This is a genomic window from Kushneria sp. Sum13 (assembly GCF_052692355.1).
This window is the reverse complement of the sequence record NZ_CP199847.1, coordinates 1-113,701: the sequence shown is the minus strand read 5'-3', so window position 1 is coordinate 113,701 and position 113,701 is coordinate 1. Positions and strand designations below refer to the sequence as shown.

Here is a 113,701-nt window from a genome sequence, read left to right as displayed (position 1 = left end):
CGTGACCGCCAGCGCCGGCGGCGAGACCTACAAGACGCACCTGGACATCGACCCGGTCGTCATCATGAGCGGCATCAGCTACCGCTTCTGATCCAGAAAACCCTACCCTTTTTGCACCGCTCTCTCGACCGGTGCTGACCCGACGGTTTCGGCCTGCCGTCGGGTTTTTTTATGTTTATTGTCCGGTCATGGTCGTGTTTTATTACCCTGACAGGGTCTAAAACGGAAGCGCACTTCAACACCTTCCCATCTCTACGCAAGCCAGGACTCGAAAAGACGGGACACTCGCGGTTAATATCGAAACATTTGCTGCCCATCGGAATCTGCTCATGTCACTGTCCGCTGCCTTTTGCCTTCTCCGGCGCCCGATACGACGCCTGCGCGAGGTGTCCCTGCTGATCACTCTTCTCTGGCTGGCCGGCTGTGCCGGCAACCCCGAGATGCAGACCAGTGACATGATGGGCCCGATTTCCGAGCAGCAGGATCTCTCGATCGAGCGGGTGCTGGTCATGAATTACGCCCGCGACGCGCTGGGCACCCCCTATCGCTATGGCGGCACGACCCCCGCCGGCGTGGACTGCAGCGGCCTGACCCAGGCAAGCCTTCAGGCCGCCGGTATCGAAATCCCCCGTACCTCGCAGCAGCAGTTTGATGGCCTTGAGCACATCGAGCGCGCCCGCCCGGGGGATCTGATGTTTTTTGGCTCAAAAGGCAGCGTCAGCCACGTGGGGATCTACATGGGCAACAACCAGATGATCCACGCCCCCGGCAGCGGGCGTCAGGTCACCATCGCAGGCCTCGACAAGCGTTACTGGCGCAGCCACTACCGCGGTGCCGCGGCCCCGGCACCCTGACCCCCTTGACGACCATCGTCTCCCAGAACCATCGCCCCTTAAGAAAGGAAGCCCCATGACTCTTTCAACACGCTATCGGTGGCTGGCCGTGCCGGCCCTGTTATTGACGCTGACCGCCTGTGATCAAAACGGTGATGACCAGAGCGTCGATCAGCCCGACGCTGCGCAGCCGTCCAGCGAGACCGCCGACACGCAAAAGCCGCAGGAAGGCCTGTCACCGACCTTCGTCAATCGCACGATCAAGGCGCCGGACTGCGAAGGCGATGACTGCGCCAGCGTGGAAATTCACATGATCAGGTTCGACAACGACCCGGCCCTGTCCAGTGAACTGGAACGTCGCCTGGTGCGGATGGGCAACCCGATCAGCGAGTCAGGGGTGGACAAGGACGCCCTGCCCGCCACTTTGGACGCCTACGCCGAAGATTTTTTCGATCAAAGTGCCCAGGCCAACGCCGACAGCGACCATCCGCGCCCTTATTACACGACCCTGGAAGCCAAAGAGATCGGCCATCACGACGACCTGCTGGTTCTCGAGCTTCAAAGCTATGTCATGACCGGCGGTGCTCACGGCATGCCGGGCACCGACTACATGGTCATCGATGAAAAGACCCGCCAGGTCGTGACGCTGGACGACATGCTGCAGGACGGGCAAAAGCCGGCCTTCGAGGCGGCATTGAAAAACGCCTGGCAGCGCTGGATGAAAGACAGTGAGGCGGGCAAAACGCTCGACCCCATCAACTGGCCGTTCTCGCCCAGCGATAACGCTGCTCCGCTTGAGGACAACATGGCGGTCACCTATGGTCCCTATGCGCTCGGGCCCTACGCCATCGGCATGCCCACGCTGACCATTCCCTATAGCGACCTTGAAAACGTGCTCAAGCCGAGATTTTTACCCAATGCCACCGCCGATACCGCGGAGTCGAAATGAACGTTTTAATCCTCAACGGCCCCAATCTGAACCTTCTGGGCAAGCGCGAGCCGGAGATCTATGGCCATGAGACGCTTGCCGACATCGAAAATGCCATTCGCCACCGCGCCTTTGACCAGGGCGTGGCCACTGATTTTCTGCAGACCAATCACGAAGGCGTGATGCTCGATCGCATCCATGACGCGCGGGGGCAGTTCGATGCCATCATCATCAATCCAGCCGCCTGGTCGCATACCTCCGTGGCGCTGCTGGACGCGCTCAAGGCCTTTGAAGGGCGCGTAATCGAGGTGCATCTGTCCAACATCCACACCCGCGAGTCGTTTCGCCACCACTCGTATATTTCCGCACGGGCCGAAGCGGTCATTGCGGGCATGGGCAGCTTCGGCTATCTGGCAGCGATCGATTTTCTGTCGCGCTAAAGACCCTTTTAGGGGCTGAATCCTTAAAAAATCGGGCCCGTCAGAAAGCCGTGACCAGGACCTGATCCCGCCTTGAGACAAGGAAGATCCCCATGAGCAGCATCGTCGGTGCGCTGGCCCCGCTGTTTGCCCTGATCGCGCTGGGGGCGGCACTTGGCTGGGCCCGCTTTCCCGGCGGGGATTTCTGGCCGCGGCTTGAGCGCGTTATCTACTACCTGCTGTTCCCGGCGATGCTGGTGGCAACGCTTGCCTCGGCCGATGTCAGCCAGGTATCGGTGCTGCCGCTGGCCGCGACCCTGCTCGGTACCATGATCGCGCTGGGCGCTGCGCTATGGCTGACGCGCAAGCGTCTGGCGCTGTCGCCGCCGGTGTTTACCTCGGCCTTTCAGGGGGTGGTGCGCTTTAACACCTATGTCGGCGTGGCCGGCGCCGGGGCGCTGTACGGCGAACCCGGGCTGACCGTGGCAGCGGTCGCCATCGCGCTGATGGTCCCCACCGCCAATATCCTGTGCGTGCTGGCCTTTATCGTCTCCGGCACTACCTCTGACCACCAGGGGCCGGCCAGCATGAGCAAAAGCGCGCTGGCGCTGGCGCGCAATCCCTTGATTCTTGCCTGTCTGGTGGGCGTGGCGCTGAACTGGAGTGGTATCGGCCTGCCAGACCCCGGGGCATCAGCCATTGCTCTGCTGGGACAGGCGGCCCTGCCGCTGGGGCTGGTGGCCGTGGGGGTGGCCCTGCGTCCAAAGGCGCTATGGCGAAGCGGTCGAGCGTTCTGGCTCTCCAGCGCTCTGAAGCTGGTGATCACCCCGATACTGGTGCTGGCCCTGGCCTGGCTGGCCGGCCTGCATGGGGTGGATCGACAGGTTGCCCTGCTCTTTGCCGCACTGCCCACGGCAACCTCGGCCTATATTCTGGCCCGCCAGCTCGGCGGCGACGCCGAATTGATGGCGGCGATCATTACCGGCCAGACCCTGCTGGCGATGCTGACCATGCCCGTCATGCTTCAGCTGGCCGGCGCGCCCTGACTGGCACTGATCCTGACCGCCAGGCGCGCTGATCCGCTATGCTGATGGGAACCCCATCTTCTCAAAGAGGCTATACATGGCCGACCTGACGCTTTTCTATGACGGCACCTGCCCGCTGTGCGTCAATGAGATCAATCATCTAAAGCGACTCGATCAAAAGCAGCGCATTGCGTTTGAAGATATTCATGCTGAGAACTTCACAATCCGCTATCCCGATATTGACCGGGATGACGCCAGCGCCATTTTGATGGGTGACGTTCATGGTCAACGGATTCGCGGGCTGGATGTGACCCATCGCGCCTGGTCGCTGGTCGGCCGCGGCTGGATCACCGCGCCCCTGCGCTGGCCACTGATTCGCCCGGTCGCCGATCGGGTCTATCTCTGGTTTGCCCCCAGGCGCTATCGCATTTCAGGCTGGCTGACCGGGCGACAGCGCTGTGAGCGCTGCGAAACGGGTCAGTGCGATATTGCCGATAAAAAGCCCTGAGGCTGCACGCCCCATTTCTGTTATATCAGCGCCCCGCGACAGATGCCGCAGGGCGCTGATGATTTTATAACGTTCTGTATGACCATCCTTCGAGATTTTGCAGGAGCCGGCACGGGGGTCGAACCCGCGCGCCCGAGCACGACAGACCACTTTTTACCGAATGTGTGGTGGCAAAAGCGCGATCAATCGGAATACCGGCTCATGGCCATTCATGCCCGCGGGCGACTGACAGGCTGCCTGATCACGAAAGCCACTGCAGCCACTGCCGCTGTCATGATCAGGCCAGCCAGCACGGCTACTCCAGTCTGAATACCGATCAGGTCGATAAGATAGCCAGTCATCACGGGCAATAGTCCGGCTGGAAGATACCCCCCCATATTGAAGAGGCTATTGGCTTGCGCTCTATGGCTGGTGGGCACTTCCATTCCTATCAGGGTCAGCCCTCCAAGCTGTCCTGTGCCCTGTCCGGCACCGGCCAGCAATGCCGATGCCATCAGCCACAGCGCTGAAGTCTCATGTACTGAAATCCATAAGGTGATCATCGAAAAAAGTGTCAAGGAGCCGCTCAGAATAAACACCGTGCGTGTCGAGTACTTCTGAGCTGCAAACTGTATCCCTACCGCTACCATGAACATGGTGAAGGCAGTACTGCCGGCTACCAGCGGGCTATCCACATGGAGAAAGGATGAAAAAAGACTGGGCCCAAGAGATAACACAAACGAAGTGGCGGTAATACCGGGGCCGAAAAAGAGAATACCAAACCCTACGCTGGAAAGATTATTTCGGGGCACTGACGGCAGGCTGAAGTGAAATGTCATTTCACCTGGCCGCTGCGAAGGCTGGCACAACACCATCAGCAACGCGATGAACAACAGACCAAGCTCAACGCCAAACACGTTTCTTACAGGGTAAGCCGTATATTTGCTCAGCAAACCAGCGATAAAGGGGCCTGCACCAGCCCCCAGCACCATGGCAACCGATGCCATCAGGGAAGCCAGTCTTTTATGGGCCTCCCCTGCACGATCGACCACATTGGCCATGCCGGCAGAAACAATAATGCCTACAGAGATGCCAGCAAGAACTCTTGCCAGTACAAGTACGATAACCGTATCCGCTATTTCAAACAGCATGGCAGCCATCATGGCCAGCATCACTCCAGGCACAAGGATTACCTTGCGTCCGAAATGATCAGATAACTGACCTGCAACAAGCAGGGTACAGATCAGGCCTGCAATATAAGCAGCAAAGATGGTAGCCAGCGTCCCTGACCCAAAGCCCATCAAGTGCTGCCAGTGGCTATAAAGGGGTGTTGTGGCGTTGGAGAGGATAAAGACTGCCATGACCACCCAGGCAGCCCGGAAGATCGGCGCTCTGGAGCTCTGGCTGGTCTGAGAAGGGACTGTATCGGCATTCGAAAGGGCTTGTGACATGACAGAACCATGGGGATATATGGATTTGCTGCCCATGGTAGGGTCAGGCTGCAAACGTCTGTATTCCCCAGGAACACACCTGAATTATGCAGGAATTCACAAGCGCTTCAGTCTGCTGTCGCGATTTCGGCAGTGCAGTGCACAATAAAGTCCATAACGGCTCTGATACGTGCCGTTTCTCTCACATCTTCATGGGCTGTAAGCCAGAGATCCATCATTAGAAAGGGCCCTTGCGGATCAAGGGGCACCAGATCATGTTCTGCAGCCAGAAACTCTGGCAGCAGCACAACCCCTGCACCACCAGCTGCTGCAATGGCTTGGATACGCAGGTCGTTGCTGCACATGACGATGGGGCGACCATCTGCCTGATCATGAAGCCATCGCTGCTGCATGGAATCCGCCATGCTCTCATCGTATCCGATAAAAACATGCTGATTGCCACGTCTGGAGTACCGTGAGGCGGTATAAAGCGTGAAGTGCAGTTTTCCCAGTCTTCTGGCAATTAGTGTGGGGGCTGTGGGACGTTCAAAACCAATGGCGATATCCGCTTCTCGACGAGCCAATGAAGCTCTGGCCTTTGTCCCCACAAGACGCAACTGCAGGTCAGGATACTGGTTATAGAGTCCGCCAACATGGGGCGCGAGGAGAATACTGGTCAATGCTGGAGGAGCCGAAACGATGACCTCACCCTGCACCTGACCCTGACCTGCATCGGCAAAACGCTCCAGTGCAAAGGACGACTGGCTCATCTGCTCGGCAAATCCGGCAACCTTCACACCATCCTCGGTCAGCAGATAGGCACGTGGACGCCGGTCCACGAGCTTGAGATTCAGCGCTTCTTCCAGCGAAGCGATTCTGCGGGCTACGGTGGCGTGCTCCACCCTTAATGCCTTCGCGGCTGCCGAGAGTGAGCCGGCTCTGGCAAAGGCAGAAAAATAACGAAGGTCTTCCCAGTCAAACATGCATCATTGCCTGATATTCATCTGAAATAGCAGCTGGCGCCAGCCTTCTTTTACACTATCACTCTTCAGGTCCTGAGTGCGGCCGTACATTACGCTCATCAAAAATCATCGAAGCTCAACGTCTCATCCTTGATACATCAACGCCCTGCGGCAGCAACCGCAGGGCGTTCGTTAATAAGCACACGGCCAGGTGTAAAAGACACTAGTCCTCGGTCGAGAAACGATAGACCGTGTGGCTTTCCAGCGTCTCGCCGGGCTGGAGAATGGTGGAAGGGAAGCCGGACTGGTTGGGGGAATCCGGGAAGTGCTGGGTTTCCAGCGCCAGCCCGGAGCGATGGCCGTAGGCCTGCCCGCCCTTGCCGGTCACGCTGCCATCCAGGAAATTGCCCGAGTAGAACTGAAGTCCCGGCTCGGTGGTCAAGACGTCCAGCACCCGGCCACTTTCCGGTGAACTCACGCGTGCGGCATGCTCAAGCGTGGGCCGAGGCTCGCGTGCGAGCACGAAATTGTGGTCATAGCCCTTGCCTCGCATGAGCTGCTCGTTGTCGGCCTCGATGCGCGCACCGATCGGTGTAGGCTGGGTGAAGTCAAACGGCGTACCGGCCACCGTTTCGATTTCACCGGTCGGGATCAGCGTCTTGTTGACCGGCGTGTAGCTGGCGGCATCAATGGTCATGACGTGATCAAGAATGCTGCCACTACCCTCCCCGTTCAGGTTGAAATAGCTGTGCTGGGTCAGATTGACCGGCGTGGCCTTCGTGGTGCGCGCACTGTAATCAATGGCCAGGGTGTCGTCGTGGGTCAGGGTGTATTTGACCTCGACAGCCAGCTCACCCGGATAGCCCTCTTCACCATCGGCACTGGTGTAGCGCATCACCACACCGCTGCCCTCGCTTGAGGAAAACGGCGTGGCCTGCCAGAGCTTCTGGTTGAAGCCTTCATCGCCACCGTGCAGATGGTTGGGCCCGTCATTGGTGGCCAGCTGATACGTCTTTCCATCCAGCGTAAAGCGACCATCCGCGATGCGGTTGCCATAACGCCCGATCAGCGCGCCAAAGTAGGGGTTGAGCTTTTTATAGGCCGGCGACAGATAGTCCTGCAGCGAATTGAAGCCGAGCACGATATCGGCCTTCTCTCCGTGGCGATCCGGCGTCTTGAGCGAGGTGATAATGCCGCCGTAGTCGATGACTTCCATATCGACATCCCCACCGCTATTGATGCGATAGCCGTGTACGGTGCGCCCATCTGGCAGGGTGCCAAAAACAAACTGCTTAACGCCGGGCGTCATGGCCGTCGAGGGCGAGGCGGATGTCGAGGCCGCCATGGCCTGAGCAGCCCCAAGGGACAGGAGACCGGCGCTCAGAAAAACCAGAGACCGCAGGGAAGGTTGTTTCATGACATGCTCCAGACGCGTTGAAGAAGAGACTCGCTACCGATCGTGATCAGGCCCGCTGACGCTTTTGCTGCTTCCAGCGGTCAAACAGCACGGCCAGCAGCAATATGGCGCCGCGCACCAGGTACTGATAAAAGGTCGGCACGTTCAAAAGCCCCATGGCGTTTTGCACACAGCCCATGATCAGTACGCCGACCAGCACGCCGGTGATCGAGGCCACCCCACCGGAAAGCGCGACGCCGCCGAGAACACAGGCCGAGATGACCGCAAGCTCCAGCCCCATGGACGTATTCGGGTCACCCAGCCCCATGCGTGAGGTCAGAAGCACCCCGGCGATCCCGGCCACCAGTCCCTGCAGGCCAAACACGATGATCTTGAGCCGACGCACGTTGACGCCGGCCAGTGCCGCCGCTTCCGGATTGCCGCCGGTGGCCAGCACGTTGCGGCCAAAAGCGGTCAGGTTGAGCACGAAGCCGAAGATCACAAAGCAGATGATCATGGTCCAGACCGGCAGGGTCAGGCCCAGAAACGAGGCGCTGCCCAGCTCGAAAAAGCCCGGCACCGTGATCATGACCGCATCACCGCCGGAAGTGATGTAGGCCAGCCCCCGCACGAATTCCATGGCGGCAAGCGTGGCGATCAGCGAATTGATGCCAAAGCGGGCCACCACGAACCCGTTGAACACGCCCACCAGCGCACCGGCAGCAATACCGCCCAGCGCACCAATCAATACGCTGCCCGAGGCGCTGGTAATGACCGCCGCGCTGACGCCGGCAAACGCCACGATCGAGGCGACCGACAGATCCACTTCACCGAGGGCCAGCACCATCATCATGGTGGTGGCGATGGTGCCGATAATGGTCACTGACAGCAGCAGACCGACCATATTGCGGCTGGTCAAGAAATCCGGAATCGCCACCGCCAGTGCAATAAAGAGCACGATGAAAATGGCAATCAGCCCGGAGGTATCCAGCAGGGTGCGCAGCGGCTTGATCAGCCCCTGACGCCCGGAGGGACGCGCCGTCTCCGTCTGGCCGCGCTCGGCGGCATGAACGCTTTTGTTGCTACTCATGATTCGGTGTCTCCAGACATCATGTTGTTATTGGCGCCGGTGGTGGTCGGGACAATGGTGGCCAAAACAGCCGTACTCAGGCCGGCAGCGCCAGCCCCAACAGCCGCTCGGGCGTGGCGGCGTCGCGATCGACGATGTCGACCAGCGCGCCGTTTCGCATCACCGCGATGCGATCACAGATCGCGCTGACCTCGGTCAGATCGCTTGAAATGACCACCACGGCCTTGCCCTGGTCGGCCAGGTCATACAGCAGGTTGTAGATGTCGCGCCGCGCCCCGACATCGATGCCGCGGGTCGGCTCATCCATCACAAACAGCTCGATCTGCTCGGACAGCCAGCGCGCCAGGATGACCTTTTGCTGATTGCCACCGGACAGCGTGCTAATGCGGGTACGCGGCCCCGGCGTTCGAATGCGCAGCTTTTCGATGTAGTCGCGGGTGTTTTCAAGCTCGCGTTTGGGGTGGCGCCAAAGCCCCATGCGCTTGAAAAAGCGCCGGCAGCTGATATTGAGGTTGTCGGTGACACTGGCCACCGGAAAGATGCCCTGCGACTTGCGATCCTCCGGACACATGGCAATACCGGCCCGAATCGCATCGCCCGGCGAATTGAAGCGCCCGGTACGACCATTGAAGTGGATTTCACCGCCCCTGGGCCGCTCGACGCCGCAGATCAGCCGCATCAGCTCACTGCGCCCGGCACCGACCAGACCGAAGAATCCGAAGACCTCGCCGCGACGAACCTCAAAGCTCACCGGCGCCTTCAGCCCGTGCCCTTCCAGGGCATCCACCTTCAGGATGACCTCGCCGGTGTCGCGTGCGCGATAGCCGTAGACGTCCTCGATATCGCGCCCGACCATCTCGCTGACCAGCTGGTCCTGGGTGAGGCCTTCCATGGTGTCGTGGGTACAGATATGACGCCCGTCACGAAAGACCGTCACGGCGTCGCACATCTCAAAGACTTCTTCCATGCGGTGGGTCACGTAAAGCACCACCCGGCCCTCATCGCGCAGACGCTTGACGATACGCTTGAGCTGGCGCGTCTCCTGTACCGACAGCGAACTGGTCGGTTCGTCAAAGGCAATGATGCGGGCATCGCGCAGCAGCGCCCGACCGATCTCGATCATTTGCTGCTGGCCGATCGAGAGATCGCGCACCTTCGTGGCCGGGTGGACGCTGCCCTCGCCCAGCTCCTCGAGAATGCCGAGCGCCCGCTCACGAAGGCGCTTGCGATCGACGATGCCGTAGTGCTGGGGCAATTGCCCCAGCAGCAGGTTTTCCGCTACGGACAGGTTGGGGGAGAGCGTCAGCTCCTGATAGATGATCGCAATGCCCAGGCGCAGTGCCTCGCGGGCATTGGAAAACACATGGCGCTCACCGCCGACCATCAGCGCGCCATCGGTGACGCGATTCACACCGCTCAACACCTTGAGCAGGGTCGACTTGCCGGCGCCGTTTTCACCCATCAGGGCATGTACTTCGCCGGCGCGCGCACTGAAGTTCACCCCGTCGAGCGCCCGAACGCCCGGAAACTCGACGGTGACGTTTTCCACACGCAGCCAGGGATCAACCTGGCTTGTGCCGGGTATTGCCGTGGCGGTGGCCGAACTCACAGCTGCAGTTCCTTGCGGACTTCCTTCCAGTTGTCGCGCGTCATCAGGGTGCCGGTGGTTTCGGTATTGGCCGGCGGCTGCTTGTCTTCAGCAATCCACTGATAAAGGTTCTCGGCGCTCTGGCGACCGTGCATGGTCGAGCTGACCGCGACGGTGCCGTAGAAGCCGGTAGGTTTTTCACGCGAGAACTCGGCAAAGGCCGCACCCGAACCATTGATACCCACACCGATGACATCGTCCGGCGACAGGCCATACTGCTCGCTGGCCCGTACGCCGCCCAGCACGCTTTCCTCGTTGAGGGCGTAGATCACCCAGTGGTCAAACTTGCCGTACTTGGAAAACATCGGAGAAGCCGCCGAGAAGGCGCTGGTGGTATCGGTGTTCTGCTGCGGTGCATCGATCACGTTGGCCTTGTCAAAACCGGCATCGAGCAGCGCCTGGGTGGCACCATCGGTGCGTTCACGAGCGGTGGGCAGCTCGTTGTTGGAGATGCGCAGCGCGCCGGTGTCGGCCATGTCCCAGCCGCGACGCTTCATCTCTTCGGCAATGGCGTTACCGACCTGCTCCCCGATCTTGTAACCCGACATGCCCAAGTGGGGCACATCCGCCATGGGTTTGCCGTCACCGCCCACAAACTGATCGTCCACGGTCACGACCTTCATGTCGTACTGCTTTGCCCGGTTGGCGATCGCCATGCCAAGACGCACATCCGGTGGACAGATCACAAAGCCCTGCGCACCCTGGGCGTGAAGGTTATCGATGGCGCTGAGCACCTGCTGACCGTCTTCACCGGCCAGACGTACCACGCTGAAGCCCTGCTCCTGTCCCAGCTCGCTGGCCGCGCGCTGTTCATTGATAAACCAGGCCTGCTCGGGCTTTTTGACGATAAAGCCGATCTTGACGTTGTCATCGCTGGCATGCGCCATGCCCAGTGGCACCAGGGCAATGAGCGTGGTGGCAAGGACACGGGTAAAGGCAGGTAGCAGGGACATCACAGACTCCGGGCCCTTCAGGGGGCAGTTTGTTATTCATGGGTGATCAAGGCCGACAGGTCGTGCCATTGACACACTAAAGCCAACATACGGCGCGACTTAAGCGACGACTAATGCGTCAAGTAACCTGAAGTGATATCCAAAAGGCTATCGGTATCAGGTCGATCCAGCAAACATGGCCTCTGTCGTCATGGCGCCTGATGAAGGCGCTGAGACTAAAGTTACGCCCTGTTGCCAAACCATCCTCAAGACGGCACACCACGGCACGGCCGGCCACGTGACAGCGGCGTCAGGACTGACAAAATCGCCCGGCACAATCGTGCCGGGCGACAGGGGTATGCAGCACTCAAGGCCGGCTGATGGCATTACTCATAGGCCATGTCTTCGAGCTCGCGGCCACGGGTCTCCTTGACCATTTTGAAGACGAAAAACACCGAAATCAGGGCAAAGAAGGCATAGATGCCGTAGGCCCCGCCCAGGCCGATACCGGCCAGCATGATCGGGAAGGTCATGGTGATACCGAAATTGGCCAGCCACTGGAACAGTCCCGACACGGCAAGCCCCGAGCCGCGCATCTGGTTGGGGAACATCTCCCCGAGCATGACCCACATGACCGGGCCCCAGGAGGCGTTGAAGAACATGACGTAAATGTTGGCCGCCAGCAGCGCCACGATGCCCATGCTGTCGGAGAGACGTAGAGCACCATCGACGATGGCAGCGGTGGAGAAGGCATACGCGAGAATACCGAGCGTGATCGTCATGCCGACCGAGCCGATCCACAGGATCGGCTTGCGCCCCACCTTGTCGACCACGGCAATGGTGACCAGACAGGCCGCAATACTGACTGCCCCGCTGATAATGTTGATCAACAGCGCATCGCTTTCGGTAAAGCCAACCGACTGCCAAAGTACCGCACCGTAATAGAACACCACGTTGATACCGACCAGCTGCTGAAATACGGCCAGACCGATACCGACCCAGACAATGCGATGAACACGCCCGGTCGTTGCGTTGAGCAGATCAGACAGGCCGGGAGTGCGCTCGCGATGCAGCGAAGTGCGAATGTCGCCCGCCTTCTGCTCTGCCTCGCGGCTGCCCATCAGGGTCTTGAGCACCTTGAGGGCCTTTTTGCTTTCGCCCTTGCTGATCAGAAAGCGCGGGCTTTCCGGAATGCCCAGAAGCGCCAGAAAGAAAATGACTGCCGGGACCAGCTCCATCCAGAACATCCAGCGCCAGGCTTCAAAGCCGCCCCAGAATTCGGCGGTCGAGGCGCCAGCCACTCGCGCCAGCAGGTAGTTGCTGACAAAGGCCATGAAAAGCCCCGTGATGATGGCGATCTGCTGGATGGTCGCCAGTCGTCCACGAATGGCGGCCGGTGCCACCTCACTGATGTAGGCCGGCGTCATGACGCTGGCCGCCCCGACCGCGATACCGCCCAGGATGCGGTAGATGACAAACTCGAAGGACCCATCGGCCACGCCGGAGCCCCAGGCACTGACAATGAAAAAAAGCGCCGCGACGATCAACAGCATCCGGCGCCCGAAGCGGTCCGCCAGCCGCCCGGCAAAAAAGGCGCCGGCGGCACAGCCCAGCAGCATCGAGGCCACATTAAAGCCGGTGCCGGCGGCCTCGGAATTGAAGGCCGTCTGCAGACCATCAACGGTGCCGTTGATGACCCCGCTGTCAAAACCGAACAGAAAGCCGCCCAGTGCGGCGACACAGCAGATCACGAACACATAAAACTGTTGCTTGCGGCCGTCCTCGGCCTGAACCGACGTGTCTGATGGCATGGCGGTATCTCCTTGAATGTTGTTGTCTCGAACCGATTGTTATTAAACGTTTGTGTTATGGCAGGTCCGTCGTCATGACGCCGTGTCTGCAACAGCGCATTCATGGCACACGAGTGCCGCGGCCTTACAGCCAGCCGGCATCGACCCAGTAGTTGTGTGCCGTACAGCCCCCTGCCGCATCGGAGGCAAGAAAGAGCACCATGGCTGCGACGTGATGCGGGTGAAGACGCACCTTGAGCTTCTGTTCGCTCACGATCCGGGCCTCATCCTCGGGGGAGTGCCAGCGCGACTGGCGCGGGGTTTTGATGTTGCCGGGGATGACGCAGTTGACCCGAATGCCGTCAGCGCCCAGCTCGCTGGCCAGCGCCCGGGTCAGACCCTCGATGGCGGCCTTGGCGGTTTCGTAGAGCACCATGCCGGGCTCGCCCAGATGCCAGCTGATCGAGCCCATGTTGATGATCGAACCATGGCCCTGCGCGCGCATGCCGACGGCAACGTCGCGGGCGGCCAGCGCCTGATGGCGTACATTGATCGCCATGCGATCGTCCCAGTACTCGGGCGTCACCTCTTCAAGCGTATGGCGATCGTCGTTGGCGGCGTTATTGACCAGCACATCCACCGTGCCGATATCAGCAAGCACCTGTTCAAGCGCACGCGGGTCGGTCAGGTCGCAGTGATGAAAGTGCACGTGCTCGCCCAGGGATTCGGCAAGCGGTGCGGCCTCATCGATGATGTCGAGAAAATGTACTTCGGCGCCCTGTTCGGCGAAGGCGCGCACAATGCCCTCCCCAATGCCGGAACCGCCACCGGTCACGACCACGCGACGGCCTTTCAGATCGGGATACATCGGGTGTGTCATGACATCGCTTCCATAAGGACTTATTTAATTAAGACTTCTTACCAGGCAGTGTCCTCCTGCGCACAGGGCACAGCCATTGGACATAGGTCGACGCGCGACCTTGGTCCAGGAGTGCCTTGTCAGGGGCCGGGGCGCAGCCAATGATAGGAGATGACGACAGGCGGTCGATGCTTCCTGCCGGTTGATGGCCCTTGATGCTTTATTCCCTTTCGCTACCGGTGCCCGTTGCCATGACCCGCTTGCCAGACTCACGCCCTGCCGGCGATCTTAACTCCCTGAAGCAGCGCAATCGGCTGGCCATTCTTGATGCCCTCAGGCGCAGCCCAAACATGACGCGCACCGAACTGGCACGCCTGACAGGCCTGACCAAGGTCACCGTGGGCAGCGCCGTGATGCCCCTGCTGGAGAGTGGCTGGCTCGAGGAAGGATCGCTTCAGCGCCGACGGGGCGGCCGACCGGGACGTGAACTGTTTCTCGGTGAACACCGCCATCTGCTGCTCGGGGCCGAGGTCGGCGTCCACGAACTCCGGGTGCTGGCCTGTACGCTGTCCGGAGCAACGCTGGCGCAGCGCTGCATACCGCTGTCAAAAACCACGCCGGAAGAGGCCGCCCGCCAGCTGGCCCAGGAAATCACGACCCTGCTTGAAAGCGAAGCGCTCGGTGAGCGTCGGCTGCTGGGTGTGGGCGTGGCCCTGCCAGGCCCGGTCATGCCGAATGAACCGCTGCTCGGGCTTGCGCCCAATCTGGGCTGGCATCAGGTCAGATTTCTCGATCTATTGACGCGCTATCTGCCAGCGCTGCCGGGCCTCAAGCTGATGGACAACGAGTCCTCGCTGGCCGCCTTCGGCGAGCTTTACTTCGCCACCCACGACGCGCCGGAATCGCTGCTGTTTGTCAGCGCCGATACCGGTATTGGCAGTGGTCTGGTAGAAAATGGTGCCCCGCCCCGCATTATCCGCGGGATTCATGGTCTGGCCGGTGAAATCGGTCATACCCTGCTCGACCCGGAGGGCACGCTGTGCCACTGCGGCAACCATGGCTGCGCCGAGACGCTGGTCAGCGGCTGGCGCCTGCGCCAGCAGCTCGGCATCAACGATGACGATGATCTGATCACGGCCGTGGCGGCCCTGCCCGAGGCCCAGACTGCTCCGGTGCTTGAGCGCGCCGGTCGCGCGCTGGGCATGTTGCTGCACAACCTGCACCACACGCTCAACCCCGCCGAGATCGCGATCGGCGGCACGCTCACCGCCCTTGGCCCGGCGTTCATGGGCCCGGCGCTCGACTGCTTTGCCAGCACCCAGCGTCGACTGCTACCGGAGGCCACCCTGATCACCCCCCGCGTGCTGACGCAGGGTCATCTGATGCCGGCCCGTGGCGCGGCAGCACTGATCATGGCCAGTGCTCTGGCCGTCCTTGAGGAACCGCTTTAACCCGGTCCTGTGCCCTGCACTTCAGACATTAAAAAAACCGCCCGACCCTTGCGGGCCGAACGGTCGATGGCATGACGAAGGGCTTACCGGTTGATCAGTGACGCCGGCTTGCCGCTGCCGTCCTGAGGCGCGCTGCTGTCACCCTGCTCACCCAGCGCAATCCAGGTATTGATCACGGTATCCGGGTTGAGCGACAGACTGTCGATGCCTTCACTCATCAGCCAGGCGGCGAAGTCCGGGTGGTCCGACGGGCCCTGCCCGCAGATGCCCACATACTTGTTCTGACGCTTGGCGGCGCGAATGGCCATCGACAGCAATGCCAAAACTGCCTCGTTGCGCTCATCAAACTGCTCCGAGACCGTACCGGAGTCGCGGTCCAGCCCCAGCGTGAGCTGGGTCATGTCGTTGGAACCGATCGAGAAGCCATCGAAGTACTCGAGGAACTGATCGGCCAGCAGCGCATTGGAGGGCAGCTCGCACATCATGATGACCTTGAGGCCGTTTTCACCGCGCTTGAGCCCGTGGGTTTCCAGCGTCTCGATCACGGCGCTGGCGTCCTTGAGCGTGCGCACGAACGGAATCATGATCTCGACGTTTTCAAGACCCATGACATCGCGCACCCGCTTGACGGCCTGGCACTCGAGCGCAAAGCAGTCGCGGAAGTCCGGCGACACGTAGCGACCAGCGCCGCGGAAGCCCAGCATCGGGTTTTCCTCATGCGGCTCGTACTGCTCACCGCCCACCAGGTTGGCGTATTCGTTGGTCTTGAAGTCCGACAGGCGCACAATCACCCGCTTGGGCCAGAATGCGGCGGCCAGCGTGGCCATCCCTTCGGTCAGACGGGCCACGTAGAACTCGACCGGGTCAGAGTAGCCGGCGATGCGGCTTTTGATCTCGGCCTGCAGCGCCGGGGTCTGGCGATCAAATTCCAGCAGGGCGCGCGGGTGAATCCCGATCATGCGGTTGATGATGAACTCGAGACGCGCCAGACCCACGCCCTCGTTGGGCAGCGTGGCAAAGTCAAAGGCACGGTCGGGGTTACCGACGTTCATCATCAGCTTGAGCGGCAGTTCCGGCAGGTCATCAATGGCGGCGCTCTTGATTTCAAATTCCAGCTCCCCGTCATAGATGTAGCCGGTATCGCCCTCGGCGCAGGAGACGGTGACATGCGAGGTCGAAATCAGACGCTCGGTGGCATCGCCACAGCCGACCACGGCCGGAATACCCAGCTCGCGAGCGATGATCGCTGCGTGGCAGGTCCGTCCGCCGCGATTGGTCACGATCGCCGCGGCACGCTTCATGATCGGTTCCCAGTCCGGGTCGGTCATGTCGGTGACCAGCACATCGCCGGGCGAGACTTCATGCATCTGGCTGATGTCGGAGATGATCTTGACGGGGCCGGCACCGATACGCTGACCGATGGCACGGCCTTCGGCAATCACCGGGCCGCGCGACTTGAGGTGGTAGCGCTCCATGACCTGCTTGCGCGAACGCACGGTTTCCGGACGCGCCTGCACGATCAAAAGCTCGCCGGTATGACCGTCCTTGGCCCACTCGATGTCCATCGGGCGGCCGTAGTGTTCCTCGATCAGCATGGCCTGACGGGCCAGTGCCTCGATCTCGTCATCGCTCAGACAGAAACGATCCTGGTCTGCGGCGTCGACCGGCTCGATGCGCACCTGCTTGCCATGGGCGCGATCGTCGGCATACACCATGCGCTCGGCCTTGGTCCCCATGCTGCGGCGCACGACCGAAGGACGGTTGGCGGCAAGGCCGGGCTTGTGAACGTAGTATTCATCCGGGTTGACGGCGCCCTGCACCACCATCTCGCCCAGTCCCCAGGCCGCGGTGATGAACACGACCTGATCAAAGCCGGATTCGGTGTCGATGGTGAACATGACGCCCGAGGTGGCCAGATCCGAGCGCACCATGCGCTGCACGCCGGCAGACAGGGCCACGCCCTTGTGGTCGTAGCCCTGGTGAACGCGGTAGGAGATCGCACGGTCGTTGAACAGCGACGCAAACACGTGGTGGATCGCTTCGCGTACGGCGTCCAGCCCCTGCACATTGAGGAACGTTTCCTGCTGACCGGCAAAGGAGGCGTCCGGCATGTCCTCGGCAGTGGCCGATGAGCGGACCGCAAAGGAGGCGTTCGGGTTGTCGCCGGCCAGCTGCTGGTAGGCGCTGGCGATGGCGTCATCGAGCTCGGCGGTAAAGGGGGTGTCGATCACCCACTGACGAATGCGCGTACCGGCAGCGGACAGCGCTTGGGTATCGTCGATGTCGGTCTCATCGAGCAGGGCATGAATGCGGGCATCCAGACCGCTCTGTTCCAGAAAGCGTCGCCATGCATCGGCGGTGGTCGCAAAGCCATTGGGGACCTGAACGCCCAGACTGCTCAGATGACTGATCATCTCGCCCAGTGAGGCATTCTTGCCACCGACACGATCCACATCGTTCATGCCCACCTGGTCGTACCAGAGCACATCCAGCTCGGCGCTGTTGGGGCGATTGTCGTCTGTCACCTTGCGATCACTCATTTTCGTCTCTCCCGGCAATCCTTTAGCCGCCAATGCTCGAAGCTATCGGCGGTGCCCTACCCAAAAGTCAACAACGTAAAAAAACGCCGCTCAGGGCGTGTCAGACCATCGCACGACCGAATAAAAACGACGTTTTTCAGATTCTTCTGTCACATGACAGCCGAGCAGAGCGTAATCATTTTTTTCGGCCTGCCATAGCCTTTATGACATGTTTTAAGACCAGGGGCATTTTGAAAGACTACTACACGTCGTTAGCTTAAAGTCTTAACATCGGCATTAAAAGCGCTGAAAATAAAGGAAAAATAAGAAAAAATAGCGACACAAAAAACCACTACACGCTTTGTAGTGCGTGCGCAAATTTGACAAATAAGGTCGCAATGGCATTGCACCATTTTGACCGTTGCCGTGGTTTAATGTTTGATAAATCGCGTTTTTTTATGTCGGGAAGAGAGGCTCTTATGCCAAAAACAGTGTTTTATATTTCCGATGGCACCGCCATTACCATGGAGGTGCTGGGCCACGCCGTTCTCTCCCAGTTTGATACGGAATTTACCCAGCGTACCTGGCCCTTTGTCGACACCCGGGAACGCGCCAACGAGATCCGTGAGCGCATCGACCGAATCTTTGCCGATACCGGCGAGCGACCCATCGTCTTTTACTCGATTGTCAGCGATGAAATCCGCCAGATCATTCTGTCGAGCCACGGCTTTTGTCACGACGTGATTGAATCGGTAATCGCCCCGCTCAGCGAAGAGCTCAACATGGCGCCGCATCCGACGCTGCACCGCACCCACGGGCTCAACCAGCGCAACGTGGCACGCTATGACGAGCGCATTGCAGCGATTGATTACGCCCTGGCCCATGATGATGGCCTGTCACTGCGCCATCTCGAGCAGGCACAGGTCATCCTGATCGGCGTGTCGCGCTGCGGCAAAACGCCCACGAGCCTTTATCTGGCCATGCAGTTTGGTCTGCGAGTCGCCAACTATCCCTTCATTGCCGATGACATGGATCGTCTGGCGCTGCCGCCGGCGCTGCGCGAGCAGCGCGGCAAGCTGTTCGGATTGACCATCAACGCCGACCGGCTTGCCGCCATTCGCAACGAGCGGCGCACCGCCAGCACCTATGCCTCTCTCAGGCAGTGTCGGCTGGAGCTTTCCGAGGTCGAGGCGCTCTATCGTCGCCTGCGCATTCCCTACCTGGACACCACCAACTACTCGGTCGAAGAGATCGCCACTCGGCTGATGGACACCCTCGGCATCGACCGGCGCATTTTCTAAAGGCGCCACTCATGAGAAGCCGGCCAGTGCCGGCCCATGACCCAAAAGTGCTACAAAGCCCGGTTCAGAGCAGCGCGACCGCCTCGACCTCAACTGCGAAACCAAAGTGCAGCTGGGCCACGCCGGCGACCGCGCGCGCCGGGCGATGCGCTCCGAGCCACTCGGCATAAAGCTCGTTGAACGCCGGCCAGTGGTTGATATCGGTGACGTAAATGCGCACCTGCATCAGGTTTTTTCTATCCACACCTGCACAGGCCAGGCAGGCATCGACATTGGCCAGCACCTGGCGGGCCTGATCCTCGAAGGAGGCGTCATTGAGCTGCGACCCATCCGGGCGGATCGGGAGCTGACCGGAGATGAAGACCTGGCCGGCGCCCATGCAGACATGGGAGTAATGTCCGCCGGGACGGGAAATTTCCAAGCTGTTCTCACAGCAAAGTTCGGGAGGGTGAACGGCTTGATTCATGATGAGCGGTCCTTTCCTTTATCGATAAACATGTCCTTAGGGGTCCTTTCTCAAGGGACAAGAGCGCTCCTGACCGTCGATCAGGAAGGATCGAAGCCCTGCGGGTCGGGAGGGAAATGAGCGGCCCGGAGGCGGGCCGCTCACGGCATTAAGAGGTCAAAAGACTGGCAAATCTCGCCATGTCGACGTTGCCACCGCTGACGATGACGCCGACACGCTTGCCCTTGAGCTCGTCTTTCATCTGCCGCGCGGCGGCAAGGCCAAGGCAGCCGGTCGGTTCGACCACCAGCTTCATGCGCTCGGCCATAAACGACATGCACTCGACAAGCTCGGCGTCCGTGGCGGTGAGGATGTCATCGACATCGCGCTGGATGATCGGAAAGGTGATCTGGCCCAGATGCTGGGTCTGTGCGCCATCGGCAATGGTCCTGGGTGTCTCGATATGAACGATCTGACCACTGCGAAACGATTGCTGCCCATCGTTGCCCGCCTCGGGCTCGACACCATAGATTCTGCAGTCCGGTGACAGCGCCCTGGTGGCCAGCGCAGAGCCTGCCAGCAGGCCACCGCCGCCCAGACAAACAAACAGCGCATCCAGCTCGCCAACTTCCTCAAACAGCTCTTTGGCGGCCGTGCCCTGCCCCGCCAGAACATCGGGGTGATCATAGGGCGGGATCAGCGTCAGGCCCTGCTGCTCGGCCAGGTCGCGACCAATCTGCTCCCGGTCTTCGGTATAGCGGTCATACATCACCACGTGCCCGCCGTAGCCTTTGGTGGCGTCGACCTTGGCCTTCGGGGCATCCTGGGGCATGACGATGGTGGCCGGGATTCCCAGAATCCTGGCGGAAAGGGCAATGGCCTGGGCGTGATTGCCGGAAGAGAACGCCACCACGCCGGCACGCTTTTGCTCGGGACTGAATTTTGAGAGCGCATTGAAGGCGCCCCGGAACTTGAAGGCGCCCATGCGCTGAAAGTTTTCGCATTTGAAAAACACCTGCGCGCCCATGACGTCATCCAGGGTACGCGACGTCATCACCGGGGTTCTGCGTGCGTGGCCCTCGAGTCGCCTTGATGCAGCGAGAACATCGTCAAAGGTGGGAAGATGGTTCATGAGACTCCTCTCTCGGCCTGTCAGCCGTTCCACACGGGTTGATATCCGCGCCGGGCGCGGCTTTTGTTTGCAAAAGCGCCATTGTTTGCAACAGCACAGTGTCTCTACCGCATCTGAATCCGGATACCGCCGCTATTTCGCATAGCCGTAGACCGAGGCCCGGGAAACGCCCAGGTGAGCGGCGACAATTTCCATCGCCCGACGCAACTCCAGCAGTCCCGCGGCCTTGAGCTCCTTGACCAGCGTACGGCGATCTTCTGCCTTGAGCGCGCGGGGCGTGGTGGCCAGGCGCGCTGCAAACTGATTGATCCGGTCGCGGATGGCATCTGCCCCCATGGGATCAAACGTCTCTTTCGCGGGCGCCGTCATCTGAATATCCACGAACTGGTTCAGCATGCCCTGAAAGCCCTGGAACACGCTGAGATCGATGTTCATGCACAGCGCGGCGATGTATTGCCCGTCGGCATCCTTGATGCCGATCGAGGTGCTCTTGACCTGACGACCATCCGAGAAGCTGTTGGGATAGTTGGCAATGACCTGCTCGACACTGGCGTCCTGAATACGGGCCAGGCCCAGCTCGGTGGCCGGATGACCGGCCTCCCGACCGGACAGATTGTTATGGATCGCAAGCACCGCATGAGAGGGATTGAGCAGGTCATGCACTACCACCTCACAAAACGGCGCGAAGGTCTGGGCGATGCCGTCCGCGACCTGCTGAAGCTGTTCAAGCAGCAACTGCTGCTCCGGAGTGCGTTGTATCATGTTGAGCGCTCGCTGCCTTGGATTTTTTGACATTTTGTTCATTGTTTTACAAAGTGTCAATATACGGTCTTCTACGTCTTTAGATCGAGAGCCCCATGACCACGATCCAGAACCTTGAAACCCCTGCTGCGCTGATCGATGTCGAACGCATGCAGGGGCGAATGGACGCGCTTGGGGTGCGCTTTCGCCCTCACGTCAAGACCACCAAGTGTCCCGCCGTGGCCCAGGCGCAAATGGCGGCCGGAGCGCAGGGCATCACCGTCTCGACGCTCAAGGAGGCCGAGCAGTTTTTCGAGGCCGGCATGACCGACATCCTGTATGCCGTGGGCATGGTGCCGAGCAAGCTTTCTCAGGCGCTGGCACTGCGTCAGCAGGGCTGCGACCTGAAGCTCATCGTGGACAGTGCCGAGGCGGCCCACGCCATCGGTGACTTCGGCAAGGCGCATGACGCCGCCCTTGAGGTCTGGATCGAGATCGATTCGGATGGCCATCGCTCGGGCGTCAAACCCGAGGACGCTGCCCTGCTGGAGATTGCGCGAGCCCTGCAGGAGAGCGGCATGCGTTTCGGTGGCGTCATGACCCATGCAGGCTCCAGCTACGATTACAGTACCCCTGAAGACCTGCTGAGCATCGCCGAACAGGAGCGTGCCGGGGCCGTGCGAGCAGCAGACAGACTTCGGGACGCCGGTTTTGCATGCCCCGTGGTCAGCGTGGGCTCGACGCCTACCGCCCTGAGCGCCGGGCACCTCGAGGGGGTGACGGAAGTCCGCGCCGGCGTTTACGTGCTGTTCGATCTGGTCATGCACAATGTGGGCGTCTGTACGCTTGATGACATCGCACTGAGCGTGCTCACCACCGTCATCGGCCATCAGGAAGAAAAGGGGTGGGCCATTGTTGATGCCGGCTGGATGGCCATGAGCCGCGACCGCGGCACGCAGAAGCAGTCACACGACTTTGGTTTCGGCCAGGCCTGCACTGAAGACGGCACCGTACTGTCAGGCTATATCCTCAGCGGTGCCAATCAGGAGCACGGCATCCTGTCGTATACCCGCGACGTCGATCACGACATCAAACAACGTTTCCCCATCGGCACGCGCCTGCGTATTCTGCCCAACCACGCCTGTGCCACCGGTGCCCAGCATCCGCAATACGGCGCCCTGCGCCCTGACGGTGGCATCGAGCTCTGGCCCCGCTTTTACGGCTGGTAATCTTTTATGGCTAGCAATCAGGGAGCAGCCCTCATGACACACCCTTCATCGACAGGATCACGCCGCCTCGTGGTGCTTGGCACCGGCGGCACCATTGCCGGCTCTTCCCCACAGGCCGGTGCCAACCTTGGCTACACCGCAGGCACGGTGTCCGTGGAGGCTCTGCTGGGGGGCTTTACCGCGCCGGAAGGCTTTGCCCTGCACGCCGAGCAGATCGCTCAGCTCGACAGCAAGGACATGGACACCGCGACCTGGCAGGCGCTGCATGAGCGCTGCGAGCACTGGCTGGCCCACGATGACGTCGCAGGCGTGGTCATCACGCACGGCACCGACACCATTGAGGAGACGGCGTTTTTTCTGCACTCGGTGCTCTCTTCTCCCAAACCCGTCGTGCTGGCCTGCGCCATGCGCCCGTCGACCGCGCTGATGCCGGATGGCCCACAGAATCTGCGCGACGCGCTGGCCGTGGCGGCAACGGTTGATGCGGCAGGGGTAACGGTGGTTTGTGCCGGTGACATTCACGACGCGGTAGCGGTGCGAAAGACACACCCCTATCGCCTTAACGCGTTTGGCTCCGGTGATACCGGCCCGGTGGGCTACATGGAAGAAGGACAGCCACGGCTGCTGCGTCCCTGGCCGCGCCGGCCCTCGAGCGAGCCGGTGACGGTGCCGGGTGCCGGGCACTGGCCTCGTGTGGAAATCGTGCTCAGTCATGCCGGTGCCAGCGGCACGCTGATCGATACCCTCGTGCGTGAGCGACAGAACGGTGTCTGTGGGGCAGTGGCCGGTATCGTGCTGGGCGCCACGGGCAATGCCAGCCTTCATCGTGACCTTGAGCAGGCGGCACTTCGGGCACAGGCTGTCGGGATCGAGGTGAGGGTGGCCGCGCGCTGTAACGAGGGGCGGCTGCTGCCCACCCCTGATGCCAGCTTCCCGATCATGGCGGATCTCTCGCCGGTGAAGGCCAGAATCGCGCTGATGCTGGCGCTGTATCGCGGCTGATACCAAGAGGCGCCGTTGACTGCAACGGCGCTTTTTGAGCGTTAACCGGGCATTGACCCTTGATCAGCCGCTGACAGCATTGAAGGCAAAATCGACCGGCACCGGCGAGTTGACCGTGTGGATCGGGCCTTCCAGCGTTCCGTTTTGCGGGTGAATGTTGAACACCTTGATGGTGTCGCTGTTCTGGTTGCCGACATAGAGAAAACGCCCCGATGGGTCCAGATTCATGCCACGCGGGATCTCGCCGCCGCTGGACACCCAGCCGGTATTGATCAGCCGGCCACTGTCCTCGTCCACCCGAAACATGGCAATGCTGTTCATGCCGCGATTGGTGGCGTAGAGGAAACCGCCCTGCGGATGGATTCGAAGCTCGGCGGTGGTATTGCTGCCCGTGGGCACCTCACCCGGGTTATCGGGGTTGAACACCGGCCGGCCGAATTCGCTGTCCGCCGGCAGGGTCGACAGCGACTGGGTCTGGATGAAACTGCCGCGCTCAGGGTAGAAATCAAAAACATCCACCGTGGAAGACAGCTCGTTGAGCACGTAGGCATAGGGTTTTTGCGGATGAAAGACCATATGCCGACAGCCGCTGCCCGAGGCCACGTTGGCATAGGGCACCGGCCCCGGCGAGAGCCTGCCGCTGTCCATGTCGAGCTCGAACGCCAGCAGCCGATCCGCCCCCAGATCGATGCCAAAGACGTGATGGCCACCCGGTCCCGTGATCATCATGTGGGCATGCGCCCCTTCCTGACGCACACCATCCGGGCCCAGCCCATTGGGCGGTGACTCGACCAGATCGCTCATCTCCCTGATCTCGCCGTTATCCCCCAGCGGGAAGACCGAAAAACTGCCGGTGCCGTAGTTGGCGGCAAACAGATAGCGGCCGGAGGGATGTACCGAGCAGTAGCAGGTCCAGCTGCCCTGCGTGGGTCGGGTATTGATAAAGGCAAGCTCTCCACTGGCAGGATCAATGCGATAGGCACTGACCCGCCCCTGCGGTTTACCGGCGGCATCCGGCCCGAGCTCGTTGACGCTGTAGAGATAGCGACGATCCGGCGAGACGGCCAGAAAGGAAGGATTTTCGGCGTCCATGACCTGCACCTGAGTGAGTAAACCCTGCGCCGGGTCCATGCGAAACACATAAATCCCCCGGGCCTGGCTGGGCGCCACACCGCCCGGCGCCGTATTGGGACCGGTATAGGTGCCGACATAGACGTATTGCGCGCCACTGACGCCACCGCCATTGGAAGCGGCCATCGCACTACCGGCCGAAAACAGCGGGTAAAACGCCACGGCACCAGCGGCTGCTCCCATGCCCTTGAGAAGCCGGCGACGCATCTCGTCGGTCAATACGCTGTCTACACCCTCTGATTGCCCATTCATGTCGCGCCCTCTGCAGAAGAAAGAAGGCCTCAAGCATTGGCGTTCCCGCTTGAACCGACAATCCAGACCTTGGTGGCGCCTCAAACATTGGCAGGGGCCTCGATATTCTGGGCAGGCAATATTGTTCAATACCCGATCGCGCGTTGATGCCATCTTCATGCATCAACGACCCGGGAGTGTCTGTCTTGTCTTCTACCCTGTTGCTCTCCATGGCCGCCTTTGCGCTGGCCGCCTCGCTGACGCCGGGGCCTGTCAATATCATGGCGCTGAGCGCTGGACTCAATCACGGTTTCAGACAAAGCCTGCGCCATGTCACGGGAGCGAGCATCGGCTTTACCCTGCTGCTGGTGCTGGTCGGGCTGGGGCTGCAGTCGCTGTTTCAACAGGTACCGCTGACCGGGGTAATACTGCGCTGGGTGGGCGTGGCCTTCCTGCTCTACATGGCCACGATGTTGATCATGTCGACCGGCCGGGAAGTGGCCACCGTGCCCACGACAGCCCCTTCATTCTGGCACGGCGCGCTGATGCAGTGGCTCAATCCCAAGGCGTGGGTGGCGTCTGCCGCGGCCGTCAGTGCCTATACCCGGGATGGCTTTGGCATCGCGGTGCTGGCCATCCTCTTTTTTATCCTGTGCTATGTCAGCATCACGACCTGGGCGGCCATGGGAAGCTGGCTGGGGACACGGCTGACCCGGCCGCACCACCTGAGAAGGCTCAATCGGATAATGGCAGCGCTGCTGATGGCCAGCGCACTGGCCATGGGGCTGATGTCGTCTGGCGGTACTGCTGTGGGGTTGCCGCCGTCAGCCGCTTGAAGGTGCGCTGGAAGTGCGCCTGGTCGGCAAAGCGACAGCTCAGCGCGGTCTCGGCGATATCTGCACCGCGCTTGAGCGCATGCTGGCCACAGCGGATGCGGCAATCGATCAAAAAGGCATGGGGCGTGATGCCGTAGTCACGGCGAAAGCCTCGAATCAGGGTAAATCGCGAACATCCGACGGCGCAGGCCACCTGCTCAAGACTCAGCGGCGACAGACAGTGCTGGCGAATAAACGCTGCTGCACGAGCAGCGACTTCGCCTTCACCCGTTCTGCTTTGAGGTGACGTTCCCAGCACCTTGAGCGCCTGATCGATCACGCCCTCAATCTCTTTGGCATGTGGCAGATGGCCTGACTCGAACAGACTTGCAGCCAGTGCGGAAAGCGCCTGATAGAGCCCCGGGTTGCGACTGACGCGCCGAGCCAGCGGACAAAAGCGCCCTTGAGCATCCGACTGACGCTGTGCCATCCACTGTGGGTCGATGTAGAGCATGAGGTAGGACCAGGGCGTGTCATCGCCCGGATTACAGGCATGAACCTCGCCCGGATTCATGGCCACCACGCTTCCGCGCGAGACCGGCACGACATGCTCACGCCCCTCATGGCAGTACTCGTAGTGACTCTCCCCACCCAGCACGGCCCCCAGTGACAGAGTGTCATGACTGTGGCGCGCATAGTGCACCGCCCGTGCATCACGGGTCAGACGCGCCTCCAGCCAGGGCAGGTTCGGATGGCGCCAGAACTGCATGTCATGCGATGCGCGTGCCATTGCCCTCTCACACTCGTGGCGCAAACACTCGTTATACCCGAATATCTTCCGGCCCACGTATCTCGGCCTCGATGCGCACGCCGATGTCACGCGCTTTATCAGAGAAGTCGTCGGGGCCAGTCAGGTCACCAGTATCCAGCCGGGGCGCTTCATGAGAACCGGACATGAGGTGCTCACGCAGTGCCTGCGCCGGCATCGGTCGACCGAAGAGATAACCCTGCCCGAAGTGACAGCCCTGCTGCGCCAGATGTTCGGCCAGACGCTCATCCTCGATGCCCTCGGCCACAACCCCCATGCCCAGTGACCGACCCATGGCAATGATCATGCGTACCAGACTGTCCTGGCGGATTTCTTCGGCATTGAAAAAGGAGCGATCAATCTTGATCTTGTCGACGTCCAGCCGGGCCAGATGATAAAGCCCCGAATAGCCGGTGCCAAAATCATCCAGCGACACGCGCACGCCCATATCGTGCAGCCGGGTCAGATTCTCCTGAACAATGTCCAGCCGCTCGATCAGCACGTTTTCGGTAATTTCGACCTCAAGACGATCAGCCGGAAACGCGTGCGCTTTCAGCAGTGTCGCCATCTGCATGACAAACGCCTCGTCTTCAAGATATGAGGCGGTGATGTTGACGGCCAGAAAGCATTCGCCGGGCCACTGCCGGGCATCATGCATTGCCCGGGCCAGCAGGTGTCGGGTCATTTCCGGCATCAGCCCCAGGGTTTCGATCAGCGGAATGAACTCATCAGGCGGCACCAGCCCGCGCTCGGGATGCTGCCAGCGCGCCAGCATCTCGACCCCTGCCGTCTTGCGGTTGGAAAGGGCAACCACCGGCTGATAAAAGGGCACGATCTCGCCGGCATCGAGCGCCTGGCGCAGGCGCTGGGCACGATGGGCATCTGCCTGCTGCGCGTCGGGCAGGCAGTTTTCCTGCACCCGGATGTTCTCGCCGCAACGTTTGGCCTGATGCATGGCGTCATAGGCCGCGGCAAGCAGTTGATCGGCCGAGGTGGCATGGAGCGGCGCGATGGCAATGCCGATGGTGGCCTCCAGCGACACGCGCCGGCTGCCGCAGACCAGCGGCTGGCGTATCTGGCGCCGTAGCGCCTGGGCCTGGTCGAAAAGATCATGCCGGCTCAGCGCGCCGGTCAGGGCCACCACGAACTCGTCACCTCCCAACCGCCCCAGCAGCGGGTCGCCGACGGTCTGGACCTGGTTCAGCCGGCCGGCAATGCGGCGCAGGGCGTAGTCTCCGGCCGTACTGCCATGGGCATCATTGACTTTCTGAAAGGCGTCTAGATCGATCACCAGCAGCGCGGTCTGCTCCAGCAGCGGGCTGAGCCGGGCATGCAGGCGGGTCATGAAGTGGGGTCGATTCATGAGATCGGTCAGGGCGTCGTGTCGGGCCAGATGGTGGCTGCGCGCCCGGGCCGCCAGCAGCTGTCGATAGCGGTGACGCAGCCGCCAGATCAACCGCAGGGACAACATCCACGGCACGACCATGGCAATGGCGGCAAACCCGGTGCAGGTCAGGATAAAGCGCCAGCGCGAGACATTATCGAGATCCGGCGGTTCACCCCAGCCCAGCAGCCGAAAGGCCGATGCCTCCAGCCAGAATTCCCAAGCCACGGCGATCAAAAGGAGGATCACAAGCGTGGCGGCAAAGAGCACAAGCCCCTGGCGCAGGAGATAACCCTTGGTTCGCATGAGAAGAAGTACCAGAGCGGCGGCCGCTGACTGACAGCGACTATTTAAGGAATATCTAATTCCGGAACAGGCATATCGGCCGCCACTCTAATCCTCTGAACTCCGCGTTCATACCTTCCAATCACAGGGCGTGCAAAAGAGGCTGTCGTCACCGCCAGCTGACCAGAGCCAGACAAACCTTCGGCAGCGCCCGACCTGCCGTAACATTCAGGCGCTCGAGCGCCGGTTGATCTGACCGCGCATGCGCTCGCGCAGGGAAGGTGCCGCCAGTCGATGAAGGTCATGAGGTGTGCAGCGCAGCACGCGGCCGTGCATTCTGACCAAGCAGTCATTGCCCTCGATGCAGACCGGATGAATATCGCGCTGTACCAGCCGTTCCATTTCCCGTGATGTCAGACCCAGCATGAGCGTTACTCCGTGACCGTGGATGGCCTTCGTCAGACGCAGCATGGCGAGCACGGATGTCATCCCGATGACAAGGAGATAACAGTGTCATGACTCTGGTCACTATCTCATGTCTTTTATCGCCGTCTCATGACTTCGAGCGTCGACAGCGTTCGGAGCAGTAGATCACGCTGTCCCAGTTGCGCGCCCACTTCTTGCGCCAGGTAAACGGGCGGCCACACACCGGGCAGGTTTTGGTGGGTAAATCAGACTTCTTTTGCATCAGTTGACCGGTGTCGTTACTGCGTTTGACGCGGGCGTACCGATCCAGCTCGACAATCCAAGCGTTTGAGGGATTTCCTCACGGAGCAGGTGCGTCAGCGACAGCGCGCTGGCCGAGCGGCAGCCGCCGTCGTGCAAAAGCGTCGCCTGGCGCCCGTCACGCCCGGTCCAGGTCAAGGTGTAATGCGACATGTCCGTGATCCGTGGGCCGCAGTCAGGCGTGTCACGCTGCTGTGCCATCACCGGCTGCCAAGGGGCCAGCGTGCGTTGAAGACGGGTGAACGCCTGCTCCCCGTTTTGCCGCGCCTGCTTGCCGTAGACCTGCGTATGCTGCTGGCCAATAAACGTGGTGGTGCCATCGGCGCGAACGTCGACGGAATAGACCGGGCAGAAGCCGTGGCAGGGGCCGACCTCGTAGTGAATGCTGGCCAGATCACCGGCGACCGGCGCCGCACGGTCATCCCGCCCCGAGGCTGACGTCTGATCACCGCTCCCCGCGCAGCCCGCCAGCAGTACAGTGCCCGCCAACACACCGGATACAAGAAACGCTTTCATGGAGGACTCCCTGAAGGTGATGTCATGGCAGCACGGATCACACGAGGCGGCCTGCTTCAAGCGTAGACCGTGGCGCCCGGGCAGAGTCTGGCGTGTGATGTTCAGCCCTTGCCTGGCGGATGGAGGTTTTCCCCCCAGCGCGGCATGCCGTCGATATCAATATCAAACAGATCGAGGGCGCGCGCCACACTGTGATCGACCATCTCCTCAAGCGTGGCCGGCCGGGCGTAGAAGGCCGGCACCGGCGGGAACATGATGGCGCCCATCTCGGTCAGGGCGGTCATGGTGCGCAGATGGCCCAGGTGCAGCGGCGTTTCCCGCAGCATCAGCACCAGCCGGCGACGCTCCTTGAGCACCACATCGGCGGCACGTGAAATCAGGTTGGTGGTGGTGCCGGTGGCGATCTCCGACATGGTCTTGATCGAGCAGGGGGCGACCAGCATGCCCAGCGTGCGAAAGGAGCCCGAGGCCAGTGAGGCACCAATATCGCCCACCGGATGGACCTCATCGGCCAGCGCAAAAAGGTCTTCGCGACTGATGCCGGTTTCGTAGCGTCGGGTCAGTTCGGCGGACTTGGACACCACCAGGTGAGTCTCGATCTCCAGCGGCCTGAGCAGTTCCAGGGCGCGGGCGCCGTAGACAAAGCCGGTGGCACCGGTAATGGCAATGATCAGACGGCGGGGGGTCATCAGGGCTCCCTGGGTTGATGAAAGAGCGTCGTGAAAGAACACGTCAGCGCCCATTGTAGCCGGGCATGGCCTCATTCACATCGATATAGCCGGTGGTCGCGCGACAGCTCAAACACCGCCAGGTCCTCGGCCAGCATCAGGGTGCCGCCAAAATGCGCGCGCGCCTCGGCGTCGATGTCACTGATGGAAGGCGTAGCCCCCGGGTGACTCACGTAGCGCGGGCTGAAATGCGTGAGCACCAGCGCGGCAAGGCCGGCCTGCTCGGCAAACCTCGCAATGCGGGCGGCGCTGCTGTGGCCGTTGTCAGTGCCCCGCTGCTCGATCACCGTCTCGGTATAGGTCGCTTCATGCACCAGCACGTCCGCGCCCTGACAGAGGCCGGCAAGAAGCGATGGAGTATCGTTGTCGCCGGCCACCACCAGCCGCCGTGGGGTACGCGCGGGCAAGCGGTAGTCGGCGCCGCTCAGCTGCCGGCCCTGTTTATCAATGACCGTCTCGCCACGCTGAAGCTGCCCCCACAGTGGCCCGGGCGCCACACCGTCTGCCCTGAGCCGATCAACGTCCAGCGAGGCCTCGACATGGCGCTCTTCAAGGGCGTAGGCATAGCACTCGACGCCGTGAGAAAGCCGCGCCGTCCGCACGGTGATGTCGGAAAGCGTGAGAGGGTTGTCTACAAGCGTTGCCGCATCGACATGGATCAGGTCGAATCCGAGGTGCAGGCCGGTAGTCGCCGTCACCGCCTCGAGATAGTCCCGCACGGCCTGCGGCCCCACAATGATCAGTGCCGTTTGACGTCCGGCCATCGAGGCACTGGCCAAAAGCCCCGGCAGACCGTAGCAGTGATCGCCGTGGATATGGGTGATGAAGACGGCCTCAAGGCGCGCCACGCTCAGGGGCGTGCGCATCAGCTGGTGCTGGGTCCCTTCCCCGCAGTCGATGAGTGTCCAGCGCCGCTGACCCTCAGCCGTGAGCGCCAGCGCGCTGACGTTGCGGGTTCTGGTGGGGACACCGGCCGAGGTGCCCAGAAAGCGCAGCTGCATAATGAGGCCTTATGATATTGAATGAGACAGGGTGATGATCATCACGGCGAACGCTATGCTGGACAACATCCATGCCAACGCCTGACCAGGGAGAATCTCATGAAACAGTGGATCATGCCGGCCCTGCTGGCCGCCGTCCTGACCGGGGCCGGAGCCACGGCACAGGCCGGTGATATCAACCCGGCCGCCAACCCGCTGCTGGCCGACAAGTGGCAGTCACGCCCGCTGGTCGTGGTGACCCCGAGCGCCGACAATCCGGATTACGAACGCATGCGCGGCATTGTCGAGACGCAGCGAGACGCCTTTAATGATCGCGACATGGTGCTCTATACCGTAGAGGGCGGCAGTGGCATGAAGGCCGACCAGGCTCTGACCGAGGCCGAAACCGATGCCCTGCTCGCCTCGCTGGGGCTGAATGCCCAGGGGCCGCTGACCACAGTGCTCGTCGGCAAGGACGGCGGTAAAAAGGTCCAGCAGGAGGGTTTTGTCGACCCGCGCCAGCTGTTCGATACGATCGATAACATGCCCATGCGCCGCGCGCGGCAGTAAGCGGCCGTCAATCAGCAGTCACTACCGGAGGGTCACCTATGCGTTGCGCCATCATGGATGACTATCAGCATGCGGCGCTTTCCATGGCCGACTGGTCGCGCCTTGAAGGGCGCGTCGCGATTACCCCCTTTCATGACCACCTTGACGATGAGGACGCGCTGGTCGAGCGGCTGGCCGGGTTCGATGTCATCGTCATCATGCGCGAGCGCACGGCCTTTCCGGCCTCATTACTGTCGCGCCTGCCACGATTGCAACTGCTGATCACCTCGGGGATGCGCAACGCTGCCATCGATCTCGAGGCCGCGCACGCGCAGGGCATCACGGTATGCGGGACCGATAGCCATCCGGCGCCGCCGGCCGAGCTCGCCTGGGCGCTGATTCTGGGGCTGACGCGCCACGTCACCACCGAACATCACCACATGACCACCGGGGGGCCGTGGCAGAGCACGGTCGGCATGACGCTGGCCGGTCGCACGCTGGGCATCATTGGCCTTGGGAAGATCGGCACACGCATGGCGCGCGTTGCGAAAGCGTTTGATATGGAGGTGATGGCCTGGAGCGAACACCTGACCCCGGCACGCTGTGAGGAGGCCGGCGTCACGTTTGCCGAGTCGAAAAAGGCGCTGATGAATGCCAGCGATATCGTCTCGATCCACCTGGTGCTGAGTGCACGTACCCATCACCTGATCGACCGTCAGGCGTTTGAATGGATGCCGCCTTCATCGTTTCTGATCAACACATCGCGCGCCGGCATTGTGGATCAGACCGCGTTGATCGATGTTCTGAAGGAAGGTCGGATTGCCGGCGCAGGGCTGGATGTGTTCGAGCACGAGCCCCTGCCGCTTGATCACCCCCTGCGCCGACTGCGCGGCGTGCTGGCCACGCCACACCTGGGCTATGTCAGCGATACCAACTACCGCACCTGGTTTGGCCAGGCCATCGAAAACATCGAGGCCTGGCTTTCGGGCACACCGATCCGGCGACTGTAATCAGGCCGCGGTGCGGCTAGCCATGGCGTGGAACAGGGTCGCTGTCCACGTCCTGTGAATAGCGCCGCGTTTCATTGGCAAAGTCGTAAAAGCCGGGCTTGTCCTTGATGTAGATCTCATCGGTCATGACCATGGGGGACTGGTCATCAAAGGTGCCGGCCGTGAACGCGTAGGCATTGTCCGGCGTGTGGCGGAAGTAGAGCTGGCTGCCACAGCGCAGGCAAAAACCGCGCTCGCCCTGATCGGAGGAGTGATAGATGCCGACCGGCGAGGCATCGTCAAAGTCCGGGGCGCCTTCACAGATCACGGCCAGCATGGGCCCGCCCGTGGCCTTGCGACACAGGGAGCAGTGACAGACATGCACTTCACCACCGTGACGAACCGTAAAGCGCACCTGCCCACACAGACAACCACCCGCCCTTTCCGTAATCTCGGTCATGATTTTTCTCCTCCCTGTGAATGCGTTGCCCCGCGATGTTGCCGGACGTCAGCGTCTGCTGCCATGACGCTGGTGACAGGCCCGTCCAGCACCCTATCACGACGTGGACAGCTTTGGATCAGACATGATGAATAAGCGAGTTTTATACTCGTTTAAAACGATAAAAGCGTCATGCACTTTCTCATCCGTATGCCGGGGCCTGCTACGCTGGAAGGGACCTATCATCCAGATCGCTTCGGGAGTCGCGCATGACCATGGAACTCTACCTGCTGGGCTGGACACTGGCACTTGCCATTGTTCAGATCCTGCTGCCTGCGATGTATCGCAATCGCGAGACCGGCCTCGACTACAACGCAGGCCCGCGCGACAAGGAAGGCCCGCCGATGGGCGTGATCACCGGCCGACTGTTTCGGGCTCAGAAAAATCTGTTTGAAACCCTGCCGCTGTTTATCGGCGCCATCCTGATCGCGCATGTGGGTGGACAGGAAGGGGCGATGACGGCCTGGGGCGCCTGGCTCTATTTTCTGGCGCGTATTGTCTACGTGCCCCTCTATGCCATGGGGATTCCCTATGTTCGCTCGATGGTCTGGGGCATCAGCCTTCTGGGGCTCGTACTGGTGATCCTGCCGGTGATCTTCTAGAGCACGCCCTGTCGGATTCAATCAACAGTGCCCGGCGGTTTGCCGGGCGCTCTCATGCAGGAAGTCAGTACAGCAGGCATAAAAAATGCCGCCTCGAAGGGCGGCATTTTGCAAATTCTGTGGCGTTCGCCAGGGGTTCAGGCGGAGACGCGTTGTCCGATCTGCTGATCGTTGATGGGGCGGCTCTCGCGGGCCATCATGAGTGTCAGCGTTCTGGACTTGTTCAGCGTCTGCATGGCGAAAGAAGGAGAATGCAGATCGTTCCAGTGACCCACCGTATCCAGAAATTCGCCACACTCGGAGCAGGTAATCTCGTCCCACTCCTTGCAGGCATCCATCGGCGTATGTTGGTCGTGACCACAGCGCGTGCAGGAGATGTATTGTGTCATGGCTTGTGTCCTTCCCTGGTGATGTTACCGCCCGTCCTGGGCGATATGTCTGGCAATCCTTGCCTTTGGCCATCCTGGCCGGTTACTGCGGCAGTCCCTGCCGTGGCGTTCCTCGCCATTCGGGTCGACGTCCCTGTCGATCCCGGGTCAGCGTCCCTGCTGACCGTGTAGACACACTTTGTCATAGCGCCGGGCAATGTACAAGCCTTGTACATTATAATTTTTTGTAACTGTTAAACCCGGGCCAGGAAAGCATTTTTCCCGGCTTTTGTATGACATTTCGACGACAGCGGGCGGCAATTATCGTTCATGTTCATCCCAACTTGTACAACACTGTTTTCCAACCTCGCGCTTCAACGCTCGCGCCGCCTCAGGCACGCGTAAAGGGCAAGGGCCGGCGTCGAAAGGTATCGGGATAATCCAGCACAAGGCCCTGATCGTCGACGTCCAGCTGCGCCGTAAAACCGCTGTCGAGCCCCTCATAGCGAAAGCCATGTGGCGACAGGCACGTATAGCGTTGTCGGGCGACACTGAGGCCGAGCGCCGGCACGGACAGCAGGGCGACCGACAGACTGGCCGAGGCACCCGGGTTGAGGGCCAGTCGTCGAATGGGCAGCGTATTGGTGAAGGGCGTGGCCGCAATATCAATATCGAGACAGCCGGTCAAAGACGACAGATGCCCCCGCTGTGGACACCACCACTGGCCGTGCCCATCGGTTGACAGATGACATTCACGCCCACTGTCCAGCCGCGCTGACAGCCGGCGTATCCTCCAGCCCGGATCAAGGTGCAGCCGATAGGTCAGCTGAAAGGCAAGACCGTCATGAATCCCCTCCACACGACTGTCGGCTTCGATGCCGTCAGTACCGATCTGCAGGGTGAGGTGCTCGCTGCCCTGATGATCCCAGCCGGTCCACATCACCTCTCGCTGCATGTCTGCTCCCCTCTTTTGACTTGCCTTGCGCCATGACCGGATCCCCTTACGCCATCTTCGAGGGTTTACCGAGGTTTTCCGGCCCGAAGGAGTCCGGCAGCAGAGTGTTCATGTCATAGCGCTTGAGCGGCAGCCCCTCGGCGTTGACCACCACGATCTCGGTATCGGGGGCGGCGAACTCGCGAATGCGCTGACGACAGTCACCGCAAGGGGTGCAGAGTTCATCTCCCGGCCCGATGACATGAATGCTTTTTATCTCGCGCTCACCGTGGGCCACCATGGCCGCGATCGCGCCGGCTTCGGCACAAAGCCCCTTGTAGTTGGCACTTTCGACATTGCAGCCGGTGTAGACGGTGCCGCTGTCGCTGATCAGCAGCGCGCCAACCGGATGGTTCGAATAGGGCGCATAGGCGTTGTCGCGCACGGCAACAAGCTGTTGGCGAAGGCTTTCGGGAAGGGGCGCAAGCTCGGTCATGGGGGTCTCCTGATAATGATGATCACTTATTGTCGCAGCCTGCGCGCGCCGACAACAGTCAGGCAGTGTGATACAGGAATTTACATTAAATTCTGCTTCTTTAGCGCTGACCCCAGGTAAGATTTCTGTTTCGAGTATTCAAACGAGTTCTGCAACAGGCAATCACCCATGACCACCCCATCACCGCACTGGCAGATGGCCGTCGACCTTGAGCGCTGTATCGGCTGTCACGCCTGCTCGGTCGCCTGCAAGGTCGAAAACGATATCGAGCTGGGCGTATTTCGCACCCGGGTGCTCTATCACGATCACGGCGCCTTCCCCGAGACCCGGCGCAGCTTTTTACCTACTTTGTGCATGCAGTGTGCTGATGCCCCCTGCATGACGGCCTGCCCGTCAGGGGCGATCAGCCGCCAGGAGGATGGCATCGTACGCATCGACCCTGATACCTGCGACAAATGGGAATCCTGCATCAAGGCCTGTCCCTACGGCGCGCTGCATATCGACCCGGTGCAAAAAATTGCCGACAAGTGTGATTTCTGCAGCCATCGTCTTGAACAGTCGATGACCCCGGCCTGTGTGGAAGCCTGCCCGGCAGACGTGTTGATCTTTGGCGACATCAACGATGACCAGAGCCCGGTGTCGCGCTTTTACCAACGCCATGGCAGCGAACTCAAGGGCCTGCGGGTCGAGCGCGGCACCCGCCCGCAGGTGCGCTATCGCGGCGTGGGCACGGTGACCCCGCAGGCAGCCGTGGACAAGCTGCCCGACGGCCGGGCGCATGACCCGGTCGATTACGAAATCGATCAGTGGGCCAGCCGCTGATGCACGCCCCTTTCAGGCTGTCCCCCGGGGCAGATAACACGGCGCTTTCATGAAACGACGATCCTTTATCAAGGCCGGCATCGCCGCGCTGGCCGGTCTCAAAAAAGGCGAATACATCTATCTGGGCGTGGGCGGTGCCCTCGGCGCGGCGGCCGTCGGGGGCGCACTGATGACGCCGTCGCTGACCCGCAAGGTGAAAAACGATTACAGCCGGGCACGCAGCGTCAAAAGCGTGTGCCTCAACTGCTCGACCGTGTGCGGCATCGAGGGATTTGTCATCGATGACCGGGTGGTCAAGATTCGCGGCAATCCGAAAGATCCCAACATGGGCAGTTACATGACCTGCGCCAAGGGTCAGAGCGGTCCGACCATCAATGACTATCCCGAGCGGCTGGTCTATCCGCTCAAGCGGGCAGGCGCTCGGGGCGAAGGCCTGTGGCAGCGCATCAGCTGGGACGAGGCCTATGACGAGATCGCCGCGCGCATTCAAAAAAGCATCGATGCCGGCCATCCCGAGCGTGTGGTACTGCACGCCGGCCGTTCGCGCATCAATACCGAGATCAAGCGCTTTCTCGGCGCCATCGGCTCACCGGTGCAGCTCAACCACCGCTCGCTGTGCTCCTCGAGCAAGCGGGGCGCCAACTATGTGAGCCTTGGCGACACCGACTGGGAATCGATCGACGCCGAGCGCTGCCGCTACTTTCTCAATTTTGGCTCCAACTTTTATGAGGCCCATCAGGGCGGATTGCATCTGGTCAAGCGGGTGGTGAAGGCCCGCTTTGATCATGGCGCCACCCTGGTGACCTTCGATGTGCGCCTGTCCAATACGGCCGGACGCAGCGATGAGTGGTTCGCCCCCTTCCCCGGCACCGAAGGCGCCGTGGCGCTCGCCATGGCGCACGTCATCATGCGCGAGGGTGAATTTGATCGGGAGTTTGTCGAACACTTCGTCAATCTCTCGGCCACCGAGATCACCGACTTCCTGAAGGATTACACCCCCGAGTGGGCCGCGGCCGAGTCAGGTCTTGAAGCGTCGGATATCGAGCGGGTAGCGCTGGACTTTGCCCGCGCCCGGCCAACCGCCGTGGCTTTCACCAACCGCGGCACCGGCTCACACTACAACGGCATGAACGCCGAACGCGCCGTGGTCATGCTCAACGCGCTGGTCGGCTCCGTCGGCCGGCCCGGTGGCTACTGCTACGGGATGGAAGAAAAGCTGCGCGCCGAGCGCTATCCGCAGCCCGAGCCCATTCCGCCCAAACCTGCCGTCAGGACCGATCTGGAAGATCCACCGGAGTGGCCGCTGGCCAATCGCTGGCAGAAGATGAAAGTGGGTCAGATGGTGTATGAGTACATCCGTCAGGGACGTGCCACGGTGGATGTCTATCTCTCCTACACCATTAGCTCGCCCATGAACTGGCCGGAGGGGCGCACCACCACCGTCGGGGTGCTCAAGGATGAGTCCCTGATTCCCTTTCACGTCTGTTCGGATGTGGTCTATTCCGAAATGGCGCACTACGCCGACATGATCCTGCCGGATGCCACCTACCTGGAGCGCTGGGGGCTGGAAACCCGCAGCAGTCCCGAGCTTCGCCACTTCGTGACCCTGCGCCAGCCCATGGTGCCCCCGCCGGGCGAGGCCCGCAGCTACGCCGATGTGCTGTTTGATATCGGCCGGCGTCTGGGGCCGGAGCAGGCGCGCTATTTCGAATTCGGTGACCATGAAGCCTTTGTGCGCCACCAGTGTCGCCATATCCCCGCCGGAGAAGAGGCCGATGGATTCGAATGGATGAAACGCCACGGCGCCTTCGTCGATGACGTGCCCAAAAGCTACGAGGTGCACCGTCGTCCCCTGAGCGAACAGGAGCTTGCCGGCGCGCGCATCGATGAAGATACCGGAACAATCCATCAGCGTGACGCGCAGGGGAAGGAACAGGCCATCGGACTGATGATCAATGAGGGCGACACACGGCGCGCCGTACGCGGCTTCGGCACGCCCTCACGTCGCTTTGAGATCTACAGCCGGGAAGTGGCCGAGGTGGCCCGGGAGCAGGGCATCCACCATGACGGGCTGCCGGGCTATCTGCCGGTGCCGGCGCATGTGGGCCTGCCGGAGGATCGTTTTATCCTGACCAGCTTCAAGTGGAACGTGCACACCCAGGGGCGCACGGCCAATCAGAAATATCTGACCGAGATCGTTCACGACAATCCCATGTGGATCAACCCACACACGGCAGAACGGCTGGGGATTGTCTCGGGCGATCTGGTCGAGCTGACCACCTACCGCCCGCTCAGCAGCGGCCGGGGCGACCGGGCCTTTCGCGGTACCGGCGAGCCGATCGGCAGCCAGCAGGTGCGCGTGGTGGTAACCGAAGGCATTCATCCGCGGGTGGTCGCCATCTCCAACAGCCTGGGCTATGTGGTCTCGGGGCGCGCGGCCATGGCACGCCAGGGGTCAAGAGCTCAGGAGGCCGCGCTTGGCCACAAGGCTTACGGCCCGGCGCCCGAACGTGATGACCTGCGCGATCATCTGTGGTGGGACAAGCGCCTGGGCGGCCGCGGCAACGGTGTTAACGTCAACGCCCTGCAGCCCATCAACCCGGAGCCCCTGATCGGTAATCAGGCATGGTTTGATACCGTGTGCAGCCTGCGCCGGGTTCAGGGGCAAAGCGTCTGACCGAGCTGCGGCCAGGGGCGTCGTCCCTGCCCTCCCCGGTGACGCATCAGGAACAGGGCATCGGTCGACGCCGGGGCAGGATGGTGGGGCCCGATCGTTTCATGACGATTGACGTATCGAAGACATGACAGTGCTGGCGCTGTCGTGAAGGAGAACACCCACCATGGTCGCCACACCCCGCGATGCTGCCGTGCGCCATTCACGCGGCCTGCTGCTTGCTACCGTCGGTATTATTGTCCTGAGTTTCGATAGCCTGCTGGTGCGGCTGGCCTCGACCGATGGCTGGAGCATCGCCTTCTGGCGTGGGGCACTGATGGCCATTGTCATGGGGCTTTTCTACTGCCAGCGCCGGCGGCTGGCCACACTGAACGCCCATCGTGGTGTCTCACTGGTCTCTGCGGGGCTGCTGGCGACCATCTCGCTGCTGTTCGTGATGGCGGTAATGCATACCCGCGTGGCCAACGTGGTGGTGATCCTGAGCACGGCGCCGCTGTTCGCGGCCATTTTTACCCGCCTGTTTCTGCAGGAGGCGGTCGCGGCAAGAACCTGGATGGCGATAGGCCTTGCCATGCTGGGACTGGTGATCGTTTTTGCCGGGTCACTGACCGGTGACGGCCTTTTGGGGGATGTCTACGCCCTTGGTGCCGCCATGGCAGTGGGGGCCAATCTGACACTGCTGCGACGCTACCAGACACTGGACCGCCTTCCCCTGATTGCCGGCGGCGGCGTGATCACGGCCGTGGTGGCCTGGCCGATGGCCACACCGCTGGCACTGGAAACGCAGAGCTACGCCGTACTGGCGGTCATGGGGCTGATCCAGATGCCGCTGGCCACGGCGCTGATCAACAACGCCACCCGCTATCTGCCCTCCGCCGAGGTGGCGCTTTTCTATCTGGTCGAGGCGATTCTGGGCACGCTATGGGTCTGGTGGCTGCTCGGCGAGAACCCGCCAAAGGCCACGCTCTACGGCGGGCTGCTGACGCTGGTCACGCTGCTGGCCAATGGCTGGCTGGGGCTTCGAACGTCACGCAGCCGCCGGGCAATAGCGGCCTCGCAAACCGGATAACCCGTCAGGGCCAACGATCCTTGAAAGCCAAGGACCCGTAAAATCCGAGGGCTCGTAAAAGCCAGGTGGCCTTGCCGTCAGGACGTCCATGCCAGATCGGGTGTCATGGTGGTCTCCGGCGTGCCGATATCCCGGCGGCCCTGAAACTGCTCGGGCGTGATGACAGCGCCCACCAGCTGCCGGGCATCCGGCTGCCACAGCACGATATCCCGCGGGCCTCGCGGCACAAACTTCAGTGATTTGCGCTTTTGTACCAGCGCCATGGCCGGCACATCCAGCGCCGCACCAATGTGCAGGGGGCCGGAGTCCGGGCTGATGAGATAGCGGGCGTAATGCAGCATGGCGGCAAAGATACGCAGCGGTCGGGGCCGGCAGAGCGCGCCATATTGGCCGTCGGCCATCTGTCGTTCGAGCGTCGAGGCATGCTGCAGCTCCTCGGGGCCCATGAACACCACGTAACGCTGGCCGGCGGCCTCAAGCGCACTGATGCTCTCCTGCCAGAAACTCAGCGGCAGACGCTTGTCGAGATGCCCGCCCACAAACAGCGCCACAAAGGGGGTTGGTCGGCCGTCATCATCAAAACCGATGCCGAGCTCTTCGAGCTCGCCTCGCCCGATGCTGCGCTCGCCATTGCTCAGGATCATTGACGGGCGATCACGACAGGGCATCTCGAGCGCCCGGGCAAACATCTGCGGAATGTCATAGGCATGTGCCTGCTCACCGCTGACCTCGATATCGAACCAGTGCTGCCCACGTCTGGCCTTGCCCATGGTGTAGCGGCTATTGATCGCGCGCACGAAGATCAACCCGGTCAGAGAGCTGGGCCCTGCCTGTACAGCCAGATCATACTTCTCCCGACGCAGGTGCCGGATCATGGCGGGAAAACGCCACGGCCGCACAATGGCATCCCGCGACAGGGTGAAAACACGATCCACGCGCTGATGGCGAAACAGCGATTGGGTGCTGTCCGTGGCAAGAAGATCGATCTGGGCATCGGGGAAACGCTGTCGGAAGGTCTCGATGACAGGCGACATGATCAAGGCATTGCCAATGCGATAGTTGGGCCGCACCAGCAGTATCTTCAGCGGACCCTGAAGATTATTGACGTCAACGGCCTCGTTTTTTTGAAGATATTTCGTGATAAGAAAGGTCACGCCGCGCCGTGCCCTCCTTTCGATACCCTGCGCAAGCGTTTTGAGAATTGTATTGGTGCGAATCGCTGTTTTCAGAGACATCACATCACCTGGTCAGGGCATCCATTGCGAGACAATATCTCGCAATCATTAATGGTTTATTAACGCATCAGACTTTCTTTCACTGGCGTTAAAAGACCACAATGTCAGGCCATGGTTCCAGTGTCCAAGCGACATTTATAAAAAAATAGTCTTCCTGAAATGAAGGAAATATTAAAAATAGAAGCTGCTGTTAAAGATGTATTAACGAAGCCTTTTTATTTTCTTGTTATCTCTTTTAAACAAACAATGTTTTTTAATTCGGACAGCTTTTTAATATTAACAACGCCTTGATAACCTGTCCCTTTCTGACGGCACCTGCCGTATCATGTCGGTATCACACCAGCATGAGCCCGACGTCGAATCAGGGCACGGCTCGCTGTCTAGCGCTATGCTGATGGTCATCGACCAAAAGGGGGAGCGACTCTTGACTACAGGCAAGAAAGTGGAACGCGACGTTGACTGCTGGCTGACTGACATGGACGGCGTGCTGATCCATGAAAACAAGGCCATTCCCGGTGCCGCCGAGTTGATCAACCAGTGGCGCGACAAGAACAAACCCTTTCTGGTGCTCACCAACAACTCTACCTACACGCCCCGGGATCTGAGTGCACGACTGGCGCGCAGCGGTATCGATGTCCCGGAAGACAGACTCTGGACCTCGGCGCTGGCCACTGCCGCCTTTCTCAAGGACCAGTCCCCTGGCGGGTCAGCCTTCGTGATTGGCGAGGCAGGGCTGACCACCGCCATGCACGAGGCGGGCTTTATCATGACCGATGCCGACCCGGACTATGTCGTGCTGGGCGAGACCCGTACCTACTCGTTTGAGGCGATCACGCGTGCCATTCGCCTGATCAACGGCGGTGCCCGCTTTATCGCCACCAACCCGGACGTCACCAGTCCCAGTGCCGAAGGTGTCCTGCCGGCCACCGGCGCGGTTGCGGCCCTGATCACCAGTGCCACCAAGCGTGATCCCTATGTGGTGGGAAAGCCCAACCCGATGATGTTTCGCTCCGCGCTCAACAAGGTCGGCGCGCACTCCATGCGTACCGGCATGATCGGCGATCGCATGGATACTGACGTGGTAGCAGGGATCGAGGCAGGGCTTCACACCGTTCTGGTGCTGACCGGCATTGCCGACCGCTCCGAGGTTGAGCGCTACCCGTTTCGTCCCAAGGAGATTCTCGATTCGGTGGCAGATCTGCTGGAGGATGATCAGCAGTCGAAGAATGCGAAAAGAAAGGAGGGCAAGGGTTCGGACGCCTCAGCATGATGGCGTCCCCGGCGAACGCCGCTTTCGAGGAGCGTCTTGTCCAAAAAGGACGCTCCCGAAAGCCCACATGACATTTTGGACGACAATTACGCGCCAAATACCATGGGAGAGAGGCCAAAATAATTCATGAAAATTAATCTTCAAACACTTGTTTAAGCAAACAAGCGCTAAAAGACAATCCTCACGTTTTCGTTACGCTTTATAACAATCACAAACCCATATCCGCATATTTTTATACAAGCATTGGCATTAAGGTGGAGCTAAATTTCTGCTCTGCGATCAATATCCATGACCAAGACAATCGGAATATATGGTGGCCAGCGCATTGCCTGGATCGATGCGGCCAAGGGCGCCTGCATCTTCATGGTCGTGCTATGGCATACCACCATTTTTTCCTACGCCCAGATCGACTTTGGCGGGCTTCCACTTGATAGCTGGTGGACTGGCGCCCTGACGGCCTTCAAGCCGCTGCGCATGCCGCTGTTCTTTTTGATCTCCGGCTTTCTTGCCCATTCGGCCATTACCCGCAAAAGCTGGCAGGAGACCTTCAAGTCCCGCGTGGCGACCCTGTTCTGGCTCTATCTACTGTGGATGGCCATCAACTGGGTCATCATTTCGCTGATGCGCACCAAAATTCCAGGTGCTGCCGAAATCATCCCGGGCGAGGCCTACACGCTCAACATCATTGAATTCGTGCGTGGCGTATTTCTGGCCGACAGCGGCATCTGGTATCTCTATGCGCTGGTGCTCTACTTCGTGATCTGCAAGACCTTCAACCGGGTCGCCATTCCGCTTTTGATCGTACTGGCCCTGCTGCAGATCTTTTCCGAGCACATTACTGATGTCTGGAACTTCAAAAAGCTGCTGGACTACGGCATCTTCTATGCCATGGGCTGCTTTGGCCGGGACCGGATTGCACACGTCTATGCCGAATTCAGCGCCAAACGCTGGGTACTGGTGGGGGCAGGGCTGCTCGCTTCGATGGCTGTAGCACGCCAGCTGGGTATTTTTTACCTGCCGGTCACTCAGCTTGTTCTCTCCTGTCTGATGGTCTCCTTTGCCATCGATACCCTCGCGCTGATCCTTCGTTTCTGGCAGATGAGGGCCTTGCAGGCACTGGGCAAAAGGACCCTGCCGGTGTATGTCATTCACATGCTGCTGGTCCATCCCCTGACGCTTTTGATGGTCGATGTCGAACTCAGCGGCTCGGTAGGTCAAATGATCGCCGTCGCCCTGCCCATCGTCATTGCCACGGTCGTCTGTGCCGGCTGCCTGCTGGTGCGCTACCTGCTGGACCATGGTCCGGGCCGCGCGCTGTTTGATTTCCCGGCGCTACGAAACCGCCCGGTGGCACAGGGCGCCTGATCGTCACAAGCCATCAAGCCTGATGCGCCCGCCGGGTTACCCCCGGCGGGCGCATTCGATTTTATAGGCGTTCAACGCTCATTTTCTGCAGTTGCCATGCAGGAATTCGAAGCAGATGCTGTGAGCATTCCTGACTTTTGGAGAATCTCCCATGCTGACCCTTCGCCCCGGCAGTGAGCGCGGCCATGCCAACCATGGCTGGCTCGAGAGCTATCACTCCTTCTCCTTTGCCGGCTATGTCGACCCGAATCATGTCCAGTTCGGCCCCCTGCGGGTGATCAATGAGGACCGCGTCGCCCCGGGTGGCGGTTTTGGTCAGCACGGCCATCGCGACATGGAGATTTTCTCCTATGTGCTGTCAGGCGAGCTGGCTCACCGCGACACGCTGGGCAACGGCTCCAGCATTGGCCCGGGGCAGGTGCAATTGATGACCACCGGTACCGGTGTCGAGCACAGCGAGTTCAATCACTCCGGCCAGGCGCCGGTGCACTTTCTGCAGATCTGGCTTTTCCCGCGCGAAACGGGATTGGCGCCGCGCTACAGCGAGGCGGATTTTCCGCCCGAGTCAAAGCGTGACCAGCTGCGCCTGATCATCTCCCCCGACGGTCGCGATGATTCGCTGCGCATCGAACAGGATGCCTTCATCTACGCCACGCTGCTGGAGGGCACGACCGCCCTGACTCACGAACTGGCCCCCGGCCGACGCGGCTACGTACACCTCATCCGCGGCACGCTCACGGTCAATGGTCAGCCGCTTGAAGGCGGCGATGCCCTGCTGCTGGAAGAGGAGGCACAAATCGAGCTGGCCCACGGCCGTGACGCCGAGGCGCTGGTATTTGATCTGCCCTGAATCGACAAGCGCCCTCAATCTGTTCGATGATCACGTCAGATCATTATTATCACCGCAGTGTCATCACCCAGAGGGCGTCATGTCAGCATCAAACCAACCGGCATCCAGCGTTGCCAGCGTCTACAACTACGGGTCGATCAATATCGACCATGTCTACCGCGTACCGCATCTGGTGCGCCCGGGCGAGACCCTTTCCAGCACCGACTATCAGATCGTGCTGGGCGGCAAGGGCGCCAACCAGACCATCGCGCTGGCGCGCGCCGGCGGCCGGGTGGCCCACTGGGGGCAGCTCGGCCGGGCCGATGAGTGGGCGCTGGAGACATTAAGAGACGCCGGCGCCGACATCGATGACGTGGCAGTGCTTGAGGGCTCAAGCGGTCACACCGTGATTCAGGTCGATGACGAAGGCGAAAACGCCATCGTGCTCTTTGGGGGCACCAACCAGAGCTTCACGCCCGAGCGCCTTGATGAGCTGCTGACCGGCGCCGACAGCGGGGGCTGGCTGCTGCTGCAAAACGAGTGCAACGCCGTTGAAGCGGTGATTCAAAAGGCGCTGGCCCGCGGCCTGAAAGTGGCCTTTAACCCGGCCCCGATGACGCCCGCCATTCGAAAGCTTCCCCTGACCGAACTGTCGCTACTGTTCGTCAACCGCGGTGAAGCCGCCGCGCTGGTGGACATCGACGAGCAAAGCAATGCCGACACCCTGATCAAGGCGCTGCAAACGGCACTGCCGGGGGTTGATATCGTGCTGACGCTTGGCGCCGAGGGTGCCTGGCGCATCGACGGTGAGCACAATGAGCCTCTGTATCAGCCGGCCCGCCCGGTGCAGGCCGTCGACACGACCGGTGCGGGAGACACCTTCATCGGCTACTACATGGCGGCCCTGCAGGCAGATCATGATGCCAATACCTGCCTGGCGCGGGCCACCGCGGCGGCGGCACTGGCCGTACAGCATCCAGGCGCTGCCACCGGCATCCCGACCGTGGAGGAGGTCGAGGCCTTCCTGCAGATCGCTGATCAGTCCGAGTAACGCAGGCGTCGCCGCTGCTTCTAAGCCATCAAAACTGTTGAGCCATCAAGACCGTTAAGGTATTAAAAAAGGCCCCGCCATTGGCGGGGCCTTTTGTTTCAGACGCGAGGGTCACAGGCGCATGAGCTGCTTATGACTGACCGCTCATTTCCCTGAGCATGGACTCGATCAGGTCCATTCCCTCGTTGAGCACGTCATCGCTGATGGTGACCGGCATCAAAAAGCGGATCGTGTTGCCATAGATGCCGCAGGAAAGCAGGATCAGGCCGCGCTCGCGCGCCGTTTTGCAGAGCTTGCCGGCCAGTTCGGTATTCGGCTCGCCCTGGCCGTCGACCAGATCAAACGCGGCCATGGCCCCCAGATGACGCGAGTTGCGCACGCAGTCAAACGAGCGCTCCAGCTGCTGGAAGCGTTCCCCCAGCTTCTCGCCCAGCGCCTGGCTCTTCTCGAGAATGTTCTCTTCCTCGAACACTTCAAGTACCGCCAGTACTGCCGCACAGGAGACCGGGCTGCCGGTATAGGTGCCGCCCAGCGAGTTGCCACCCGAGGCATCCATGACGCTGTCGGTACCGACCACGGCCGAGATCGGCATGCCGGCGGCCATGCTCTTGGCCATGGTCATGATGTCGGGTTCAACGCCGGTATGCTCGATGGCAAACATCTTGCCGGTACGACCGAAGCCGGACTGAACCTCGTCGACGATCAGCAAAATGCCGTGCTCGTCACAGATCTCGCGCAGCGCTTTCATGAAGCTCGGTGAGGCGGCGTGAAAGCCCCCTTCGCCCAGCACCGGCTCGATGACGATCGCAGCGGTATCCTTCGGGTTGGCGTCGGTCTTGAAGGTCATCTTCAGCCCGCGCAGGGCGTCTTCTTCGCTCACGCCGATCGATTCGACCGGATAGGGCGCGCGATAGACCTGCCCCGGCATGGGGCCGAAGTCGGTGCGATACGGCGCGACCTTGCCGTTCATGGCCATGGTCATGAAGGTACGGCCGTGATAGCCGCCGGTGAAGCAGACCACCCCGGAGCGACCGGTGGCGGCGCGTGCGATCTTCACGGCGTTTTCCAGTGCTTCGGCCCCGGAGTTGGCCAGCATTACCTTGGCATGCCCGCGCACCGGTGTAATGTGACTGAGCTTTTCAGCCACCTTCACATAGCCTTCATAGGGCATGACGGTCTGGCAGGTGTGCATCACCTTGTCGAGCTGCGCCTTGACCGCCTCAACCACCTTCGGATGGCGGTGACCGATATTGAGCACGCCGATACCACCGGCAAAATCGATAAAGCGCTTGCCATCAGCGTCCCACAGCTCGGCATTTTCGGCACGCTCGGCAAAATGCCCGTCCGCGCTTGCCGCGCCATTGGCTACATAGCGCTTTTTCAGCTCGTTCAGTTCGTTATTGTTCATCCGCAATCTCCTTTGATGTGCAGCAATTACAGCCCGCCAAGACAGACATACTTGAGCTCGGTAAACTCCTCCAGTCCGTGGTGCGAACCCTCTCGACCCAGCCCTGACTCCTTGATCCCGCCAAAGGGCGCCAGCTCGGTCGACAACAACCCTTCATTGACGGCCACCATGCCGTACTCCAGCGCCTCCATGACGTGCCAGATGCGCTTGTAGTCGCGGGCATAGAAATAGGCCGCCAGGCCAAAGGGCGTATCGTTGGCCATCGCAATGGCCTGATCATCCTGGTCGAAACGAAACACCGCCGCCAATGGACCGAAGGTCTCTTCACGGGCCACGGCCATGTCGGGGGTCACGTCGGCCAGCACGGTCGGGGCATAAAACGAGTGTCCCAGCGCGTGTTTCTGGCCGCCTTCCACCAGGCGGGCGCCCTTGTCGAGCGCATCAGCCACGTGCGCGCTGACCTTGTCGACCGCGGCCTGATTGATCAGGGGCCCGATGATCGTCCCCTCTTCCAGACCGTTGCCGACGGTCAGTTCGCGAACGCGGGCCGCCAGCCTGTCGACAAAGGCGTCGTAAATGCCGGACTGCACCAGAAAACGGTTGGTGCACACGCAAGTCTGACCGGCGTTGCGGTATTTCGAGGCAATCGCGCCCTCAACGGCGGCGTCGAGATCGGCGTCATCAAACACGATAAAGGGCGCATTGCCGCCCAGTTCCATCGCGGTCTTTTTGACGGTGGAGGCACACTGCGCCAGCAGCTTTTTGCCCACCGGCGTGGAACCTGTAAACGACACCTTGCGCACGCGCGGGTCGGTGGTCAGCACCTCACCCACCGCGACGGGGCTTTTGGCCGTGACCACGCTGATGGCGCCTGCCGGAATGCCGGCTTCCAGCGCCAGTGCGGCCAGCGCCAGAGCCGTCAGCGGGGTCGCCTCGGCCGGTTTGATCACAACCGTGCAACCGGCGGCGAGCGCCGGGGCACACTTGCGGGTGATCATCGCCAGCGGGAAATTCCAGGGCGTGATGGCTGCCACCACACCGATCGGCTCGCGCATGACCAGAATGCGCTTGTCCGCGCCGTGACCAGGCAGGGTTTCCCCGGCAATGCGCTTGGCTTCTTCGGCGTAAAACTCGATAAACGAGGCGCCGTAGCCGACTTCACCGCGTGATTCCGCCAGCGGCTTGCCCTGTTCCAGCGTCATCAGGCGCGCCAGAGCGTCGGTATTTTCAACCACCAGATCAAACCAGCGGCGCAGCAGCCGTGAGCGCTCCTTGGCCGGCACCTTTCGCCAGTCAGCCAGTGCCGTCTCGGCAGCAGCGATAGCGTCACGCGTCTCTTCGGCGCCAAGGTCGGCTACGTTGGCGACCAGCTCCCCGGTGGCCGGATTATTGACCGCGAACTGCCGGTCGCCTTCCTTCCAGTGCCCACCGATCAGTGCCGCAGCGCGCTGGCTTTTGAATTCAATATCCTGCATATGGATCAATCCCGTTTGTCGAAGATGTCAGCGGTGATAAACGTCCTGCATGACTCGATCACTGAACGCTTTTCCATAACGGTTGAGCGCAAAGAGATACATCGCCAGACCCAACAGCATCCAGCCCCCGAACACCCCCCACTCGATACCGGTCAGCGCCGACGGGCTCCCCGGCAGATAAAGACAGGCCATGGCCAGTGACAGCAGCACCGCCAGCGCGCCGACCACCTGACCATTGCCGACCCTGAAGGGGCGATCCATGTCGGGCTCGCGCTTTCGAAGCACCATGAACGACAGCGCCACGAACAGATAGGCGATCACGATCCCCAGACCGCCGGCATCCACCAGCCACACCATGGCCGGGCGACCCATGAAGGGCGCAATCGTCGACAGCAGGCCGATCATGATGATGGCGTTGGTGGGCGTCTTGTGCTTCGGATGCAGCTTGCCCAGAAAGGCCGGCAGCATGCCGGAGTGCGCCAGCGCATAGATGGCGCGCGACCCGCCGATATAAAACGCATTCCAGCTGGTAATGATGCCCGCGATGCCGGCCAGCACCATCAGCTTGCTGCCCCAGACGCTGCCGACCACCGATGCCATGGCATCCGGCACCGACAACGAGCTGCCCTCGAGCGCCGGCTGATCCAGCATCAGGCTGGTGCCCAGCACAATCAGCGCATACCAGGCCACCGCCATCAGCACCGAGGCAATCAGCACCTTGCCGATATCGCGAAACGGCAGGTCGATCTCTTCGGCCGCCTGGGGGATCACGTCAAAGCCCACGAACAAAAAGGGCACCATGACCAAAACCGCCATGATACCGCCGACAAATCCGCCGCTGGATTCATGGTTAAACAGCGGCGTCATGTTGGCGACTTCGCCGGTAAACAGCGCACCGGTAATGAACATCACGCCCACGACCAGAATCAGGCCCGTCACCAGCTTCTGGATCAGCGCCGCCGTGGTGATGCCGACATAGTTGATCGCCATCATGATCAGCGAACCGATAACCCCGACGGCCACCCAGCTGGCCTTGACGTCCCAGCCGGCCACGGTCCAGAGATGCCCCACGTCATAGCCGGGGACAAGCTGCTCGACCACGGTGGGCAGCGCGACGGCCTCAAACGACACGACACTCACATAGCCCAGCACGATGCTCCAGGTGCAGATAAAGGAGGCAAAGTGACCGAGCGCGCGATAGCTGTAGACGTGCTCGCCGCCCACCTTGGGCATGGCCGAGGCCAGCTCGGCATAGGTCAGTCCCACCAGCAGGACTGCGATACCGCCGATAATGAAGGCAATGATCGCTCCCACACTGCCGGCATCGAGAATCGCCCCGCCGGTCAGAACGATCCAGCCCCAGCCGATCATGGCGCCGAAGGCGAGTGCCAATACGTCGGTGCGTGCCAGGACACGTACCAGTTCGCGTGGTTTGGTTGTGCTCTGCATAGAAGTTATCCGTCATTATTGTGATCTTTCAGGGCCGGGAGGGTGTTATGGCATGTCACGCGGCATGTTGTGTCTCCCTGCTCACACGCTACCACTGTCCCGGGTCCGGTACGTGAACCACTTGTGCGTTCAGGTAGACCACTGTCTGGAACCACCGTCATAATGACCTTCTCCCCCGCCCCCCTGCCCGGACCCTGTCATGCAGCGATCTTTAGAGGAGGCCCTGAGCGATATTGAAACGGCCTGGCAGCGTCAGCCCGACCGGCTGAACAAGCAGGTTCGCCTGGAGCAGGCCCTGACCACGCTGATCGAACAGCAATGGATCGACGGCCAGCGTCTGCCGCCCCATCGCCAGATCTGCCAGCGCATTGGCGTGGCACGCAATACGCTGGCCGGCGTCATCGAGCTTTTGCAGTCCCGCCATCTTTTGACCACCCAGCATGGCCGCGGCAGCTGGAGTCTGCGGCCCGCCGTGTCACCACCCATGGGTGAGGCCTCGCCGGTCGCCCTGTCACAGCGGGCGCAGCGGATTCTCGGCACCAGCGGGGCCAGCCCGATCCAGAGCGGGGCATTCGTGCCCGGCATTCCCGATATTGCCCGTTTTCCGATGCGCCGCTGGCGCACGCTCTACGCCACCCTGACCGTGCCGCAAAATGCCCTGCTGCTGTCCTATTCAAGCGGCGGATATGGACCGTTAAAGCGCGAGATCGCCGATTTTCTGCGCCGCGGCCGCGGTATTGAATGCGCCCTTGAACAGATCATCATCACCGATGGAACCCATCACGGTCTGGAGCTTTGCGCCCTCGCGCTGGCCGATCACGGCGACCGCGTGGTCATGGACTCCCCCTGCTACTGGGGGGCGCGCAATGTCTTTCAGGCGACGGGATTGGGGATCCATCAGTGTCGCTGGCAGCCCGGAACCGGCTATCGGGATCTGTCACCGGCGCTGCACTCGCCGCGCATGCTGTATTTGACCGGTGCGCGCCACTATCCCCTGAGCGTGCCCATGCCGATCGAGGACAAGCGCGCCCTGGTTGAGCAGCTGTCACCGGAGCTTCTCATCGAGGACGACTACGAGTTCTTTGAAGCCCACCATCGGGGACTGCTCTTTTCTCCCGATGACGGCCGCTCCATTCTGGCCGGGTCGTTTTCCAAGCTGATGTTCCCGGGGCTGCGGCTTGGGTATCTGGTCGTCCCCCGCGCCCTGAGCGGCGCCATCAACAGGGTCAGAAGTGAAGTCTTTCGTGAAGGACGCATGCTGGATCAGGCGGTGCTGGCAAGGTTCATGGCCGATGGGGATCTCGACCGCTGGTGTCGGCGCATCAATCGCGAATATCTGCAGCGCCAGCAGACCCTGTATGACCTGCTGGCCGACCTGCCGGGGGTAATCGATATCTCACCCCCGGCCGGCACCATCACCCTGTGCGTGACGCTGGCCACCGACATTGATGACGTGCGCCTGGCACGTCATCTGCTCAATCAGTACCGCCTGCTGGTCAAGCCGCTCAGCCCGGTCTGCGCTGCCAATGATCCGCGGCGCGGTCTGGTGCTGGGCATCGGCATGGTCGAGGGGGACACGCTGGAACGCCTGGGGCGCCAGCTCGCCGAGGGCATTCGCGGGTTTGTTGAGCGCAGCTGACCAGCCTCTTGTATCACGCCGCTGATCAACAGGGCTGACCGAACATTAACATCCGCTGACGTCAGACGTTCTGACCGAGCGCTGCCGTTCGAGCGGTCGCCTGCGTCGTGGCATCAGTCTCGTCGCGGATACGCGCCTCGGTCTCGGGGTCGAACGCCACCATGCGCGACACATCGAAGGCAAAGCGGGTCGACTGGCCGGGACTCAACGACGCGCCGGGGCGCATACGTGCATTGATGCTGCGCCCACCCAGCCGGGTGACCACGTAGAGATCGGCACCGGTGGGCTCGACCAGCGCGACTTCGAGCTCCGCTTCATGGATCTCGCCATCCTGGCGATTGGCACTGGCAGGGTCGGTGATCGCCTCCGGGCGCAGCCCGAGCATCACGTCCCGGTCGCACCACGCCTCGAGCGCAGCCCGGTCGCGCACGATCGGCAGCGTCACCTCACTGCTGGTGGAGGCGATGCGGGCCACCAGAGCGCCGTCCTGACGTGTGACGCGGGCGGTGACCAGGTTCATCGACGGCGAGCCCATAAAACCCGCCACGAAGAGGTTGTTGGGATCATCGTAGACCGACTGCGGCGTCCCCAGCTGCTGAAGCTCACCGCCACGCATCACGGCGATGCGGGTGGCCAGCGTCATCGCCTCGATCTGATCGTGGGTGACGTAAACGATGGTGGTGCCGAGGCGCTGATGGAGCTGCTTGATCTCGGTACGCATGTCGACACGCAGCTTGGCATCCAGATTCGACAAGGGCTCATCGAACAAAAAGAGCTGCGGCTCGCGTACCAGTGCGCGCCCCATCGCCACCCGCTGGCGCTGCCCGCCGGAGAGCTGGGCCGGTTTGCGGTTGAGCAGGTTCTCGATCTGCAAAAGCTCGGCGGCGCGCTGTATCGCCTCACGTCTTTTGGCCTTTGGCACCTTGCGCATCTCGAGCCCGAAGCCGATGTTGCCGGCCACCGTCATGCTCGGGTAAAGCGCGTAGGACTGGAACACCATGGCGATATCGCGGCGCGAGGGGTGCAGGTCGTTGATCCGCTCGCCGTTGAGCAGAAGCTCACCCTCGCTGATGGCATCAAGCCCCGCGATCATGTTCAAAAGGGTCGACTTGCCACAGCCGGACGGCCCGACCAGCACCAGGAAGTCCCCTTTCTCAATGGCAATGTCGATGCCCTTGAGCACATGGGTGTCGCCGAAGCGTTTGTGAACGTTGTGAATATGTAGAAAGCTCATGAATGTCTCAGCCCTTGACCGATCCCGACATCAGACCGCGCAGAAAGTATTTGCCCGCCAGGATATAGACGACCAGCGTCGGCACGGCCGCCACCATCGCCGCTGCCATGTTGACGTTGTACGCCTTCACGCCCGTGGAGCTGTTGACCAGGTTATTGAGTGCCACCGTGATCGGTGCACTGTCGCCGGAGGTAAAGGAGACGCCGAACAGGAAGTCATTCCAGACGTTGGTGAACTGCCAGATGATCGTCACCACGATGATCGGGATCGAGGCCGGCAGCAGAATGCGAAAAAATATGGTGAAAAAGCCGGCCCCGTCGAGCTTGGCTGCCCGCACCAGCTCATCGGGAAAGCTCTCATAGAAGTTGCGAAAAAACAGGGTCGTAAAGCCGATGCCGTAAACGATGTGTACCAGCACCAGCCCGGTGGTGCTGTTGGCGATGTGCAGAATGCCCAGCACCCGCGCCATCGGCAGCAAAACGATCTGAAACGGAATGAAGCAGCTGAACAGAATCAGCCCGAAGACGATCTTGTGACCGCGAAAGCGCCACTTGGTCAGCACGTAGCCGTTGAACGCCCCCAGAAGCCCCGAGATCAGCACCGCCGGCACCACGATTTTGATGCTGTTGAAGAAGTAGCCATGCACGCCATTGCACTCGAGTCCGATGCACGCACTCCCCCACGCCTCGCGCCACGGGGCAAACGTCCAGTCACTGGGCAGCGCCAGCATGTTGCCCTGATGGATCTCCTCAAGCGGCTTGAACGAGGTCACCAGCATCACGTAGAGCGGCATCAGATAGGCAATCGCAAACACTGCGAGCACGGCGTACAGCAGCGCGCGAGTGAACGTATTGCGGCGCGCAACGATGGATCCGGCACTCATGAGCGGGACTCCCGCAGTTCAGAGTAGAGATAGGGGATGATCAGCGCGGCAATCACCGCCAGCATGAACACGGCGCTGGCCGAGGCAATGCCCATTTCGTTGCGCGAGAAGGCGTAGGAGTACATGAAGGTCGCCGGCACCGCAGTGGCATTGCCCGGCCCGCCCCCGGTCATGGCCACGATCAGATCGAAGCTCTTGATGGCCAGATGCGCCAGCACCACGATCGCGCTCAAAAAGACCGGGCGCAGCTGGGGAATGATAATGCGCCCATAGATCTTCCAGGTCGGCGCGCCATCGATCTGAGCGGCCTTGATCATCTCGCCATCGATGCCCCGAAGACCTGCCAGAAACATCGCCATGATAAAGCCGGTCGCCTGCCAGACGGCGGCGATCACCACGGTGTAGATCGCCATCCTGGCGTCGATCAGCCAGTTGAAGCTGAAACTCTCCCAGCCGAGCGAGTGCATGGTGCGCTCAAGGCCCAGTCCCGGATTGAGAAACCACTGCCACGCCGTGCCGGTAACGATAAACGACAGCGCCATCGGGTAGAGATAGATGGTTCGAAGCGTGCCCTCGGCGCGGATGCGCTGGTCCAGCAGAATCGCCAGCAAAAGGCCGAGTACCGTGCAGGTGACGATATAGAGCAGCCCGAACACCCAGATGTTGTGCAGCGCGATCCCCCAGGTCCAGGAAGACCACAGCCGCGACCACTGCCGGGTGCCCACCCAGGTATAGTCCGGCAGCATCCCCGAGTTGCTGAAGGAGATATAGGTGGTCCAGAGAATGAAGCCGTAAACGAAAAAGAGCACCAGCACGAACGAGGGCGAGAGGACGAGCCTGGGCAGCCAGTGCTGCAGGCGCTCGCCAAAACCCCGCGAAGAGGGTGGTTTCGACATCGATTACCTCGGGATCAGGATCATGGCCCCGCCAGTGGTGACGGGGCCGGTGGCGTCGAATCGCTGCTCGATCAGAGATGCGATGTGATCAGGAGCGGGCGCCCTGTACCGCCATCGCGAGTTGTTCGGCGGCAACGTCGCTGGGCATGTCGCTGTTGACGAACGAGGAAACGATATCGAAGACTGCATTTTTCACGCCGGCAGGCGCAGCGTAGCCGTGTGCCATGCTGCCCATCAGCGTGTTGCTCTCGGCGGCCGTCTTGGCCTGCTCATAGCCCCGCTTTGCACAGGCGTCGAGCCCATCGGACGACAGGTCAGTACGGGCCGGCACCGAACCCTTGAGCTGGCTGAAGGTGACCTGGAACTCCGGTGAGCCGATGATCTCGGCCATGGTGCGCTGCATCGACTGCTGCTGATCATCGTCATTTTTGAACATGATCATCAGGTCGCTGTTGAAGGTCACCGCATTCTGAGTGCCCGGGGTACGGAAGCACATGAAGTCCTGCTCCGGCTTGAGCCCGGCATTGAGGAACTCGCCCTTGGCCCAGTCGCCCATGATCTGATAGAGCGCATCGCCCTTGATGACCATGGCCGTGGCGAGGTTCCAGTCACGCCCCGGAGAGTTGTCATCCTTGTACTGCAACAGTTCGCGGAACCGATCAAACGATCTGATCATGGTGTCGGAATCCAGCGCCTCTGGATCAAGGTCGATCATGGCCTGGCGATAGAAATCAGCACCGCCGGTGGCCAGCACCACGTTTTCAAACACGGTCGCGTCCTGCCACGGCTGCCCGCCGTAGGCCAGACCGGTATGGCCGGCGTCCTGCGCCTTTTTCATCGAGGCAATGAACTCTTCCCAGGTGTTGGGCTGCTTGATGCCGAGCTCGTCCATCATCGACGTGTTGGCCCACACCCAGTTGGTGGAGTGAATCTCGAACGGTGCGGCAATCCAGTGGCCATCGCTTTTGGCAAAATGCTGGATCGGCTGCGGGAAAACCTTGTCCCAGTTGCCGGCCTGTGCCACGTCGTCCAGTGAGCTCAGCGCATCACGGTCGGCCCAGTCCTGAGCGTCGTAGCCCAGCACCTGTGCTGCCGTGGGCGGGTTGTTGGAGGTGATCCGCGAGCGCAGCACGGCCATCGCGTTGGTGCCGGCGCCGCCGGCCACCGGCATGTTCTGCCAGCCGATACCGTCTTCTGCCAGCTTGTCCTTGAGCGCGCCAAGCGCCTTCGCCTCGCCACCGGAGGTCCACCAGTTGAGAACTTCGACCTCTCCCTGTCCCTTGCTTTCCTGAGCGAAAGCCGACGACGACAGCAGGATGGCCAGCGGTAGTGCACCGGCCATCAGGCACTTGTTGAACGTTGTTGTCATGGCGTGCGTCCCTTGTATTGTTTTTGAGGCGAGTCGATATCGTTGTTTTGTGGGGCCCACGAGGGCGGGCGCGAACGTGGGCGGTAAAGAACTATTACTCAGGCATTAGCATGTAACAATACAACCATCGACGCAGGCGTCGGGAACGTCGCAAATCGATGCCGGACGCCCGGGCATCCACCTCGTCGGCAACTCTGGCAGACCAGTGGCGTCTTTATGATCGCCCACGGATGTGATCATTCGGCCACCGTGGCATGATCAACCCCTTTCCCTGACATGGAGACATCATGGTGCAGCAGCCTCCCATCACCGCGCCGGCGCCCCTGATCTGCTTTCAGGGCAACTGCGCCGGGCGCAATGCGCTTGGCATGACCGGCGCGCTCGCCCTCGCTCAGCACCTTGCCCGGCATCTGGACATTCCTCTTCAGACCCTGGGGGCGCCGGGGCAGGCCCTGCCGGGCAGCTGGCAAGAGGTGCTGGAGACCATCCGGCCCGATTTTGTCTCGATGGGTCGATATCTGGAAAAGATCCTGAGCGCGGGCAAGCGTCCGGTGCTGACCATGAGCCGCTGTGCCGGGGGTCTGGCCACCCTGCCGGTGGTGGCCCGTTATCATCCGCAGGCCTGCATTGTCTGGTTTGACGCCCACGGTGATCTCAATACCCCGGAGACCACCGGGTCGGGTTATCTCGGCGGCATGGTGATTGCCGGCGCCGCCGGACTCTGGGACAGCGGTCTGGGCAGTGACCTCACGCTGGATCAGGTGATTCTGGCCGGTGCCCACCAGCTCGACCCCGGTGAGCAGGCGCTGATCGATGAGGGACGGGTGTGTCATCTCTCCCCGTCCGAGCTGAGCGTCGAGACCCTGCAGCGCGCCATCAACGGCCGCCCGGTGTATATCCACCTTGACTGTGATGTCCTTCGCGCCGGCGTGGTGCCCAGCGATTATCAGATCGACGATGGGCTTGCGCCCAACGCACTGTCCGAGCTGATGACTGCCCTTTCCCGGGAAAATGTCATCGGCATGGAAGTGGCCGAGCTGGAATCACACTGGCCCGAGCAATCAGAACCGGCGGATCTGACCGTGCTGGTTGACGCCCTGTCGCCGGTCGTAAAACGCCTGTTGACCGAAGATGCCCCATGCGCGCCCTGATTCACGATTTTGAAACCGCCGGCGGCAGCGCACGTGAGTGTGGCGTGGTTCAGCTGGCCGTGCTGGGCGGGTCGCTGGGAGCGGATGGCGCCTTCGATCTACAGTGGCAGTCAAGCGAGCGCTATCACCCGGGCGGACCGATTGACCCGGCCACCACCCGGGTGCACGGCGTTCATGATGAAGACGTCGCGCACTGCCCTGACTATCGCCGGGCAGTGCCCGCGGTCTACCGGGAAGCTGCGCGTCAGGGCTTTGACGCGCTGGTGATCGGCTACAGCAATACCAGTTTCGACAACGTGATCGCGCGTCGGCTGGGGCTGCGCCCCCGGCGCAGTCTGGACCTGTTCATTCCCGCCTATCGGCTCAAAAAGCGTGACGGTCTGGAAAGCGCCTCACTGGGCAATATGTATCGCGAGCTGACCGGTAGCGAGCCCGTCAACGCCCATGACGCGCTAGCGGATACACGCATGACTGCTGCGTTGATCCCGCCGCTGATGGCGCGCTTTGGCCTGGACGACTTCCCGGCGTTTCTTGACTGGGCCACCACCGGCCAGCCGGTGCCCGGCCTGCGACTGCGCTTTGGCCCATCGCGCGGCCACACGATCGAATCGCTTGATGATGACGCCCTGACCAGGGCGTTGACCGGCTGGCGCGGCGGCAATATCGATGTACTGGCCTCGCTTGAGACCGAATATGCCAGGCGCGGTCTGAAGGCGCGCCCCGAGCAGGGGCAGCTTTTCTAGAGACTTTCTCTCTCGGCCCTGGTATTGCAATCGGCCCCGGTATCGCGATCGGCAAACACCTCCTTGGCGATAAAAAGCCCATTCAGTGCGGCCGGGAAGCCGGCGTAGACCGTCATCTGCATGATAATTTCGACAATCTCCTGCCGGCTCACACCAACATTGAGCCCGGCCTCGATATACACCTTCAACTGAGGGGCGGCCGTACCCATGGCCGTGAGCGCCGCGATGGTGGCAATTTCACGCTCGCGCAGGGCCAGCCCCGGGCGGGAATAGATATCGCCGAAGGGAAACTCCAGCAGATAGGTCGCAAAGTCGGGCGCGATATCGGCCAGTGCACGGACGACCTTCTCACCGGCCTCGCCATCGATGGCGGCCAGCGCCTGACGGCCGCGGATCAGCCGCTCGCTCTCATGGGGTCGGGTCATGTCTCTGTTGTCCTGTCATGGTGGGCGGTCTGGTAGCCTTCAATCTTGGTATCCAGCACCTCAAGCGATGCCTGTAGCAGCGTCATGTGTTCACGCACCCGTTCACGGTGGGCCTCAAGCAGCGCGCAGCGATTTTGTGCAGTCGCGTCACCCTGCGCACGCAGATTGGCGTAATCGAGCATTTCGCGAATCGGCATGCCGGTGGCCCGCAGGCGCTCCAGAAAGGCCAGCCACACCAGAACGCTGGCATCATAGTCCCGCTGGCCCGAGCCATCGCGTCGGGGCGGTGGCAACAACCCGATACGCTCGTAGTAGCGCAGGGTATGGGCCGAGCGCCCCGAACGTCTGGCCAGTTCTCCAATCTTCATGCATCTCTCCGTTGCTGGTGTCAGAGAGGTTACGGCCTGGAGCGCACTCCAGGTCAAGCAAAAGGATCGCGTCATGACCGCTACCGTTCAAACCACAATGCCTGTCATTCAAAAGGAGTCCACCGGCTGTGGCATCGCCGCCTGCGCGGCGCTGGCCGGGCTGACGTATGAGGCCACCAGAGGCCGCGCCGCTGCGCTGGGCATTCATGCCAGCGATCGCTCGCTCTGGTCGAACACGGCCTACGTGAGGAGACTTCTGGCTGACCTTGGCATTGGGACATCAAAGGAAGAATCCCCCTTTACCGGCTGGCAGGATCTGCCGGATCGCGCGCTGCTGGCGATCAAGTGGCGACGCATTGATGGCGTGCCCTTCTGGCACTGGGTGGTGTTCGTGCGAAAGCCGGGAGAGAGTGTGGTGCTGGATTCGAAGGCCGCGCTCAAACACAACACGCGCCGTGACTTTGGCCGCATGAAGCCGCAGTGGTTTATCGAGGTGCTGACGCAGTAAGTACTAATACAGAAGTATGCTGATACAAAAAAGTATCGATACAGAAGCGTACTGGCATGGAAAGGCATAAAAAACCGGAGCGCAGGGCTCCGGTTGGATCGAACAGCAGACGCGAATCAGATGTCCAGATTCGCGACCAGTGCGTTCTTCTCGATGAAGTCACGGCGGGGCTCGACCTCATCACCCATCAGGGTGTTGAACATCATGTCGGCGCCAATGGCATCCTCGATCGTGACCCTGAGCATGCGGCGAACGTCCGGGTCCATGGTGGTTTCCCACAGCTGGTCCGGATTCATCTCGCCCAGCCCCTTGTAGCGCTGGATGCTGAAGCCACGGCTGGCCTCGGCCATCAGCCAGGTGAGGATGTCGTGGAAATTCTCGACCGGCTTTGAACGCTCGCCGCGGGCAATGTAGGCACCCTCTTCGAGCAGACCATCAAGCGCCTTATTAAGCGCGACCATGGCGGCATAGTCGACCGACTGGAAAAAGCCCAGACCCAGCGGATAATCGGTTTCCACCCCGTGGGCGCTCAGCATGGCCGCCGGCAGGTACAGACCGCGCTCCTCGCTATGGATCAGACGGAAGGTATAGCGCGGGCCACCTTCATAGGCGATAAGCTGGTCCATATCGGCCTGCAGGGCCTCGACCCAGCCTGTCATGGCGCTCTTGTCTGTCAGCATCTCTTCACTGACCGGCGCGGCATAGATCAGACGCTTGAGGACGTCGGCGGGATAGACGCGCGCCAGACGGTCCAGGCGGTCCATCACGTCACGATACTGATGCACCAGCTTTTCGAGATGCTCACCGCCAATACCCGGGGCGTCAGCATTGACGTGCAGCTGCGCGCCATCAAGGGCGGTGGTGGTCAGATGCTGGATTAGCGCCGCCTCGTCCTTGAGATACATCTCGTTCTTGCCGCGCTTGATCTTGTACAGCGGCGGCTGGGCAATAAAGATGTGGCCGCGCTCGATCAGCTCCGGCATCTGACGGAAGAAGAAGGTCAAAAGCAGGGTACGGATGTGCGAGCCATCGACATCGGCGTCGGTCATGATGATGATCGAATGATAGCGCAGCTTGTCGGCGTTGAACTCTTCACGACCGATGCCGCAGCCCAGCGCGGTGATCAATGTGCCGACCTCGACCGAGGACAGCATCTTGTCAAAGCGGGCCTTCTCGACGTTGAGAATCTTGCCCTTGAGCGGCAGGATCGCCTGGGTGCGACGATCACGGCCCTGCTTGGCGCTGCCGCCGGCAGAGTCACCCTCGACCAGGTAGATCTCCGAACGGGTCGGGTCCTTCTCCTGACAGTCGGCCAGCTTGCCGGGCAATCCGGCAATGTCGAGCGCGCCCTTGCGCCGTGTCATCTCGCGCGCCTTGCGGGCGGCGTCACGGGCACGGGCCGCGTCAATCATCTTGTTGACGATCGCCTTGGCATCAGCGGGGTTTTCCAGCAGGTAATCGGAGAGCTGGCGGCTCATCTCCTGCTCGACGGCCGTTTTCACCTCGGAGGAGACCAGCTTGTCCTTGGTCTGCGAGGAGAATTTCGGGTCGGGCACCTTGACCGAGATGATCGCGGTCAGACCTTCACGGGCATCATCGCCAGAGGTCGCGACCTTGGATTTTTTCTGCAGCTCTTCGGCCTCGATGTAGCTGTTGAGGCTTCGAGTCAGCGCACCGCGAAAGCCCGCCATGTGCGTGCCGCCGTCGCGCTGCGGAATGTTGTTGGTGTAGCAGAAGATGTTTTCGCTGTAGCTGTCGTTCCACTGCATCGCCACTTCTACCGCAATGCCATCCTCACGCTCGGCATTGAAGTGAAACACCGGGTTGATGGTGGTGCGATTGACGTTGAGGTGATTCACGAAGGCACGCAGACCGCCCTCATAGTGAAACAGCTCCTCGCGACCGTCGCGCTCGTCGAGCAGACGAATCGCCACGCCGGAGTTCAGAAACGACAGTTCGCGCAGGCGCTTGGCCAGAATATCGTAGTGAAACTCGATATTGGCAAACGTGTCTGCCGACGGCTTGAAATGAATCTGGGTACCGGAGCGTTCGGTATCGCCAACCACTGCCAGCGGCGACTGCGGCACGCCGTGCTTGTAGATCTGCTCGTGGACCTGATTCTTGCGCCAGATGGTGAGCTTGAGCTGCTCGGAGAGCGCATTGACCACCGAGACGCCCACGCCGTGCAGTCCGCCGGACACCTTATAGGAGTTGTCGTCGAACTTGCCGCCGGCGTGAAGCACGGTCATGATCACTTCCGCGGCCGACACGCCTTCGGAGTGAATATCGGTCGGAATGCCACGACCGTCATCGGAGACGGTCACGGATTCGTCGGGATGGATGACCACCCGGATTTCGCTGCAGTGGCCGGCCAGGGCCTCGTCGATCGAGTTGTCGACGATTTCAAACACCATGTGATGCAGGCCGGTGCCATCATCGGTATCGCCAATGTACATGCCCGGGCGCTTGCGTACCGCGTCCAGTCCTTTAAGAACCTTGATACTCGATGAGTCGTAAGCCTGTGGTTCGCTCATTGATGCTCCCGGGTCATCGTGCCGTCGGCATGTTTGCCAGACGACCCTGTTTCACGTGAAACCTTTTTACATCGGTATCGACATGCCAGTGCCCCTCAAGCGAGGCGGGCTCGATACCGGTCAGAAAGGTCTGACAATTCATCTGTTCCAGCAGCCGACAAAAGGCGCGGCGGTGCTGCTCGTCAAGTTCGGCTGCCAGATCATCGATCAGATAAAGGCAGCGGTGGCGGTCCTTTTGCTCCAGAAGCCGTCCCTGCGCCAGTTTCATGGCGCTGACCACCAGCTTCTGCTGTCCTCTGGAGAGCACTTCAGCGGCCGGATAGCGGCCCATGCGCAACCGTAGATCCGCACGCTGAGGCCCCTGCTGGGTAAACTTCATCTGCCGGTCGGTGGCCACCCCCTCCAGAAGAATCTCCTCAAGCGGGCGGTTCTTGTCCCAGCCACGGTAGTAGCGCAGCGACAGGTCCGGCAGATCGATCAGCTCGGCAAGCGTTGCACTGAACACGCCTGAAAAGCGCGCCATCCAGTCATTGCGCATGGCGTCCAGCCGATCGCTCCAGCGCGCCAGTTCACGGCTCCAGAGGGCCAGCGACTGTTCATCAATTCTATCATGTCTGAGCAGCGCATTCCGATGTTTGAGCGAGCGTCTTACCCGGCGCCAGACATCGAAAAAATCGGGATAAACGTAAAACACCCCCCAGTCGAGAAACTCGCGCCTGGCGGCGGGCGCGCCTTCGATCAGGCGAAAGGCATCCGGGTTGATCAGCTGCATGGGCAGATGACGGGCCAGTTCGGCAATGCGATCGATTTTCTCGCCGGCCACCCGCACATTGAGCCCGTCACTGTCGCGACGGCGCTCCACGCCCAGCGGCAGGGCCGGGTCTCCGGTCAGCCGGCCAAACAGTGTCAGGGCATCCTGATCGTGGGTGATGGCATGCTTGAGCTGACGGGTACGAAATGAGCGTCCCATGCCCAGAATATGCAGGCCTTCCAGCAGGCTGGTCTTGCCGCTGCCGTTGTCGCCAAAGATCAGGTTGACGTGCGCACCCGGCTGCCAGGTGACGGCCGGCAGGTTGCGCAGCCCCTGAAAATGAAGATGATCAAGCGGCATGGCGATCCGAAAGGGACGCGCGCCCGGCTGATGCCGGGCGCTGATGTGGCAAAGAGACTGGCAGGCGATGCCGCAAGAACGTCAGAGCCGCATCGGCATGACAACGTACATGGCGTCGCCGCCGCCGGGCGCTTCCAGCAGCGCACTGCTGTTGGGATCGGACAGCGTCAGCTGCACCTGATCGGTGTCCAGCACGCTGAGCACATCAATCAGGTAACCCACGTTAAAGCCGATCTCCAGCGCACTGCCGTTGTAGTCGATCGCCACGTTCTCTTCGGCTTCTTCCTGCTCGGGGTTGTTGGCCAACACCCGCAGGTTGCCCGCTTCCAGATTGAGACGTACGCCGCGGTACTTCTCGTTGGAGAGAATCGCGGTACGCGAGAGCACCTTACGCAGCTCGCCACGTTCGGCCAGAATCTGCTTGTCGCCCCCCTTGGGGATCACCCGTTCGTAGTCGGGGAACTTGCCATCGACCAGTCGCGAAGTGAAGGTGTAGGCGCCGGTGCGCACGCGCAGGTGGCTGGCCCCCAGCATCAGCGTGATCGGCTCGTCGCTGTCATCCAGCAGGCGCGAAAGCTCGACCACGCCCTTGCGTGGCAGAATCAGGCGCTGAGGTTCTTCAAGCGAGATATCGGCACTGCGCGAGCAGACTGCCAGACGGTGACCGTCGGTGGCCACGGTGCGCACCAGATGGTCGCGCAGCTCGATCAGCATCCCATTGAGGTAATAGCGCACATCCTGCTGCGCCATCGCAAACCCGGTGGCATCAATAAGCTGCTTGAGCGTACGCCGCGGCAGGGTCAGCTCGGTGCTGCCCTGATTTTCATCAATGCTGGGGAACTCGGCCGCCGGCAGGGTCGACAGCGTAAAGCGCGAGCGGCCCGCACGCAGCAGCGCCCGGCCGTCCTCGATGGCCAGGGTGATCTCGGACTGATCGGGCAGCGACTTGCAGATGTCCATCAGCTTGCGCGCCGGGACAGTCACCGCACCGCTCTCCTCGATATTTGAGGGCGCGACGCGACCGATCAGTTCGACTTCGAGATCGGTGCCGGTCAGCGACAGTTCACCATCGCTGACCGTCAGTAGTACGTTGGAAAGCACCGGCAGGGTCTGACGGCGCTCGACCACCCCCGCCACCAGCGACAGCGGGCGCAGCAGGGCTTCACGCGAAATGGAAAATTTCATGGGGCTCCACTCTTTTCAGGCTCTTGTTCCGGCCACAGTGTTGTCATGTCGGTCACGGCTGTTGATGCGCATGCGGTATAGCCCGAGCATTCGATCATCAGCTGGTTAAAAGACGCAGCAGGTTCTTGTAGTCTTCGCGGATATCGGAGTTCTCTTCGCGCAGCTCCACCACCTTGCGACAGGCGTGCAGCACCGTGGTGTGATCACGGCCGCCAAAGGCATCGCCGATTTCGGGCAGGCTGTGGTTGGTCAACTCCTTGGCCAGCGCCATCGCGACCTGACGCGGCCGGGCCACCGAGCGCGAACGGCGCTTGGAGTGCAGATCGGCCACCTTGATCTTGTAATATTCAGCGACAGTACGCTGAATATTATCCACGCCGACCTGCTTGTCCTGCAGCGCCAGCAGATCCTTGAGCGATTCGCGGATGAACTCCTGATTGATGGGCTGGCCCATGAAATGAGAGTCAGCGATCACCTTTTTGAGCGCCCCTTCCAGCTCGCGCACGTTGGAGCGGATCTTCTGGGCGATGAAAAAGGCGGCGTCATGCGGCAGATCAGCCTTCGCCTGCTCGGCCTTTTTCATCAAAATCGCCACGCGCGTTTCAAGTTCCGGCGGCTCGATGGCCACCGTCAGCCCCCAGCCAAAGCGGGATTTCAGACGCTCCTCGACCCCACTGATCTCCTTGGGGTAGCGGTCAGAGGTCAGAATCATCTGCTGACCGCCTTCAAGCAGCGCATTGAAGGTATGGAAAAACTCTTCCTGGGAGCGCTCCTTGCCGGCAAAGAACTGGATATCATCGATCAACAGCGCATCGACGCTGCGATAAAAGCGCTTGAAGTCGTTAATGGCGTTGAGCTGCAGCGCCTTGACCATGTCGGCCACGAAGCGCTCGGAGTGCAGATAGACTACCCGGGCGTTGTCTCGAAGGCCGGCCAGATGGTTGCCGACGGCGTGCATCAGGTGCGTTTTACCCAAGCCCACACCGCCATAAAGGAACAGGGGGTTGTAGGCACCACCCGGGTTTTCGGCGACCTGTCGCGACGCGGCACGCGCCAGCTGGTTGGATTTACCTTCGACAAAGGTTTCAAAGGTAAATCCCGGGTTCAGCCCGCTTTGATGGCGGATGCTGCCCTCGACCTGTACCTGGCGTTCGCCGTTGTCACTGCGGCGCCCGCCGGTGGTATTGCCGGAAGGCGGCGCAGCCGGGATTTCGCGCTCGTCATGATAGTTGCCCCGCGGTGATGTCGGTGGCGAGGGCGGCATGGGCGCGCGTGCCGAGGCCCGGGTCACGCTTGAGGACCAGGCGGCCTGCGAATGATCGCCGGTGTCATCATGGCGAGGCGCCGCACTGGGCTCTGCCTGAGCGGCCGGGCGTGATACGGGATTGGATACCGTGCGGCGACTGCCGATGTCCAGCGACACCTTGGGCGGACGACCCTGAGCCAGCTCGCGCATCAGCTCGTTGATGCGCTTTAGATACTTGTCGTTGACCCAGTCACGCACAAAGCGATTGGGGGCCAGCAGGGAGAGTTCGTGGTCACTGGAACCGCTTTCGGCCTGCAGGGGACGGATCCAGGTGTTGAACTGCTGAGAGCTCAGTTCATCCTGTAAATAGTCAAGACATTGCTGCCAGAGAGCGATGGACACACGCGACCTCTATCAATGGTGAGTCGTGCAAATGGGGCGGTAGTGTAACGCTCGTGCTACGGGTTATCCACACCGGGTTGGTGGTCGAAACCCGGTGTGGATAACCTTATCCCCGCTACCAGGGCCTCTCCAGGGCGTGCAGATGCGTGTGGAAAACCGATGTGCGCAGCTTGTGCACAAAGTTATGCACAGAGCGGCAATGTTCGTGCGTGGATAAAAATTGCACGTCTTCGTTGAATTCTCTAGAATCCCGGCTCTTGACCCCCGTGCGCCTCGATTTTGAGGGCATCGGTGTCACCGATCACTCAAGTCTCAATTCGGGAATCGCAACCATGAAACGTACTTTCCAGCCCAGCGTCCTCAAGCGCAAGCGTAACCACGGTTTTCGCGCTCGCATGGCCACCAAGAACGGCCGTCAGGTGATCTCGCGTCGCCGCGCCAAGGGCCGCAAGCGCCTGAGCGCCTGATCCTTTTAAAGGATCAGTCGAGCTCATGACCAATCACGGATTTCCCCGCGGTCTTCGAATCCTGACCGCCGGGGAATACCGTCATGTTTTCGAACATGCCAGTTTCAGGATTCACGGCAAGGGTCTTCTCGCACTCGCGACTCCGAACGATCTCGGTCACGTTCGTGTAGGGCTGGTGTTCAGCAAGAAGAACGTACGCCGAGCCGTGGATCGCAACCGTCTCAAGCGTTTGACTCGAGAATCGGTGCGACTGCGCCAGCAGTGGTTGCCGGGTGTGGATATTGTCGTGCTGTCACGCAAGGGCGTGCACGAGATCGACTCGGAAACACTGGCCAGACAGCTTCACGGCATGTGGCGACGCCTTGAAAAGGACGTCAAACGCCAGCCGGAGCATCAGCAATAATACGAGGCGCGACGAATCGCCGAGTGCGACCCGTCGTTTTCTTGCGCCGCGTCGACATTTTCCCACCGGGCAATCCCAATGGATCTGAAACGACTTCTTTTTGTCATCCCGCTGGCCGTACTTGCCTACCTGATGATCATTCAATGGAGCAATGATCACGGGCAAAACGACCGACCCGATGAAGCGCCTCCCGCCCTATCCCAGCAAAGCAGTGACGTTGAACCCGGTGAGCAGTCGCTCGATGCGCCCGATACCGGCAGTGACCGTGCCAGCACGCCACAGCCCGGCAACACTACTGACAGTCCCGATAGCGCTGATGCCCAAAACACCAGCCTGATCAGTGTTCGTACCGATGCCCTTGACCTGCGCATCGACCCGCGCGGTGGCGATATCGTCTATGCCGCCCTGCCCAAGCATCTGCAGCGCCTTGATAGCGACGCGCCCTTCGTTCTGCTCTCCGATGATCAGCGCCGCAGCTATATCGCACGCTCCGGACTGCAGATGGAAGGCCACAAGGGCCGGATCACCTTCCGCCCCGAGCAGACCAGTTACCAGCTGGGGGATGATCAGAAGTCGCTTCAGGTCGACATGAACGCGACCGTCAACGGCGTCAACATCATCAAGCGCTTCACTTTCGAGCGCGACAGCTATGCGGTCAAGGTCGACTATCTGATCGACAATACCTCGCAGACGCCAATCAGCGCGCGCTTTATCGGCCAGCTGGCCCGTGACAACAGCGATGACCCGACCAGCGGCGCCGGCGTTGGCATGCATGCCTACCTGGGCGCGGCCTTCTCATCGCCGGATGAGCACTATCAAAAGGTCAGCTTCGAGGACATCAAAGACGGCAAGTTCAATAACGCCGATGTCCGCGGTGGCTGGGTGGCCATCATTCAGCACTACTTCACCACCGCCTGGGCACCCAATCAGGATCAGCAGAACCTGTATTACGCCGACGTCGACCAGCGCGGACGCAACGTGGCCGCTTTTGCCAGCGCCAGCGAGACCGTAGCGCCGGGTCAGAACGGTGATCTCTCGGCCACCCTTTACATGGGTCCCAAGGAGCACGACCGTCTGGAAGCCGTGGCTCCGCACCTGCAGCTGACCGTTGATTTCGGCTGGCTGTGGTTCCTCGCCAATCCGCTGTTCTGGCTGCTCACGCATATCCATGCGCTGATCGGCAACTGGGGCTTCTCGATCATCCTGCTGACCGTGCTGGTCAAGGCCGTCCTCTTCCCGCTCTCTGCCACCGCCTACAAGTCGATGGCCAAGATGCGCAAGATGGGCCCCGAGATGAAGCGCATCAAGGAACTGCACGGCGACGACCGTCAGAAGATGTCGCAGGAGATGATGAAGTTCTACCAGAAGGAGAAGATCAATCCTCTGGGCGGCTGTCTTCCGATCGTAATTCAGATGCCGGTATTCATTGCGCTTTACTGGATGCTGATGGAGTCCATCGAGCTGCGCCATGCGCCGTTCATGCTGTGGATTCATGATCTGTCGGCGCAGGACCCCTACTTCATCCTGCCGATCATCATGGGTCTGACCATGTTCCTGCAGCAGCAGCTCAACCCGACGCCGCCGGACCCCACGCAGGCGAAGATCATGAAGATGCTGCCGATTGTCTTCACCTTCTTCTTTTTATGGTTCCCGGCCGGTCTGGTGGTCTACTGGATTACCAACAACCTGCTTTCGATCACGCAGCAGTACTTCATCACCAAGCGTATCGAAAACAGTGATGTCGACAAGGACAAGACGGCCTAGACCGTACGTGGCACTCGCCACACCGAAAACCCCTGCCACGGCAGGGGTTTTTCTTTATCCGCCACGCAGGAGATGGTTGTGACACAATAGTGCCGCCGAAATCACCTGCCGATCACGGAAAGCCTGAGCCGTCACCATGCCAGACAGCACTGTCATTGCCATCGAACTCTCCGCCGTCGTCATTGCCATGGAGTCGGCCACCCCCACCGTTTTGCTCACTCGCACCATGGATCGCTGTCGCGCCCCCATGCTGCCGGCCGGTGACTTCGATCCGCGTCATCACCGCACCTTCGAGCTCGGCCTGCGTGACCGGGTCGCTCACCAGACCGGTCTGGCGCTGGACTACGTCGAGCAGCTCTATACCTTCGGCGACCAGGACCGTCTCCAGCCGGATGCGCCCGGCGAAATCACGCGCCATATTTCCATCGGCCATCTGGGGCTGGTATCGCAGCAGCAGGCACTGCGTGATGAGCAGACGCTCTGGGCCAGCTGGTATGACCATTTTCCGTGGGAGGATTATCGTCACGGTCGCCCGGCGATCATCGACATGATCATCGCCCCGGCGCTGTCCCGCTGGACAAATGAAGCCCCGGACGAGGCCACCCGCGAGGCAAGGCGCCAGCGCGCACAGCTGGCCTTTGGCCTGAACGGCGCGCGCTGGGTCGATACCCGGGTGCTGGAGCGCTTCGAGCTGTTATATGAGGCCGGGCTCGCCCCCGAAGCGCAACATCATGACCGCGCCGAAGTCATCACGACCCTGCCGGGTGAGCCTCTGATGTCCGATCACCGCCGCATTCTCGCCACCGCGATGGACCGCCTGCGCGGCAAGCTGCGCTATCGCCCGGTGATCTTTGATTTACTGCCCGAGCATTTCACCCTGTCCCAGCTGCAGCTGACCATCGAGGCCATCATTGGCTGTCGCCTGCACAAGCAGAACTTTCGCCGGGCGCTGGATCGCACCGGGCTGGTGGTGCCTACCGGGGCGGTGGATACCACGACCGGCGGGCGTCCGGCCGAGCGCTTTCGCTTTTGTCGCGAGCAGTGGCGCCAGCAGATGGCACCGGGCGTGCAGACCCCGCTGGCGCACAGCGAGTATCAGTAGACTCGCGCGTCCAGGGCCTGCCATCAAAAGGGCCGGCCCGGCTCTCCCAGATCCCAGAACAGTCCCGCCATGCCGGCAAGCCCCTGCGTTACGATGTGTTCGGGCAAATGCTCGTTGGGCGCATGCTGCTGACATGAAGGGTAGGAGTGCGGGACCCATACCGTTGGCAGCCCGAGTACATCAGCGAAGCAATGATTGGGAATCGTGCCGCCCAGATTGGGCAGCAGATGGACCGTCTCTCCCAGACTCTGCTGCATCGACGCCTGCACAAAGCCCACCCAAGGATGACCGGGATCAAGGCGCGTTGCGGCGTAGCCGCCCTCTGACGCAAGCGTCACCGCTTCAAACCCGTGCGCATCCAGATGCGCCCGCAGCTGCTCCCCCAGCGCCTGCCAGTCAGAGCCTTCCACAAATCGCAGCTGACAGATAGCCTCCGCCCGGGCCGGAATGGCCGCTACCGGTTGATCGGTTGCGCCCGCCGACAGCCCCAGCACCTCAAAGGTGTTGGCACCATAAAGCCTTTCACCAAAGGTCATCCCCGGCTCGCCCCAATCGGCATTGAGGGCAGGGTCGCCCCGCTCTCCCCCCACCGGCAGATCACGCACAAGCGCGCGTACCGAATCCGGCATGGCCGGGGCACGCAGAAAGTCTGCCCGCAGGGTGCCCTGCTCTGACACCAGCGTGCTCAGCGCATGGACCATCACCCACGCCGGATTGGTAATCACCCCACCCCAGTTGCCGGAATGGCGGGCGCCGTTGCCCGGATCCAGCGTCAGGCGGAATCGATACATGCCGCGGGAGCCAAGAAACAGGGTCGGCATGTCATGGCGAATGCGGGGGCCATCGGAGGCCACGAAAAGATCCGCCGACAGGGCCTCGGCATGGCGGCGACAGGTTTCTTCAAGCCCCGGCGAGCCGATCTCTTCGCCCATCTCGAACAGGATCTTGAGATTAAATCCCAGACGGCCTTCCCGCGCCGTGATGACGGCCTCAAGCGCCGCCAGGTTGATGCTGTGCTGACCCTTGTTATCGGCCGCACCGCGCCCGTAGAGCCGGCCCTCCTGCATTGTCATCTGCCAGGGCGTGAGTCCGATCTGCCACTGGTCATCCTGCCCCGGCGTCACATCCCCGTGACCGTAAATCAAAAGCGTCGGCAGCTCCGGAGCTTCCAGCCGCTGCCCCATCAAAAGCGGCGGGCCATCCGGCTGCGGATTCTCAAGTGGCTGACAGGTAAAGCCCAGTCGGGCCAGCAGGGGGGCGATTTCATCAGTGATATAGTGATCAAGCGCGTCACGACAGTTCGGGTCCTGACTCACCGTGCGACAGGCGATGCGGCGGGCGAGATCCTCCGCCAGGCGCCCCGAATGCCATGTTTCCAGCGCAAGGAACAGGGCGTGTTCACGAGAATACGAAGACAGTGACATGTTGACTCCAGACAGCGCCATCAGAGGCCATCGGGCACCAGCGCCCGACAGGGTGACAGCGTGTTTCACTTTCGACAGGCCTGCAACAGGGAGCACATGCCGCAGGACCTTCCAAAACCCTTGATCGCATTGTTTGAAGGATGCGAAAACGATAGGCTCTAAAATACTCATTTTGAGTATAATTATTCAGGAGCCTGCCATGACCGTGACGACTGCCTGCCCGGAAGTCTCATCAGCCCGGGATATCGAGTCGCTGCTGCCCTCTTATGATGCTGATGTGGCGCGCCAGACCGATGCCCTGTATGCCCGGGTGGAAGACCATGTCAGCGCCAGCGACTGGCCGGCCATGGCTCGACGGGTATATGCCATCCGAAAGCTTCAGCGCGAGCAGGACGCCGTGATTCTGGCGCATAACTACATGCCGCCGGAAATCTACGCGCTGGTCGGTGATATCTGCGGTGACTCGCTGGCCCTGGCGCGCGAGGCCGCCAAAAGCAGCGCGCACACCATCGTGCAGGCCGGCGTGCACTTCATGGCAGAAACCTCAAAGATTCTCTGCCCGGACAAGCGCGTGCTGCTGCCCGACACCGAGGCCGGCTGCTCGCTGGCCGCCTCGATTACCGGCGCACAGGTGCGTGAGCTGAAATCACGCTATCCGAAAGTGCCGGTCGTGACCTACGTCAACACCAGCGCCGAGGTAAAGGCTGAATGCGACATCTGCTGCACCTCGTCCAACGCCCTCGCCGTGGTGGAAGCGATCGCCGCCGAATGGGGCGTCGATCAGGTCATCATGCTGCCCGACGAGCATCTGGCGCGTAATGTGGCGGCGCGCACGCACCTGTCGGTTCTGGTCTGGCAGGGCAGCTGCGAGGTCCACGAGCAGTTCACCTCCGCCCAGGTGGGCGCCATCCGCCGCCGTCATCCCGGCGTCCGGGTGCTGGCTCACCCCGAGTGCCCGACAGAGGTGCTGGACGCCGCCGACTTTTCCGGCTCGACCGCAGCCCTGGAGCGCTGGGTCGATGATCACCGCCCCGAACAGGTGCTGCTGCTCACCGAGTGCTCGATGAGTGACAATCTGATCAGCCGCCACCCGCAGATCGAGTTTGTCCGCAGCTGCACGCTTTGCCCGCACATGCAGCGCATCACTCTGGACGGCATTCTGGGCGCGCTGGCCTGGGGCCAGCATGAAATAACGCTGGATGACGCCATTGCCGCGCGCGCCCGACGCGCCATTGAGGCGATGCTGGCGCTCCCTGATCCCGTAACGCCGGCCGATTTCACCCGACCGGCTCGCACGGCGCATGTCGAGGTAGTGTCATGAGCCTCCTCAACCGCGATATTGCCCCGCTGCCCAATATCCTTCTCGACCCCATCGTGATCGCCGCACTGGCGGAAGATCTCGGCCGCGGCGGCGATATCACCAGTGACGCGCTGATCGATGCCGATCACATCAGCCGCCTGCAGCTGCGGCCGCGTCGACCCGGCGTGCTGGCCGGCATGGATGTACTGGCCCGGGTGCTTTATCACGTCGATACCCGTATTCACCTCGAGGTTCATCGCCATGACGGCGAGCACCTGCAGACCCTTGACCCCATCGCCACCCTTGAAGGGCCGACCCGGTCGCTTCTGACCGCCGAGCGAACCGCACTCAACTTCCTGACCCGGCTCTCCGGCATTGCCACCCTCACCCGCACCATGGTCGATCAGCTCGAAGACTGCACCGCGCGACTGGCCTGCACGCGCAAGACCACGCCCGGTCTGCGGGCACTGGAAAAGCGCGCCGTGCGTCTGGGCGGTGGGATCAATCATCGCCTGGGGCTGGATGACGCCATGCTGATCAAGGACAACCACATCGCCGCGGTCGGCAGCATTACCCATGCCCTGGCACGGGCCCGCGCGCAGCTGGGTCACCTGCGCATGATCGAGCTGGAAGTCGACACCCTTGAACAGCTCGAGGAGGCCCTGGTTACACCGCCACATGCCATCCTGCTCGACAACATGGGCCTTGAAGACCTGCGCCACGCCGTGACCATGACCCAGGGACGCTGCCTGCTGACGGCTTCCGGCGGTATTGACGCCCAGCGCCTTCGCGAGATCGCCGACACTGGCGTGGACCTGATTGCCGTGGGCGCCCTGACCCACTCGGCGCCGCAGCTCGATATCGGGCTGGATGCGACCGGGTGAAACATTGTCTGTTACACGCCACGCGATGACCGCGGAGAACCAGGGTAGTCTTGCCCACGAGGCGGGTTTGATGGCATTGCCAGAACCATGGGGCACTGCCGTCAGGCTGATGAGCAGGGCGATGAATCTTTCGGGGCAATCATGGCCGAAATTGTCCGATTTCTGCCATTTTGGCTCTCGTGGCTTCTTCATGAGCGGCATAAGCTGGATGTGTCTTTAAATCTTCGAGAAACTCAAAATGTCCGCGACTGCTCTGCTGCTCATTGATGTTCAGGCCTCCTTCCCGGCCAAAGACTACTGGGATGACACTCTAGCCGAGGCATGGCGTCCGTATCAGCATCGTCTGCTCGATCTGGCCTGCATCACCGGAACCCCCATCATTCGCATTTTCCATGAAACCCCTGCCAGTGGCGGGGCCTTTGATCCGTCCAAAGGACTGATACATCCGCTGGAGGGTTTCGAGGACAAGGCTGCAGTGACCTTTCACAAGACGGCGCACAATGCCTTCAGTGATACGGGACTCGAGCGCTGGCTACGACGTCACCATATCGATCGTCTGGCGATCAGCGGCATCCGTACCGAACAGTGCTGCGAGACCACTGCACGTGTTGGGTCTGACCTGGGCTTCGATATCGATTTTGTCAGTGAAGCGACGCTCACCTTTCCGATGCAGCGGGGCGGCCGCACCTGGCCTGCCGAAGAAATACGTGCCCGCACAGAGCTGGTGCTGGAAGATCGCTTTGCACGCATCGTGACCGTCGATACTCTGACGGCAGAATGGCAAGAACGGAGCGTTGCTTGAACGATCAATCCAGGTGTTCGTCACTGGAAATTGGCGTTTTGATGCTGCCAGGTCAGGTCCCGCTGGATCTGGCCGGTCCGCTACAGGTATTGCTCAGTGCCGAGCAGCTTGGGGCACCTCTGAATCTGCATTTTTTTGGACCGCAGTCTTCCCTGCCCTGGCTTGGACCACTGCAACTCTCCGGCATTGCCCCACTGCCGAGCATGCCACTGTCGCTCGATTTGCTGGTGATACCTGGTCAATACCGGGCTCATACGTCCTCCGACATTCGGCATCAGGCTATCAAGTGGCTGCAGCAGCAAACACCGTACTGCAGTCAGGTAATGGCGATCTGCTCTGGAGCACTGCTGCTGGCAGCAGCGGGAATGCTTGACGGCCGTCGCTGTACAACCCATCACGCCCTGCTGGAGGAACTTGGCCGAATTGCCCCGCAGGCTCGCGTCCAGGGCGATTGTATCTTCATTGAGGACGATCGCTTTCTAACCAGTGCCGGTATCTCGACCGGCATCGACACCATGTTGCACTGGCTGACAAAGCAGCTGGGTCAATATCTGGCTCAGCAGGTCGCGCGGGAATTGGTACTTTACTGGCGACGCAGTGGCCAGGAACCTCAACTAAGTGTCTGGCTAGAGGGACGCAATCACGTCGACCACCGTATCCATCGGCTACAGGACGCTCTTGCTGCTGACCTGGCCTATCCATGGACACTGGCGGAGATGGCCACCAGGTCAGCCATGAGCGAGCGCCATTTGAGACGGCGCTTCAGTGCGCTGACCGGTCTGTCACTCATGGATTATTTGATGCGACTACGATTGCAGCTCGCACGCCAGTTGATGTGCGAAACCGACTGGCGGCTGGCACGCATTGCCGAAGTCAGCGGTTTTGGTGATGACCGACAATTGCGGCGTGCATGGCAGCGTTTTGAACATGTACCGCCGGCCACATGGCGGCGTACACGACAGCCATGACAAAAAGGCACAGAGGCCCGCGCGCCTCGCCTGCTAGAATGACGCGTAAATTCTGTTGTCACGCTTCTCAAAGGATGAAGAGATGAGCATCGATCCCCATGCAGGGCAGTTGCCCGACGAGCACCGCCTCGCCAATCTGCCGCGTCTGGTGTCGCGCTACTACAGCGAGCGCCCCGACGTGTCGGATCCCGCCCAGCAGGTGTCCTTTGGTACCTCCGGTCATCGCGGCTCATCGCTGAAAACCAGCTTCAACGAGTGGCACATCCTGGCCACCACCCAGGCGATCTGTGACTACCGCCAGGCGCAGAACATCACCGGGCCGCTGTTTATCGGCATGGACACGCATGCGCTGTCCGAGCCCGCGTTTGTGTCGGCACTTGAAGTACTGGCCGCCAACAAGGTTGAGACCCGCATTGACGCCGGCTGTGAGGAAACGGGCGGCGAGCCGGGCTATACGCCCACGCCTGCGCTGTCGAATGCGATTCTTAACCACAACCGTGATCGTGACCGCGATCTGGCCGATGGCATCGTGATCACGCCGTCGCACAATCCGCCGGTGGATGGCGGTTTCAAGTACAACCCCACCAACGGTGGCCCGGCCGATACCAACATCACCAAATGGATTCAGGAGCGGGCCAACGAACTGCTGGCCAACGATCTTGAAGGTGTGAAGCGCGTCAGCTATGCCGAGGCCCTCAAGGCGCCCACCACACAGCGCTTTGACTTCATCGACAGCTACGTCTCGGGCCTTGAAAAGGTCATCGACATGGCCGCGATCCGTGACTCGGGACTGACCTTCGGCGTTCATCCGCTGGGCGGGGCCGGCGTGCACTACTGGACCCGTATTGCCGAGCGTTATCAGCTGCCGCTGGAGGTGATCTCCACCACCGTGGACGCCACCTTTCGCTTCATGCGTCTGGACTGGGACGGCAAGATCCGCATGGACTGCTCCTCGCCCTACGCCATGGCCGGCCTGATCGAGAACAAGGACCGCTTTGACGTCTCCTTTGCCTGCGACACCGACCATGACCGTCACGGCATCGTGGCGCGCTCCACCGGCCTTTTAAATCCCAACCACTATCTGGCCGTGGCGATCGAGTACCTCTTTACCCATCGTCCACAGTGGGGCGATCAGGCCGCGATCGGCAAGACGCTGGTCTCCTCGTCGATGATCGACCGTGTGGCCGCTGGCATCGGCAAGCCCGTGGTCGAAGTCCCGGTAGGCTTCAAGTGGTTCGTGGACGGTCTGATGGACGGCAGTCTGGGCTTTGGCGGCGAAGAATCCGCCGGCGCCTCGTTTCTGACCTTTGACGGCAAGCCCTGGTCGACCGACAAGGACGGCATCATTCTCGGCCTGCTGGCCGCGGAAATGACCGCCGTGACCGGCAAGGACCCGGGCGAGCGCTATCAGGCGCTGACCGAGCGCTTTGGCGCGCCGGTCTATGCCCGCGTCGACGCTCCGGCCGATCGCGACCAGAAGGCCCGCCTTGGCAAGCTCTCCCCCGAGCAGGTCACGGCTTCCGAGCTGGCCGGTCATGCCATCACCCGCAAGCTCACCGAAGCGCCCGGCAACGGTGCGGCCATCGGCGGGCTCAAGGTGGAAACCGAGGCCGGCTGGTTCGCCGCGCGCCCGTCGGGTACCGAAGACGTCTACAAGATCTACGCCGAAAGCTTTGAAGGCGAAGATCACCTCAAGCGCATTCAGGAAGAAGCCAAGGCGCTGGTGGACGGCGTGCTCAAGGGCTGATCCCCCCCTGGCGACAGGATAGAAGGACGAGAAGATTAAAAAGGCCGGCGATTGCCGGCCTTTTTTGTGTCAAAGCGGGTGAAAGGCGTTACGGGGCCGCCTCTACTGGCCCGAGTTGTCCGGGCGCTCCATATCAAAGCGCACGCTCTCATTGATGGTGTAATAGGTGGTTGGCCCACCAGCGCGCAGGATCGGCTCGGCGGCGGCGGTCTGATAGATGCCGTCTTCCAGCAGATGCTGATCGATGTGGACGCCCACCACTTCGCCCATGACCAGCCAGGTATCGAGCTTTTCGCCGTCGGCGGATTGCAGCTGGATCAACTGGGTCAGCCGGCATTCGAACGACACCGGCGCTTCCAGTACGCGCGGCACCTTCACCACGTTTGAGGCGGCCGGCGTCAGCCCGGCCAGCGCAAACTCATCTACATCGGCACCCACGCTGGCGCTCGAGGTGTTCATCTTCTCGGCCAGCGGCTGCGTGGCCAGATGCCAGCAGAACTCGCCGGTGGCCTCGATGTTGGCCACGCTGTCCTTCCAGCCGGCGCTGGCAAAACCAATAATCGGCGGCGCGGCACAAAAGGCATTAAAAAAGCTGTAGGGCGCCAGATTGAGCCCGCCCTCGGCATTTTGTGAGGAGACCCAGCCAATCGGGCGTGGGGCAATGATCGCCTTGAAGGGGTCGTGCGGCAGGCCGTGGCCCTTGCGCGGCTCATAAAAGTGAAACGACTCGGTCATGAACGCTCTCCGGTGTTGCGGTATCGATTAGTCTGCGAACCACTATAGCAACGACCGGCTCTGTTAACCGGCTTCGTTGACCGGTGTCATCGACCGCCGCTTGCAGCGTTTGATGCCAGCGCCGACAATCGTTGCCCTATCATTCATGCCGCCCTTGCCGGCCCTTGACCTTTCGGAACTAGCATGCTCGATCAGGACACCATCAGTGCGCTGGCCACGCCGCCCGGGCGCGGCGGCGTCGGCATCATCCGCCTCTCCGGCGCCAGAACCGCCGAGCTCGCCCGCGCCATGCTCGGCTTCGATCCCGAGCCCCGACGTGCCCACTACGGTCCCTTTCTGGGCGCCGAGGGTCAGGTACTCGATGAAGGCATCGCGCTGTGGTTTCCAGGGCCCAACTCGTTTACCGGCGAGGACGTGCTGGAGCTTCAGGGCCACGGCGGCCCGGTCATCATGGACTGGCTTCTGGAGCGCACCGTAGCGCTGGGCGCGCGCCTGGCACGCCCCGGAGAGTTCTCCGAGCGGGCCTTTTTAAACGACAAGCTCGATCTGGCGCAGGCCGAGGCGATTGCCGATCTGATCGAGGCCAGCTCGCGCGCGGCGGCCGAAAACGCCCTGCACTCGCTGCAGGGCGAGTTCTCGACTCGGGTACAGGCGCTGGTGCAACGCCTCATTGAGCTGCGCATCTTTGTCGAGGCCGCCATCGACTTCCCCGAAGAAGAGATCGACTTTCTGGGCGACGGTCGCGTCGCTGAAATGCTCTCGAATGTGCGGGCAAGCCTTTCCGAGGTGCGCGCCAGCGCCGCTCAGGGCGCGCTGATGCGTGAAGGCATGAGCGTGGTGATCGCCGGGCGCCCCAATGCGGGCAAATCGAGCCTTCTCAACGCCCTGACCGAGCGCGAAACCGCGATCGTCACCGACATTGCCGGCACCACCCGGGACGTGCTGCGCGAGCACATTCATCTGGATGGCATGCCGCTTCACATCATCGACACCGCCGGCCTTCGTGACACGCCGGATGCGGTGGAAAAAATCGGCGTCCAGCGCGCCTGGGCAGAGATCGAAAAGGCGGATCGGGTGCTTTTGATGGTCGACAGTCGCGAAAGCGGTGAGCTTGACCCGATGGCGATCTGGCCCGAATTCGTCGAGCGCCTGCCCGACCCGTCAAAGCTCACCCTGGTGCGCAACAAGATCGATGAAAGCGGCGAGACCAGCGAGCCTGACCTTGCCATCACCCCGCCGGTGATTCGCCTGTCCGCCACCACGGGCGCCGGCGTGGAGCACCTGAAAGCGCACCTCAAGGGCGTGATGGGCTTTCAGTCGACCAGCGAAGGCCGCTTCTCCGCCCGCCGTCGCCACCTTGATGCCCTTGATCGTGCCGGGCAGGCGCTGACCCACGGCGCAGATCAGCTGGCCGGTGCCAGTGCCGGCGAGCTGCTGGCCGAGGACCTGCGCGCCGCCCAGGATTCGCTTGGTGAGATTACCGGCGAATTCACCGCCGATGAATTGCTGGGCGAGATTTTTGGCAGTTTCTGCATCGGTAAATAAATTCATATCGGCCAACACGTGCTGCAGAAAAGGCGGTCCGACGCGTTCGCCGGCCGCGGTTTTGCCAGTCAAACGATATCGTGCCCGGGGCGGCTGCCCCGCGCTCAAGGAAAGTTGCCATGCCCCTTCATGACGTGATCGATCCACAGGCGTCTTCCATCGACTACCTGCTGCTCGATGTCTTTACCGCCACCCCCTTTCAGGGCAACCCGCTGGCCGTATTCCCTGATGCAGGCGCCCTGAGCGCCCGAGTCATGCAGCAAATGGCGCGCGAGCTCAACCTGTCGGAGTCGGTGTTCATGACTGCCACCGCCATGCCGGGCGTGTTTGACGTGCGCATCTTTACGCCGCATCAGGAGCTGCCCTTTGCAGGGCATCCCACCATCGGTGCGGCCTGGCTGTTGCGCGAAATCGGCTGGCATGACGATCAGACCCCGCTGATTCTGCGCGAACGGGCCGGTGACGTCCCCATTCGCTTTGATGGTGAGCAGGCCTGGCTCAGCACACCCAACCCCTTGAGCCTCGATCCAAGTCCGCTGTCGCGTTCAAACGCCGCGGCCCTGCTGGGACTCTCTGTAGAGATACTGATCGGTGAGCCGGTGGTCGGCTCTACCTGCGGCTCGCCCTTTCATCTGATCAGGCTGTCCTGCGTGGAGGCACTGGGCGAGGTTCGCGCCAACCCGGCACTGCTGCCGGAGGTGCTTAGAGCCGAGCACGGCGCCAATGTCTATCTGTACGTCGAGGAAGGGGAGCGCTGCATTCAAACGCGCAAGCTGCGCATCAGTGATCAGGTCGTGGAAGACCCGGCCACCGGCAGTGCCGCCGCGCCGCTGGCCGGTTATCTGGCCCAACAGTCACCGCAGACCGGCACGCTGGAATACACCATCATGCAGGGCCTCGAGATGGGCCGGCCCAGCCGCATCGGCGTGCTGGTCGACAAGACCGGCCAGGACATCACGGCCATTCACGTGGGCGGAACGGCCGTGGTCATCGGCGAAGGCCGCCTTCGTCTCTAGACCGTCTTTAGATAGGGCGACCGGCTCAGGCCGCCCGGGACTGGCGCTCATGACGCCGTGCCAGCATCCAGATAACCAGGCCGCCCAGCGCCAAAAGACAGCCCACCACGCCGGTCGAGCGAAAGCCAAAGCCCAGCGCCAGCGTCATGCCCGCAAGCCACGGGCCGAGGGCATTGGCCATGTTGAAGGCCACGTGGTTGAGCGCCGCCGCCATGTTCTGCGCCTCGCCGGCCACATCCATCAGGCGGGTCTGCAAAATGGTGCCCAGCGCCCCGCCGATGCCGATGCAGAAGACATCAAGGCTGATCAGCCACGGGTTGCCCGCCACCAGCGGGAAAACACCCAGCGCCACCGCGCTCCAGATCAGAAGGGCGCCCGCAGTGGGCATTAGTGAGCGGTCGGCAAAACGCGGCACGACAATATTGCCGATCGTCATGCCCAGACCAAAGACGGCCAGCACCAGCGGAATGGTGGCAGAAGACATCTGCGTCACGCTGTCCAGCGTCGAGGTCAGATAGGTATAGACCGAAAACATGCCGCCAAAGCCTACCGCGCCGATGGCCAGTGTCAGCAGCACGGCGCCGTTTTTCAGCGCCCGCAGCTCACCCTTGGCACTGCGCTCGCTGGCCACGCCCGTTCTGGGCGCATACAGGGCGATCATGACCACGGTCAACAGGGCCAGAGTGGTCACCAGCCAGTACCCGGAGCGCCAGCCGATGGCATTACCCAGCCAGGTCGCCAGCGGCACGCCGACGATGGTGGCCACTGTCAGGCCCAGCATGACCATGCCCACTGCACGCGTGCGCTTGCCGCTGGTCACGACCGAGGCCGCCATCAGGGCCGCCAGCCCGAAGTAGGCGCCGTGCGGCAGGCCGCTCAAAAAGCGAAACAGCACCAGCGAGCTGTAGCTTGAGGCCAGCGCGCTCATGGCGTTGCCAAGCGCAAACAGGGTCATGAGAATCAAAAGCAGCCATTTTCGATCGATACGCGCCGCCAGTACGGTAATGACGGGCGCGCCGATGACCACGCCCAGTGCATAGGCGCTGATGATGTGACTGGCCGTGGACGGATCGATCTGCATGTCATGCTGAATAAAGGGCAGCAGACTCATGGTGGCAAATTCGGTCGTACCGATGGCAAAGCCACCAGTGGCCAGCGCCAGAAGAACAAGCAGGGGATGGGTATGACGAACCATGAAGCCTCGCAGAGGAATGAAAAAGGCGATCCTCACCACCACGCCGGTCGGGGCGCGGGAGACGAGGGATCAGTATAGGGGTCAAAACGTCGAAGGCGCCGCTAGCGGTTTACGCTCGGCACCCGGTTATACTGTCATGACATCAAACCGGACCCGGATTTTAGACTATGGTCGAAGCATCACGCCACGGCGAATACAAGGTGCCCGGCGGCAAGCTGCTGGTCGCCGACATCACCATCGACGATGGCCGGCTGGCCGCGGTGCGACTGTCGGGGGACTTTTTCCTTGAGCCCGATGACGCGCTCGACGCCATCAATCAGGCACTGGTGGGCGCAAGCGTGGCCACCGGGGCCGAAGAGCTTACCGAACGCGTGCGCCAGGCGCTGCCGGAAGGCACCGTCATGGTGGGCCTGTCGGCGCCGGCGGTGGCCACTGTCATCCGCCGGGCACTGGCGGGCGCCTCCGACTGGCGCGAGCATACCTTTGGCCTGATCCATCGCCCGCCGGAATCGCCGGCGCTGCACATGGCCCTTGATGAAGTGCTCACCCGGGAAGTCGCCGAGGGCCGGCGCGGCCCGACGCTGCGGGTCTGGGAGTGGGACCGCCCGGCCGTGATCATCGGCAGCTTTCAATCGCTGTCCAATGAGGTCGACATGGACGCCGCCCGCGCGTTCGATATCGAGGTCGTGCGCCGCATCAGCGGTGGCGGCGCGATGTTCGTCGAGCCGGGCAACACCATCACCTGGTCGCTGATCGTGCCGGAAACGCTGGTCGAGGGTCTGTCGTTTGTCGAAAGCTACGCCTTTCTCGACGAGTGGGTGATTCAGGCACTGGGCGACATGGGCATCCGCGCCTGGTATGTCCCCATCAATGACATCACCTCCGAAGGCGGCAAGCTGGCCGGCGCCGCGCAAAAGCGCCTGAACGGTGCCGTGCTGCATCACGTCACCATGGCCTACGACATCGATGCCGAGCTCATGACGAACGTGTTGCGCATCGGCCGCGAGAAGCTCTCCGACAAGGGCATCACCAGCGCCGGCAAGCGCGTCGACCCGCTGAGAAGCCAGACCGGTCTGTCACGCGAGGCCATTATCGAGCGCATGGCGGCCTCCTTTGGCGCGCGCTACACACTCACCCCTGACGATGTTCGCCCTGAGGAACTGACCGCGGCGCAGGCACTGGCCGAATCAAAGTTTCAGGACGAGGCGTGGCTGACCCGCGTGCCCTAGCCCGACCGGGTGACGGGCCGCGTCAGCCAGGGACCGCTGATCGAAAACTGTCAGTCAAAAACCGTCAGTCAAATACAATGTCGGCAGCCTTGTGCTCGGCCTTGTGCTCGGGCTCGACGTGAATGGTGATACGCACCTCGCCCAGCGCCTGACGCAGCCCGGCTTCGATGCGATCACAGATTTCGTGGGCGTGAAACACCGTGGTCTCGCCGGGGACCACAAGATGAAAATCGACAAAGGTGGCGCGGCCGGCATGACGAGTACGCACGTCGTGGGCCTCGACGGCGCCTTCGCCGGTCACAAAGATGACATGATGGATCAGTTCCAGGGTATCGGGCGGCACGGCTTCATCCATCAGTCCGCTCAACGATTCCCGGATCACCTGCGCCCCCGACCAGAGAATATTGATGGCCACGATAATCGCTACCAGCGGGTCCAGCAGCCACCAGTGGGTCGTCATGGCAAGCCCGACGCCAATGATGACACCGGCCGAGGTGACCACGTCGGTAAAGAGATGACGACCATCGGCGACCAGCGCCGGCGAGCGTTCGCGGCGACCAATACGGATCAGCACGCGCGACCAGACCGCGTTGATCAGGGTGGCCACCAGACTGAAGACAATCCCCATCAGCGGCAGCTGAAGCGGCTGCGGGTCCATGATCCCGGTCACGGCCTCGCGCAGGATCAAAAGCGCCGCGATGACAATCATCACGCCTTCCAGCACGGCGCTGAAAAACTCCGCCTTGTGATGGCCGTAGGGATGATTGTCATCGGCCGGCATGGCGGCCACCCGAATGGCAATCAACGCCGCCACGGCAGTGACCACGTTGACCATGCTCTCCAGCGCATCCGAGAGCAGGGCCACCGAGCCTGTCAGTGCATAGGCCAGCGTCTTGAGACCAAGCACGGCAAAGCCTACCAGCAGGCTGGTCCAGGCTATTTTCATCGTGGTGGACACGATCATTTCCTCACGCGTTGAAGCGCCCTAGCGTAATCGTCACCGCCGACAACAACAACGTGAATCCGGAATCAAACCACCCCGCAGTGCGTGACCCTTTGTTACACTGCCAGGGGCTCTGCCCTGATGTCCATCCATCCTTTTGATCGAATCAACGCCCATGGCGCTACGCCGACTGCTGCTCGATTTTCTGGCGACTCATCGCCGTGCCTATCTGCTGGCCATTCTGGCACTGCTGGCAGTGGGGCTTCTCAACATGGCCCTGCCCTGGTGGGCCGGTCGCATGATCGATGCCCTCAATGAGGGGCGCATCGACATGCCCGGGCTCTGGCGCAGTGGCGCGGTTCTGGTGGCCGTGGCACTGGCGATGTATGGACTGCGCTATGTGTGGCGCATCCTGCTGTTTGGCGCCTCCTACCAGCTGGGCGTGGCCCTGCGCGACCGCTTCTATGAAAAGCTGACCCGGCTGGACCCGGGCTTTTTCCAGCAAAGGCGCAGCGGCGATCTGCTGGCACGCTCGACCCAGGACATCGATGCGGTGGAAGTAGCTGCCGGGGAAGGCGTGCTCTCAAGCGTCGACGGGGCGCTGACCCTGCTTCTGGTGCTCTCCATGATGATCATCGTGATCGATGCGCCGCTGGCGCTGATCGCGCTGATCCCCTTCCCGTTCATGGCCTGGGGCTTTTATCGGGTAGCCAGTCGGGTGCAGGGCTATTTCGGTCAGTCGCTGGCACGCTTTTCCGATCTCAATGACCGCACCCAGGAGGCCATCGCCGGGCTGCGGCTGCTGCGCCAACACTCGCTGATCGAGGCCGAGATTGCCGATTTCGACCAGCGGGCCGAGGCCCACGCCCGGGCCAACTACCAGGTACAGCGCATGGAGGCGCGCTACGACCCGGTCGTTTTTCTGGCGCTGGGCAGTGCGACCCTGGCCACCATTGCCGCCGGCAGCTGGCGCTATCTGAGTGACGCGATCACGCTGGGCGAGCTGACCAGTTTTACCCTGTATCTGGTCCAGCTGATCTGGCCGATGTTTGCGCTGGGCTGGTGTCTCAACATTCTTCAGCGCGGCGAGGCGGCCGCACGACGGCTGACCGAGTTCTTTCACGAGCGCGAAACCATCGATGATGCGGGCGAGCGGACCACGGTGCCCTCCCCGGCCCTTCACATCGCCATCGAGGCATTTACCTATCCACTGGCGACCACTCCGGCACTTGCCGATATTGAACTGGAGATCACGCCCGGCCGGACCGTGGGGATCGTGGGCGCCACCGGCAGCGGCAAGTCGACCCTGATTCGCCTGCTGCTGCGCCAGTATCCGCTGACCCACGGCACGCTCATCCTGGGTGAGCATCCGCTGGGCGACTATCAGCTGGGCACCCTGCGCTCGATGTATGCCTATGTCCCGCAGGACCCGTATCTGTTTGCCGCCACGCTGGGCGAAAACGTGGCGCTGGGCGTGCCTGACGCCAGTGACAGCGAGATTCGGGCGGCTCTGGAGGCAGCGGCCTTCGGCCCGGATCTGGCTCGCCTGCCCGAGGGGCTCGACACCCGCATTGGCGAGCGCGGCGTGACACTGTCAGGCGGTCAGCGTCAGCGAGTGGCACTGGCCCGTGCCCTGCTCTCTCCGGCACCGATTCTGCTGCTCGATGACACGCTTTCGGCGGTCGATCAGACCACCGAGCAGCAGCTTCTGAAAACTCTGGAAGGCGAACATGAGCGCACCTGTCTGATCGTGAGCCATCGGCTGTCGGCGGTGCGCCATGCCGACCACATCGTGGTGCTGGATCAGGGCCGTGCCGTCGAGCAGGGTCGCCATGAGGCCCTGCTGGCCCGGGGCGGCCACTACGCCCGGCTGTGGCAGGAGCAGCAGATCCGCGGTGAGCAGATTCACGGTGAGGAATTCCCGTCATGATCAACCGTCGCCTGCTGGCCCTGATGCTGCGCCCGCTGCTCAAGGACCGTCGCCGTCTGGTGCTGGCGCTGATGCTGCTGTTGACCGCTACCGGCATGGACGTGCTGGGCCCATGGCTGACCAAGCATTATATCGACAGCTATCTGGTGCCACGGGATCTGCGCCCCGAGCCGCTGGTCATCCTGCTGATGCTGTATGTCGGCAGCCAGATTCTGGCCGCCCTTGGCCGCTATCTGCAGACGCTCTATTTTGCCCGCATTGCGCTTGATGCGGTGCATGCCCTGCGCAAGCGCGTTTTTCGCCATGTGATGCATCTACCCCAGCACGTTCATGACGCCACGCCTACCGGTGAAATGGTGGCGCGGGTGACCAATGACACCGATGACCTGCGCGAGCTCTACGTCGAGTTTCTGGCCACCGTTTTGCAGAATCTGATGCTGTTGATCGGCATTCTTGTCGCCATGGCGCTGATGGATGTGAAGCTGATGTTGATTGCCGCGACCCTGATTCCGGTGGCGGCCGTGATCATCTGGGGCTATCAGCGCGCCAGCGGCCCGGCCGCGATGGAGGTACGCCGCCTGCGTGCCGGCCAGAATGCCCGGATCAACGAGGCGATCGGCGGCATGAGCGTGCTGCAGGCGTTCAATCAGACCGAGCGCTTTCGAACGCGCTATCACGACCTTAACGTGGCGCAGTATCACGCCCGGCTGCACACCATTCGTATTTCGGCGCTGTTGTTGCGCTCGGCGCTGGATCTGGTGGGCGTGATCATTCTGGCCGCGCTTTTGATCGGTTACGGCGCCGACAGTCTGGTGGGCGGCGCCGAAATTGGCGTGCTGTATGCCTTCGTGACCTGGCTTGGGCGCGTGTCCGAACCCCTGATCGAGATCACCCAGCGCTTTAACATCTTTCAACAGGCGGGCGTGGCCGGCACGCGGCTGCTCTCCCTGCTGCACCGCCCGCAGGCGGCCGCCGGTGACGATACACGGGCGATCCAGTCGGCCGACTACCGGCTCGAGCGCGTGAGCTTTCGCCATCATGGTGCCGAGGCCAATACGCTTGATGACGTGACGCTCGAGATTCCCGAAGGGCGCTTCATCGGTCTGGTCGGCCATACCGGCAGCGGCAAGTCCACGCTGCTGGACCTGCTGGGCGGGCTGCAGCCGGCCTTTGGCGGTCAGCTGCTGCTGGACGGCCGACGTATCGACACCCTGGCGCCGTCGGTGATCAATACGGTGATGGCCAGCGTCCCCCAGGAGCCCTTCATTCGCTCGACCACCCTCAGGGACAATCTGTTGATGGGGATCGAGGCCGATGAGGCTGCCATGGCACGTGCCATTGATGAAGCCCAGCTGCGCGAGCTGATTGACCGTCTCCCCGATGGGCTCGAGACACCGCTGGGCGAGCGGGGCCTGACGCTGTCCACCGGTGAGCGCCAGCTGCTGGCGCTGGCACGGGCATTGCTGCGACAGCCGCGCATTCTGCTGCTGGATGAAGCCACCGCCAGCGTGGACAGCCTGACCGAGTCGCGCCTCAATCGGGCACTGGCCGCCCTCAAGGGACGCGTCACCATGGTGGTGGTCGCCCACCGGCTCTCGACCATTGCCGGGGCCGATGAGGTCGTGGTGATGCAGGCCGGGCGGGTAATCGAGCGCGGCGCGCCCGAACGTTTGCTTGAACACCAGGGCGGCGCCTATTACCGGCTCTGGCATCAACCCGGCCCGCTCGATGATTAATTCTCTAAATGATGGATTCAGGGATTCAGACCCCATGGCGGCTTGCCGTTAATGGCTGTCGATGCTATTTACGTACCACGCTGAATGTTTACCGGCTCTGGCATACCTCAAGGGCCCGGCACGCTCGGGACATCGCGACAGTGCCTGATCGCCATGCCAGGCTATAGTCTGCAGGTATTAATACTGACAGGGCCTGCTCTGATCGGTATCCCCTGGTTGTTTCAAACACAATCGACCCGGGCTGACTTCGGAGAGAACCATCACCACGCTATCTGAGCCTTCACAGCCCCTGCGGGTCTGTCATGAATGCGATCTGGTCAGTACCGTGCCGCCGCTGGCGTGCTCGGAAAGTGCCCGCTGCCCGCGCTGTCAGCATGAGCTGATGGTGCGAAAGCGGGCGCCTGCCCAGCAGGCGCTGGCGCTGGCCATCGCCGCCGTCGTGGCGCTGGTCACCTCGCTGGCCTTTCCGTTTATCTCCTTTTCGGCCCGCGGCCTTGAGCGTGCCATCAGTCTGACCGATGCCATGGCAACTCTTTCCACCGGCAACTACATCATGCTGGCCGTGGTGCTGTGGATGGTGCTGTTGCTGCTGCCGATGCTTTATCTGGGCATGGTGATCGTGATCCATACCGCCTTTTTGCTGGGGCGTCGTCCGCCTCGTGGCATGCTGATGCTGCGCACCCTGCGCCATATCGAACACTGGATGATGGCCGATGTGTTCCTGATCGGCGTGCTGGTGAGTCTGGTCAAGATTTTGTCGCTGGCCAGTATCGGCTTCGGGGTCTCTTTCTGGTCCTTTTGTCTGTTTGTGGTGCTGATGCTTTTGATCTCGCGCAGCGTGGATCGTGACTGGCTCTGGAACGTCATGGCTCCGGAGCCGGCCCCGCCGGCGCATGCGCGCACCGGGCGTACCGCGCAGTCGCAGAAGCTGGTGGGCTGCCCGGTCTGCAGTACGGTCAACGACTATTACCATCACAAGGCGTGTTACTGCCGGCGCTGCGGCGAAAAACTGCACATGCGTCACCGTCACAGCGTGCAAAAGACCCTGGCGCTGCTGCTGGTGTCGGTCATCCTCTACATTCCGGCCATGATCCTGCCGATCATGACCGTCTCGAGTCTCAACGACACGACGACCCAGACGGTTATCGGCGGCGTACTGCTGCTGATCAACCATGGCGACTACCCGATTGCCGCCATCATCTTTCTGGCCAGTGTGGTCATTCCGGTCGCCAAGCTGATGGCGCTTTTCTGGCTGTGCCTCAAGGTGGGCCGACCACAGCCCTGGCGGCCCGAAGTGCGCATGACCCTGTACCGGATCACCGAATTCATCGGGCGCTGGTCGATGATCGATGTCTTCGTGGTGGCGCTGCTGGCCGCGCTGGTCCAGCTGGGCGTGTTGATGCATGTCTCTGCCGAGCCCGGCATCATCGCCTTCGGCGGCGTGGTAATTTTGACCATGATCGCCGCGATGAGCTTTGATCCGCGCCTGATCTGGGACGCCGCCGATCATCCGGACCTTGAAAACAACGATATTTCCACATTATCCCCTCAGCCGGTGGTTGCAGGGAAAGCACAGGACACGGGGCCATGAGCGAGACCGAGACCACCGCGCAACGAAAGAAGCATCGCCACATCTCTCCGGTCTGGCTGATCCCCCTGATCGCGCTTTTGATCGGCGGGTGGATGCTCTATCACACCCTCTCCTCGCGCGGGCCGGAAATCACGCTGATCATGAACAATGCCGAAGGCATTGATGCCGGCAACACCATGATCAAGGCGCGAAACGTGGATGTGGGCGAGGTCACATCGGTCTCGCTGTCGGAAGACACCTCACATGCCGTGATCAAGGCACGCATGAACCCGGGCACCGACCGCCTGCTCAACGAGGACACCCGCTTCTGGGTGGTCAAGCCGCGCATCGGCCGTGAAGGCATCAGCGGGTTGAATACCGTGCTGTCGGGCGCCTATATCCAGCTGCAGCCGGGGCATTCGGAAAACGCCCAGGACAGCTTTGAAATGCTCGAACAGCCCCCCGTGGCACCGCCGGACGCCAAAGGGCTGCGGCTGCATCTGACCAGCGCTGCCGCAGGCTCGCTCAATGTCGGTGATCCGGTCCTGTTTCAGGGCTTCACTGTCGGGCGGGTCGAAAATCTCGAATTCGATACCGAAGACCGGGTGGTGCACTATCAGCTCTTCATTCAGGAACCCTATGAGGACCTGGTCACCAGCAATACCCGCTTCTGGCTGGCCTCGGGCATCAATTTCGACCTGACCTCGGAAGGCTTCTCGCTGGGACTGGGCTCGCTGGAGTCGCTGGTCAGCGGCGGCGTAACCTTTGGCGTGCCGGAAGATATTCCGCCGGGTGAGCCGGTCGGTGCCAACAGCAACATGGTCTTTTCGCTGTACAGCGATGAAGAAAACGCCCTGCAGGGCAGCTTCAGCCACTATCTGCGCTATGTCGTGATGATCGATGACACCGTGCGCGGGCTGTCCCGCGGGGCGCCGGTCGAGTATCGCGGCGTGCGCATCGGCACCGTGGATACCGTGCCCTATCGCATCGATCTTCTGCAGGAAAATCAGGTCGAGGGCTTCCGCATTCCGGTGCTGATCCGCATTGAACCCCAGCGCCTGCAGGCGAAGGTGGACGAAGAGTCGCTCAAGGACTGGCGAGCCCGCATCGACACCATGTTCAAAAACGGGCTGCGGGCGTCACTCAAGACCGGCAACCTCTTCACCGGGGCGCTGTTTGTGGACACCAATTTCGTGGAAGATCCGTCAAAACAGACGCTCAAGGACTACAACGGCGTGGCCGTGTTCCCCAGTGAACCCGGCAGCTTTGCCCAGATCGAACAGAAAGTGACCGGCCTGCTCGACAAGCTCAACAACCTGCCGGTGGAGTCGTCACTGGACCGGCTGGATGCCACGCTTGCCAGCTCCGAATCGCTGCTCAACGAGCTCAACGAGACCGCCGGCAGCCTCAACGAAGTGCTCAATGACGAGAGCACCCGCGCCCTGCCCGGTGATGTCCAGCACACGCTGCGCAGCATCGAGCAGACGCTGTCGAGCTACTCGAGCGAGGCACCGGCCTATGGCGAGCTGACCTCGACGCTGAAAAGCCTTGAGCAGCTGATGCGCTCGCTGCAGCCGGCAGCGCGCACCATCAGCGAGAAACCCAATTCGCTGATCTTCAATCGCGGCGAGATTCAGGATCCGCAACCGAGGGCCCGTCCATGATGATGCCACTTCTCAACGCGTCCGGTCGCGGCGCAGCGCTGGTGGCACTGGCGCTGCTGGCCGGCTGCGCCGGTCAGTCCACCGAGTTTCATCGCTATACGCTGCCGCTGGCCGATCAGCGCACTGCCGCCGCCGAACCCGGGGTGTCACTGCCCGACAGCGCGCCCACGGTGGCGGTGTCGTCGGTACGGCTGGCGGACTATCTCGACGGCCAGGGCGTGGTCTATCAGACCAGCGATATCGAGGTGAACGAGGCACAGGCCAATCTGTGGGCCGACAGTCTGAGCGCCCAGCTCACCCGGAGCCTGCAGCGCACGCTGAGCGACCGGTTAAAGGATCATCGTGTGCTGGGCGAGACCCTGTCCGGCGATCGTGCCGATACCGGGGTGCGGATCACGCTGTCACGTTTTCAGGGTCGCTATGACGGCATGGCCGTGCTGGCCGGACAGTACCAGCTGCGCAACGCCGGCGGCGGTCTGCTGGCTCAGCAGCCTTTCGAGATTGAACGTCCGCTTGAGGATGACGGCTATCCGGCGCTGGTGCGCACTCTGTCACAGGGCTGGGAGAACGTGGGTGAGCAGATTGCCGACGAGATTACCCGGCAGGAGCAGATGGCATCGAGCACCGGCTTGCCGGCACGTTCGACACCGGCCACGACGCCCTGAGCCACTGACGACTCGTGAACCAGTGGGGCTCTAAAAATAGGGCTCTGAAACGACAAAAGGCCCGCCGACATGGCGGGCCTTTTGCTGGCGTCATTGAAGCGCGCATCAGGGCCGTTCGGGCATCCACCAGTCACTGGCATGGGACGCCTGATCGCCATACAGCGCGGCCAGCGAAGCAAACGCCTCGTCAAGCTGTGTTTCCAGCTGCCATGGCGGGTTGAGCAGCAAAAGCCCCGAACCATACAGGCCGCGTTCGCCGACCGGGTCATGCCGGATCAACTCGCTGCGCCACACCTTGGCGATGTTGTGGCTTTTGACAGCGTCCAGCAGGCGCTGATGTCGCGCGTCACCCAACAGCGGATACCAGATCAGCACGACCGCGTGTCGCACCTGATGCACGACCTGCGCAAGCGTTGAGGCGACCGCTTCATACTCGTCCTTCACTTCATAGGACGGGTCGATCAGCACGCAGAGCCTGGGCGTTCGAACCGGCAGCTGATGGACCAGACCGCCGAGACCGTCGCGCTTGAGCCGCCGAACATGGGGCGTTTCAAGCCGGGCATCTTCCAGATGGCGATGCTCGCCGGGATGCAGCTCATAAAGGGTCAGGCGATCGTTGTCACGCATGGCGCGGGCAAACCACCAGGGTGAGCCCGGATAGCGCGACAGCGTGTCTGCATCGTCCTGAAGGGTGGCCAAGGCGTCACACCAGCGCGCCACAAGCCCGGATTGCCGATCACGCGAGCGCCACAGCGGCAGGACACCGTCACGGTATTCGCCAAGCCTTGCGGTCTCGGCGGCCGCCAGCGGATAGTGACCGCGCCCGGCATGGGTGTCGATCAGGCTCAGGGCCGAGCCCTTTTCCATCAGGCGCTCGATCAGCGCAAACTGGGCCAGATGCTTGTGCACATCGGCAAAGTTGCCGGCATGCCATGCATGTTGATAGGAAAGCACGCTCCCTCCTTGAAAAAAACGTCGCCGCAGTCATGAGACTGCGGCGACGATACGGCCGGCAGGGCTGCCGATCCGGTGATCAGCCGTTGCCGTTGGGCACGAGCGTGACCGTGACGCGACGGTTCTGTGCGCGACCATCGGGCGTATCGTTGCTGGCCACGTAGTTGCTGGCGCCGTAGCCCTGCATGATCAGGCGATTGAAGTTGACGCCACCGCGGGCCAGATAGTTGCCCACCGCCTGAGCACGCAGCTCGGACAGACGCTGGTTGTAGGCCGCCGCACCGGTCGAATCGGTGTAACCGGCAATATTGACCAGGGTATCAGGATACTCGCCGAGTACCTTGATGACGCCATCCAGCGGGCGATGAATCTGCGAGGACAGCTCGCTGGAATCGCTGCCAAAGGTGATGGCGCTGGGCATGTTGAGCTGAATCTGATCGCCCACGCGATTGACGCTCACGCCCGTACCCTGCATTTCCTGGCGCAGCTTGGCTTCCTGAGCGTCCATGTAATAGCCAACGCCGCCGCCGGCGGCCGCGCCCACGGCAGCGCCGATCAGGGTCTTGTCGAGACGATGGTTGCCACTTTTGGTAGCGCCAGCCACGCCGCCGAGCAGCGCACCAATGCCCGCGCCCTTGGCCAGGCTCGACGTCTGCTGCTCATTGCTATAGGGATTGGTGGTGGTACAGCCTGTGGCGGCCATGACGACCGCCAGTGGTGCCGCCATCCAGATGCTTTTCTTCACGTCCTGCTCTCCTGTGAATACCGTTCGGGACATATATCAATACACATGCCCGACCTTGCTGAATCTGCAGAGCCATCACGGCCCTGGCATGTGGCCCGTCATGAGCGGGCCAGAACCGAATCATCGCACAGCGCCAGCAAATCGTTGAGAAACAAAAGCCCCAGCGGGGTGGCCTGAATGCGTGAGTGTGTCTCAAACATCAGCTCGCGGGCGATGGCCGCTCTAGTGTGAGCGTCCAGGCGCGCATCGTCGAGTCCGGTATGACGCTCCCAGAGCGCGCGGGGCACCCCGTCGCCCAGGCGCAGGGCGTTCATCAGAAACTCGAGCCCGCGCTCATCGCGTGAGAGCTTGCGTTGACCGGCCACGAAACCACTGGGGTCACCATGACGGGCCAGATAGGTCTCGGGCTGGCGCGTTTTCCAGCGCCGCTCGATTTCAAGGCCCTGATCCACCAGACGGGAAATCTTGCCATGGGCGCCGGCCCCGATGCCCAGATAATCCCCAAAGCGCCAGTAGTTCAGATTGTGGCGCGCCTCGTGTCCGGGGCGTGACCAGGCCGAAATCTCGTAGCGCTGAAAGCCGGCGCCCTCCAGACGGGCCTGGCCGGCATCCTGAATATCGGCCAGCACGTCCTCTTCGGGCAGCGTCGGCGGGCGCGAATAAAAGGCCGTATTGGGCTCAAGCGTGAGCTGATACCAGGACAGATGCGAGGGGGACAGCGCCAGCGCCTGGTCGATATCCGCCAGTGCCGTGGCCATCGTCTGTTCGGGCAGGCCGTGCATCAGATCGATATTGATCTCGTCAAAGCCGACCTCGCGTGCGGCGGTGATGGCCTTGACGGCCTCATCAGCGTTATGGATACGGCCCAGCCGGGCCAGCGCGTCGTTGTCAAAGCTCTGCACCCCGACCGACAGCCGGTTGATGCCGGCGCGGCGAAAATCGGCAAAGCGCTCGCGCTCAAAGGTGCCCGGATTGGCCTCCAGGGTAATTTCGATGTCCGGTGCCAGCGTCATGCGCTCGCGAATACCGGCCAGCAGCCTTTGATAGCCGGCACCGCTGACCAGGCTGGGCGTACCGCCGCCAATGAAAATTGACGTCAGTACCCGATTCTGAACATCGATCAGCTCGGCGTCGAGGTCGGCCAGCAGCGCATCGATATAGGCGGTTTCAGGCAGGGCCTGCGAAAGCGTATGAGAATTGAAGTCGCAGTAGGGACACTTGCGCACGCACCATGGAACATGGATATATAGCGCCAGGGGCGGCAGGGAGGACATCAGCGCTCCAGCTGCTCGAGCAGAGCGGCCAGCGCGCGGCCGCGGTGGCTGATCCGGTTTTTGAGCTCGGGGGAAAGTTCAGCCACGCTTGAGCCCTGTTCGGGCACCCAGAACAGGGGGTCATAGCCAAACCCGCCCTCGCCGCGCGGCAGGGAAAGGATTTCACCGGGCCAGCTGCCCTGAACAATAATGGGCACCGGGTCCTCGGCATGGCGCATATAGACAAGCACGCAGTGGTATTGCGCGCCACGCTGTCCCTCGGGGATGTCGGCCAGCGCCTCGAGCAGCCTGTCGTTGTTGGCCTGGTCATTGCTGGCCCGGTCATCACCCTGAGCGCCGCTGTAGCGCGCCGAATAGATGCCCGGGGCGCCGCCCAGTGCCGTGACGGCAAGGCCCGAGTCATCGGCCAGTGCCGGCAGACCGCTGCCAAGACAGGCCGCACGCGCCTTGAGCAGGGCATTTTCAACAAAGGTCAAGCCGGTCTCTTCAACGGCCGATATACCATGATCGGCCTGAGCGGTAAGCTCCCATGCCAGCGGTTCCAGCAGCTCGCGGAACTCCCGCAGCTTGCCGGCATTGTTGCTGGCGACAACGAGAGAGCGTGTAGCAGACATAAGGCATGATCCCCTGGTGTGATTGACGCGCCCATTTTAAAGCGCCATGTCATCACACTGGAACATATTGTTGCGGATTGGCCGACCGAAGCATACCTGGCGTGATACAAATAGCGTGATATTAACCAACGAATTGGCCATCAAAACAGCGCCTGCCCGAGCGATGCTCCAGACGCCGTTTCGGAGTAAGCTTGAGCAAAGCCTCGTCGTTGGCTGTCACAACATGAGCTGATGAACGGGCATCAAGGGGGCACCGTGGATAGTGACGTGGAAAGTGATAAGAAGGTAGTCGTACTACTGGTGACAGAGATCAATCCGCAAAGCGAGCTGTTCATGCAGTACGTGCGGGACAGGATCGGCTGCGAAGTAGAAACGCTGGCACCGCGGGACGCGGTTCCGGCAGAAGATGATATACAGCGTGTGGTGCTGCTCGATGCCGATCACGTCAATGAAAAGGACATGTACCACTGGGAAGAAAGTGCGGCCAGTGACAGTGCCACACTAACGCTGGCAGCCTTTAACCTCGCCGATGAAAATCAGGCCGTCAATCTGGCGACCACCTTTCGTCTCCAGGGCGTCTTTTATCGCCGTGATTCGCTGGCCCTGATCTGCAAGGGCATTGCCAAGCTGATCAACGAAGAACTGTGGATGTCGCGCAATCTGATGACGCGACTGATCCGTTTCTATCGTCGCCAGCAGATCAACGCCTTCAGACCGGCCAACGGCCTGACGCATCGCGAACTCGAGATTTTGCGACTGCTGGGTACGGGCGCGTCCAACACCGAAATCGCCGGCCAGCTCTTTGTCAGCGAACATACGGTCAAGTCGCACCTTTACAACATCTTTCGCAAGCTCAAGGTGCGCAATCGCATTCAGGCCATGAACTGGGTGCGCCAGAACCTGGGCGGGGCACCATTGCCACCCTCCTCCCGCAGTACGTCGTCCGACGCCTGAGCGTGTCTGCTGCCGGGTCATGACAGGGCGCCCCTGGCCGTAATGGCCAGGGGCGCCCTTTTCATGGTTCGTACGGCCAGACTTCAGGCGGCGGGCGCCATATCACTGTCTGAAGACGACCTTGAAGGGCGCAGGGCGGGATAGCTGGCCGTCAGGCCGTTGACCTGCTTGAGCTCGACCACGATGTCGCGCTCGTGCGAGGAGTAGACGAAATTGTCGATATCCTCCTGAATATCGGGGTCAATGAACCCCGCCTCGCGAGCATCAATGATCAGATGACTGCCGTCGGCGATTTCATCGAGGTAGTAGCGCACCTTGTCACGGTTGAGAAAGGACACATCGGTGTGAAACCGCAGCAGGGCATAGCGATCATGATGGGTAAACGACACCGAGGAGTGATAGTTGGCGCGTACCAGAAAGTAGAGCCCGCACAGAAAGCCGATGATGACCCCTTCCAGCAGATTGGTGACCATGATCGCCACCACTGTCACGGCAAAGGGCACAAAGCGCTGCCAGCCCTGATGATAGTGCGCAAGGATTGTGGCCGGCCGGGCCAGCTTGTAACCGGTATGCACCAGCACCGCTGCCAGACACGCCAGCGGAATGAACTCCAGCGCCCCGGCCACGAACGCTACGCTGCACAGCAGCAAAAGACCGTGCACGAAACTGGCCAGACGCGTACGCCCGCCGGCCTGCACGTTGGCCGAACTGCGCACGATCACGGCCGTAATCGGCAACCCGCCGACCATGCCACTGACCATATTGCCGATACCCTGCGCCTTGAGCTCGCGATGCGGCGGCGAATGGCGCTTGAGCGGGTCGATCTTGTCGACCGCCTCCAGACTTAAAAGAGTTTCAAGGCTGGCCACCAGTGCCAGCGTCACGGCCGTCATGTAGACCTGCGGCTTGAGCAGATCTGCCATCACCGGCAGCTGCAGCTGACCGATAAAGTCGACCGGGCCGCCAAGCCCGGGCAGGGAGATACGCTGACCGCCATCCAAGGCGCCGGGCAGACCCAGCGACAGCGCCAATCGATCCATGGCGATGGCCACCAGCACGGCCACCAGCGCCGCCGGGAAACGCTTGATCACTGCCGGCATGAAGGGCTTCTCCCAGCTGACCAGTATGCCCAGCGTCACCACGGCAATGGCCAGCGCCACCGGTGACAGGTTGGCCAGCAGCGCGCCGACATTCAAAAGCGACACCTCGCTGTCCTGGGAGAGTCCCAGCGCCAGCGGTATCTGATTCAAAATCAGAATCAACCCGATGGCCGCCAGCATGCCCTTGATGACAGCCGAAGGCACAAAGGCACCGATCTTGCCCAGACGAAGAAAGCCGAATATCAGCTGCAGGGCGCCGGCCAGTACCGTAGCCATGAAAAGTCCGCTCAGACCGAGCTGTTCGACCGCACTCAATACGATCACGGTCAGACCGGCAGCCGGGCCGGATACGCTCAGGGATGAGCCGCTGAAAATCGAGACGACAAGGCCGCCAACAATACCGGCAATCAGTCCGGAGAGCGGCGGTGCCCCCGAGGCCAGTGAAATGCCCAGACACAAGGGAATGGCGACCAGAAAAACCACGACGCCGGCAGGTAAATCCTGTGACAGCGTCTTTAATGAAAGCGCTTTGCTCATGTTAACTGTCTCTTTTCATGAATAATGACATGATTAAATGATCAGACGGCGCAGGCCTGAACACGCTCGCAACCTTCACCATTCCAGCGCTGAATTTCGCGCAGCCTTCCCGTTTCCAGCGCATACACCATGCCGTGAATCGTCGGCAGCTGGTGGCGTGACCAGTGCGCCTGAATCAGCGGCAGTTCACTGAGTGTCCTGATTTGATCGGCCACATTGAAGGCCACCAGCCGATCCAGACGTTCGGCATCATCGGTGATTTCTGCCAGCTCATCGGCATGCCTTCTTCTGACGTTACGGATGCCATCCAGGTGATGATCAAGATGAGAAAGGCCGGTATTTTCATCTGTCATTGCCGCCTTGATTCCCCCACACCGATGATGGCCGCAGACGATGATATGACGGACCTTTAATACAGCAACGGCGTATTCAAGTACGCTCATAAATCCCGTTTCATTGGGACAGACCCGGTTGGCCACATTACGATGAATAAACATTTCACCCGGCGAGGTATTACAAAGCTGCTCGGCAGGAACACGGCTGTCAGAACAGCCGATCCAGAGCACTTCCGGAGATTGCCCGGCGCTCAAGCGATCAAACATGTTTGGATCGCGATGTTTGATTTCACTGGCCCAGGCCTGATTTTCCAGCAACAATCTCTCGACAAAACGCATCTGGCGCTCCTCTATTTTGTTACGAAACGGTAACCGATACGTTTCAAATCCATCCCCTAACGCAATTTCCTGTGCACAATGCGCCATTTGATGTAGATGCACGTTTTGACCGCTCTCATTCAAAAATCGATCGCCTTATAATCGAGAGCATCTTCAGTACCCCGGTCGCGTCGGCTATCGGTACGATCACCGGAACCACTACTGCGTTTCTGCTGATCGACCTAGAACGTTAGTCGCAAGAGCTTAATCAGCTCTGAACCTTAAGTGCTTTTAAGTAGTTGTTTTGTTTATTTTTTTACTTAATCTTACTTAGCGTGAAGGGTGCCCTGTCCGGTGCGCCGGACCCTGGCACATCCCCCTGTTTTGATCGCTGTCGGGTGTCTGAAGGCCTTCATACTCTTTACCAGGGCCACTTTCATGGATGTGACGAATATTGCACTGATCATGGTGACCAAAAGCAGCCCCCAGAATGAGCTGTTTCTGGACTATCTCCGTCAGCAACTGGACTGCCACGTGCAGCAGCTGCCGACCGATGAACCACCCGAATTACCCGAGCATCTAAGGCACTGCCGCGTTGTGGCACTGCTGGACGACGATCATCTGGAAGAGTCCGTGCTGCGTGAATGGACCCAGCAGCTGGGCCAGTATGACGATGCCATCTTCACGGCTTTCAACATGAGCAATGAGGACCGCGCCGTCGCGCTGATGATGCGCATGCCGCTGCACGGTATCTTTTATCGGGGGGATTCCCTTGAGCTGATCAGCAAGGGCATTCGCAAGCTGTTTGAAGGGGAGATGTGGCTGTCACGCCCGCTGATGGAGCGTCTCTTGTGCGCCTACTGGCATCGTCAGCACGATGAGCAGCTGCCGCTGGCCAGTCTGACCCCGCGGGAGCAGGAAATTCTGGGACTGCTGGACAGCGGTGCCAGCAACCTGGACATCGCGGATCGCCTGTCCATCAGCGAGCACACGGTCAAGTCGCACCTGTATCACGTGTTTCGAAAGCTCAAGGTAAGAAACCGGGCCCAGGCGCTGAATCTGCTGCGCCAGCAGCCCACGGCCGTGGTGGCCGCCCCCCGCACGCGTCGGGAAACGGCCTGACAGGCCATCGGCCGGGTAGGGTCAGTTCAGGCGCAGCCGCTCCCTGATCAGGGAAACCAGCGTCAGATTGGCATCCTCGGCCGTCGTGTCCAGATGAATCAGATAGGCCAGCTCATCCTCGCCGAAGTCTTCACGCGAGGCGAGCTGGTGATCCAGCACTTCGATCCCTGCCTCCGAGACTTCACCCCGCCGGCTTTGGCGTCGTCCGAGCCGATCCCGCAGGGTGGCGTCATCGGCCTCGAAACTGATCAAGAGCGCCGCTAGTCCACGCTTTTCGGCTTCGTGTCGCAGCCGGTCGCGCTGCAGGCGCTTGAGCGATGTGGCATCAATGCAGACCGGATAACCGGCTTCCATCAGCGTGCCGCTCAAGTGGGCCAGTCGCTCGTAGGTCTGGCGGGTCATCTCATCGCTATAAAGGCCCTGTGCCACGCCCGAGCCTGAATCGGCATCGGGTGCCAGCTCACAAAGACGCTTGCGCTCGACATCGGAGCGAAGGCGTATCGCGCCCAGCGTGCGTACGACCTGCTCGGTAAACCGGCTCTTGCCGCTGCCCGAGACGCCCACGCTGATCAAAAGCCAGGGGATATCGGTCTCACTGTAGCGCTCGGCCAGCGCGATATAGCTGCGATAGTCCGACAGCGCCGCTTCGCGGTCCGCCGGATGTAGATCCGGCTGCTGAAGACGAAACAGGGCCACCTTGGCCCGTACCATGGCTCGATAGGCCTTGTACCAGGGCAAAAGGCGAACCAGTTCGTGATCCCCGCTGCTTTCCAGATAGCGATTGAGCACGTGACTGGACAGCGCATGCTCACCGCGCGCTTCCAGATCCATCAGCAAAAAGGCCAGCTCACAGCAGACATCGTTGTAGCGCAGGTCATCGTTGAACTCGATACAGTCAAAGATCAGCGCCCGCCCCTGATGCTGTACCACGTTGGCCAGATGCACATCGCCATGCGTTTCACGCACGAACCCTTCGCGCTGGCGCCTTGCCAGCAGCGGTTCAAGCCGGTGATAAAGCTCTTCGGCGCGCGTGGCCAGCTCTTCCAGACGACGACGATCCGTTTCATCCTCCAGCAGCGGTCGAATCTGATCGAAATTCTGGACCACCGGCGCATGAACGGCCCCGGGCGCGCCAAAGGCACTGTCCGGCGACACGCGTTCGCTACGCTGATGAAAGGCGACCAGCTGATCCACCATGTCATCCATCATCGTGCGGGTCAGCTCGTTGTTGGCCTGCAGCGTCGAGAAAAGCCCGGCGTTATCGAACTGGCGCATGCACACGGCATACTCGAAGGGCTCGCCTTCCCCGTCCAGCACGGGGGATTCGGCCGTGCCGCTGATGGGAACGACCCGCTCATAGAGATCGCCTGCCAGCCGGCGATTGAGCCGCACCTCGTCTTCACAAAAGCGCTTGCGACGTTCCAGCGTCGAGAAATCCAGAAAGCCGAAATCCAGCGGCTTCTTGATCTTGTAGGCGTACTCGCCGGTCAGGATGACCCAGGAAATATGGGTCTCGTACACCTGCAGGCTGGACACCTCATGATTGAAAAACCGGCCGCTTCTCAGCGCGCTGATCAGTGACTGACTCAAGGGGCTCACTCCGGATCAGTGATGAAATTCGTCCGTCGAACATCGACGGACGGGGAAAGACGCCCCGAAAGGCGTCGACGATCAGGTCAGGGTCGCAAACACTGCCTCGGCGGCATCCAGGGTGGCATTGATGTCTTCATCCTCATGGACGCTGGACATGAAGCCGGCCTCGAACGGAGATGGTGCCATATAGACGCCGCGGTCCAGCATGGCCGTAAAGAAGCGTCTGAAGCGCTCAACGTCACAGCCAGTCGCCGCCGCGAAGTCATTGACCTCGGTCTGGTCGGTAAAGAAGATGCCGAACATGCCACCGACGCGATGGGTCAAAAGCGACACACCGGCCGCCTTTGCGCGCTGCTCGAGACCGTCACACAGGGTGTTGACGCGCTCAATCAGACGCTTGTGAAAATCAGGCTGACGAATCTTTTTCAACAGCGCGATTCCCGCGGCCATGGCCAGCGGATTGCCGGAAAGCGTCCCGGCCTGATAGACAGGCCCCAGCGGCGAGAGATATTCCATGATATGGCGCTTGCCGCCGAAGGCGCCCACCGGCATGCCGCCCCCGACGATCTTGCCCAGACAGGTCAGATCGGGGGTAATGCTGTAATGGGCCTGAGCCCCACCCAGCGCCACACGAAAGCCGGTCATGACCTCATCAAAGATCAACACGGCGCCGGACTCGTCACACACCTCGCGCAGACACTTCAGAAATCCCGGCACCGGCGGGATGCAGTTCATGTTGCCGGCGACCGGCTCCACGATCACGCAGGCCACCTGATCGCCGATCTCGCGAAAGCATTCGCGCACGCCCTCGATATCGTTGTAGGAGAGCGTCACGGTGTGCTCGGCAAGCGATGCCGGCACCCCGGGTGAGCTGGGTTCGCCGTGGGTCAGCGCACCGGAGCCCGCCTTGACCAGCAGCGAATCCACATGACCGTGATAGTTGCCCTCGAACTTGACCACCTTGTCACGGCCGGTATAGCCGCGCGCCAGGCGTACCGCGGACATGGTGGCCTCGGTGCCCGAGTTGACCATGCGCACCATGTCAATCGACGGCATGATCTCGCAGATCAGCTCCGCCATGTCGGTTTCAACCGCTGTGGGCGTGCCGAACGAAAGACCGTCTTCCAGTCGATCGCGCACGGCACCCAGCACATCCGGGTCGGCATGACCGGTAATCATCGGCCCCCAGGAGCCGACATAGTCGATGTAGCGCTTGCCTTCAACATCAAAGAGATAGGGGCCACGGGCGCGTGACACGAACATGGGGGCACGGCCCATGCCCTTGAAGGCACGAACCGGAGAATTGACGCCACCGGGGATGCGGTGTCCGGCGCGGGTAAAAAGCGTCTCGGAGGTGATGAGATCCATCTTCGCGCTCCTGTGCAGGAAAAAGGGTCGGTCCAAAAGGGACCGTTTGCAGGTTCAGGGTTATCCACATCTCGTCAGCAGATACGGCTCAAACAGGGGTGTGGATAACATGAAAACTTATCGTTCAAAGGCCTGATTGAGCCGGCGCACCACAGCACCCGGATCATCATGACCGAAAATGCCATGCACCAGCGCAATCAGATCGGCACCGGCGTCGATCGTCGCCTCGATGTTGTCGCCATCGATACCGCCGATCGCCACAAGCGGCAGTTCAAAACGGGCTGCCTGTGCCAGCACCGACAGATCCGCCGGCGGCGCATCAGGCTTGGTGCGTGAGGGATAGAAACGACCAAAGGCCAGGTAGCTGGCCCCCTCGCGGGCGGCCTGTTCGGCGAACTCGAGACTGCCCTGGCAGGTGGCGCCAATGATGGCCTCGGGGCCCAGTGCCTTGCGGGCTCGGGCAATCGAGCCATCGCTGCGTCCCAGATGCAGTCCGACCCCCAGCCGCCAGGCAAGCGCGGCATCATCGTTGATGATCAGGGGCGTGTCATAGTGATCACACAGCGCCTTGAGGGCGCGCCCCTGTCGCTCACGCTGTCCTTCATCGCCGGACTTGTCACGATACTGCAAAAGCGCAATGCCGGCGCTCAGCGCCGCCTCGCACCGATCAATGAGCGTGGCGTCATCCGGCATCAGCTGTGCATCGGTCAGGGCATAAAGCCCTCGCGTCCACTGGGTCATGTCGCGCTCCCCTGTTTCGGTAAACCCTGGCTCGGTAAACCCTGAGTCGGTAAATGAAATGGCCCGGTCAGGCGGTCGGGAATCTGCTGGCCGCGCCCCGGCGTCAGCGCCCGCTCAAGGCTGTGCCAGGTAAACTGCTGCGCCGTTTGACAGGCCTGCGCCAGCGTTTCACCCCGTGCCATCAGGGCGGCGATGGCACTGGCCAGCGTGCATCCCGAACCGTGGTAGTGGCCCGGCAGGCGCGGCCATGACCACGCCTGCAGGTTTCCGGGCGTATAGAGTCGATGGATAACATGGGGCTGAGGCTGCGTGTCTGCAACGTCGGTGCCGGTGGCCAGCACGGCGCCTGCCCCGGCGGCCAGCATCTGCTCGGCCTGATCGGGGATCCGCGCCTCCTCGAAGGCGCTGCCGGTCAGACGGGCAAGTTCCTCAAGGTTGGGCGTGATCAGGCTGGCCAGCGGCAGCAGCCGCTTGACGAAGGCGTCCATCAATGCCTGACCGGACAGCTCGCGACCCCCACCGGCCTTGAGCACCGGGTCGATGACGATCGGCAGATGCGGGTACGCTGCACACAGCGTAATGACCGCTTCCAGCGCAGAGAGATCGGCAATCAACCCGACCTTGATGGCGTGAATGTCACAGTCTTCCAGCACCGCCCGGGCCGTGGCCAGAATCTCTTCGCCCGGGCGCGGCATGACACTTCGAACATCAACGGTCGTCTGGCACGTCAGCGCCGTAGGCACCGTCAGTGCCCAGCCGCCCATGGCGCGAATGGCCTCGGCGTCGGCCACTAGCCCGGCGCCGCCGGTCGGGTCGTGACCGGCCAGTACCAGAACGCAGGGCAGGGACATCAGAACGGCTTGACCACGGAAAGAATCACGATGGCGATCAGCACAACGGCCGGAATGACACCAAAGACGCGATAGTAGCCGCCGCCGCGACGGTTGGTGCCGGACGCAAAGCGCTTCATGTGGGCCTTGCAGATATGATGAAACCCGATCAGAAGCACGACCAGCACGGCCTTGACGTAAAACCAGCCCGCGGTGAGGTAGACCTGAAAATTGAGCGCCACAAGCCACAGCCCGAACACCACCGTCAGGATCATGGCCGGCGTCATGATGGCGCCATAAAGCTTTCGTTCCATGATCTGAAAGCGGGTCGATCCCTGTCCGTCATTCTGGCGCATGGCGTGGGCGTGATAGATAAAAAGCCGCGGCAGATAAAACAGTGCGGCAAACCAGCATGTAAATGAAATGATATGAAAGGCCAGAACCCAGGGGTACATATGCGCATCCTCAATAACGGTCGTCAGGTCGTGGCTGATGGGGGCATGGCCCATCAGTGATAATAGTTTTCTATGGCTTCCCGCGTGATGATACCTGAAACCCGGTGCATCATCGGCGCGGTAATGTGTCTGACGTAGAGGGCATCCACCCGCTGATCGTCAAGGCATGCAAAGGCTTCCGACAGCGTGGCCTGAAGCGCGATCGGGGCCAGCTCCAGTCGCTTGCCCGGAATCTCCAGCAGATTGATGCTGTCTTTTTGATCCACGCCGGCCTGATCGTCCTCTTCCAGTGCCCGTGCCATGTCCGCCGCCAGCAGGGCCAGTGGCGCCTTGCCGGGTTCGCGGTCGGCCTTGTGCTGATCACTCTGACGATGGATCAAAAGCCACGTGGGCCGCGCATCCAGAATGACCCTCGCCCGCTCCCGGGTGATGACCGCCGCCGTCACGGTCACGCTTCGGTCCATGACCGCGCCCACCCCGACCCTTGAGAGCGCCTGCATCAGAGGCTGCTGCAGTGGATGTTGCGCGTGGCCCTGACGGGTCATGACGAAAAACCCCTGCGTGCGCCAGGCAACGCGAGCGGTCAGCGCCGCACTCAAAACGCTCAGCATGCCGTATAAAATGATATCAGGACTGTGCGTCAGCTCCACCAGCGCCATGATCGCCGCCAGCGGTGCCTGCAACACGGCGCCCATCATGGCGGCCATGCCCATCATGACATACAGGTTGGGCTCCCCTACCATCGAAGGCAACACCGCCGAGGCGCCAAGCCCGAAAAGCGCCCCGGCGGCAGCCCCCATCACCAGCGTCGGACCGACAATGCCCACCGGTATCCCGCACGCCAGGGTTATGGCAGTCAACAAGAGCTTGCCCAGCGCCAGTGCCAGCAGCACATCAAGGCTTGCCTGACCGCTCAGAATCGTTTCGACGCTGTCATACCCGATGCCCTGCACCTGCGGATAAAAACAGGCCACGGCCCCGGTCAGCACACCGGCCATCAACAGTCGAACGGCCCAGGGCACATTGGCCAGCCGGTCGCCCAGACGAGTGAGCCGAATAAAGCCGCCGGCCATGATACCGATGGCCAGCGCCATCAGCAGCAGCCACGGAATATCCAGTAAACGCGGCTCGATGATCCCCGGCATCATGAAAGCCGGCGCCGAGCCAAAATGCAGTTGCGTAATGACGGCACCGGTGGCCGAGGCCAGCATCACGGGCATGAAGCCGGTCAGGGTGTACTCCATCATCACCACTTCCATGGCGAAAATCACCCCGGCAATGGGTGTGTTGAACGAGGCCGAGATACCGGCCGCCACGCCGCAGCCGACCAGCACGCGCAGACTGTTGTGCGGCAGTTTGAGCAGCTGACCGATCCAGCCCGACGCCCCGGCGCCCAGATGAATGGCCGGTCCCTCACGACCGGCGGACAACCCGCCCAGCAGCGACACAACACCGACCCACCACTGGTTAAGCCAGTTGTCGCGTGCCATGACGCCCTGATGAAAGGAGAAACGCTCGATGACATGTGTAATCCCCAGGCGCCGGGCGCTTTTTTTCTGCCAGCCAAGTCCCAGCCCGATCAGGATGACCGCGATCACCGGCAGGGCCACGCGCACCATCATCGGCAGGCTTTCAAAGGCCTCGGCCTGACCGTTTGGCATCAGCATGAGCGCCCCTAGCCCGATCAGCTCTCGAAAGACAATCATGATGAGGCCGGTCAAGGCACCCGAAATGACCGCCAGCAGGCACAGCTGCGGCAGGGCATCGACACTTGCCAGCTCGCGTCGAAAGTTTTCAAGGTTCAGGCGTGACATATCCAGCAGACGGCGCGGCAAGCTTTTTCTCCCCAGCGGCACGGTAATGCGGTCATGGGACCACACGTCCTTCAGCCTATCATTGTTTAGGGTCATCGCCTTTCATGATTGCTGCCCGGCGGGTGCCGGTTGACCACCGGCTGGAGGGGTGCCGATAATGGGTGCCATGACAGCCATCGTGCTGATCCATTCCTGACACGCATCAGACGTGTCATCTCAAAAGGAGGCCGCGATGAGCGGAGCAGAATCCTTTGTTCCGACACCGCTTGTCTTTACCGATGCCGCGGCAGGCAGAGTCAGGGCGCTGATAGAAGAAGAGCGTAACCCGGCCCTGAAACTGCGCGTCTACGTAACGGGAGGCGGTTGTTCGGGCTTTCAATATGGTTTCGATGTCGCAGAGACCATCAGTGAGGACGACACCGTTATCGAAAATGGCGATGTAGCCATGGTGGTCGACCCGCTGAGCTATCAATATCTGGTCGGTTCCACGGTCGATTTCGAAGCCGGCCTGGCAGGCGCCCGGTTTTTGATCAAAAATCCCAACGCCACCACGACCTGTGGCTGCGGTGCATCCTTTACGGTTTAAGGTCGCCTGCCGATATTCAGGCGCCTGTCAGCTTCTGACAGGCGCCTTTTTTATGTCCATTATTGCCACAATCGGCTTTTTTTGACGCCGGCCCCCTGTGGATAAAAAAAAGCGCCTTTTTCTACCACCGCCTCTATAGCCCGCCACACACATGAGTCTCCTCGTATTTTCCTGCCGCATTCGCTTTCTTGACGAGTATGGGGAGAACCCCCTCTGAGCCCGGTTAACGAAACGGGGATAAATCGAGTTGTGGGTAACTTGCCGTTTTATACACACCCCGTACAGTGCCTGCCCCAGGGATGCAAGCAGCTTGCCTGGGTTTCCAGTCACACCGCAGCATTTTGTTTTGTAAGTGTAAAAGCCGCTTTTCCACAGAAAATGCCGCCCCCAATAATCACAACCACAATAGAACTTCTTACTTAAAAGACTATTTAATTAATTAAAGGCTTTGGGGTTCGGGAAAATCCATGTGTGGAAAACCCTGACGCTTACTCACAGCCACGTTATAATGCGCGCCATTCAATACGGCTTATCCCCAACACCCTGCACGGGCATGTGGGTATCGACACGCGCTGATCAGTCGGGTGTCACGTTCATTTTCAACCCCTCGAGGTTTTTCACGTGGATTATCCGGACCGCTTTGACGTCATTGTCATCGGTGGTGGTCATGCGGGTACCGAAGCCGCACTGGCCGCCGCTCGTATGGGCTGTCAGACCCTGCTGCTCAGTCACAACATCGAAACGCTGGGACAAATGTCCTGTAATCCGGCCATCGGTGGCATCGGCAAGAGCCATCTGGTCAAGGAAATTGATGCGCTGGGCGGTGCCATGGCACTGGCTGCAGATCAGGGCGGCATCCAGTTTCGAACGCTGAATTCCCGCAAGGGACCGGCCGTACGGGCCACCCGTGTTCAGGCCGACCGCGTTCGCTACAAGGCCGCCATTCGCCATATCCTTGAAAACCAGCCCAATCTGTCGATCTTTGCCCAGGCAGCCGATGATCTGATCGTGGAAGGCGATACGGTGCGCGGTGTCCTGAGTAAGGGCGGCGTACGTTTCATGGCCGAAACCGTGGTGCTTTGTACCGGGACCTTTCTGGGCGGCGTGATTCATATCGGCATGGAACATCACAGCGGCGGCCGTTCGGGTGATCCGGCGTCCAATGCGCTGGCGGCACGTCTTCGCGAACAGCCTCTGCGGGTAGCACGTCTCAAGACCGGCACCCCACCGCGGCTTGATGCCAGAACGGTCGATTTCTCGAAACTGGCCGAACAGCCCGGTGATACGCCGCGGCCGGTGATGTCCTACATGGGCCGGCGTGACATGCACCCCGCCCAGGTAAGCTGCTTCATTGCGCACACCAACGAACGTACTCACGACATCATTCGGGCCAATCTGCATCGCTCGCCGATGTACTCCGGCGTCATCGAGGGCATCGGTCCCCGCTACTGCCCGTCGATCGAGGACAAGATTCATCGCTTTGCCGACAAGCAGAGCCACCAGATCTTTATCGAGCCGGAAGGGCTCGACACCCATGAGCTCTACCCCAACGGCATTTCGACATCACTGCCCTTCGATGTGCAACTCGATGTCGTGCGCTCGATCGAGGGGCTGGAGCGCACTCACATCGTGCGTCCGGGCTATGCCATTGAGTACGACTTCTTCGATCCGCGCGATCTGAAGCATTCACTGGAAACGAAGGTCATCCATAACCTGTGGTTTGCCGGCCAGATCAACGGCACGACCGGTTATGAGGAAGCCGCCGCCCAGGGGCTGCTGGCAGGACTCAATGCCGCCCGCCGCGTGCAGGGACTGGAGGCCTGGTGGCCGCGCCGTGATGAGGCCTATATCGGTGTGATGGTGGATGACCTGATCCGCATGGGCACCCAGGAACCTTATCGGATGTTTACCTCGCGAGCGGAATATCGCCTGCTGCTGCGTGAAGACAACGCCGATCTGCGCCTGACCGAAACAGGCCGTCAGCTGGGGCTGGTGGATGATGCCCGCTTTGACGCCTTTGAGCGCAAGCGCACGGCCATAGACGCCGAGCGCGAGCGACTGGATCGGGTCTGGATTCAGCCCGGAAGTGATGCCGCCAAAGGGCTTGCCGATAGGGTGGGCACCCTGTCCCGCGAACATCGTCTGAGCGATCTGCTGCGTCGACCCGAGCTGGTCTATGACGATATTGCACCGCTGGCCGAGGGGGCGCCGGAAGATCCGCTGGTGCGTGAGCAGGTACAGATTCAGGCCAAATATCAGGGTTACATCGATCGCCAGAGTGAAGAAATCGACAAGCTCAAGCGTCACGAAGCCACCCCTCTGCCGCAATCGCTGGAATATGATCGCATCGACGGACTGTCCAACGAGATTCGCCAGAAGCTCAATGCCGCTCGCCCCGAAACGCTGGCCGAGGCCGGGCGCATTCCGGGCGTAACGCCGGCGGCCATTTCGATGCTGCTGATTCATCTCAAAAAGCGTGGCAGTGCCCACAAGGTCAGGGCCGGTACGTCATGAGTAGCGGTATTGAGCGTCGTCTCGATGACGGCATGACGGCTTTGAACCTGAGCGTTTCAGCCGAGGTTCGTGAGCGCCTGCTGGCCTTTGTGACGCTGTTGCACAAGTGGAATCGGGCCTATAACCTCACCGCCGTACGCGATATCGAGCTGATGGTGACGCGCCATCTACTGGACAGTCTGGCGATTCTGCCGTGGATCGAGGGTCCGGGACTTCTTGATGTCGGTAGCGGTGCCGGGCTGCCCGGTATCGTGGTGGCCATCGTGCGCCCCGACATTGCCCTGACCTCGATTGACAGCAACGGCAAGAAAATCCGCTTTCAACGCCAGGTGGCCTTCGAGCTGGGCCTTGAGAATGTCACCCCCGTGCATGATCGGGTCGAGGCACTCGAGGGCGTCACGTTTGAGCAGATCACCAGCCGGGCCTTTGCCGCACCGGCAGACTTTGTGGCCCTGACCCGTTCGCTGCTCGCTGACGGCGGTCACTGGCTGGCCATGGCAGGGCGCGTCGATGACATCGTCCTGCCCGAAGACATTCGGCTGGCGCAAACCTGGCCACTGCACATTCCCGGTGAGCAGGGCCAGCGTCATCTGTTGAAAATGGACATCGCCTGACAAGGCCAAGCGATCAATATACAAGGAACTCTCTCTTGACCCGGATCATTGCGCTGACCAACCAGAAGGGTGGCGTCGGCAAGACCACGACCGCCGTCAACCTGGCTGCAGCCCTGGCGTCGCTGAAAAAGCGGGTGCTGCTGGTGGACATGGACCCGCAGGGCCACGCCACCATGGGCAGCGGCATTGACAAGCATGCGCTGGCCAACGGTGGCTCTCTGGACGTGCTGCTCGGCGAACTGTCGGCGAGTGATGCGCTGGTGGACTGCCCCAATGCCGGTTACCAGCTGCTGCCGGCCAATGGCGATCTCACTGCTGCCGAAGTCGACCTGCTCGACAGGGAAGGGCGCGAGCGCTGTCTGGATCGCGCTATCGAAACCGTCGCCGACCGGTTCGATGTGGTGCTGATCGACTGCCCGCCGTCGCTCAACATGCTGACCGTCAATGCCCTGACCGCCGCCCACGGCGTGCTGATTCCGCTGCAGTGCGAGTTCTATGCCCTGGAGGGTCTGTCAGCGCTGCTGGATACCGTTGAGCAGATCCGTGACAGCGTCAATCCGGCGCTGGCCCTCGACGGCATCGTCAGAACCATGTTTGATAATCGCAACAGTCTGACCCGGGATGTCAGCAAGCAGCTGTCGGACTACTTCGGTGACGATCTGCTCAAAACGGCGATCCCCCGCAACATTCGCCTGGCCGAAGCGCCCAGCCATGGTCTGCCGGTCAATCGCTACGCGCGCATGTCCCGCGGTGCCCATGCCTATCGGGTACTGGCCAAGGAATTGATTCGCAAGCTGGCGCTGTAACCCGTCCCGGACACACTGTCGATCATTTGATCCCCCGAGCGCTGATGTCCATGACCTCAGCGCGTGTTGTTACTTCTGCATGGCCTGAACGAGGAACTGTTCATGACGCGTAAACGCGCACTCGGAAGAGGACTGGACGCACTGATTGGCGCCGGCGCCCGGCAGCGTTCACAGACCCAGGACCCCAACGGTGGGTCTGCCGAGGCGGCAGTGACCGCATCCCCGCTGATCGACAGCCGCGAGCGGCTGGAGCGTCTGCCGCTGGCGGAACTGACGCGTGGACGCTATCAGCCCCGGCGCGAGATGCAGCCCGAACGGCTTGAAGAGCTGGCGGCCTCGATCAGAACCCGCGGCGTCATGCAGCCCATCGTGGTCCGTCCCCTGCCCGAAGGCAGCGCCGCCCGCTATGAAATCATCGCCGGTGAGCGCCGCTGGCGCGCGGCGCAAATGGCCGAACTGGATGTGATTCCGGCCGTCGTGCGCGAGCTTGATGATGAAACCGCTCTGGCACTGGCGCTGATCGAAAACATTCAGCGCGAGGACCTCAATCCCATCGAGGAAACCATCGCCCTCAAGCGCCTGATGGATGAATTCTCCCTGACCCAGCAGCAAACGGCCGATGCCGTGGGCCGCTCCCGGGGACAGATCGCCAACATGCTGAGGCTGCTGGCGCTGGAAGAAGACGTGCAGACACTGCTGGAACGCGGTGACATGGATGTTGGCCACGCCCGTGCCCTGCTGGGGCTCAAGGGCAACAAGCAGCGCCAGGCGGCGCGCGAGGTGGTCGAGCGCGGCCTGACCGTGCGCCAGACCGAAGCGCTGGTCAAAAAATATGCCCAGACGACCCCGGACAGCAAAAAGGCAGCGGACAAACCCTCGGGTGATGTCGGCAGTCTTGAAAACCAGTTGGCGGAACTGCTGGGCGCTCGCGTACAGATCAGTCACGGCAGAACCGGCAAGGGTAGTCTGACGATTCGTTACACAAGCCTTGACGAGCTTGATGGTATTCTCTCGCACATTCGCTGAGGCATGAGGCCATGGCGCTTAAACACGACTTAATTCCATGTTGTAAACTGCGACGCTTTGACACAGGATCGAGCCGGTTTTGGTGCAGATCAGCTTAAAGACTGCGATTTTCGATGCCGGTGACATTGAAGCAGCGGGGGGGGTTCCTTATAATCCCGCCTGCCTGGCGCAATGAGTCGAATATTTCGGGAATGCATAAAATCAATGCAACAAGGCAGGCCCGCGACTCCGGCAGCATCAAGACGCCCGAGAATTTACAGATTGCTGGTGGCTCAGCTGGTGGTCACCGCGGTGACGGCAACACTACTGGCCATTGAGGCGAACAATGTTCTTGCGCTGTCGGCCCTCAAGGGTGGTATTGCGGGACTGGTGCCCAACATATATTTTGCCTGGCGTGCGTTTTTATACCGTGGGGCTCGTTTTCAACGTCAGATGGTTCGCAGTTTCTATCGAGCCCAGGTAGGCAAGCATTTTCTGGCGATCCTGCTGTTTGCAGGCATCTTTGTCATATCGCCACCGCAGTCTCCGGAGTGGTTTTTCGTGACATTTGCGCTGGTCCAGTGTGTGTACTGGCTGACGCCCTGGCTGCTCGGCAGACCCGGTTCCCATTAAAATCGATTCAAGGCAACGCTATGGCAGGCAACGCACCGACCTCAACCGAGTATATTACTCACCACCTGCAGAATCTGACCTTTGGCCTCCATCCCGATCACGGCTGGGCCATTGCCCATAATGCCGAGGAAGCCAGGGCCATGGGATTCTGGGCCATCAACCTGGACACCATGGGGTGGTCGATCGCGACCGGTCTGCTGTTTCTGTGGCTGTTTCGCTTTCTCGCCCGTACGGCCACCAGCGGTGTCCCGACCGGTCTGCAGAACGCGCTTGAGATGGTCTTCGAATTTGCCAACGGCATTGTCCGCACCAGCTTCAGCGGCCAAAGCAAGCTGGCAGGCCCGCTGGCACTGACGCTGTTCTGCTGGATCTTTTTCATGAACAGTCTCAAGTGGCTGCCCATCGATCTGATCCCGCAGATTGCCCACAAGCTGGGCATCGAGTACATGCGCATCGTTCCGACCAGTGATCCCAACGCGACACTGGGCATGGGCTTTGCCATCTTCCTGTTGGTGATCTATTACAGCATCCGCAACAAGGGGTTCAGTGGCTTCGCAAAGGAACTTTCCTTTCGTCCCTTCAATCACTGGGCGCTGATTCCCTTCAACCTGGTCCTTGAACTGGTCGTCCTGATCGTCAAGCCCATCAGTCTGGGACTTCGTCTCTTCGGCAACATGTTTGCCGGTGAGGTCATCTTCATCATGATTTCCCTGCTGCCCTTCTGGGCCATCTGGGTACTTGATGTCCCGTGGGCGATCTTTCACATTCTGGTCATCACCCTGCAGGCATTCATCTTTGCCGTGCTGAGTGTGGTGTATCTGAGCGCCTGCTTTGAAGAGCACTGAATCCAATAACAAGATTCGTCTCAAAACCCTTTTACCCCTTGTCTGAAAAAACCTGAAACAGGAGCCATTCCATGGAACTCATCTACATTGCTGCCGCCATCATGATCAGCGGTGCCGCCCTCGCTACCGGTATCGGCTTTGGTCTGCTTGGTGGCAAGCTGCTCGACTCTACTGCGCGTCAGCCGGAACTGGGCGACCAGCTGCAGACCAAAACCTTCATCATGGCCGGTCTGCTTGATGCCGTTCCCATGATCGGTGTGGGTATCGCGATGTACCTGATCTTCGTTGTTGCCGGTTAAGTAAACGCTGTACGCCGGGCCCCTTGTGCTCGGTGTCGCCGTTTCCGGCCACCACGAACCCGCAGGAGGTAGATCCGCGTGAATATCAATATGACGCTTATCGGACAGATGATCGCCTTTGCGATCTTCGTCTGGTTCTGCATGAAATATGTGTGGCCTCCGATCACGCAGGCACTCACCGAGCGTCAGCAGCGCATTCAGGAAGGTCTTGAAGAGGCCGACCGGGCACGCGCCGAGCTGCACAAGGCCAATGAACAGGCCGAGGAAACGCTGCGTGAAAGCCGTGAAGAAGCTGCCCGCATGCTCGACAAGACACGTTCTCGTGCCAATCAGATGATCGAGGAAGCTCGCACTGATGCCCGCGCTGAAGGCGAGCGAATGATTGCCAATGCCCGCAGCGAGATCGACAGCGAGATTCAGCAGGCCAAAAGCGAACTGCGTGCTCAGGTAGCAGCACTGGCCATTCAGGGCGCAGAACGCATTCTCGAGTCCTCCATCGACGAAAAGAAACATCGTGAGATGGTTGATCGACTCGCTGAAGAGCTCTGAGGAAAC

107 protein-coding genes (1 of these 107 cut by a window edge) are annotated in these 113,701 nt (G+C 61.3%); 53 read left to right on the top strand and 54 right to left on the bottom strand.

Annotated elements, in window-relative coordinates:
• The 6 genes from ACUN8C_RS00535 to ACUN8C_RS00510 all read left to right on the top strand — a co-directional run.
• Positions 1 to 91, top strand: partial view of an OmpW/AlkL family protein gene (locus ACUN8C_RS00535; RefSeq protein ID WP_108841094.1) — the 3' end only. 557 nt of this gene lie to the left of the window's left edge; 91 of the gene's 648 nt are visible here — the last part of the coding sequence; the start codon falls outside the window, past its left edge; it ends in the stop codon at positions 89 to 91.
• A 238-nt stretch (positions 92 to 329) separates the two neighbouring features.
• On the top strand, positions 330 to 854 hold the full coding sequence (locus ACUN8C_RS00530; RefSeq protein WP_445620441.1) for a C40 family peptidase: 525 nt from the start codon (positions 330 to 332) through the stop codon (positions 852 to 854).
• 55 nt (positions 855 to 909) lie between these two features.
• Positions 910 to 1,782 (top strand): DUF3298 domain-containing protein, encoded by an 873-nt coding sequence (locus tag ACUN8C_RS00525; protein ID WP_445620440.1) that lies wholly within the window; start codon positions 910 to 912, stop codon positions 1,780 to 1,782.
• Complete coding sequence (aroQ, locus tag ACUN8C_RS00520; RefSeq protein WP_445620439.1) at positions 1,779 to 2,201, top strand: type II 3-dehydroquinate dehydratase; 423 nt, start codon at positions 1,779 to 1,781, stop codon at positions 2,199 to 2,201. Before ACUN8C_RS00525 ends, aroQ begins: the two co-directional genes overlap by 4 nt.
• Positions 2,202 to 2,293: 92 nt before the next feature.
• Positions 2,294 to 3,226 (top strand): AEC family transporter, encoded by a 933-nt coding sequence (locus ACUN8C_RS00515; RefSeq protein WP_445620438.1) that lies wholly within the window; start codon positions 2,294 to 2,296, stop codon positions 3,224 to 3,226.
• A 76-nt stretch (positions 3,227 to 3,302) separates the two neighbouring features.
• A complete protein-coding gene (locus ACUN8C_RS00510) occupies positions 3,303 to 3,713 on the top strand; it encodes a thiol-disulfide oxidoreductase DCC family protein (RefSeq protein ID WP_445620437.1) in 411 nt (136 codons plus the stop codon).
• Positions 3,714 to 3,922: 209 nt separating this feature from the next.
• Here the strand turns inward: ACUN8C_RS00510 and ACUN8C_RS00505 are convergent, their stop codons facing one another.
• From ACUN8C_RS00505 to ACUN8C_RS00470, 8 genes are all read right to left on the bottom strand, one after another.
• Positions 3,923 to 5,143: an MFS transporter gene (locus ACUN8C_RS00505; RefSeq protein WP_445620436.1), complete on the bottom strand. Its 1,221-nt coding sequence runs from the start codon at positions 5,141 to 5,143 to the stop codon at positions 3,923 to 3,925.
• Between the two features lie 107 nt (positions 5,144 to 5,250).
• A complete protein-coding gene (locus tag ACUN8C_RS00500; RefSeq protein ID WP_445620435.1) occupies positions 5,251 to 6,105 on the bottom strand; it encodes a LysR family transcriptional regulator in 855 nt (284 codons plus the stop codon).
• Between the two features lie 202 nt (positions 6,106 to 6,307).
• Positions 6,308 to 7,501: an aldose epimerase family protein gene (locus ACUN8C_RS00495; protein WP_445620434.1), complete on the bottom strand. Its 1,194-nt coding sequence runs from the start codon at positions 7,499 to 7,501 to the stop codon at positions 6,308 to 6,310.
• A gap of 46 nt (positions 7,502 to 7,547) precedes the next feature.
• On the bottom strand, positions 7,548 to 8,570 hold the full coding sequence (araH, locus tag ACUN8C_RS00490) for an L-arabinose ABC transporter permease AraH (RefSeq protein ID WP_445620433.1): 1,023 nt from the start codon (positions 8,568 to 8,570) through the stop codon (positions 7,548 to 7,550).
• A 76-nt stretch (positions 8,571 to 8,646) separates the two neighbouring features.
• A complete protein-coding gene (gene araG / locus ACUN8C_RS00485; protein ID WP_445620432.1) occupies positions 8,647 to 10,179 on the bottom strand; it encodes an L-arabinose ABC transporter ATP-binding protein AraG in 1,533 nt (510 codons plus the stop codon).
• A complete protein-coding gene (locus ACUN8C_RS00480; protein ID WP_445620431.1) occupies positions 10,176 to 11,171 on the bottom strand; it encodes an arabinose ABC transporter substrate-binding protein in 996 nt (331 codons plus the stop codon). Before ACUN8C_RS00480 ends, araG begins: the two co-directional genes overlap by 4 nt.
• Positions 11,172 to 11,536: 365 nt before the next feature.
• On the bottom strand, positions 11,537 to 12,961 hold the full coding sequence (locus ACUN8C_RS00475; protein ID WP_445620430.1) for a sugar porter family MFS transporter: 1,425 nt from the start codon (positions 12,959 to 12,961) through the stop codon (positions 11,537 to 11,539).
• A gap of 124 nt (positions 12,962 to 13,085) precedes the next feature.
• On the bottom strand, positions 13,086 to 13,820 hold the full coding sequence (locus tag ACUN8C_RS00470) for an SDR family NAD(P)-dependent oxidoreductase (RefSeq protein WP_445620429.1): 735 nt from the start codon (positions 13,818 to 13,820) through the stop codon (positions 13,086 to 13,088).
• Positions 13,821 to 14,050: 230 nt separating this feature from the next.
• On the opposite strand from ACUN8C_RS00470, the gene ACUN8C_RS00465 reads away from it, so the two are divergent.
• Positions 14,051 to 15,250, top strand: a complete 1,200-nt coding sequence (locus ACUN8C_RS00465) for an ROK family transcriptional regulator (protein ID WP_445620428.1) — start codon at positions 14,051 to 14,053, stop codon at positions 15,248 to 15,250.
• 83 nt (positions 15,251 to 15,333) lie between these two features.
• Here the strand turns inward: ACUN8C_RS00465 and ppsA are convergent, their stop codons facing one another.
• The gene (ppsA, locus tag ACUN8C_RS00460) at positions 15,334 to 17,790 is read right to left on the bottom strand and encodes a phosphoenolpyruvate synthase (RefSeq protein WP_445620427.1); all 2,457 of its coding nucleotides are present in this window, start codon (positions 17,788 to 17,790) and stop codon (positions 15,334 to 15,336) included.
• Positions 17,791 to 18,248: 458 nt separating this feature from the next.
• Here ppsA and ppsR point away from each other — a divergent pair, with 458 nt between their 5' ends.
• Positions 18,249 to 19,070, top strand: a complete 822-nt coding sequence (gene ppsR / locus ACUN8C_RS00455; protein WP_445620426.1) for a posphoenolpyruvate synthetase regulatory kinase/phosphorylase PpsR — start codon at positions 18,249 to 18,251, stop codon at positions 19,068 to 19,070.
• A 64-nt stretch (positions 19,071 to 19,134) separates the two neighbouring features.
• On the opposite strand, the gene ACUN8C_RS00450 is transcribed toward ppsR, so the two are convergent.
• From ACUN8C_RS00450 to ACUN8C_RS00440, 3 genes are all read right to left on the bottom strand, one after another.
• Positions 19,135 to 19,491 carry a RidA family protein gene (locus tag ACUN8C_RS00450; protein ID WP_445620425.1) on the bottom strand — a complete coding sequence of 119 codons (357 nt, stop codon included), beginning with the start codon at positions 19,489 to 19,491 and terminating at the stop codon, positions 19,135 to 19,137.
• 193 nt (positions 19,492 to 19,684) lie between these two features.
• Entirely contained in the window at positions 19,685 to 20,647 is a 963-nt protein-coding gene (locus ACUN8C_RS00445; protein ID WP_445620424.1) for a threo-3-hydroxy-L-aspartate ammonia-lyase, read from the bottom strand.
• A 132-nt stretch (positions 20,648 to 20,779) separates the two neighbouring features.
• The gene (locus ACUN8C_RS00440; RefSeq protein ID WP_445620423.1) at positions 20,780 to 21,409 is read right to left on the bottom strand and encodes a helix-turn-helix transcriptional regulator; all 630 of its coding nucleotides are present in this window, start codon (positions 21,407 to 21,409) and stop codon (positions 20,780 to 20,782) included.
• A 95-nt stretch (positions 21,410 to 21,504) separates the two neighbouring features.
• On the opposite strand from ACUN8C_RS00440, the gene ACUN8C_RS00435 reads away from it, so the two are divergent.
• Together ACUN8C_RS00435 and ACUN8C_RS00430 are read left to right on the top strand one after the other, a co-directional pair.
• Complete coding sequence (locus ACUN8C_RS00435) at positions 21,505 to 22,617, top strand: DSD1 family PLP-dependent enzyme (protein ID WP_445620422.1); 1,113 nt, start codon at positions 21,505 to 21,507, stop codon at positions 22,615 to 22,617.
• Positions 22,618 to 22,650: 33 nt separating this feature from the next.
• Positions 22,651 to 23,619, top strand: coding sequence for an asparaginase (locus ACUN8C_RS00430; protein ID WP_445620421.1), 969 nt, complete (start codon positions 22,651 to 22,653; stop codon positions 23,617 to 23,619).
• Between the two features lie 63 nt (positions 23,620 to 23,682).
• Here ACUN8C_RS00430 and ACUN8C_RS00425 read toward each other — a convergent pair whose 3' ends face one another.
• On the bottom strand, positions 23,683 to 25,002 hold the full coding sequence (locus tag ACUN8C_RS00425) for a lactonase family protein (RefSeq protein ID WP_445620420.1): 1,320 nt from the start codon (positions 25,000 to 25,002) through the stop codon (positions 23,683 to 23,685).
• A gap of 176 nt (positions 25,003 to 25,178) precedes the next feature.
• Between ACUN8C_RS00425 and ACUN8C_RS00420 the strand changes: the two genes are divergently transcribed.
• Positions 25,179 to 25,817 carry a LysE family translocator gene (locus ACUN8C_RS00420; RefSeq protein WP_445621884.1) on the top strand — a complete coding sequence of 213 codons (639 nt, stop codon included), beginning with the start codon at positions 25,179 to 25,181 and terminating at the stop codon, positions 25,815 to 25,817.
• Here the strand turns inward: ACUN8C_RS00420 and ACUN8C_RS00415 are convergent.
• The 7 genes from ACUN8C_RS00415 to ACUN8C_RS00385 form a co-directional block, all read right to left on the bottom strand.
• Positions 25,717 to 26,586 (bottom strand): AraC family transcriptional regulator, encoded by an 870-nt coding sequence (locus ACUN8C_RS00415; RefSeq protein WP_445620419.1) that lies wholly within the window; start codon positions 26,584 to 26,586, stop codon positions 25,717 to 25,719. The two genes, ACUN8C_RS00420 and ACUN8C_RS00415, sit on opposite strands and share 101 nt — an antisense overlap.
• Before the next feature lie 31 nt (positions 26,587 to 26,617).
• Complete coding sequence (locus tag ACUN8C_RS00410; RefSeq protein ID WP_445620418.1) at positions 26,618 to 28,294, bottom strand: putative bifunctional diguanylate cyclase/phosphodiesterase; 1,677 nt, start codon at positions 28,292 to 28,294, stop codon at positions 26,618 to 26,620.
• 207 nt (positions 28,295 to 28,501) lie between these two features.
• Positions 28,502 to 28,753: a hypothetical protein gene (locus tag ACUN8C_RS00405; protein ID WP_445620417.1), complete on the bottom strand. Its 252-nt coding sequence runs from the start codon at positions 28,751 to 28,753 to the stop codon at positions 28,502 to 28,504.
• Between the two features lie 73 nt (positions 28,754 to 28,826).
• Positions 28,827 to 28,961, bottom strand: a complete 135-nt coding sequence (locus ACUN8C_RS00400) for a DUF2256 domain-containing protein (protein WP_108841129.1) — start codon at positions 28,959 to 28,961, stop codon at positions 28,827 to 28,829.
• Positions 28,961 to 29,515: a DUF6438 domain-containing protein gene (locus ACUN8C_RS00395; protein WP_445620416.1), complete on the bottom strand. Its 555-nt coding sequence runs from the start codon at positions 29,513 to 29,515 to the stop codon at positions 28,961 to 28,963. Before ACUN8C_RS00395 ends, ACUN8C_RS00400 begins: the two co-directional genes overlap by 1 nt.
• 101 nt (positions 29,516 to 29,616) lie before the next feature.
• A complete protein-coding gene (locus ACUN8C_RS00390) occupies positions 29,617 to 30,204 on the bottom strand; it encodes a UbiX family flavin prenyltransferase (RefSeq protein WP_445620415.1) in 588 nt (195 codons plus the stop codon).
• A gap of 71 nt (positions 30,205 to 30,275) precedes the next feature.
• Complete coding sequence (locus ACUN8C_RS00385; protein ID WP_445620414.1) at positions 30,276 to 31,244, bottom strand: ribonuclease Z; 969 nt, start codon at positions 31,242 to 31,244, stop codon at positions 30,276 to 30,278.
• A gap of 99 nt (positions 31,245 to 31,343) precedes the next feature.
• On the opposite strand from ACUN8C_RS00385, the gene ACUN8C_RS00380 reads away from it, so the two are divergent.
• Together ACUN8C_RS00380 and ACUN8C_RS00375 are read left to right on the top strand one after the other, a co-directional pair.
• Complete coding sequence (locus tag ACUN8C_RS00380) at positions 31,344 to 31,793, top strand: DUF4174 domain-containing protein (RefSeq protein ID WP_445620413.1); 450 nt, start codon at positions 31,344 to 31,346, stop codon at positions 31,791 to 31,793.
• Positions 31,794 to 31,831: 38 nt separating this feature from the next.
• On the top strand, positions 31,832 to 32,782 hold the full coding sequence (locus ACUN8C_RS00375) for a D-2-hydroxyacid dehydrogenase family protein (protein WP_445620412.1): 951 nt from the start codon (positions 31,832 to 31,834) through the stop codon (positions 32,780 to 32,782).
• A gap of 16 nt (positions 32,783 to 32,798) precedes the next feature.
• Here ACUN8C_RS00375 and ACUN8C_RS00370 read toward each other — a convergent pair whose 3' ends face one another.
• Entirely contained in the window at positions 32,799 to 33,221 is a 423-nt protein-coding gene (locus ACUN8C_RS00370; protein WP_445620411.1) for a GFA family protein, read from the bottom strand.
• A 248-nt stretch (positions 33,222 to 33,469) separates the two neighbouring features.
• On the opposite strand from ACUN8C_RS00370, the gene ACUN8C_RS00365 reads away from it, so the two are divergent.
• The gene (locus ACUN8C_RS00365) at positions 33,470 to 33,862 is read left to right on the top strand and encodes an MAPEG family protein (protein ID WP_445620410.1); all 393 of its coding nucleotides are present in this window, start codon (positions 33,470 to 33,472) and stop codon (positions 33,860 to 33,862) included.
• Between the two features lie 137 nt (positions 33,863 to 33,999).
• Here the strand turns inward: ACUN8C_RS00365 and ACUN8C_RS00360 are convergent, their stop codons facing one another.
• The 3 genes from ACUN8C_RS00360 to cdd all read right to left on the bottom strand — a co-directional run bounded on the left by ACUN8C_RS00360 (position 34,000) and on the right by cdd (position 35,660).
• Positions 34,000 to 34,251: a hypothetical protein gene (locus tag ACUN8C_RS00360; RefSeq protein WP_108841136.1), complete on the bottom strand. Its 252-nt coding sequence runs from the start codon at positions 34,249 to 34,251 to the stop codon at positions 34,000 to 34,002.
• Between the two features lie 370 nt (positions 34,252 to 34,621).
• A complete protein-coding gene (locus ACUN8C_RS00355; protein ID WP_445620409.1) occupies positions 34,622 to 35,185 on the bottom strand; it encodes a putative glycolipid-binding domain-containing protein in 564 nt (187 codons plus the stop codon).
• A 46-nt stretch (positions 35,186 to 35,231) separates the two neighbouring features.
• Positions 35,232 to 35,660 carry a cytidine deaminase gene (gene cdd, locus ACUN8C_RS00350; RefSeq protein WP_445620408.1) on the bottom strand — a complete coding sequence of 143 codons (429 nt, stop codon included), beginning with the start codon at positions 35,658 to 35,660 and terminating at the stop codon, positions 35,232 to 35,234.
• Between the two features lie 168 nt (positions 35,661 to 35,828).
• Between cdd and ACUN8C_RS00345 the strand changes: the two genes are divergently transcribed.
• The 3 genes from ACUN8C_RS00345 (at position 35,829) to ACUN8C_RS00335 (ending at position 40,225) form a co-directional block, all read left to right on the top strand.
• Positions 35,829 to 36,482: a 4Fe-4S dicluster domain-containing protein gene (locus tag ACUN8C_RS00345; protein ID WP_445620407.1), complete on the top strand. Its 654-nt coding sequence runs from the start codon at positions 35,829 to 35,831 to the stop codon at positions 36,480 to 36,482.
• A 49-nt stretch (positions 36,483 to 36,531) separates the two neighbouring features.
• A complete protein-coding gene (locus tag ACUN8C_RS00340; protein ID WP_445620406.1) occupies positions 36,532 to 39,159 on the top strand; it encodes a molybdopterin-containing oxidoreductase family protein in 2,628 nt (875 codons plus the stop codon).
• 163 nt (positions 39,160 to 39,322) lie between these two features.
• Complete coding sequence (locus tag ACUN8C_RS00335) at positions 39,323 to 40,225, top strand: DMT family transporter (RefSeq protein ID WP_445620405.1); 903 nt, start codon at positions 39,323 to 39,325, stop codon at positions 40,223 to 40,225.
• A 77-nt stretch (positions 40,226 to 40,302) separates the two neighbouring features.
• On the opposite strand, the gene ACUN8C_RS00330 is transcribed toward ACUN8C_RS00335, so the two are convergent.
• Positions 40,303 to 41,460, bottom strand: coding sequence for a glycosyltransferase family 9 protein (locus ACUN8C_RS00330; protein ID WP_445620404.1), 1,158 nt, complete (start codon positions 41,458 to 41,460; stop codon positions 40,303 to 40,305).
• A 424-nt stretch (positions 41,461 to 41,884) separates the two neighbouring features.
• Between ACUN8C_RS00330 and ACUN8C_RS00325 the strand changes: the two genes are divergently transcribed.
• The 4 genes from ACUN8C_RS00325 (at position 41,885) to ACUN8C_RS00310 (ending at position 45,975) form a co-directional block, all read left to right on the top strand.
• Complete coding sequence (locus ACUN8C_RS00325) at positions 41,885 to 42,730, top strand: HAD-IIA family hydrolase (RefSeq protein ID WP_445620403.1); 846 nt, start codon at positions 41,885 to 41,887, stop codon at positions 42,728 to 42,730.
• A 288-nt stretch (positions 42,731 to 43,018) separates the two neighbouring features.
• Positions 43,019 to 44,095 carry an acyltransferase family protein gene (locus ACUN8C_RS00320; protein ID WP_445620402.1) on the top strand — a complete coding sequence of 359 codons (1,077 nt, stop codon included), beginning with the start codon at positions 43,019 to 43,021 and terminating at the stop codon, positions 44,093 to 44,095.
• 151 nt (positions 44,096 to 44,246) lie between these two features.
• Positions 44,247 to 44,945 carry a pirin family protein gene (locus tag ACUN8C_RS00315; protein WP_445620401.1) on the top strand — a complete coding sequence of 233 codons (699 nt, stop codon included), beginning with the start codon at positions 44,247 to 44,249 and terminating at the stop codon, positions 44,943 to 44,945.
• A gap of 79 nt (positions 44,946 to 45,024) precedes the next feature.
• Positions 45,025 to 45,975: a ribokinase gene (locus ACUN8C_RS00310; RefSeq protein ID WP_445620400.1), complete on the top strand. Its 951-nt coding sequence runs from the start codon at positions 45,025 to 45,027 to the stop codon at positions 45,973 to 45,975.
• A gap of 130 nt (positions 45,976 to 46,105) precedes the next feature.
• Here ACUN8C_RS00310 and gabT read toward each other — a convergent pair whose 3' ends face one another.
• Genes gabT through ACUN8C_RS00295 form a run of 3 tightly spaced genes read right to left on the bottom strand, consistent with a single transcriptional unit; the run spans position 46,106 to position 50,307 of the window.
• Positions 46,106 to 47,383, bottom strand: coding sequence for a 4-aminobutyrate--2-oxoglutarate transaminase (gene gabT / locus ACUN8C_RS00305; RefSeq protein WP_445620399.1), 1,278 nt, complete (start codon positions 47,381 to 47,383; stop codon positions 46,106 to 46,108).
• Between the two features lie 26 nt (positions 47,384 to 47,409).
• Complete coding sequence (locus tag ACUN8C_RS00300) at positions 47,410 to 48,858, bottom strand: NAD-dependent succinate-semialdehyde dehydrogenase (protein WP_445620398.1); 1,449 nt, start codon at positions 48,856 to 48,858, stop codon at positions 47,410 to 47,412.
• A 27-nt stretch (positions 48,859 to 48,885) separates the two neighbouring features.
• Positions 48,886 to 50,307, bottom strand: a complete 1,422-nt coding sequence (locus ACUN8C_RS00295) for an APC family permease (RefSeq protein ID WP_445620397.1) — start codon at positions 50,305 to 50,307, stop codon at positions 48,886 to 48,888.
• Positions 50,308 to 50,506: 199 nt separating this feature from the next.
• Here ACUN8C_RS00295 and ACUN8C_RS00290 point away from each other — a divergent pair, with 199 nt between their 5' ends.
• Positions 50,507 to 51,946 carry an aminotransferase-like domain-containing protein gene (locus ACUN8C_RS00290; RefSeq protein ID WP_445620396.1) on the top strand — a complete coding sequence of 480 codons (1,440 nt, stop codon included), beginning with the start codon at positions 50,507 to 50,509 and terminating at the stop codon, positions 51,944 to 51,946.
• Positions 51,947 to 52,007: 61 nt separating this feature from the next.
• Here the strand turns inward: ACUN8C_RS00290 and ACUN8C_RS00285 are convergent, their stop codons facing one another.
• From ACUN8C_RS00285 to ACUN8C_RS00270, 4 genes are all read right to left on the bottom strand, one after another.
• Positions 52,008 to 53,180: an ABC transporter ATP-binding protein gene (locus tag ACUN8C_RS00285; protein ID WP_445620395.1), complete on the bottom strand. Its 1,173-nt coding sequence runs from the start codon at positions 53,178 to 53,180 to the stop codon at positions 52,008 to 52,010.
• 7 nt (positions 53,181 to 53,187) lie between these two features.
• The gene (locus tag ACUN8C_RS00280; protein WP_445620394.1) at positions 53,188 to 54,063 is read right to left on the bottom strand and encodes a carbohydrate ABC transporter permease; all 876 of its coding nucleotides are present in this window, start codon (positions 54,061 to 54,063) and stop codon (positions 53,188 to 53,190) included.
• Complete coding sequence (locus tag ACUN8C_RS00275; RefSeq protein ID WP_445620393.1) at positions 54,060 to 54,959, bottom strand: carbohydrate ABC transporter permease; 900 nt, start codon at positions 54,957 to 54,959, stop codon at positions 54,060 to 54,062. Before ACUN8C_RS00275 ends, ACUN8C_RS00280 begins: the two co-directional genes overlap by 4 nt.
• 88 nt (positions 54,960 to 55,047) lie before the next feature.
• Positions 55,048 to 56,328 carry an ABC transporter substrate-binding protein gene (locus ACUN8C_RS00270; RefSeq protein ID WP_445620392.1) on the bottom strand — a complete coding sequence of 427 codons (1,281 nt, stop codon included), beginning with the start codon at positions 56,326 to 56,328 and terminating at the stop codon, positions 55,048 to 55,050.
• Between the two features lie 287 nt (positions 56,329 to 56,615).
• Here ACUN8C_RS00270 and ACUN8C_RS00265 point away from each other — a divergent pair, with 287 nt between their 5' ends.
• Together ACUN8C_RS00265 and ACUN8C_RS00260 are read left to right on the top strand one after the other, a co-directional pair.
• Positions 56,616 to 57,479 (top strand): arginase family protein, encoded by an 864-nt coding sequence (locus tag ACUN8C_RS00265; RefSeq protein ID WP_445620391.1) that lies wholly within the window; start codon positions 56,616 to 56,618, stop codon positions 57,477 to 57,479.
• The gene (locus tag ACUN8C_RS00260; RefSeq protein ID WP_445620390.1) at positions 57,467 to 58,222 is read left to right on the top strand and encodes a 3'-5' exonuclease; all 756 of its coding nucleotides are present in this window, start codon (positions 57,467 to 57,469) and stop codon (positions 58,220 to 58,222) included. The genes ACUN8C_RS00265 and ACUN8C_RS00260 overlap by 13 nt, the downstream gene beginning before the upstream one ends.
• Here ACUN8C_RS00260 and ACUN8C_RS00255 read toward each other — a convergent pair.
• On the bottom strand, positions 58,219 to 58,647 hold the full coding sequence (locus tag ACUN8C_RS00255; RefSeq protein ID WP_445620389.1) for a carboxymuconolactone decarboxylase family protein: 429 nt from the start codon (positions 58,645 to 58,647) through the stop codon (positions 58,219 to 58,221). The two genes, ACUN8C_RS00260 and ACUN8C_RS00255, sit on opposite strands and share 4 nt — an antisense overlap.
• Positions 58,644 to 59,015, bottom strand: a complete 372-nt coding sequence (locus ACUN8C_RS00250) for a MerR family transcriptional regulator (RefSeq protein WP_445620388.1) — start codon at positions 59,013 to 59,015, stop codon at positions 58,644 to 58,646. Before ACUN8C_RS00250 ends, ACUN8C_RS00255 begins: the two co-directional genes overlap by 4 nt.
• A gap of 73 nt (positions 59,016 to 59,088) precedes the next feature.
• Between ACUN8C_RS00250 and ACUN8C_RS00245 the strand changes: the two genes are divergently transcribed.
• Positions 59,089 to 59,523: a hypothetical protein gene (locus tag ACUN8C_RS00245; RefSeq protein ID WP_445620387.1), complete on the top strand. Its 435-nt coding sequence runs from the start codon at positions 59,089 to 59,091 to the stop codon at positions 59,521 to 59,523.
• Positions 59,524 to 59,639: 116 nt separating this feature from the next.
• Here the strand turns inward: ACUN8C_RS00245 and gyrB are convergent, their stop codons facing one another.
• The 4 genes from gyrB to dnaA form a co-directional block, all read right to left on the bottom strand.
• On the bottom strand, positions 59,640 to 62,057 hold the full coding sequence (gene gyrB, locus ACUN8C_RS00240) for a DNA topoisomerase (ATP-hydrolyzing) subunit B (RefSeq protein WP_445620386.1): 2,418 nt from the start codon (positions 62,055 to 62,057) through the stop codon (positions 59,640 to 59,642).
• Positions 62,058 to 62,070: 13 nt separating this feature from the next.
• Entirely contained in the window at positions 62,071 to 63,168 is a 1,098-nt protein-coding gene (gene recF / locus ACUN8C_RS00235; RefSeq protein WP_445620385.1) for a DNA replication/repair protein RecF, read from the bottom strand.
• 81 nt (positions 63,169 to 63,249) lie between these two features.
• On the bottom strand, positions 63,250 to 64,353 hold the full coding sequence (gene dnaN, locus ACUN8C_RS00230; protein ID WP_445620384.1) for a DNA polymerase III subunit beta: 1,104 nt from the start codon (positions 64,351 to 64,353) through the stop codon (positions 63,250 to 63,252).
• Between the two features lie 97 nt (positions 64,354 to 64,450).
• Positions 64,451 to 66,001, bottom strand: a complete 1,551-nt coding sequence (dnaA, locus tag ACUN8C_RS00225) for a chromosomal replication initiator protein DnaA (RefSeq protein WP_445620383.1) — start codon at positions 65,999 to 66,001, stop codon at positions 64,451 to 64,453.
• Positions 66,002 to 66,333: 332 nt separating this feature from the next.
• Here dnaA and rpmH point away from each other — a divergent pair, with 332 nt between their 5' ends.
• The 4 genes from rpmH (at position 66,334) to ACUN8C_RS00205 (ending at position 69,737) form a co-directional block, all read left to right on the top strand.
• Positions 66,334 to 66,468, top strand: a complete 135-nt coding sequence (gene rpmH / locus ACUN8C_RS00220; protein ID WP_086623304.1) for a 50S ribosomal protein L34 — start codon at positions 66,334 to 66,336, stop codon at positions 66,466 to 66,468.
• A gap of 25 nt (positions 66,469 to 66,493) precedes the next feature.
• Complete coding sequence (gene rnpA, locus ACUN8C_RS00215) at positions 66,494 to 66,871, top strand: ribonuclease P protein component (RefSeq protein WP_108841164.1); 378 nt, start codon at positions 66,494 to 66,496, stop codon at positions 66,869 to 66,871.
• A gap of 78 nt (positions 66,872 to 66,949) precedes the next feature.
• Positions 66,950 to 68,635: a membrane protein insertase YidC gene (yidC, locus tag ACUN8C_RS00210; RefSeq protein WP_445620382.1), complete on the top strand. Its 1,686-nt coding sequence runs from the start codon at positions 66,950 to 66,952 to the stop codon at positions 68,633 to 68,635.
• Positions 68,636 to 68,771: 136 nt separating this feature from the next.
• Positions 68,772 to 69,737 carry an NUDIX hydrolase gene (locus ACUN8C_RS00205; RefSeq protein ID WP_445620381.1) on the top strand — a complete coding sequence of 322 codons (966 nt, stop codon included), beginning with the start codon at positions 68,772 to 68,774 and terminating at the stop codon, positions 69,735 to 69,737.
• A 23-nt stretch (positions 69,738 to 69,760) separates the two neighbouring features.
• Here ACUN8C_RS00205 and ACUN8C_RS00200 read toward each other — a convergent pair whose 3' ends face one another.
• Positions 69,761 to 71,161, bottom strand: a complete 1,401-nt coding sequence (locus tag ACUN8C_RS00200) for a M20 family metallopeptidase (protein WP_445620380.1) — start codon at positions 71,159 to 71,161, stop codon at positions 69,761 to 69,763.
• Between the two features lie 199 nt (positions 71,162 to 71,360).
• Between ACUN8C_RS00200 and nadA the strand changes: the two genes are divergently transcribed.
• From nadA to pgm, 5 genes are all read left to right on the top strand, one after another.
• On the top strand, positions 71,361 to 72,482 hold the full coding sequence (nadA, locus tag ACUN8C_RS00195; protein WP_445620379.1) for a quinolinate synthase NadA: 1,122 nt from the start codon (positions 71,361 to 71,363) through the stop codon (positions 72,480 to 72,482).
• Positions 72,479 to 73,345: a carboxylating nicotinate-nucleotide diphosphorylase gene (gene nadC / locus ACUN8C_RS00190; protein WP_445620378.1), complete on the top strand. Its 867-nt coding sequence runs from the start codon at positions 72,479 to 72,481 to the stop codon at positions 73,343 to 73,345. The genes nadA and nadC overlap by 4 nt, the downstream gene beginning before the upstream one ends.
• Before the next feature lie 238 nt (positions 73,346 to 73,583).
• Positions 73,584 to 74,147, top strand: a complete 564-nt coding sequence (locus ACUN8C_RS00185) for an isochorismatase family protein (RefSeq protein ID WP_445620377.1) — start codon at positions 73,584 to 73,586, stop codon at positions 74,145 to 74,147.
• Positions 74,144 to 75,115: a GlxA family transcriptional regulator gene (locus tag ACUN8C_RS00180; protein WP_445620376.1), complete on the top strand. Its 972-nt coding sequence runs from the start codon at positions 74,144 to 74,146 to the stop codon at positions 75,113 to 75,115. The genes ACUN8C_RS00185 and ACUN8C_RS00180 overlap by 4 nt, the downstream gene beginning before the upstream one ends.
• 82 nt (positions 75,116 to 75,197) lie before the next feature.
• On the top strand, positions 75,198 to 76,862 hold the full coding sequence (pgm, locus tag ACUN8C_RS00175; RefSeq protein ID WP_445620375.1) for a phosphoglucomutase (alpha-D-glucose-1,6-bisphosphate-dependent): 1,665 nt from the start codon (positions 75,198 to 75,200) through the stop codon (positions 76,860 to 76,862).
• A 102-nt stretch (positions 76,863 to 76,964) separates the two neighbouring features.
• On the opposite strand, the gene ACUN8C_RS00170 is transcribed toward pgm, so the two are convergent.
• Positions 76,965 to 77,597: a flavin reductase family protein gene (locus ACUN8C_RS00170; protein WP_445620374.1), complete on the bottom strand. Its 633-nt coding sequence runs from the start codon at positions 77,595 to 77,597 to the stop codon at positions 76,965 to 76,967.
• 183 nt (positions 77,598 to 77,780) lie between these two features.
• On the opposite strand from ACUN8C_RS00170, the gene mnmE reads away from it, so the two are divergent.
• Together mnmE and ACUN8C_RS00160 are read left to right on the top strand one after the other, a co-directional pair.
• A complete protein-coding gene (mnmE, locus tag ACUN8C_RS00165; protein ID WP_445620373.1) occupies positions 77,781 to 79,142 on the top strand; it encodes a tRNA uridine-5-carboxymethylaminomethyl(34) synthesis GTPase MnmE in 1,362 nt (453 codons plus the stop codon).
• 119 nt (positions 79,143 to 79,261) lie between these two features.
• A complete protein-coding gene (locus ACUN8C_RS00160; protein WP_445620372.1) occupies positions 79,262 to 80,158 on the top strand; it encodes a PhzF family phenazine biosynthesis protein in 897 nt (298 codons plus the stop codon).
• A 25-nt stretch (positions 80,159 to 80,183) separates the two neighbouring features.
• Here the strand turns inward: ACUN8C_RS00160 and ACUN8C_RS00155 are convergent, their stop codons facing one another.
• The gene (locus tag ACUN8C_RS00155; RefSeq protein WP_445620371.1) at positions 80,184 to 81,353 is read right to left on the bottom strand and encodes an MFS transporter; all 1,170 of its coding nucleotides are present in this window, start codon (positions 81,351 to 81,353) and stop codon (positions 80,184 to 80,186) included.
• 167 nt (positions 81,354 to 81,520) lie between these two features.
• Between ACUN8C_RS00155 and ACUN8C_RS00150 the strand changes: the two genes are divergently transcribed.
• A complete protein-coding gene (locus ACUN8C_RS00150) occupies positions 81,521 to 82,582 on the top strand; it encodes a lipoate--protein ligase family protein (protein ID WP_445620370.1) in 1,062 nt (353 codons plus the stop codon).
• Positions 82,583 to 82,646: 64 nt separating this feature from the next.
• On the opposite strand, the gene ACUN8C_RS00145 is transcribed toward ACUN8C_RS00150, so the two are convergent.
• On the bottom strand, positions 82,647 to 83,540 hold the full coding sequence (locus ACUN8C_RS00145) for a cation diffusion facilitator family transporter (RefSeq protein WP_445620369.1): 894 nt from the start codon (positions 83,538 to 83,540) through the stop codon (positions 82,647 to 82,649).
• Positions 83,541 to 83,700: 160 nt separating this feature from the next.
• Here ACUN8C_RS00145 and ACUN8C_RS00140 point away from each other — a divergent pair, with 160 nt between their 5' ends.
• The 5 genes from ACUN8C_RS00140 to ACUN8C_RS00120 all read left to right on the top strand — a co-directional run bounded on the left by ACUN8C_RS00140 (position 83,701) and on the right by ACUN8C_RS00120 (position 91,090).
• Positions 83,701 to 85,455: an ABC transporter ATP-binding protein gene (locus ACUN8C_RS00140; protein ID WP_445620368.1), complete on the top strand. Its 1,755-nt coding sequence runs from the start codon at positions 83,701 to 83,703 to the stop codon at positions 85,453 to 85,455.
• Positions 85,452 to 87,191, top strand: a complete 1,740-nt coding sequence (locus tag ACUN8C_RS00135) for an ABC transporter transmembrane domain-containing protein (protein WP_445620367.1) — start codon at positions 85,452 to 85,454, stop codon at positions 87,189 to 87,191. The genes ACUN8C_RS00140 and ACUN8C_RS00135 overlap by 4 nt, the downstream gene beginning before the upstream one ends.
• 241 nt (positions 87,192 to 87,432) lie before the next feature.
• Positions 87,433 to 88,782 carry a PqiA/YebS family transporter subunit gene (locus ACUN8C_RS00130; protein ID WP_445621883.1) on the top strand — a complete coding sequence of 450 codons (1,350 nt, stop codon included), beginning with the start codon at positions 87,433 to 87,435 and terminating at the stop codon, positions 88,780 to 88,782.
• Positions 88,779 to 90,425 (top strand): intermembrane transport protein PqiB, encoded by a 1,647-nt coding sequence (pqiB, locus tag ACUN8C_RS00125; RefSeq protein ID WP_445620366.1) that lies wholly within the window; start codon positions 88,779 to 88,781, stop codon positions 90,423 to 90,425. The genes ACUN8C_RS00130 and pqiB overlap by 4 nt, the downstream gene beginning before the upstream one ends.
• On the top strand, positions 90,422 to 91,090 hold the full coding sequence (locus tag ACUN8C_RS00120; RefSeq protein ID WP_445620365.1) for a PqiC family protein: 669 nt from the start codon (positions 90,422 to 90,424) through the stop codon (positions 91,088 to 91,090). The genes pqiB and ACUN8C_RS00120 overlap by 4 nt, the downstream gene beginning before the upstream one ends.
• 105 nt (positions 91,091 to 91,195) lie before the next feature.
• Here ACUN8C_RS00120 and ACUN8C_RS00115 read toward each other — a convergent pair whose 3' ends face one another.
• From ACUN8C_RS00115 to rdgB, 4 genes are all read right to left on the bottom strand, one after another.
• Complete coding sequence (locus tag ACUN8C_RS00115) at positions 91,196 to 92,044, bottom strand: 23S rRNA (adenine(2030)-N(6))-methyltransferase RlmJ (RefSeq protein WP_445620364.1); 849 nt, start codon at positions 92,042 to 92,044, stop codon at positions 91,196 to 91,198.
• A 79-nt stretch (positions 92,045 to 92,123) separates the two neighbouring features.
• Positions 92,124 to 92,789: an OmpA family protein gene (locus ACUN8C_RS00110; RefSeq protein ID WP_445620363.1), complete on the bottom strand. Its 666-nt coding sequence runs from the start codon at positions 92,787 to 92,789 to the stop codon at positions 92,124 to 92,126.
• 98 nt (positions 92,790 to 92,887) lie between these two features.
• Positions 92,888 to 94,066 carry a radical SAM family heme chaperone HemW gene (gene hemW, locus ACUN8C_RS00105; RefSeq protein WP_445621882.1) on the bottom strand — a complete coding sequence of 393 codons (1,179 nt, stop codon included), beginning with the start codon at positions 94,064 to 94,066 and terminating at the stop codon, positions 92,888 to 92,890.
• Entirely contained in the window at positions 94,063 to 94,677 is a 615-nt protein-coding gene (gene rdgB, locus ACUN8C_RS00100; RefSeq protein ID WP_445620362.1) for an RdgB/HAM1 family non-canonical purine NTP pyrophosphatase, read from the bottom strand. The genes hemW and rdgB overlap by 4 nt, the downstream gene beginning before the upstream one ends.
• A 231-nt stretch (positions 94,678 to 94,908) precedes the next feature.
• On the opposite strand from rdgB, the gene ACUN8C_RS00095 reads away from it, so the two are divergent.
• Entirely contained in the window at positions 94,909 to 95,631 is a 723-nt protein-coding gene (locus ACUN8C_RS00095) for a LuxR C-terminal-related transcriptional regulator (RefSeq protein WP_108841185.1), read from the top strand.
• 83 nt (positions 95,632 to 95,714) lie between these two features.
• Here the strand turns inward: ACUN8C_RS00095 and ACUN8C_RS00090 are convergent, their stop codons facing one another.
• Positions 95,715 to 97,268: a SulP family inorganic anion transporter gene (locus ACUN8C_RS00090; RefSeq protein WP_445620361.1), complete on the bottom strand. Its 1,554-nt coding sequence runs from the start codon at positions 97,266 to 97,268 to the stop codon at positions 95,715 to 95,717.
• Between the two features lie 41 nt (positions 97,269 to 97,309).
• Positions 97,310 to 98,044 carry a carbonic anhydrase gene (locus tag ACUN8C_RS00085; protein WP_445620360.1) on the bottom strand — a complete coding sequence of 245 codons (735 nt, stop codon included), beginning with the start codon at positions 98,042 to 98,044 and terminating at the stop codon, positions 97,310 to 97,312.
• Positions 98,045 to 98,359: 315 nt separating this feature from the next.
• Between ACUN8C_RS00085 and ACUN8C_RS00080 the strand changes: the two genes are divergently transcribed.
• A complete protein-coding gene (locus ACUN8C_RS00080; RefSeq protein ID WP_445620359.1) occupies positions 98,360 to 99,043 on the top strand; it encodes a LuxR C-terminal-related transcriptional regulator in 684 nt (227 codons plus the stop codon).
• 21 nt (positions 99,044 to 99,064) lie between these two features.
• Here the strand turns inward: ACUN8C_RS00080 and ACUN8C_RS00075 are convergent, their stop codons facing one another.
• The 6 genes from ACUN8C_RS00075 to ACUN8C_RS00050 form a co-directional block, all read right to left on the bottom strand.
• The gene (locus ACUN8C_RS00075) at positions 99,065 to 100,642 is read right to left on the bottom strand and encodes a bifunctional aminoglycoside phosphotransferase/ATP-binding protein (protein WP_445620358.1); all 1,578 of its coding nucleotides are present in this window, start codon (positions 100,640 to 100,642) and stop codon (positions 99,065 to 99,067) included.
• A 72-nt stretch (positions 100,643 to 100,714) separates the two neighbouring features.
• Positions 100,715 to 102,004 carry a glutamate-1-semialdehyde 2,1-aminomutase gene (gene hemL / locus ACUN8C_RS00070; RefSeq protein WP_445620357.1) on the bottom strand — a complete coding sequence of 430 codons (1,290 nt, stop codon included), beginning with the start codon at positions 102,002 to 102,004 and terminating at the stop codon, positions 100,715 to 100,717.
• Positions 102,005 to 102,121: 117 nt separating this feature from the next.
• Entirely contained in the window at positions 102,122 to 102,745 is a 624-nt protein-coding gene (thiE, locus tag ACUN8C_RS00065) for a thiamine phosphate synthase (protein WP_445620356.1), read from the bottom strand.
• Complete coding sequence (gene thiD, locus ACUN8C_RS00060; RefSeq protein ID WP_445620355.1) at positions 102,742 to 103,596, bottom strand: bifunctional hydroxymethylpyrimidine kinase/phosphomethylpyrimidine kinase; 855 nt, start codon at positions 103,594 to 103,596, stop codon at positions 102,742 to 102,744. Before thiD ends, thiE begins: the two co-directional genes overlap by 4 nt.
• Positions 103,596 to 104,030, bottom strand: coding sequence for a protoporphyrinogen oxidase HemJ (hemJ, locus tag ACUN8C_RS00055; protein ID WP_108841981.1), 435 nt, complete (start codon positions 104,028 to 104,030; stop codon positions 103,596 to 103,598). The genes thiD and hemJ overlap by 1 nt, the downstream gene beginning before the upstream one ends.
• A gap of 53 nt (positions 104,031 to 104,083) precedes the next feature.
• Positions 104,084 to 105,940, bottom strand: coding sequence for a chloride channel protein (locus ACUN8C_RS00050; RefSeq protein WP_108841193.1), 1,857 nt, complete (start codon positions 105,938 to 105,940; stop codon positions 104,084 to 104,086).
• 136 nt (positions 105,941 to 106,076) lie between these two features.
• On the opposite strand from ACUN8C_RS00050, the gene erpA reads away from it, so the two are divergent.
• The 9 genes from erpA (at position 106,077) to ACUN8C_RS00005 (ending at position 113,695) form a co-directional block, all read left to right on the top strand.
• Complete coding sequence (gene erpA, locus ACUN8C_RS00045) at positions 106,077 to 106,430, top strand: iron-sulfur cluster insertion protein ErpA (RefSeq protein ID WP_445620354.1); 354 nt, start codon at positions 106,077 to 106,079, stop codon at positions 106,428 to 106,430.
• Between the two features lie 621 nt (positions 106,431 to 107,051).
• Positions 107,052 to 108,944 (top strand): tRNA uridine-5-carboxymethylaminomethyl(34) synthesis enzyme MnmG, encoded by a 1,893-nt coding sequence (gene mnmG, locus ACUN8C_RS00040; RefSeq protein ID WP_445620353.1) that lies wholly within the window; start codon positions 107,052 to 107,054, stop codon positions 108,942 to 108,944.
• The gene (gene rsmG, locus ACUN8C_RS00035; RefSeq protein ID WP_445620352.1) at positions 108,941 to 109,558 is read left to right on the top strand and encodes a 16S rRNA (guanine(527)-N(7))-methyltransferase RsmG; all 618 of its coding nucleotides are present in this window, start codon (positions 108,941 to 108,943) and stop codon (positions 109,556 to 109,558) included. Before mnmG ends, rsmG begins: the two co-directional genes overlap by 4 nt.
• A gap of 35 nt (positions 109,559 to 109,593) precedes the next feature.
• The gene (locus ACUN8C_RS00030) at positions 109,594 to 110,364 is read left to right on the top strand and encodes a ParA family protein (RefSeq protein ID WP_108841197.1); all 771 of its coding nucleotides are present in this window, start codon (positions 109,594 to 109,596) and stop codon (positions 110,362 to 110,364) included.
• A 102-nt stretch (positions 110,365 to 110,466) separates the two neighbouring features.
• A complete protein-coding gene (locus tag ACUN8C_RS00025) occupies positions 110,467 to 111,390 on the top strand; it encodes a ParB/RepB/Spo0J family partition protein (protein WP_108841982.1) in 924 nt (307 codons plus the stop codon).
• A 267-nt stretch (positions 111,391 to 111,657) separates the two neighbouring features.
• Entirely contained in the window at positions 111,658 to 112,002 is a 345-nt protein-coding gene (locus tag ACUN8C_RS00020) for an ATP synthase subunit I (RefSeq protein ID WP_445621881.1), read from the top strand.
• 20 nt (positions 112,003 to 112,022) lie between these two features.
• Positions 112,023 to 112,847, top strand: coding sequence for a F0F1 ATP synthase subunit A (atpB, locus tag ACUN8C_RS00015; RefSeq protein ID WP_445620351.1), 825 nt, complete (start codon positions 112,023 to 112,025; stop codon positions 112,845 to 112,847).
• 71 nt (positions 112,848 to 112,918) lie between these two features.
• Positions 112,919 to 113,146 (top strand): F0F1 ATP synthase subunit C, encoded by a 228-nt coding sequence (gene atpE, locus ACUN8C_RS00010; protein ID WP_108841200.1) that lies wholly within the window; start codon positions 112,919 to 112,921, stop codon positions 113,144 to 113,146.
• A 78-nt stretch (positions 113,147 to 113,224) separates the two neighbouring features.
• Positions 113,225 to 113,695: a F0F1 ATP synthase subunit B gene (locus ACUN8C_RS00005; protein ID WP_445620350.1), complete on the top strand. Its 471-nt coding sequence runs from the start codon at positions 113,225 to 113,227 to the stop codon at positions 113,693 to 113,695.
• The last annotated feature ends 6 nt before the right edge of the window (positions 113,696 to 113,701 follow it).

Excerpts from the sequence above, each read along its gene's own strand:
- ACUN8C_RS00530 (WP_445620441.1), top strand. The coding sequence starts at position 330 with ATGTCACTGTCCGCTGCCTTTTGCCTTCTCCGGCGCCCGATACGACGC.
- ACUN8C_RS00525 (WP_445620440.1), top strand. The coding sequence starts at position 910 with ATGACTCTTTCAACACGCTATCGGTGGCTGGCCGTGCCGGCCCTGTTA.
- aroQ (WP_445620439.1), top strand. The coding sequence starts at position 1,779 with ATGAACGTTTTAATCCTCAACGGCCCCAATCTGAACCTTCTGGGCAAG.
- ACUN8C_RS00515 (WP_445620438.1), top strand. The coding sequence starts at position 2,294 with ATGAGCAGCATCGTCGGTGCGCTGGCCCCGCTGTTTGCCCTGATCGCG.
- ACUN8C_RS00510 (WP_445620437.1), top strand. The coding sequence starts at position 3,303 with ATGGCCGACCTGACGCTTTTCTATGACGGCACCTGCCCGCTGTGCGTC.
- ACUN8C_RS00505 (WP_445620436.1), bottom strand. The coding sequence starts at position 5,143 with ATGTCACAAGCCCTTTCGAATGCCGATACAGTCCCTTCTCAGACCAGC.
- ACUN8C_RS00500 (WP_445620435.1), bottom strand. The coding sequence starts at position 6,105 with ATGTTTGACTGGGAAGACCTTCGTTATTTTTCTGCCTTTGCCAGAGCC.
- ACUN8C_RS00495 (WP_445620434.1), bottom strand. The coding sequence starts at position 7,501 with ATGAAACAACCTTCCCTGCGGTCTCTGGTTTTTCTGAGCGCCGGTCTC.
- araH (WP_445620433.1), bottom strand. The coding sequence starts at position 8,570 with ATGAGTAGCAACAAAAGCGTTCATGCCGCCGAGCGCGGCCAGACGGAG.
- ACUN8C_RS00480 (WP_445620431.1), bottom strand. The coding sequence starts at position 11,171 with ATGTCCCTGCTACCTGCCTTTACCCGTGTCCTTGCCACCACGCTCATT.
- ACUN8C_RS00475 (WP_445620430.1), bottom strand. The coding sequence starts at position 12,961 with ATGCCATCAGACACGTCGGTTCAGGCCGAGGACGGCCGCAAGCAACAG.
- ACUN8C_RS00470 (WP_445620429.1), bottom strand. The coding sequence starts at position 13,820 with ATGACACACCCGATGTATCCCGATCTGAAAGGCCGTCGCGTGGTCGTG.
- ACUN8C_RS00465 (WP_445620428.1), top strand. The coding sequence starts at position 14,051 with ATGACCCGCTTGCCAGACTCACGCCCTGCCGGCGATCTTAACTCCCTG.
- ppsA (WP_445620427.1), bottom strand. The coding sequence starts at position 17,790 with ATGAGTGATCGCAAGGTGACAGACGACAATCGCCCCAACAGCGCCGAG.
- ppsR (WP_445620426.1), top strand. The coding sequence starts at position 18,249 with ATGCCAAAAACAGTGTTTTATATTTCCGATGGCACCGCCATTACCATG.
- ACUN8C_RS00445 (WP_445620424.1), bottom strand. The coding sequence starts at position 20,647 with ATGAACCATCTTCCCACCTTTGACGATGTTCTCGCTGCATCAAGGCGA.
- ACUN8C_RS00440 (WP_445620423.1), bottom strand. The coding sequence starts at position 21,409 with ATGATACAACGCACTCCGGAGCAGCAGTTGCTGCTTGAACAGCTTCAG.
- ACUN8C_RS00435 (WP_445620422.1), top strand. The coding sequence starts at position 21,505 with ATGACCACGATCCAGAACCTTGAAACCCCTGCTGCGCTGATCGATGTC.
- ACUN8C_RS00430 (WP_445620421.1), top strand. The coding sequence starts at position 22,651 with ATGACACACCCTTCATCGACAGGATCACGCCGCCTCGTGGTGCTTGGC.
- ACUN8C_RS00425 (WP_445620420.1), bottom strand. The coding sequence starts at position 25,002 with ATGAATGGGCAATCAGAGGGTGTAGACAGCGTATTGACCGACGAGATG.
- ACUN8C_RS00415 (WP_445620419.1), bottom strand. The coding sequence starts at position 26,586 with ATGGCACGCGCATCGCATGACATGCAGTTCTGGCGCCATCCGAACCTG.
- ACUN8C_RS00410 (WP_445620418.1), bottom strand. The coding sequence starts at position 28,294 with ATGCGAACCAAGGGTTATCTCCTGCGCCAGGGGCTTGTGCTCTTTGCC.
- ACUN8C_RS00400 (WP_108841129.1), bottom strand. The coding sequence starts at position 28,961 with ATGCAAAAGAAGTCTGATTTACCCACCAAAACCTGCCCGGTGTGTGGC.
- ACUN8C_RS00395 (WP_445620416.1), bottom strand. The coding sequence starts at position 29,515 with ATGAAAGCGTTTCTTGTATCCGGTGTGTTGGCGGGCACTGTACTGCTG.
- ACUN8C_RS00390 (WP_445620415.1), bottom strand. The coding sequence starts at position 30,204 with ATGACCCCCCGCCGTCTGATCATTGCCATTACCGGTGCCACCGGCTTT.
- ACUN8C_RS00385 (WP_445620414.1), bottom strand. The coding sequence starts at position 31,244 with ATGCAGCTGCGCTTTCTGGGCACCTCGGCCGGTGTCCCCACCAGAACC.
- ACUN8C_RS00380 (WP_445620413.1), top strand. The coding sequence starts at position 31,344 with ATGAAACAGTGGATCATGCCGGCCCTGCTGGCCGCCGTCCTGACCGGG.
- ACUN8C_RS00375 (WP_445620412.1), top strand. The coding sequence starts at position 31,832 with ATGCGTTGCGCCATCATGGATGACTATCAGCATGCGGCGCTTTCCATG.
- ACUN8C_RS00370 (WP_445620411.1), bottom strand. The coding sequence starts at position 33,221 with ATGACCGAGATTACGGAAAGGGCGGGTGGTTGTCTGTGTGGGCAGGTG.
- ACUN8C_RS00365 (WP_445620410.1), top strand. The coding sequence starts at position 33,470 with ATGACCATGGAACTCTACCTGCTGGGCTGGACACTGGCACTTGCCATT.
- ACUN8C_RS00360 (WP_108841136.1), bottom strand. The coding sequence starts at position 34,251 with ATGACACAATACATCTCCTGCACGCGCTGTGGTCACGACCAACATACG.
- ACUN8C_RS00355 (WP_445620409.1), bottom strand. The coding sequence starts at position 35,185 with ATGCAGCGAGAGGTGATGTGGACCGGCTGGGATCATCAGGGCAGCGAG.
- cdd (WP_445620408.1), bottom strand. The coding sequence starts at position 35,660 with ATGACCGAGCTTGCGCCCCTTCCCGAAAGCCTTCGCCAACAGCTTGTT.
- ACUN8C_RS00345 (WP_445620407.1), top strand. The coding sequence starts at position 35,829 with ATGACCACCCCATCACCGCACTGGCAGATGGCCGTCGACCTTGAGCGC.
- ACUN8C_RS00340 (WP_445620406.1), top strand. The coding sequence starts at position 36,532 with ATGAAACGACGATCCTTTATCAAGGCCGGCATCGCCGCGCTGGCCGGT.
- ACUN8C_RS00335 (WP_445620405.1), top strand. The coding sequence starts at position 39,323 with ATGGTCGCCACACCCCGCGATGCTGCCGTGCGCCATTCACGCGGCCTG.
- ACUN8C_RS00330 (WP_445620404.1), bottom strand. The coding sequence starts at position 41,460 with ATGTCTCTGAAAACAGCGATTCGCACCAATACAATTCTCAAAACGCTT.
- ACUN8C_RS00320 (WP_445620402.1), top strand. The coding sequence starts at position 43,019 with ATGACCAAGACAATCGGAATATATGGTGGCCAGCGCATTGCCTGGATC.
- ACUN8C_RS00315 (WP_445620401.1), top strand. The coding sequence starts at position 44,247 with ATGCTGACCCTTCGCCCCGGCAGTGAGCGCGGCCATGCCAACCATGGC.
- ACUN8C_RS00310 (WP_445620400.1), top strand. The coding sequence starts at position 45,025 with ATGTCAGCATCAAACCAACCGGCATCCAGCGTTGCCAGCGTCTACAAC.
- gabT (WP_445620399.1), bottom strand. The coding sequence starts at position 47,383 with ATGAACAATAACGAACTGAACGAGCTGAAAAAGCGCTATGTAGCCAAT.
- ACUN8C_RS00300 (WP_445620398.1), bottom strand. The coding sequence starts at position 48,858 with ATGCAGGATATTGAATTCAAAAGCCAGCGCGCTGCGGCACTGATCGGT.
- ACUN8C_RS00295 (WP_445620397.1), bottom strand. The coding sequence starts at position 50,307 with ATGCAGAGCACAACCAAACCACGCGAACTGGTACGTGTCCTGGCACGC.
- ACUN8C_RS00290 (WP_445620396.1), top strand. The coding sequence starts at position 50,507 with ATGCAGCGATCTTTAGAGGAGGCCCTGAGCGATATTGAAACGGCCTGG.
- ACUN8C_RS00285 (WP_445620395.1), bottom strand. The coding sequence starts at position 53,180 with ATGAGCTTTCTACATATTCACAACGTTCACAAACGCTTCGGCGACACC.
- ACUN8C_RS00280 (WP_445620394.1), bottom strand. The coding sequence starts at position 54,063 with ATGAGTGCCGGATCCATCGTTGCGCGCCGCAATACGTTCACTCGCGCG.
- ACUN8C_RS00275 (WP_445620393.1), bottom strand. The coding sequence starts at position 54,959 with ATGTCGAAACCACCCTCTTCGCGGGGTTTTGGCGAGCGCCTGCAGCAC.
- ACUN8C_RS00270 (WP_445620392.1), bottom strand. The coding sequence starts at position 56,328 with ATGACAACAACGTTCAACAAGTGCCTGATGGCCGGTGCACTACCGCTG.
- ACUN8C_RS00265 (WP_445620391.1), top strand. The coding sequence starts at position 56,616 with ATGGTGCAGCAGCCTCCCATCACCGCGCCGGCGCCCCTGATCTGCTTT.
- ACUN8C_RS00260 (WP_445620390.1), top strand. The coding sequence starts at position 57,467 with ATGCGCGCCCTGATTCACGATTTTGAAACCGCCGGCGGCAGCGCACGT.
- ACUN8C_RS00255 (WP_445620389.1), bottom strand. The coding sequence starts at position 58,647 with ATGACCCGACCCCATGAGAGCGAGCGGCTGATCCGCGGCCGTCAGGCG.
- ACUN8C_RS00250 (WP_445620388.1), bottom strand. The coding sequence starts at position 59,015 with ATGAAGATTGGAGAACTGGCCAGACGTTCGGGGCGCTCGGCCCATACC.
- ACUN8C_RS00245 (WP_445620387.1), top strand. The coding sequence starts at position 59,089 with ATGACCGCTACCGTTCAAACCACAATGCCTGTCATTCAAAAGGAGTCC.
- gyrB (WP_445620386.1), bottom strand. The coding sequence starts at position 62,057 with ATGAGCGAACCACAGGCTTACGACTCATCGAGTATCAAGGTTCTTAAA.
- recF (WP_445620385.1), bottom strand. The coding sequence starts at position 63,168 with ATGCCGCTTGATCATCTTCATTTTCAGGGGCTGCGCAACCTGCCGGCC.
- dnaN (WP_445620384.1), bottom strand. The coding sequence starts at position 64,353 with ATGAAATTTTCCATTTCGCGTGAAGCCCTGCTGCGCCCGCTGTCGCTG.
- rpmH (WP_086623304.1), top strand. The coding sequence starts at position 66,334 with ATGAAACGTACTTTCCAGCCCAGCGTCCTCAAGCGCAAGCGTAACCAC.
- rnpA (WP_108841164.1), top strand. The coding sequence starts at position 66,494 with ATGACCAATCACGGATTTCCCCGCGGTCTTCGAATCCTGACCGCCGGG.
- yidC (WP_445620382.1), top strand. The coding sequence starts at position 66,950 with ATGGATCTGAAACGACTTCTTTTTGTCATCCCGCTGGCCGTACTTGCC.
- ACUN8C_RS00205 (WP_445620381.1), top strand. The coding sequence starts at position 68,772 with ATGCCAGACAGCACTGTCATTGCCATCGAACTCTCCGCCGTCGTCATT.
- ACUN8C_RS00200 (WP_445620380.1), bottom strand. The coding sequence starts at position 71,161 with ATGTCACTGTCTTCGTATTCTCGTGAACACGCCCTGTTCCTTGCGCTG.
- nadA (WP_445620379.1), top strand. The coding sequence starts at position 71,361 with ATGACCGTGACGACTGCCTGCCCGGAAGTCTCATCAGCCCGGGATATC.
- nadC (WP_445620378.1), top strand. The coding sequence starts at position 72,479 with ATGAGCCTCCTCAACCGCGATATTGCCCCGCTGCCCAATATCCTTCTC.
- ACUN8C_RS00185 (WP_445620377.1), top strand. The coding sequence starts at position 73,584 with ATGTCCGCGACTGCTCTGCTGCTCATTGATGTTCAGGCCTCCTTCCCG.
- pgm (WP_445620375.1), top strand. The coding sequence starts at position 75,198 with ATGAGCATCGATCCCCATGCAGGGCAGTTGCCCGACGAGCACCGCCTC.
- ACUN8C_RS00170 (WP_445620374.1), bottom strand. The coding sequence starts at position 77,597 with ATGACCGAGTCGTTTCACTTTTATGAGCCGCGCAAGGGCCACGGCCTG.
- mnmE (WP_445620373.1), top strand. The coding sequence starts at position 77,781 with ATGCTCGATCAGGACACCATCAGTGCGCTGGCCACGCCGCCCGGGCGC.
- ACUN8C_RS00160 (WP_445620372.1), top strand. The coding sequence starts at position 79,262 with ATGCCCCTTCATGACGTGATCGATCCACAGGCGTCTTCCATCGACTAC.
- ACUN8C_RS00155 (WP_445620371.1), bottom strand. The coding sequence starts at position 81,353 with ATGGTTCGTCATACCCATCCCCTGCTTGTTCTTCTGGCGCTGGCCACT.
- ACUN8C_RS00150 (WP_445620370.1), top strand. The coding sequence starts at position 81,521 with ATGGTCGAAGCATCACGCCACGGCGAATACAAGGTGCCCGGCGGCAAG.
- ACUN8C_RS00140 (WP_445620368.1), top strand. The coding sequence starts at position 83,701 with ATGGCGCTACGCCGACTGCTGCTCGATTTTCTGGCGACTCATCGCCGT.
- ACUN8C_RS00135 (WP_445620367.1), top strand. The coding sequence starts at position 85,452 with ATGATCAACCGTCGCCTGCTGGCCCTGATGCTGCGCCCGCTGCTCAAG.
- pqiB (WP_445620366.1), top strand. The coding sequence starts at position 88,779 with ATGAGCGAGACCGAGACCACCGCGCAACGAAAGAAGCATCGCCACATC.
- ACUN8C_RS00120 (WP_445620365.1), top strand. The coding sequence starts at position 90,422 with ATGATGATGCCACTTCTCAACGCGTCCGGTCGCGGCGCAGCGCTGGTG.
- rdgB (WP_445620362.1), bottom strand. The coding sequence starts at position 94,677 with ATGTCTGCTACACGCTCTCTCGTTGTCGCCAGCAACAATGCCGGCAAG.
- ACUN8C_RS00095 (WP_108841185.1), top strand. The coding sequence starts at position 94,909 with ATGAACGGGCATCAAGGGGGCACCGTGGATAGTGACGTGGAAAGTGAT.
- ACUN8C_RS00090 (WP_445620361.1), bottom strand. The coding sequence starts at position 97,268 with ATGAGCAAAGCGCTTTCATTAAAGACGCTGTCACAGGATTTACCTGCC.
- ACUN8C_RS00080 (WP_445620359.1), top strand. The coding sequence starts at position 98,360 with ATGGATGTGACGAATATTGCACTGATCATGGTGACCAAAAGCAGCCCC.
- hemL (WP_445620357.1), bottom strand. The coding sequence starts at position 102,004 with ATGGATCTCATCACCTCCGAGACGCTTTTTACCCGCGCCGGACACCGC.
- thiE (WP_445620356.1), bottom strand. The coding sequence starts at position 102,745 with ATGACCCAGTGGACGCGAGGGCTTTATGCCCTGACCGATGCACAGCTG.
- thiD (WP_445620355.1), bottom strand. The coding sequence starts at position 103,596 with ATGTCCCTGCCCTGCGTTCTGGTACTGGCCGGTCACGACCCGACCGGC.
- hemJ (WP_108841981.1), bottom strand. The coding sequence starts at position 104,030 with ATGTACCCCTGGGTTCTGGCCTTTCATATCATTTCATTTACATGCTGG.
- ACUN8C_RS00050 (WP_108841193.1), bottom strand. The coding sequence starts at position 105,940 with ATGACCCTAAACAATGATAGGCTGAAGGACGTGTGGTCCCATGACCGC.
- erpA (WP_445620354.1), top strand. The coding sequence starts at position 106,077 with ATGAGCGGAGCAGAATCCTTTGTTCCGACACCGCTTGTCTTTACCGAT.
- rsmG (WP_445620352.1), top strand. The coding sequence starts at position 108,941 with ATGAGTAGCGGTATTGAGCGTCGTCTCGATGACGGCATGACGGCTTTG.
- ACUN8C_RS00025 (WP_108841982.1), top strand. The coding sequence starts at position 110,467 with ATGACGCGTAAACGCGCACTCGGAAGAGGACTGGACGCACTGATTGGC.
- atpB (WP_445620351.1), top strand. The coding sequence starts at position 112,023 with ATGGCAGGCAACGCACCGACCTCAACCGAGTATATTACTCACCACCTG.
- atpE (WP_108841200.1), top strand. The coding sequence starts at position 112,919 with ATGGAACTCATCTACATTGCTGCCGCCATCATGATCAGCGGTGCCGCC.